The 113588-nt window shown below is 63.8% G+C and carries 105 protein-coding genes and 3 pseudogenes (1 of these 108 running past the window's edge); 67 read left to right on the top strand and 41 right to left on the bottom strand.

Going from position 1 to position 113588, the window contains the following annotated elements; all coding sequences use genetic code 11:
- Together AC0L2F_RS10855 and AC0L2F_RS10850 are read left to right on the top strand one after the other, a co-directional pair.
- Window positions 1–809: the 3' portion of an alpha/beta hydrolase family protein gene (locus AC0L2F_RS10855; RefSeq protein WP_473248363.1), read on the top strand. The gene continues 88 nt to the left of window position 1, outside the view; 809 of the gene's 897 nt are visible here — the last part of the coding sequence; its start codon lies off the left edge, out of view; the stop codon is at window positions 807–809.
- 104 nt (window positions 810–913) lie between these two features.
- The gene (locus AC0L2F_RS10850) at window positions 914–2671 is read left to right on the top strand and encodes an adenylate/guanylate cyclase domain-containing protein (RefSeq protein WP_473248362.1); all 1758 of its coding nucleotides are present in this window, start codon (window positions 914–916) and stop codon (window positions 2669–2671) included.
- A 126-nt stretch (window positions 2672–2797) separates the two neighbouring features.
- Here AC0L2F_RS10850 and AC0L2F_RS10845 read toward each other — a convergent pair whose 3' ends face one another.
- Window positions 2798–3061 (bottom strand): hypothetical protein, encoded by a 264-nt coding sequence (locus AC0L2F_RS10845; RefSeq protein ID WP_007608805.1) that lies wholly within the window; start codon window positions 3059–3061, stop codon window positions 2798–2800.
- 187 nt (window positions 3062–3248) lie between these two features.
- The gene (locus tag AC0L2F_RS10840; protein WP_473248521.1) at window positions 3249–4733 is read right to left on the bottom strand and encodes an aldehyde dehydrogenase family protein; all 1485 of its coding nucleotides are present in this window, start codon (window positions 4731–4733) and stop codon (window positions 3249–3251) included.
- A 113-nt stretch (window positions 4734–4846) separates the two neighbouring features.
- On the opposite strand from AC0L2F_RS10840, the gene AC0L2F_RS10835 reads away from it, so the two are divergent.
- On the top strand, window positions 4847–5929 hold the full coding sequence (locus AC0L2F_RS10835) for a substrate-binding domain-containing protein (protein WP_473248361.1): 1083 nt from the start codon (window positions 4847–4849) through the stop codon (window positions 5927–5929).
- A 33-nt stretch (window positions 5930–5962) separates the two neighbouring features.
- On the opposite strand, the gene AC0L2F_RS10830 is transcribed toward AC0L2F_RS10835, so the two are convergent.
- Window positions 5963–6538, bottom strand: coding sequence for a hypothetical protein (locus tag AC0L2F_RS10830; protein WP_473248360.1), 576 nt, complete (start codon window positions 6536–6538; stop codon window positions 5963–5965).
- Between the two features lie 158 nt (window positions 6539–6696).
- On the opposite strand from AC0L2F_RS10830, the gene AC0L2F_RS10825 reads away from it, so the two are divergent.
- The gene (locus AC0L2F_RS10825) at window positions 6697–7635 is read left to right on the top strand and encodes a LysR family transcriptional regulator (RefSeq protein ID WP_473248359.1); all 939 of its coding nucleotides are present in this window, start codon (window positions 6697–6699) and stop codon (window positions 7633–7635) included.
- A gap of 22 nt (window positions 7636–7657) precedes the next feature.
- Here the strand turns inward: AC0L2F_RS10825 and AC0L2F_RS10820 are convergent, their stop codons facing one another.
- The 4 genes from AC0L2F_RS10820 to AC0L2F_RS10805 are packed head-to-tail and all read right to left on the bottom strand — an operon-like array spanning window position 7658 to window position 9746.
- The gene (locus AC0L2F_RS10820; protein ID WP_007608795.1) at window positions 7658–8242 is read right to left on the bottom strand and encodes a TIGR00645 family protein; all 585 of its coding nucleotides are present in this window, start codon (window positions 8240–8242) and stop codon (window positions 7658–7660) included.
- Between the two features lie 33 nt (window positions 8243–8275).
- On the bottom strand, window positions 8276–8911 hold the full coding sequence (locus tag AC0L2F_RS10815) for a TerC family protein (protein ID WP_007608793.1): 636 nt from the start codon (window positions 8909–8911) through the stop codon (window positions 8276–8278).
- Window positions 8908–9270 carry a hypothetical protein gene (locus AC0L2F_RS10810; RefSeq protein WP_473248358.1) on the bottom strand — a complete coding sequence of 121 codons (363 nt, stop codon included), beginning with the start codon at window positions 9268–9270 and terminating at the stop codon, window positions 8908–8910. Before AC0L2F_RS10810 ends, AC0L2F_RS10815 begins: the two co-directional genes overlap by 4 nt.
- A 2-nt stretch (window positions 9271–9272) precedes the next feature.
- Window positions 9273–9746, bottom strand: coding sequence for a TerB family tellurite resistance protein (locus AC0L2F_RS10805; RefSeq protein ID WP_063992878.1), 474 nt, complete (start codon window positions 9744–9746; stop codon window positions 9273–9275).
- Window positions 9747–10220: 474 nt separating this feature from the next.
- Here AC0L2F_RS10805 and AC0L2F_RS10800 point away from each other — a divergent pair, with 474 nt between their 5' ends.
- The 7 genes from AC0L2F_RS10800 (at window position 10221) to AC0L2F_RS10770 (ending at window position 18207) form a co-directional block, all read left to right on the top strand.
- Window positions 10221–11978, top strand: a complete 1758-nt coding sequence (locus AC0L2F_RS10800; protein ID WP_473248357.1) for an MOSC domain-containing protein — start codon at window positions 10221–10223, stop codon at window positions 11976–11978.
- 171 nt (window positions 11979–12149) lie between these two features.
- Window positions 12150–13616 carry a MocR-like pyridoxine biosynthesis transcription factor PdxR gene (gene pdxR / locus AC0L2F_RS10795; protein ID WP_084777577.1) on the top strand — a complete coding sequence of 489 codons (1467 nt, stop codon included), beginning with the start codon at window positions 12150–12152 and terminating at the stop codon, window positions 13614–13616.
- Window positions 13617–13690: 74 nt separating this feature from the next.
- Window positions 13691–14317, top strand: coding sequence for an FMN-binding negative transcriptional regulator (locus AC0L2F_RS10790; RefSeq protein WP_007608783.1), 627 nt, complete (start codon window positions 13691–13693; stop codon window positions 14315–14317).
- Window positions 14318–14409: 92 nt separating this feature from the next.
- Complete coding sequence (locus AC0L2F_RS10785; protein WP_063992880.1) at window positions 14410–15237, top strand: class II glutamine amidotransferase; 828 nt, start codon at window positions 14410–14412, stop codon at window positions 15235–15237.
- A gap of 19 nt (window positions 15238–15256) precedes the next feature.
- On the top strand, window positions 15257–16483 hold the full coding sequence (locus AC0L2F_RS10780; protein WP_473248356.1) for a carboxylate-amine ligase: 1227 nt from the start codon (window positions 15257–15259) through the stop codon (window positions 16481–16483).
- Between the two features lie 63 nt (window positions 16484–16546).
- Entirely contained in the window at window positions 16547–16732 is a 186-nt protein-coding gene (locus tag AC0L2F_RS10775; protein WP_473248355.1) for a hypothetical protein, read from the top strand.
- A gap of 335 nt (window positions 16733–17067) precedes the next feature.
- On the top strand, window positions 17068–18207 hold the full coding sequence (locus AC0L2F_RS10770) for a hypothetical protein (RefSeq protein WP_473248354.1): 1140 nt from the start codon (window positions 17068–17070) through the stop codon (window positions 18205–18207).
- Window positions 18208–18213: 6 nt separating this feature from the next.
- On the opposite strand, the gene gor is transcribed toward AC0L2F_RS10770, so the two are convergent.
- From gor to rpiA, 3 genes are read right to left on the bottom strand one after another with little or no spacing between them, the layout of a single operon-like run.
- Window positions 18214–19602: a glutathione-disulfide reductase gene (gene gor / locus AC0L2F_RS10765; protein ID WP_007608775.1), complete on the bottom strand. Its 1389-nt coding sequence runs from the start codon at window positions 19600–19602 to the stop codon at window positions 18214–18216.
- Window positions 19603–19656: 54 nt separating this feature from the next.
- A complete protein-coding gene (locus AC0L2F_RS10760; RefSeq protein WP_007608774.1) occupies window positions 19657–20175 on the bottom strand; it encodes a DUF2059 domain-containing protein in 519 nt (172 codons plus the stop codon).
- A gap of 2 nt (window positions 20176–20177) precedes the next feature.
- The gene (gene rpiA, locus AC0L2F_RS10755; RefSeq protein ID WP_035973990.1) at window positions 20178–20891 is read right to left on the bottom strand and encodes a ribose-5-phosphate isomerase RpiA; all 714 of its coding nucleotides are present in this window, start codon (window positions 20889–20891) and stop codon (window positions 20178–20180) included.
- Window positions 20892–21058: 167 nt separating this feature from the next.
- On the opposite strand from rpiA, the gene AC0L2F_RS10750 reads away from it, so the two are divergent.
- The 5 genes from AC0L2F_RS10750 to AC0L2F_RS10730 all read left to right on the top strand — a co-directional run bounded on the left by AC0L2F_RS10750 (window position 21059) and on the right by AC0L2F_RS10730 (window position 25963).
- Window positions 21059–21748, top strand: coding sequence for an HAD-IA family hydrolase (locus AC0L2F_RS10750; protein WP_473248353.1), 690 nt, complete (start codon window positions 21059–21061; stop codon window positions 21746–21748).
- Window positions 21749–21884: 136 nt separating this feature from the next.
- Window positions 21885–22385: a hypothetical protein gene (locus tag AC0L2F_RS10745; RefSeq protein WP_473248352.1), complete on the top strand. Its 501-nt coding sequence runs from the start codon at window positions 21885–21887 to the stop codon at window positions 22383–22385.
- A 108-nt stretch (window positions 22386–22493) separates the two neighbouring features.
- Window positions 22494–23528, top strand: coding sequence for a GTP 3',8-cyclase MoaA (moaA, locus tag AC0L2F_RS10740; protein ID WP_473248351.1), 1035 nt, complete (start codon window positions 22494–22496; stop codon window positions 23526–23528).
- 169 nt (window positions 23529–23697) lie between these two features.
- Window positions 23698–24279 carry a TRAP transporter small permease subunit gene (locus tag AC0L2F_RS10735; RefSeq protein ID WP_473248350.1) on the top strand — a complete coding sequence of 194 codons (582 nt, stop codon included), beginning with the start codon at window positions 23698–23700 and terminating at the stop codon, window positions 24277–24279.
- A 28-nt stretch (window positions 24280–24307) separates the two neighbouring features.
- Complete coding sequence (locus AC0L2F_RS10730; RefSeq protein ID WP_007608768.1) at window positions 24308–25963, top strand: TRAP transporter large permease; 1656 nt, start codon at window positions 24308–24310, stop codon at window positions 25961–25963.
- 76 nt (window positions 25964–26039) lie between these two features.
- On the opposite strand, the gene AC0L2F_RS10725 is transcribed toward AC0L2F_RS10730, so the two are convergent.
- Complete coding sequence (locus tag AC0L2F_RS10725) at window positions 26040–27128, bottom strand: TRAP transporter substrate-binding protein (RefSeq protein WP_007608767.1); 1089 nt, start codon at window positions 27126–27128, stop codon at window positions 26040–26042.
- 278 nt (window positions 27129–27406) lie between these two features.
- On the opposite strand from AC0L2F_RS10725, the gene AC0L2F_RS10720 reads away from it, so the two are divergent.
- Entirely contained in the window at window positions 27407–28708 is a 1302-nt protein-coding gene (locus AC0L2F_RS10720) for a M20/M25/M40 family metallo-hydrolase (RefSeq protein WP_473248349.1), read from the top strand.
- Between the two features lie 70 nt (window positions 28709–28778).
- On the opposite strand, the gene AC0L2F_RS10715 is transcribed toward AC0L2F_RS10720, so the two are convergent.
- Both AC0L2F_RS10715 and AC0L2F_RS10710 read right to left on the bottom strand, forming a co-directional pair.
- Window positions 28779–30188: an ATP-binding protein gene (locus AC0L2F_RS10715; protein ID WP_473248348.1), complete on the bottom strand. Its 1410-nt coding sequence runs from the start codon at window positions 30186–30188 to the stop codon at window positions 28779–28781.
- Between the two features lies 1 nt (window position 30189).
- Window positions 30190–30864, bottom strand: coding sequence for a response regulator transcription factor (locus AC0L2F_RS10710; protein WP_473248347.1), 675 nt, complete (start codon window positions 30862–30864; stop codon window positions 30190–30192).
- Window positions 30865–31174: 310 nt separating this feature from the next.
- On the opposite strand from AC0L2F_RS10710, the gene AC0L2F_RS10705 reads away from it, so the two are divergent.
- Window positions 31175–32233, top strand: a complete 1059-nt coding sequence (locus AC0L2F_RS10705) for an alpha/beta fold hydrolase (RefSeq protein ID WP_473248346.1) — start codon at window positions 31175–31177, stop codon at window positions 32231–32233.
- Window positions 32234–32638: 405 nt separating this feature from the next.
- Here the strand turns inward: AC0L2F_RS10705 and AC0L2F_RS10700 are convergent, their stop codons facing one another.
- The 3 genes from AC0L2F_RS10700 to AC0L2F_RS10690 all read right to left on the bottom strand — a co-directional run bounded on the left by AC0L2F_RS10700 (window position 32639) and on the right by AC0L2F_RS10690 (window position 35581).
- Entirely contained in the window at window positions 32639–33730 is a 1092-nt protein-coding gene (locus AC0L2F_RS10700; RefSeq protein ID WP_007608753.1) for a TRAP transporter substrate-binding protein, read from the bottom strand.
- Window positions 33731–33947: 217 nt separating this feature from the next.
- Window positions 33948–35090, bottom strand: coding sequence for an Mrp/NBP35 family ATP-binding protein (locus tag AC0L2F_RS10695; protein ID WP_007608752.1), 1143 nt, complete (start codon window positions 35088–35090; stop codon window positions 33948–33950).
- A gap of 53 nt (window positions 35091–35143) precedes the next feature.
- The gene (locus AC0L2F_RS10690; RefSeq protein ID WP_473248345.1) at window positions 35144–35581 is read right to left on the bottom strand and encodes a VOC family protein; all 438 of its coding nucleotides are present in this window, start codon (window positions 35579–35581) and stop codon (window positions 35144–35146) included.
- Window positions 35582–35763: 182 nt separating this feature from the next.
- Here AC0L2F_RS10690 and AC0L2F_RS10685 point away from each other — a divergent pair, with 182 nt between their 5' ends.
- The 5 genes from AC0L2F_RS10685 to AC0L2F_RS10665 all read left to right on the top strand — a co-directional run bounded on the left by AC0L2F_RS10685 (window position 35764) and on the right by AC0L2F_RS10665 (window position 40500).
- Complete coding sequence (locus AC0L2F_RS10685; RefSeq protein ID WP_473248344.1) at window positions 35764–36636, top strand: NAD(P)-dependent oxidoreductase; 873 nt, start codon at window positions 35764–35766, stop codon at window positions 36634–36636.
- 22 nt (window positions 36637–36658) lie between these two features.
- Window positions 36659–37936 (top strand): sodium:proton antiporter NhaD, encoded by a 1278-nt coding sequence (nhaD, locus tag AC0L2F_RS10680; RefSeq protein ID WP_473248343.1) that lies wholly within the window; start codon window positions 36659–36661, stop codon window positions 37934–37936.
- A 137-nt stretch (window positions 37937–38073) separates the two neighbouring features.
- Window positions 38074–39669, top strand: coding sequence for a sensor histidine kinase (locus AC0L2F_RS10675; RefSeq protein ID WP_063992890.1), 1596 nt, complete (start codon window positions 38074–38076; stop codon window positions 39667–39669).
- A gap of 44 nt (window positions 39670–39713) precedes the next feature.
- Complete coding sequence (locus AC0L2F_RS10670; RefSeq protein WP_473248342.1) at window positions 39714–39917, top strand: DUF1289 domain-containing protein; 204 nt, start codon at window positions 39714–39716, stop codon at window positions 39915–39917.
- Between the two features lie 28 nt (window positions 39918–39945).
- Window positions 39946–40500, top strand: coding sequence for a TIGR02281 family clan AA aspartic protease (locus tag AC0L2F_RS10665; RefSeq protein WP_007608744.1), 555 nt, complete (start codon window positions 39946–39948; stop codon window positions 40498–40500).
- A gap of 32 nt (window positions 40501–40532) precedes the next feature.
- Here the strand turns inward: AC0L2F_RS10665 and dusA are convergent, their stop codons facing one another.
- Window positions 40533–41528 (bottom strand): tRNA dihydrouridine(20/20a) synthase DusA, encoded by a 996-nt coding sequence (dusA, locus tag AC0L2F_RS10660; protein WP_473248341.1) that lies wholly within the window; start codon window positions 41526–41528, stop codon window positions 40533–40535.
- Window positions 41529–41728: 200 nt separating this feature from the next.
- On the opposite strand from dusA, the gene AC0L2F_RS10655 reads away from it, so the two are divergent.
- A complete protein-coding gene (locus tag AC0L2F_RS10655; protein WP_473248340.1) occupies window positions 41729–42337 on the top strand; it encodes a hypothetical protein in 609 nt (202 codons plus the stop codon).
- A 217-nt stretch (window positions 42338–42554) separates the two neighbouring features.
- Here AC0L2F_RS10655 and AC0L2F_RS10650 read toward each other — a convergent pair whose 3' ends face one another.
- Window positions 42555–43580, bottom strand: coding sequence for an aldo/keto reductase (locus AC0L2F_RS10650; RefSeq protein WP_007608741.1), 1026 nt, complete (start codon window positions 43578–43580; stop codon window positions 42555–42557).
- A gap of 200 nt (window positions 43581–43780) precedes the next feature.
- Between AC0L2F_RS10650 and AC0L2F_RS10645 the strand changes: the two genes are divergently transcribed.
- On the top strand, window positions 43781–44680 hold the full coding sequence (locus AC0L2F_RS10645; protein ID WP_473248339.1) for an SMP-30/gluconolactonase/LRE family protein: 900 nt from the start codon (window positions 43781–43783) through the stop codon (window positions 44678–44680).
- Window positions 44681–44717: 37 nt separating this feature from the next.
- Here AC0L2F_RS10645 and AC0L2F_RS10640 read toward each other — a convergent pair whose 3' ends face one another.
- The 5 genes from AC0L2F_RS10640 to AC0L2F_RS10620 all read right to left on the bottom strand — a co-directional run bounded on the left by AC0L2F_RS10640 (window position 44718) and on the right by AC0L2F_RS10620 (window position 49813).
- Window positions 44718–44897 carry a hypothetical protein gene (locus tag AC0L2F_RS10640; RefSeq protein ID WP_473248338.1) on the bottom strand — a complete coding sequence of 60 codons (180 nt, stop codon included), beginning with the start codon at window positions 44895–44897 and terminating at the stop codon, window positions 44718–44720.
- Between the two features lie 116 nt (window positions 44898–45013).
- Window positions 45014–45973, bottom strand: coding sequence for an ABC transporter permease (locus tag AC0L2F_RS10635; protein ID WP_007608738.1), 960 nt, complete (start codon window positions 45971–45973; stop codon window positions 45014–45016).
- Window positions 45970–47082 (bottom strand): ABC transporter permease, encoded by a 1113-nt coding sequence (locus AC0L2F_RS10630; RefSeq protein WP_473248337.1) that lies wholly within the window; start codon window positions 47080–47082, stop codon window positions 45970–45972. Before AC0L2F_RS10630 ends, AC0L2F_RS10635 begins: the two co-directional genes overlap by 4 nt.
- Window positions 47075–48616, bottom strand: coding sequence for a sugar ABC transporter ATP-binding protein (locus tag AC0L2F_RS10625; RefSeq protein WP_473248336.1), 1542 nt, complete (start codon window positions 48614–48616; stop codon window positions 47075–47077). Before AC0L2F_RS10625 ends, AC0L2F_RS10630 begins: the two co-directional genes overlap by 8 nt.
- 66 nt (window positions 48617–48682) lie before the next feature.
- Window positions 48683–49813: a sugar ABC transporter substrate-binding protein gene (locus AC0L2F_RS10620; RefSeq protein ID WP_007608731.1), complete on the bottom strand. Its 1131-nt coding sequence runs from the start codon at window positions 49811–49813 to the stop codon at window positions 48683–48685.
- A gap of 687 nt (window positions 49814–50500) precedes the next feature.
- On the opposite strand from AC0L2F_RS10620, the gene AC0L2F_RS10615 reads away from it, so the two are divergent.
- The 6 genes from AC0L2F_RS10615 (at window position 50501) to AC0L2F_RS10590 (ending at window position 57233) form a co-directional block, all read left to right on the top strand.
- Window positions 50501–51502, top strand: a complete 1002-nt coding sequence (locus tag AC0L2F_RS10615) for an autoinducer 2 ABC transporter substrate-binding protein (RefSeq protein ID WP_063992897.1) — start codon at window positions 50501–50503, stop codon at window positions 51500–51502.
- A gap of 110 nt (window positions 51503–51612) precedes the next feature.
- Window positions 51613–53097 carry a sugar ABC transporter ATP-binding protein gene (locus tag AC0L2F_RS10610; RefSeq protein ID WP_473248335.1) on the top strand — a complete coding sequence of 495 codons (1485 nt, stop codon included), beginning with the start codon at window positions 51613–51615 and terminating at the stop codon, window positions 53095–53097.
- On the top strand, window positions 53090–54094 hold the full coding sequence (locus tag AC0L2F_RS10605) for an ABC transporter permease (protein WP_473248334.1): 1005 nt from the start codon (window positions 53090–53092) through the stop codon (window positions 54092–54094). The genes AC0L2F_RS10610 and AC0L2F_RS10605 overlap by 8 nt, the downstream gene beginning before the upstream one ends.
- The gene (locus tag AC0L2F_RS10600; protein ID WP_473248333.1) at window positions 54091–55098 is read left to right on the top strand and encodes an ABC transporter permease; all 1008 of its coding nucleotides are present in this window, start codon (window positions 54091–54093) and stop codon (window positions 55096–55098) included. Before AC0L2F_RS10605 ends, AC0L2F_RS10600 begins: the two co-directional genes overlap by 4 nt.
- 6 nt (window positions 55099–55104) lie before the next feature.
- Window positions 55105–56523, top strand: a complete 1419-nt coding sequence (locus AC0L2F_RS10595) for an FGGY-family carbohydrate kinase (RefSeq protein WP_473248332.1) — start codon at window positions 55105–55107, stop codon at window positions 56521–56523.
- Window positions 56520–57233: a class II aldolase/adducin family protein gene (locus AC0L2F_RS10590; RefSeq protein WP_473248331.1), complete on the top strand. Its 714-nt coding sequence runs from the start codon at window positions 56520–56522 to the stop codon at window positions 57231–57233. The genes AC0L2F_RS10595 and AC0L2F_RS10590 overlap by 4 nt, the downstream gene beginning before the upstream one ends.
- A gap of 9 nt (window positions 57234–57242) precedes the next feature.
- Here AC0L2F_RS10590 and AC0L2F_RS10585 read toward each other — a convergent pair.
- The 3 genes and pseudogenes from AC0L2F_RS10585 to AC0L2F_RS10575 form a co-directional block, all read right to left on the bottom strand.
- Window positions 57243–58134: pseudogene (locus AC0L2F_RS10585) on the bottom strand (ribokinase).
- A 5-nt stretch (window positions 58135–58139) separates the two neighbouring features.
- Window positions 58140–58595 (bottom strand): RbsD/FucU family protein, encoded by a 456-nt coding sequence (locus AC0L2F_RS10580; protein WP_473248330.1) that lies wholly within the window; start codon window positions 58593–58595, stop codon window positions 58140–58142.
- Between the two features lie 143 nt (window positions 58596–58738).
- Window positions 58739–58879, bottom strand: a pseudogene (locus tag AC0L2F_RS10575) (ABC transporter substrate-binding protein); the annotation flags it as partial.
- Window positions 58880–59156: 277 nt separating this feature from the next.
- On the opposite strand from AC0L2F_RS10575, the gene AC0L2F_RS10570 reads away from it, so the two are divergent.
- Window positions 59157–59525 carry an ABC transporter ATP-binding protein gene (locus tag AC0L2F_RS10570; protein WP_283848253.1) on the top strand — a complete coding sequence of 123 codons (369 nt, stop codon included), beginning with the start codon at window positions 59157–59159 and terminating at the stop codon, window positions 59523–59525.
- 158 nt (window positions 59526–59683) lie between these two features.
- Here the strand turns inward: AC0L2F_RS10570 and iolE are convergent, their stop codons facing one another.
- Both iolE and iolD read right to left on the bottom strand, forming a co-directional pair.
- On the bottom strand, window positions 59684–60583 hold the full coding sequence (iolE, locus tag AC0L2F_RS10565) for a myo-inosose-2 dehydratase (protein ID WP_473248329.1): 900 nt from the start codon (window positions 60581–60583) through the stop codon (window positions 59684–59686).
- A gap of 15 nt (window positions 60584–60598) precedes the next feature.
- The gene (gene iolD / locus AC0L2F_RS10560) at window positions 60599–62440 is read right to left on the bottom strand and encodes a 3D-(3,5/4)-trihydroxycyclohexane-1,2-dione acylhydrolase (decyclizing) (RefSeq protein WP_473248328.1); all 1842 of its coding nucleotides are present in this window, start codon (window positions 62438–62440) and stop codon (window positions 60599–60601) included.
- A gap of 207 nt (window positions 62441–62647) precedes the next feature.
- On the opposite strand from iolD, the gene iolG reads away from it, so the two are divergent.
- Window positions 62648–63640 carry an inositol 2-dehydrogenase gene (iolG, locus tag AC0L2F_RS10555; protein ID WP_473248327.1) on the top strand — a complete coding sequence of 331 codons (993 nt, stop codon included), beginning with the start codon at window positions 62648–62650 and terminating at the stop codon, window positions 63638–63640.
- On the opposite strand, the pseudogene AC0L2F_RS10550 reads toward iolG, so the two are convergent.
- From AC0L2F_RS10550 to AC0L2F_RS10540, 3 genes and pseudogenes are all read right to left on the bottom strand, one after another.
- Window positions 63601–64136 (bottom strand): annotated as a pseudogene (locus tag AC0L2F_RS10550) (cupin domain-containing protein); the annotation flags it as partial. The gene iolG and the pseudogene AC0L2F_RS10550 sit on opposite strands and share 40 nt — an antisense overlap.
- Before the next feature lie 5 nt (window positions 64137–64141).
- On the bottom strand, window positions 64142–65551 hold the full coding sequence (hydA, locus tag AC0L2F_RS10545) for a dihydropyrimidinase (protein ID WP_473248326.1): 1410 nt from the start codon (window positions 65549–65551) through the stop codon (window positions 64142–64144).
- A gap of 11 nt (window positions 65552–65562) precedes the next feature.
- On the bottom strand, window positions 65563–66303 hold the full coding sequence (locus AC0L2F_RS10540; protein ID WP_473248325.1) for a maleate cis-trans isomerase family protein: 741 nt from the start codon (window positions 66301–66303) through the stop codon (window positions 65563–65565).
- 205 nt (window positions 66304–66508) lie between these two features.
- Here AC0L2F_RS10540 and AC0L2F_RS10535 point away from each other — a divergent pair, with 205 nt between their 5' ends.
- Both AC0L2F_RS10535 and AC0L2F_RS10530 read left to right on the top strand, forming a co-directional pair.
- A complete protein-coding gene (locus AC0L2F_RS10535) occupies window positions 66509–67219 on the top strand; it encodes a GntR family transcriptional regulator (protein ID WP_473248324.1) in 711 nt (236 codons plus the stop codon).
- 2 nt (window positions 67220–67221) lie between these two features.
- Window positions 67222–67971: an aspartate/glutamate racemase family protein gene (locus AC0L2F_RS10530; protein ID WP_007608713.1), complete on the top strand. Its 750-nt coding sequence runs from the start codon at window positions 67222–67224 to the stop codon at window positions 67969–67971.
- On the opposite strand, the gene AC0L2F_RS10525 is transcribed toward AC0L2F_RS10530, so the two are convergent.
- The gene (locus AC0L2F_RS10525; RefSeq protein WP_473248323.1) at window positions 67968–69350 is read right to left on the bottom strand and encodes an amidase; all 1383 of its coding nucleotides are present in this window, start codon (window positions 69348–69350) and stop codon (window positions 67968–67970) included. The two genes, AC0L2F_RS10530 and AC0L2F_RS10525, sit on opposite strands and share 4 nt — an antisense overlap.
- Before the next feature lie 88 nt (window positions 69351–69438).
- On the opposite strand from AC0L2F_RS10525, the gene AC0L2F_RS10520 reads away from it, so the two are divergent.
- The 4 genes from AC0L2F_RS10520 to AC0L2F_RS10505 are packed head-to-tail and all read left to right on the top strand — an operon-like array spanning window position 69439 to window position 73293.
- A complete protein-coding gene (locus AC0L2F_RS10520; RefSeq protein ID WP_007608711.1) occupies window positions 69439–70533 on the top strand; it encodes an ABC transporter ATP-binding protein in 1095 nt (364 codons plus the stop codon).
- A 30-nt stretch (window positions 70534–70563) separates the two neighbouring features.
- Window positions 70564–71610, top strand: a complete 1047-nt coding sequence (locus AC0L2F_RS10515; RefSeq protein WP_007608710.1) for an ABC transporter substrate-binding protein — start codon at window positions 70564–70566, stop codon at window positions 71608–71610.
- Window positions 71611–71614: 4 nt separating this feature from the next.
- Window positions 71615–72478, top strand: coding sequence for an ABC transporter permease (locus AC0L2F_RS10510; RefSeq protein WP_473248322.1), 864 nt, complete (start codon window positions 71615–71617; stop codon window positions 72476–72478).
- Complete coding sequence (locus tag AC0L2F_RS10505; RefSeq protein WP_007608706.1) at window positions 72478–73293, top strand: ABC transporter permease; 816 nt, start codon at window positions 72478–72480, stop codon at window positions 73291–73293. The genes AC0L2F_RS10510 and AC0L2F_RS10505 overlap by 1 nt, the downstream gene beginning before the upstream one ends.
- On the opposite strand, the gene AC0L2F_RS10500 is transcribed toward AC0L2F_RS10505, so the two are convergent.
- A complete protein-coding gene (locus AC0L2F_RS10500; RefSeq protein WP_473248321.1) occupies window positions 73294–73629 on the bottom strand; it encodes a hydroxyisourate hydrolase in 336 nt (111 codons plus the stop codon).
- Window positions 73630–73655: 26 nt separating this feature from the next.
- On the opposite strand from AC0L2F_RS10500, the gene AC0L2F_RS10495 reads away from it, so the two are divergent.
- Together AC0L2F_RS10495 and AC0L2F_RS10490 are read left to right on the top strand one after the other, a co-directional pair.
- Entirely contained in the window at window positions 73656–74852 is a 1197-nt protein-coding gene (locus AC0L2F_RS10495; protein WP_473248320.1) for an MFS transporter, read from the top strand.
- A complete protein-coding gene (locus tag AC0L2F_RS10490; protein ID WP_473248319.1) occupies window positions 74833–76200 on the top strand; it encodes an amidase in 1368 nt (455 codons plus the stop codon). Before AC0L2F_RS10495 ends, AC0L2F_RS10490 begins: the two co-directional genes overlap by 20 nt.
- 33 nt (window positions 76201–76233) lie before the next feature.
- On the opposite strand, the gene AC0L2F_RS10485 is transcribed toward AC0L2F_RS10490, so the two are convergent.
- Window positions 76234–77190, bottom strand: a complete 957-nt coding sequence (locus tag AC0L2F_RS10485) for a MurR/RpiR family transcriptional regulator (protein WP_063992913.1) — start codon at window positions 77188–77190, stop codon at window positions 76234–76236.
- A 240-nt stretch (window positions 77191–77430) separates the two neighbouring features.
- Here AC0L2F_RS10485 and AC0L2F_RS10480 point away from each other — a divergent pair, with 240 nt between their 5' ends.
- The 25 genes from AC0L2F_RS10480 (at window position 77431) to AC0L2F_RS10360 (ending at window position 105247) form a co-directional block, all read left to right on the top strand.
- Window positions 77431–78972 (top strand): ABC transporter substrate-binding protein, encoded by a 1542-nt coding sequence (locus tag AC0L2F_RS10480; protein ID WP_473248318.1) that lies wholly within the window; start codon window positions 77431–77433, stop codon window positions 78970–78972.
- A gap of 79 nt (window positions 78973–79051) precedes the next feature.
- Window positions 79052–79996, top strand: coding sequence for an ABC transporter permease (locus AC0L2F_RS10475; protein ID WP_473248317.1), 945 nt, complete (start codon window positions 79052–79054; stop codon window positions 79994–79996).
- A complete protein-coding gene (locus tag AC0L2F_RS10470; protein WP_473248316.1) occupies window positions 79993–80853 on the top strand; it encodes an ABC transporter permease in 861 nt (286 codons plus the stop codon). The genes AC0L2F_RS10475 and AC0L2F_RS10470 overlap by 4 nt, the downstream gene beginning before the upstream one ends.
- Window positions 80854–80856: 3 nt before the next feature.
- A complete protein-coding gene (locus AC0L2F_RS10465) occupies window positions 80857–81831 on the top strand; it encodes an ABC transporter ATP-binding protein (protein WP_473248315.1) in 975 nt (324 codons plus the stop codon).
- Window positions 81828–82793, top strand: a complete 966-nt coding sequence (locus AC0L2F_RS10460) for an ABC transporter ATP-binding protein (RefSeq protein WP_473248314.1) — start codon at window positions 81828–81830, stop codon at window positions 82791–82793. Before AC0L2F_RS10465 ends, AC0L2F_RS10460 begins: the two co-directional genes overlap by 4 nt.
- A gap of 345 nt (window positions 82794–83138) precedes the next feature.
- Window positions 83139–84389 carry an ABC transporter substrate-binding protein gene (locus AC0L2F_RS10455; RefSeq protein ID WP_063992919.1) on the top strand — a complete coding sequence of 417 codons (1251 nt, stop codon included), beginning with the start codon at window positions 83139–83141 and terminating at the stop codon, window positions 84387–84389.
- A gap of 131 nt (window positions 84390–84520) precedes the next feature.
- Window positions 84521–85348, top strand: a complete 828-nt coding sequence (locus tag AC0L2F_RS10450; RefSeq protein ID WP_007608678.1) for an AraC family transcriptional regulator — start codon at window positions 84521–84523, stop codon at window positions 85346–85348.
- Window positions 85349–85548: 200 nt separating this feature from the next.
- Entirely contained in the window at window positions 85549–86559 is a 1011-nt protein-coding gene (locus tag AC0L2F_RS10445; protein ID WP_063992920.1) for a branched-chain amino acid ABC transporter permease, read from the top strand.
- Between the two features lies 1 nt (window position 86560).
- Entirely contained in the window at window positions 86561–87670 is a 1110-nt protein-coding gene (locus tag AC0L2F_RS10440) for a branched-chain amino acid ABC transporter permease (protein WP_473248313.1), read from the top strand.
- Window positions 87663–88445: an ABC transporter ATP-binding protein gene (locus AC0L2F_RS10435; protein ID WP_473248519.1), complete on the top strand. Its 783-nt coding sequence runs from the start codon at window positions 87663–87665 to the stop codon at window positions 88443–88445. The genes AC0L2F_RS10440 and AC0L2F_RS10435 overlap by 8 nt, the downstream gene beginning before the upstream one ends.
- A complete protein-coding gene (locus tag AC0L2F_RS10430; protein ID WP_473248312.1) occupies window positions 88438–90651 on the top strand; it encodes a Tm-1-like ATP-binding domain-containing protein in 2214 nt (737 codons plus the stop codon). The genes AC0L2F_RS10435 and AC0L2F_RS10430 overlap by 8 nt, the downstream gene beginning before the upstream one ends.
- A gap of 3 nt (window positions 90652–90654) precedes the next feature.
- Window positions 90655–91488: a phosphoenolpyruvate hydrolase family protein gene (locus tag AC0L2F_RS10425; protein WP_473248311.1), complete on the top strand. Its 834-nt coding sequence runs from the start codon at window positions 90655–90657 to the stop codon at window positions 91486–91488.
- A 25-nt stretch (window positions 91489–91513) separates the two neighbouring features.
- Window positions 91514–94417, top strand: a complete 2904-nt coding sequence (locus AC0L2F_RS10420; protein ID WP_007608669.1) for a flotillin family protein — start codon at window positions 91514–91516, stop codon at window positions 94415–94417.
- 9 nt (window positions 94418–94426) lie between these two features.
- Window positions 94427–94864: an SRPBCC family protein gene (locus tag AC0L2F_RS10415; protein ID WP_007608666.1), complete on the top strand. Its 438-nt coding sequence runs from the start codon at window positions 94427–94429 to the stop codon at window positions 94862–94864.
- 5 nt (window positions 94865–94869) lie between these two features.
- Window positions 94870–95319: an SRPBCC family protein gene (locus tag AC0L2F_RS10410; RefSeq protein ID WP_473248310.1), complete on the top strand. Its 450-nt coding sequence runs from the start codon at window positions 94870–94872 to the stop codon at window positions 95317–95319.
- Window positions 95316–96134, top strand: a complete 819-nt coding sequence (locus AC0L2F_RS10405; protein WP_473248309.1) for an FAD binding domain-containing protein — start codon at window positions 95316–95318, stop codon at window positions 96132–96134. Before AC0L2F_RS10410 ends, AC0L2F_RS10405 begins: the two co-directional genes overlap by 4 nt.
- A 5-nt stretch (window positions 96135–96139) precedes the next feature.
- Window positions 96140–96616, top strand: a complete 477-nt coding sequence (locus AC0L2F_RS10400) for a (2Fe-2S)-binding protein (RefSeq protein ID WP_473248308.1) — start codon at window positions 96140–96142, stop codon at window positions 96614–96616.
- Between the two features lie 11 nt (window positions 96617–96627).
- Complete coding sequence (locus AC0L2F_RS10395) at window positions 96628–98223, top strand: xanthine dehydrogenase family protein molybdopterin-binding subunit (RefSeq protein WP_473248307.1); 1596 nt, start codon at window positions 96628–96630, stop codon at window positions 98221–98223.
- A 1-nt stretch (window position 98224) separates the two neighbouring features.
- Complete coding sequence (locus AC0L2F_RS10390; protein WP_063992928.1) at window positions 98225–99247, top strand: xanthine dehydrogenase family protein molybdopterin-binding subunit; 1023 nt, start codon at window positions 98225–98227, stop codon at window positions 99245–99247.
- A gap of 7 nt (window positions 99248–99254) precedes the next feature.
- Window positions 99255–100136, top strand: a complete 882-nt coding sequence (locus tag AC0L2F_RS10385; RefSeq protein WP_473248306.1) for an AAA family ATPase — start codon at window positions 99255–99257, stop codon at window positions 100134–100136.
- Window positions 100133–101254 carry a vWA domain-containing protein gene (locus tag AC0L2F_RS10380; RefSeq protein WP_473248305.1) on the top strand — a complete coding sequence of 374 codons (1122 nt, stop codon included), beginning with the start codon at window positions 100133–100135 and terminating at the stop codon, window positions 101252–101254. Before AC0L2F_RS10385 ends, AC0L2F_RS10380 begins: the two co-directional genes overlap by 4 nt.
- A complete protein-coding gene (locus AC0L2F_RS10375) occupies window positions 101251–102135 on the top strand; it encodes an amidohydrolase family protein (RefSeq protein ID WP_473248304.1) in 885 nt (294 codons plus the stop codon). The genes AC0L2F_RS10380 and AC0L2F_RS10375 overlap by 4 nt, the downstream gene beginning before the upstream one ends.
- A 41-nt stretch (window positions 102136–102176) precedes the next feature.
- Window positions 102177–103025: an MBL fold metallo-hydrolase gene (locus AC0L2F_RS10370; protein WP_007608636.1), complete on the top strand. Its 849-nt coding sequence runs from the start codon at window positions 102177–102179 to the stop codon at window positions 103023–103025.
- A 17-nt stretch (window positions 103026–103042) separates the two neighbouring features.
- A complete protein-coding gene (locus AC0L2F_RS10365) occupies window positions 103043–104617 on the top strand; it encodes an isochorismatase family protein (protein WP_473248303.1) in 1575 nt (524 codons plus the stop codon).
- A gap of 3 nt (window positions 104618–104620) precedes the next feature.
- Window positions 104621–105247 (top strand): FMN-dependent NADH-azoreductase, encoded by a 627-nt coding sequence (locus AC0L2F_RS10360; RefSeq protein WP_473248301.1) that lies wholly within the window; start codon window positions 104621–104623, stop codon window positions 105245–105247.
- 23 nt (window positions 105248–105270) lie between these two features.
- Here the strand turns inward: AC0L2F_RS10360 and AC0L2F_RS10355 are convergent, their stop codons facing one another.
- From AC0L2F_RS10355 to AC0L2F_RS10330, 6 genes are read right to left on the bottom strand one after another with little or no spacing between them, the layout of a single operon-like run.
- Window positions 105271–106320 (bottom strand): LacI family DNA-binding transcriptional regulator, encoded by a 1050-nt coding sequence (locus tag AC0L2F_RS10355; RefSeq protein ID WP_007608629.1) that lies wholly within the window; start codon window positions 106318–106320, stop codon window positions 105271–105273.
- On the bottom strand, window positions 106317–106961 hold the full coding sequence (locus AC0L2F_RS10350) for a ThuA domain-containing protein (protein WP_473248300.1): 645 nt from the start codon (window positions 106959–106961) through the stop codon (window positions 106317–106319). Before AC0L2F_RS10350 ends, AC0L2F_RS10355 begins: the two co-directional genes overlap by 4 nt.
- A gap of 10 nt (window positions 106962–106971) precedes the next feature.
- A complete protein-coding gene (locus AC0L2F_RS10345; RefSeq protein WP_473248299.1) occupies window positions 106972–108069 on the bottom strand; it encodes a Gfo/Idh/MocA family protein in 1098 nt (365 codons plus the stop codon).
- A gap of 22 nt (window positions 108070–108091) precedes the next feature.
- The gene (locus AC0L2F_RS10340) at window positions 108092–108940 is read right to left on the bottom strand and encodes a carbohydrate ABC transporter permease (protein ID WP_027517157.1); all 849 of its coding nucleotides are present in this window, start codon (window positions 108938–108940) and stop codon (window positions 108092–108094) included.
- On the bottom strand, window positions 108933–109874 hold the full coding sequence (locus tag AC0L2F_RS10335) for a carbohydrate ABC transporter permease (RefSeq protein ID WP_473248518.1): 942 nt from the start codon (window positions 109872–109874) through the stop codon (window positions 108933–108935). Before AC0L2F_RS10335 ends, AC0L2F_RS10340 begins: the two co-directional genes overlap by 8 nt.
- Before the next feature lie 2 nt (window positions 109875–109876).
- Window positions 109877–111136, bottom strand: a complete 1260-nt coding sequence (locus tag AC0L2F_RS10330) for an extracellular solute-binding protein (protein WP_473248298.1) — start codon at window positions 111134–111136, stop codon at window positions 109877–109879.
- Between the two features lie 164 nt (window positions 111137–111300).
- Between AC0L2F_RS10330 and AC0L2F_RS10325 the strand changes: the two genes are divergently transcribed.
- Window positions 111301–112059: an SDR family NAD(P)-dependent oxidoreductase gene (locus AC0L2F_RS10325; protein WP_473248297.1), complete on the top strand. Its 759-nt coding sequence runs from the start codon at window positions 111301–111303 to the stop codon at window positions 112057–112059.
- A gap of 34 nt (window positions 112060–112093) precedes the next feature.
- On the opposite strand, the gene AC0L2F_RS10320 is transcribed toward AC0L2F_RS10325, so the two are convergent.
- Window positions 112094–113242, bottom strand: a complete 1149-nt coding sequence (locus tag AC0L2F_RS10320) for an ABC transporter substrate-binding protein (protein ID WP_473248296.1) — start codon at window positions 113240–113242, stop codon at window positions 112094–112096.
- Window positions 113243–113588: the final 346 nt, after the last annotated feature.

Raw genomic sequence — 113588 nt, 5'->3', positions numbered from 1 at the left:
CGCGCGGCACCAAACGTCATGCCGTGTTGGTCAATTCGGCGACTGCCGTCCCGCGAAAAATCTATCGCGGATTTGCCTCATATCTCGCCCATCGCGGCTGCGCGGTCCTGACCTACGACTACCGCGGCATCGGCGACTCCCGGCTGCCGGCGATGGTCGGCTACAACCGGCCGAAATCGCTGGTCGGCTTCAAGGCCTCGATGTCGGACTGGGCCGCGCTCGACGTCACAGCCGCAGTGCACTGGATGCGCGAGCGCTACAACACCCTGCCCCTGGCCTATGTCGGGCACTCCTTTGGCGGCCAGGCCCTCGGGCTGATCGCCAACAACACGGACATTTCCCGCGCCGCGTTCGTGGCCTCGCAGGCGGCGACCTGGCGGCTGATGACATCGCCGGAAAAATACCGTGTCTTCGCCTTCATGAATTTTGTGGGCGTGCCGCTCGTCCACGCGCTCGGTTACGCGCCGGGCTGGGCCGGCATCGGTGAGGATTTGCCCAAGGGCGTCTTCCTGCAATGGGCCGAGTGGGTCTCGAGCCCCCGTTATCTCTTCGATTCAAAGCTGGCGGCCCTGGAGAACTTCGCGAAGTTCAAGGGCGAGTTGCGCACACTCTGCTTCTCCGACGATCCCTGGGCGACGCGGCCCGCGGTCGAGCTGCTTGCGAGCGGATTTACCGCGATCAAGCCGGAGGTGCTCAACGTGAAGCCGTCCGACGTCGGCGCCAAGGCGATCGGCCATTTCGGCTTCTTCCGCCCCGAGCACCGCGACACATTGTGGCGCGGCCTCGCGGAATGGATCCAGGGAGAGTGAGAATAGAGCCCGGACCAATGTCGGTGCTGGCCGGAAGCAGCTCTGCGTGCTTTGATGCGCTGGTCCAAAAATCATATTTTTGAGGCCATTTTGTTGAGGCCAATTTGACCGGCGAGCGCGTGGAACGACGACTTGTAGCGGTATTGGCTGCCGATGTCGCCGGCTACAGCCGTCTGATGGGTGCTGACGAGGAAGGCACGCTGGCGCGCCTGAAGGCAGCTCGAAAGATCGTTGTCGATCCCACTATCGCTGCGCATCGCGGGCGCATCGTCAAGACCACCGGCGACGGCATGCTGGTCGAGTTTGCGAGTGCGGTGGACGCGGCGCGCAGTGCGGTCGAAGTCCAGCGCGGAATGGCGGCGCAGAACGCCGACGTCTCCCCGGCAATCAGGATCGAATTCCGGATCGGCATCCACATCGGCGACATAATCCTTGATGACAACGACATCTTCGGCGATGGCGTCAACATCGCCGCGCGCCTTGAAAGCATAGCCGACCCCGGCGGCATCTGTATCTCCGACGATGCTCGTCGGCAGATTCGCGGCAAGATAGACGTCGCCTACGACGATATGGGTCTGCAAGCGCTCAAGAATATCGCCGAGCCGATGCATACATGGCGCCTCCTTGTCGATGGGAATTCATCTGCAGCATCAAAGCCACGACAAGCGCCTGAACTTGCGCGACCGCTGGCGCTTCCGGACAAGCCATCCATCGCGGTGCTGCCGTTCCAGAACATGAGTTCCGATCCGGACCAAGAGTTCTTCGCCGACGGAATAGCGGAGGACGTCATCACGGCGTTGTCGCGATATTCCTCGCTGTTCGTCATCGCTCGCAATTCGTCGTTTTCCTTCAAGGGACGCGCGGTAGACGTGAAACAGGTCGGGCGCGAACTGGGCGTTCGCTATGTGCTTGAGGGCGGCCTGCGAAAATCCGGCAACCGCGTCCGTGTCACCGCACAGCTTGTCGAAGCAGAGACAGGCAACCATGTCTGGGCAGAACGCTACGACCGCGACATAGCCGACATCTTCTCCGTACAGGATGACATCGCGCAGTCCACGACCATCGCCATCGCTCCGGTCATTGCCGGCGCCGAGCAACAGCGGGCCATGCGCAAGCCGCCCGCAAGTCTTGATGCCTGGGGTGCCTACCAGCGTGGAATGTGGCATCTGGGCAAGGCGAGCACCGAGGATGATTCAGTTGCCGAAGAATTCTTTCAGCGGGCCATTGATCTCGATCCCATGTTCGCGCCCGGATATATCGGGCTCTCCACCGTGCTCAGTCGGTCGAAAGGAACGCAACTCGAAGAAGAAGAATTGGCGCGACGCGCGGTCGCTCTCGATCGTGGCAACGCGGACGCCCATTCACGCCTGGCGCTGGCGCTCAACGCTCGGGGCGATCACGGCGGAGCACGTGCGCAGGCCGAGCGTGCGCTGGCACTCTGCCCGAATCTGGCACCGGCTCACGGAGCGCTGGGCGTCATTCTCGCGTATTCCGGCTGTCCGAAAGAGGGGCTCGCCGCGCTCGAGACGTGCATTCGGCTGGACCCTCGTGACCCATCGCTGGTCAATCGCTTGAACCAGGTCGCATTGGCTCACTATTTTTGCCGAGACTACACGGCCACGGTCGAGGCGGCGGAGCGCGCGATCCGAACATTTCCCGACTTCCCCTCCCCCTACCGCTGGCTTGCCGCAGCTCTCGGCCAACTCGGTCGAACTGCTGAAGCCGAGGATGCGCTGCAGAAAGCAATCGCAATTTCATCGGCATCGTTCGAGTTTCAGGTCCGTCAGCGGCCACCGTGGTTTCGGCCGGAAGATCACGCCCTGATGCTGGACGGCCTTCGGAAAGCGGGTTGGGAAGATTGAGGAAGCAGTTGACCGATTGCTATTCACGGCCCCTCGCGTCGGTGATGTGCCGCGGAGTCCGGCGCACGCGGGCCATCGCGGCCTGGGCGCGAACCGCGATTGCAGTCGGAACGATGAGTGTGCGCCCTAGCGGAGGATCGTCGTCAGCGACGAGTAACGCTTGTTCGGCTTGGCTTCGCCCGGCGCGAATTGCGCAAACGCCTCGCTGACGCGGACGGCCGGCGGCGTATCGCCGGCGAAACGAAACTCCTTCGGCCTCGGCGCGTAGAAGCTGGCGCTGTAATAGGCATCGTCGAAGCGTGCCTCGCCGATCCCGAACATTGTGTCGCACGCGAACAGAAGTGCGCAGACTCCCGCGACCGCGACGACGACCTCCCTGAGAACTGACATGCTGATGCCCCACCCTGTTGCAGGCAGGATGCACGCCGGTTCCAAAGCCGGGGTTTAAGGCCGCATGGTTCTTGTCCGCAGGGTTTGCCGCCGCTGAGCGGAATGCAGACAATTTTATCAATCTCGAAAAAAGAGCCCGCCTGCACGGGTGGTCAGGCGGGCTCCAGGCTTGGCCGCTCGGGAGGTATCAAACGGCCAGATTCATCCAGACAGCCTTGGGCTCGGTGAAATTGTCGAGCGCGGCGGTGCCGTGCTCGCGGCCGAGCCCGGAGTCGCGCTCGCCGCCCCAAGGCAGCCGCACGTCGGTATAGCCATAGGTGTTCATCCAGACCGTGCCCGCGCGCGCCCGCTTGGCGAAGCGCTGCAGCTTGCCGATGTCGCGGCTCCAGACGCCGGCGGCGAGGCTGTAAGCCGTGCTGTTGGCAATCCGCAAAGCATCGGCTTCATCCTTGAACTTGATGACGCTGACGACGGGGCCAAAGATCTCCTCCTGCGAGATCCGCATCTCGTGCGCGACATTCGCGAACACCGCGGGGCTGATGAAGTAGCCGCGATCGCCCACCTTCTCGCCACCGGTGACGAGGGTCGCGCCCTCCTTCCGGCCAATGTCGACATAATCGAGGACCGACTTCATCTGCTTCTCGGATATGACGGGGCCGAGCGTCGTCTTACGGTCGAGCGGGTCGCCGATCCTGAGCGACTTTGCGCGTGCCGCCAGTCGTTCGACGACCTCGTCATAGGCCTTCTCCTGCACCAGCACGCGAGAACCGGCCGAGCAGACCTGGCCGGCATTGAAGAAGATGCCGGAAGCCGCAGCTTTCGATGCGGCTTCGAGATCGGCATCGTCGAAAATGACGTTGGCAGATTTGCCGCCCAGCTCGAGCGAGACGCGCTTGAAGTTGCTTGCGGCGCCCTTCATGATTCCCCGCCCGACACCCGGAGAGCCGGTGAAGGTGACCTTGTCGACGTCAGGGTGATTGACCAGCGCGTCGCCGACGACGCGGCCCGGGCCCGTGACGACGTTGAAGACGCCCGCCGGCAGGCCAGCTTCGAGCGCGAGCTCGGCGATGCGCAGCGCCGACAACGAGGTCAGCTCGGCCGGCTTCATCACGATGGTGCAGCCGCAGGCCAGCGCCGGCGCGAGCTTCCACATCCCGATCATCAGCGGGAAATTCCAAGGCACGATCGCGGCGACCACGCCGACCGGCTCCCGGACGGTGTAGGTCAGGGCATCATCGCGCACGGGCACGACGTCGCCACTGATCTTGTCGGCCCAACCGGCGTAGTAGATCAACGTGTCGACGGCCGCCGGAAAATCCTGCCGCGATGTCGCCGCGATCGGCTTGCCCGCATCGATCGACTCGAGTTCGATGATCTCCTCGGCGTGAGCCTTGAGCAGATCTGCCCAGCGCAGCAGGATCTGGCCGCGCTCGGACGCCCGCATCGTGCGCCAGGGGCCTTCGAAAGCACGGCGCGCGGCGGCCACCGCATGCTCGACATCGGCCTCGTTGCCTTCGGCGACGACGGCGATGACCTGCCCGGTGGCAGGATTGAGCGACTTGAAGGTGCGCCCGGAGCTCGCGGGGACGCGGCGGCCGTCAATCAGCAGATGCTGTGGCCGGGACATGAACTCGGTGGCCGGCGAGTGTGCAAAGTCATATGCAACAGACATCATATTTCCTCCAGTTCTGGTATACCAGACTAGGCACCCCTACCTCGGAGTAAATATGATATGAATTGCCAATGGACGGGCAGCATATGAAGTACAGTTCATAAGGCAGACGAATGCTTCAGATCGAGATCGAGGCCGTATGGCGGTTTCGCCGCGAGGGCAATCCGCGGACCGCCATCATCATGCTCGGCGTCCTCAACGAGATCAGGAGAACCGGGAAGATCACCAGCGCGGCCAAGGACGCGCACCTCTCCTATCGCCATGTCTGGAATCTTATCGAGCAATGGTCGGAGTTCTTCGGCACGCCGCTGGTGGAAACCCAGCGCGGCAAGGGCTCGAAACTCACGCCGTTCGGCGAGCGGCTGGTGTGGGCGGGCGAGCGCATGCAGGCTCGGCTCGGACCTCAGCTCGAGAATCTGGCGCAAGAGCTGGCGAGCGAGATCAAGCCGTTCCTCGAGCAGCGCCCTTCGGTGATCCGCGTTCATGCCAGCCACGGTTTTGCGGTCGCAAAACTGCGCGAATTCCTCGACCGCGAGCCCGGCATCGGCGTCGATCTGCGCTATGTCAGCAACCAGCACTCGCTGGTCTCGCTGGCGCAAGGCGCCTGCGATCTCTCCGGCCTGCATCTGCCGCACGGCGCCCTGCGCGCCCAGGGCATCAAGGCTGCGCGCGAATGGCTCGATCCGCGCGAGGATCGCATCATCAGCTTCGTCACACGCGAAATGGGATTGATGGTCGCGCGCGGCAATCCGCTGCGCATCGCTTCGCTTGATGATCTCACCGGACCAAAAGTCCGTTTCGTCAACCGCGACCACGATTCCGGCACGCGGCTTCTGTTCGACCAACTGCTCGCGGCAAGCGGAATTGACGAGAGCCGCATCAACGGCGCGCAGCAGATCGAATTCACCCACGCCGCGGTCGCAGCCTATGTCGCGAGCGGCATGGCCGATGCGAGTTTCGGCGTCGAGGCCGCCGCCCGGCATTTCGGCCTCGATTTCATCCGGCTGCTGACCGAGGATTATTTCTTCGTCTGCAAGCGCGCGTTCCTGGACACCGGGCCGATGCAGCGCATCCTTGAGATCATCCGCAGCGCCGATTTTCGCGCGGCCGTCGCCACACTGCCCGGTTATGTGCCGTCGGACACCGGCACCGTCACCGGCGTGAAGGCGTTTCTGGAGATGCACGCCGTGCGATGATGCCGAAGGATGCCGTCGCCTTGTCCGCGCCGGTCAGTTCGCCGGCTCGTCCTTCAGCGCAGAGATGACCTGCTCGCCCTGCGCGGTCAGCCGGTACGTCACCAGCGGACGGCTCGAAGGCGGCTTTCGCGCGAGCTCGACGATGTAGCCGCGCACCATCAGGGCTTCGAAGCTGCCGTAATAGCCGAACATGCTGATCTGGTTCTGCCTGAGCAGCTTGAACTCGCGCAAGAGACGGATCTCGTTACCCGACAGCAGCGACCGGCGCACGCGCTGAACGAACCGCGCCCGCTGCTCGAACCAGGCCTGGTCCGGCAGTTCGGGCAAGGCCGGTGCCGGGGCCGGTTCGCAGGGACGCGCGTCCTGCAGAATCTCGACCGTCACCTGCGGCAGGCACGGCATGCTGCTGCTGACAACCGCGCCCTTCGCCACGTCGAGCAACGCGAGCGGCCAGCGCCGCTTGTTGTCCACCATGACCGGCGGTGGCACGACGTTATCGCGCACCAGCTGCTCGAAGCGTCCGGCGGTCACGCCGACATAGGCCGCCGCGCGACGGCGATCGACCAGGCGCGTATCCGGCGCGACCTCGCAAACCATGCTCTCGTCCACCCCGGATCCCCTGGCGCCTCGTTGCGCATGGCATGACGGTCCGACGGGACCGGCAAGCCGGCGGCGAACCTAGGTGGGAGGAGCGCGCTCGAAAAGCACCGAATTTCGTACATGTTGATGCCGTTTCAGCAACAGCTATAGTCCAGCCCGGGGGTCCCATGCGATTTCACTCACCGGCGATCCAGTACTTCCACGCCGTCCGCCGCACCGGTTCGATCCGGGCCGCGGCGCGCCTGCTGAACGTTGCCTCGTCGGCCGTAAGCCGCCAAATTCTCAAGCTCGAACAGGAGGTTGGGTCACCATTGTTCGAGCGCAATGCGCGCGGCCTGACGCTGACGACGGTCGGCGAGATGTTGGCCCGGCACGTTATGAACGTGCTCCAGGACCTCGACCGCTTCCGCTCGGACGTCGCGTCCCTGTCGGGGACCTGGCACGGCACTATCAGCATTGCCTGCATCGAATCGCTGACGGAGTCGGTGCTGCCGGACCTGATCGCCTCACATCGCGGCCGGGCCCGGCGCGTCAGCTTCACCACCGAGGTGAAGGGATCTTCGGATGTGCTGGAGGCCCTGAGCCGCGGCGAGGCCGACATCGGCATCGCCATGGCGCTTCGCCATCCGCCGGATCTGCGCCAGGTCGCCTTGAAACGGTTTCGCCTCGGCGCGGTCGTGGCGGGCGATCATCCACTGGCGCGCGGCAAGACGGTCACGCTGACCCAATGTCTCGCCTTTCCCGTCATCCACGCGCTGCCAGAGCTGTCGATCTACCATCTGCTCCAGCCGCTGATCGCGCAGCTCTCCGAAACGCCGGAGCCGGCGATCCAGGCCAACTCGATCGACCTGATGCGCGAGCTCGCCGCGCGCGGCGTCGGCGTCGCCTTCCAGACCCAGCTCGGCATCGGCAGGCTGTCACGCGACAGCCGGCTCGTCTTCCTGCCGCTCGACAATGCCGGCAGTCCGGTGTGGTCAGATCTCGGCATCTACGTTCGGGCCGAGCGTACCCTGCCCGCCTACACGGAATCCTTCCTTCAGGAGCTGGTGCGCGAACTGGGCGAGCGCGAGCGGCGGGAAAGCGCGGCCTATCTGCAGATCGCCTGATCAAGCGCCGCCGGTCGAGCGCTCAGCCATGGCCGGCTCCCTTGCGCTGGCCGCTCTCGCTGAGGCGGTCGACCCAGGCGATGCCGATCGCGGAGATGATGAAGGTCAGGTGGATCAGCACCTGCCACATCACGCCGCTCTCGGTGAAATTACTGCGCGTCGTGCCGAGATTGCCCGCCTCGATGAAGGTCCTGAGCAGCGAGATCGAGGAGATGCCGATGATCGCCATCGCAAGCTTGATCTTGAGCACGCTCGCATTGACGTGGCTGAGCCATTCCGGCTCGTCCGGATGACCGCTGAGGTTCAGGCGCGAGACGAAGGTCTCGTAACCGCCGACGATCACCATCACCAGCAGGTTCGAGATCATCACGACGTCGATCAGCCCGAGCACGACCAGCATGATCTGCTGCTCGCTGGCGTCGAAGGAGTGCACGACCAGGTGCCAGAGCTCCTTCAGGAACAAGAGCACATAGACGGCCTGCGCAACGATCAGGCCGACATAAAGCGGAACCTGCAGCCAGCGCGAGCCAAAGATGAGTTGGGCGAACGCGCCGATTTGCGGCGCCGGCACGGAAACCGCCGAAGGTGCTTTGGGTTCGGACGTCATGGATCACTCCGGATGATAGACAGGCGCGCTGCCTCAGAGACTCGCGATCACAGGCGCAAGCTCGAGCGACCCGCGATAGATCATCTCGAAGGCGACGTAAACGATGATGGCGAGGCCGACATAACCGATCCAGCGCTGCTTCTGGAGCACGCGGCCGAGCAAATCGGCGGCGACGCCCATCAGCGCGACCGACAACAGCAGGCCGAAGGCGAGGATGTAGGGATGCTCGCGCGCAGCGCCCGCGACCGCGAGCACGTTGTCGAGCGACATCGAGACGTCGGCGGCGACGATCTGAACGGCCGCCTGTCTGAAGGTCTTTCGGGAGGCAGGAGCAGCGCTGCTGCCGCCATGGCTGAACGCGAACTCGTTCGCATGCGCGGACTGCTCGCGCAGCTCCCGCCACATCTTCCAGCACACCCAGAGCAGCAGCACGCCACCGGCGAGCAATAGCCCGATCACTTGCAGAAGCTGGGTCGCGACGCCGGCAAAGACGATGCGCAGGGCGGTGGCGGCGATGATGCCGACGACGATCGCGCGCCGCCGCTGCTCGGCCGGCAGGCCGGCTGCGGCAAGGCCGATGACGACGGCATTGTCGCCTGCGAGCACGAGGTCGATCAGGACGACCTGAAGCAGCGCGGTCAGCGCTTCGGTGGTGATGAATTCAGTCATGATTGGTCATTTTTCGGTGCGGACGGATCGAGCCATTGCGGCTTCTTCCGCTCGACCCAATCCAGAACCTTGCCGCGCGAGGAGCGCAACGCGCGCACGTCTTCCGCGAGCAAAGCGAGGCCGAGCGGGAGCATCCAGACGCCGAGCACCGGCAGAAAGGAGAGCACGCCGCCGACAATGAGCAGCGCGCCCGAAGGGATCCTCACCCAGCGGCTGGACGGCTTGAGCAGATAGGTGACGGTGTCACCCATGCGCGGCGGCAGGCGACGGACAAGCTTGTCGAGGCGCGGGTCGCCGCCGGCCATCTGGCCGGCAGCGCCCGCAGTCCCTGTCTTATCCTCGTCCGAAACTACGCTCATGCTTACTCCTCGGCGGCGATGCGCTGTTCGGCCCGCACGGCACCGATCGTCACCTGCTTTGCGCGCGGCAGCACCAGCGTCAGCAGGCGCAACAGCTTGATCGCCTGCACTTCGTGGGGATGCACGTCCTCGTCCGCGGCCGCGACGCGCTCCGACAATTCCATGAGGTGAGACGACAGCGGCAGGTCCGAAACCGGGCGCAAATGGTCGATCACCACATTGGCGAAATCCGGCTCCTCAAGTCGTTCGGCAAGCTCGTCGAACATCGCGTAGAGCCGGTCGTCCGATATGTGCGGCGCCAGCTTGCGATCCTTGATGAAACGGACGACCTCGTCGCGTTCGACCGGCGAAACTTGCCGGTCGGCGACGGCAACCAGCGCGCCGACGATCACAAGCGCCACCGCAGCCTGCTCGTTCAGGCTGGACGGCTCGGTGATCTCGATTGCGATCGGATTTGAATGCTTGGCGTCGGACATCGTTGCTCCCGTATCTTGCGAAATGACCGCACGGGGCTGCGATGGGGACGATTGGGTCGGAGAGACTCTCAAGAAGGCCCGACGATCGGCCGATCCATCGCATTCGCGCGGGACAGGTCATCCGACATCGCGAGGTTTTGCCGACAACGTCGACTTCCTCGCCAGAGGGGCCCGGATTCTTGTTCCTTTCACACATAAAGGTGGGGCCGTCGGAATCAAGACGACGCGACTGCGACCAGCGGCCGCATCGGGTTCCGTGTTGCAAGATTGGCTCACGCAGCTGTCCACGTGTCCCGGACGCGCTGCAGCGTGCAACGCTGCTGCGCTGCGTCCGGGGCACGAAAGCGTCGCTGGCGCCAAGGCCTCTCGCAACGTCTAACAACGGCTAACGAGCCAGCAGTCCGATTTGGGCGCAGATTAGTCTGGAGGCGCCCCGTTGCATTCTGAGGTGCGCTCATGGTCAGGAAAACTGTGATGGCACGTCTGCTTTCGGTCAATGTCGGCCTGCCGCGCGACGTCGCCTGGCAGGGTCGGACCGTCCACACCGGCATCTGGAAGGCGCAGGTCAAAGGCCCGCGCAGGGTGCGCCGGCTCAACATCGATGGCGACGGCCAGGGCGATACGGCCGGTCATGGCGGCGAGCATCGTGCCGTATTCGTCTATCAGGACGAATCCTATCGGTACTGGCAGGAGCATCTGGGTCGATCGAACCTCGTTCATGGCCAGTTCGGCGAGAACTTTACGGTCGAGGGCCTCGCCGACACCAACGTGTGCATCGGAGACCGCTACAGGATTGGCTCCGCGCTGTTGGAAGTGACGCAGCCGCGCGTCACCTGCTACCGGGTCGGCATTCGCATGGACGAGCCGGACATGGCCGCGCTGCTCGTCAGGCACGGCCGGCCCGGGTTCTATTTTCGTGTGATCGAGGAAGGCGACGTCGAAACCGGTGACGAGATCACACAGATCGCTGTGGGACCCGAGCGCATGAGCGTGTTCGAGATCAATGCGCTGCTCTACATGCCGCCGCATCCGCGCGAACGCCTGGAGCGCGCGCTGCGGATTCCCGCGCTGAGCCGCGGCTGGCACCGTTCCTTCGAGGCGCTGCTCGAGCAACAGAAGGACAACAAGACCGCGGGAAACGCCGGGCTTGGACCGGTGGCGAGCCCAGCTCCCGCCTGGCGCGGATTCCGCTCCTTTCGCGTGGCGCGCAAGATCGCGGAGAGCGGCAACGTGACGTCGCTGATCCTCGAACCTGCCGACGGACATCCCGTGGCGACCGCCCTGCCCGGTCAATTCGTCGTCATCAGGCTCGAGCCTTCCGCTGCGCAGGCGATGACGCGCAGCTATTCACTGTCGAGCGGCGCCGATGCCGCGTCCTATCGCATCAGCATCAAGCGCGAACCGCACGGCGCCGCCAGCCTCTATGTCGCCGACGAGCTCAAGACCGGCGACGTCATCGAGCTCGGCGCGCCACGCGGCAGTTTCACGCTCCGGCCGGATGCGCGGCCCGTCGTCCTGCTGAGTGCCGGCATCGGCGTGACGCCGGTGCTCGCCATGCTCCACGCGCTCGCTGCGCAAGGCGCAATGCAGGACGTCTGGTGGCTGCACGGCACCCGCAACGGCCGCGAGCATTCGTTCGCCGCCGAGGCACGCGGGCTGTTGGCCCGGCTCGCTCACCATCACAGCCATGTCTGCTACAGCGTGCCTGATCCGGCCGATCGTCCTGGCCTCGATTTCGACACCGCCGGACATCTGGACCGGCGCCTGCTCGAACAGCTCGAGGTACCACGTGACGGTGATTTCTATCTCTGCGGCCCCGCCGCTTTCATGAGCGATCTCACCGCCGGCCTCGCTGCATTGGGCGTCCCGCCCGATCGCATCCACACCGAGCTGTTCGGCAGCAAGCCATCGCTGACACCGGGCATCGCGGCAGCACCGAAGCCGAGAGCACACATGCCGGCCGGAGCGACCGGCCCCGGTCCGATGGTGTCATTCGCCCGCAGTGGCCTCAATGTCCGCTGGGGAGCATCCTATGCCAGCCTGCTGGAGCTGGCCGAAGCCTGCGATGTCCCCGTGCGATGGTCGTGCCGGACCGGCGTCTGCCATAATTGCGAGAGCGGATTGATCGCGGGGACGGTCGACTATGCGCCGGATCCGCTCGATCCGCCGGCGGACGGCAATGTCCTGATCTGCTGCGCGCGGCCCCGCAACGACGTCGTGATTGATCTATAGAGTGGAGACCCGTTATGCGAGGTGGCGCCCCGGCCTCCTTGCGTTGTGGGACCAAGGCCGCAAGGAGCATTTTCATCCCAACGGCAAGGCTTACGTCGAAACTCTCGGCGAACGGGATTAGAACCACATTCCGACATCGTCCGCTCGGGCGAATGCCGGCTTGGAATGTGGATGATCCAGATGAAGACCAAACCCGCTCCCCGTGCCGACCGCATGGGCGCGCGCCAGATCTACGAAGCGCTGCGGGATCAGATCATGGCGCGGGTGTACGGGATCGATGGGTTGCTGCCGTCCTCTCGCGCGTTGGCCGGCGATATGGGCGTGGCACGCTCGACCGTCACAGTTGCCTACGAGCAGCTCGCCGCCGAAGGTTTCATCGAAACGCGCCATGGCGCGCGGCCGCGGGTGGCTCGCGCCGTCGTCGAACGGGGACACACGCGCGTAGCGTCGCGGCCATCGGCGCGGAAGGTGCGGCTGTCTGCGTTCGGTGAGCGATTGCTTCAGGACCCGCCGCGCTGGACCGAGCCGCCGCGCGGGCTGGTCGCGAACTTCCGCTACGGCGAGCTCGCGCCGTCGGATTTCCCGGTATTGGCATGGAAGAAGGCCGTGACTGCCGCGATGGCGCGCAAGCCCGAGCGGCTGACCTATGACGATCCCTGCGGCGCGCTGCGGCTTCGGACCGCGCTTCAAGGCTATCTGTGGCGGTCGCGTAGCGTCCGCTGCGAGGTCGATCAGATCGTCGTCGTGAACGGCTCGCAGCAAGGCCTCGACATCTGCGCGCGCCTGCTGCTCGATGCCGGCGACCGCTTCGTGATGGAGGATCCCGGCTACCAGATGGCGCGGCACACTTTTGCGGCGACGGGCGCCGAGACGATCCCGATGCCGGTCGATGCGGATGGATTGGAGACAGCGCGGCTCGATGGCGTCGAAGCCCGCCTCGCCTATGTCACGCCGTCGCACCAATATCCGCTCGGCGGCGTCATGCCGATCGGACGCCGACACCAATTGCTCGCCTGGGCCAGGACAAACGACGCCTACGTGATCGAGGACGATTACGACAGCGAGTATCGCTACGATACCAAGCCGATCCCGCCGCTGCACGCGCTGCAAGGCGGCGGCAACGTGATCTATCTCGGCACCGTCTCCAAGACGCTCTCGCCGACCTTGCGGATCGGCTATCTGGTGGTGCCCGCCGCCCTGCGATCCCTGTTCGCCGCCGCCAAGCAGATGATGGACCGGCACACGCCGCTGATCGAACAGGACGCTCTCGCTTCGATGCTCGAAAGCGGCGCCTATGACGGCCACATCAGGCGTGTGCGCCGGCGCAACGCCGAACGCCAGCGGGCACTGCTCGACGCGCTTCGCCGCCGGTTCGGGGATCGCGTCCGGATCGAGGGCACGGCCGCCGGCCTGCACGTCGTGGCATGGTTCGATGATCTGCCGCAAAAGCGTGAGGACGCGTTGATCAAGGCGGCCCATGCCAAGGGCGTCGGCATCTATCCCGTCTCGGCACTGTTCGTCGGACCTCGCCGATCGCGGAAGACAGTCGGCCTCGTCATGGGCTATTCGGCACTGGAGGTGCCACAGATCGAGCGCGGCTGCAGGCTTCTCGCCCAGGCCGTCGCCGAACTGGACTGATCAAATAGACGATAACTGGCAGTTTCTTACAGGCCAGATTCGGGCTATCTCCAGACCAACACCGGAGATAGACCATGTACATCCCTCCCGCCTTCAAGGACGACATCGAGAGCATTCGGGCGACCATTCGCGGCGCCCGGCTCGCCAGTCTGGTCACGGCCACCAGCGAAGGCCCGGTCGCCACGCCGCTGCCGCTTCTTCTCGACGAGGGCGAAGGCGAGCATGGCGTGCTGTACGGACATGTTGCGAAGGCCAACCCGCAATGGAAACTGCCGCCGGTCGGAGACGCGCTGGCGATCTTCAGCGGTCCCGACGCCTATGTGAGGCCGTCCTGGTACGCGACCAAGCAGGAGACCGAAAAGGTCGTGCCGACCTGGAATTACGTCGCGGTGCATGCCTACGGCCCGGTCGAATTCTTCCAGGACCCTGAGCGCCTGCTCGAGGCCGTGACGCGGCTCACGAACAGGCACGAGGGATCGCGCGCCAAGCCCTGGGCCGTTACCGATGCCCCTGCGGATTTCATCGCTGCGCAGCTGCGTGGAATCGTCGGCGTACGCATTCCCGTCGTGCGGTTCGAAGGCAAGCGCAAGATGAGCCAGAACCGTCCCGAGGCCGACCGTGTCGGCGTCGCGCAAGGTCTCGCGGCGAGCGAGAACGCGCTGGATCGCGAGGTTGCGCCATTGATTCCGGTGCCGGTGTAGTGACCACTTGGTTCCCGACACTCGCTGTCGGGAACCATCGTCCTGTCAGGTTCGTTGATACATTTCAGCAAGCATCTCCTGACAGGATACCCATGTGCCGCTGGATCGCATACCGTGGCGAGACCACGTCTTTCGAGCCCTACGTCACCGAGCCCGAGCATTCGCTGATCGCGCAAAGCATCCGCTCGCTCCAGTCGACCGCTGGCTCGAATGGCGACGGGTTTGGTCTCGGCTGGTACGGCGAGCATCCGGAGCCTGGTCTTTATCGTGAAACACGCCCGGCCTGGTCGGACGAGAATCTCCGCTACCTCTGCCGCCATCTGCGCTCGCATCTGTTCTTCGCCCATGTGCGCGCCGCCACCGGCACGGCGGTGACACGGCAGAACTGTCATCCCTTTGCATGCGGTCAGTGGATGTTCATGCACAACGGCTTCGTCGGCAGCTGGAATCGTCTGCGCCGCAAGGTCGAGGCGCTGATCCCCGATGCCTACTATCCTTCGCGGACAGGCACGACCGATTCGGAAGCCGTGTTTCTCGCCATGATGGGCGCGGGACTCGATGCCGATCCCCTGGGCGCGACACATCGCGTGCTGCGAGCCCTCGTCGGCCTCGTCAACGAAGGCGAGCTTCGTGAGCGGCTACGCTTCACGAGCGCCCTCGCCAACGGCCGGGATCTCTATGCCTTCCGGGTTGCGATCAACGATGCCGCCAACACGCTGTATTTCCGCGAGGCTGGCGGCCAGGTCATCGTCGTGTCCGAGCCGTTCGATAAGGAAAAGGACTGGACCGAAGTGCCAGCGAATCACGCGCTGGTCGCACGCGCGTCCGAAAGCGCGAAGATTGTTCCGTTCGACCTTGCAATTTCCAGTATGGCCGGCGCGGAACCGGCCCCTGCCAGAAGGATTATCGCCCGCAGATAATACTTGGCCGGGTGGCACGATGACATTTACTTCAGAAGTTTTAAAACTGCTGCGGCTCGATTCCTCGGAAGACAAGCAGCACCTCGTCATTCGCTCGGCCGGCGGACGCGGCAAGGCCGCGGAATATTCGTTCGGTATCGAGGAGGAATACTTCCTCGCCGATCGCCGCAGCCTGGAGGTCGCGATCCAGACCCCCAATGAGCTTTTCGAATCTGCGAACTGGTCGACAGGCGGCCAGGCGATGCGGGAGATGTTGCAATCGCAGCTCGAGGTCGCCACCAACGTTCATGTCGACGTCGCCGACGCACGCGAAGAGCTTCGCTTCCTGCGTCGCGAAGTCGCAAACGTCGCGGCACAATACGGCTTCGTGATCATGGCCTGCGGCACGCATCCGACGGCGGTCTGGCGCATGTCGCAGCCGAGCCCGAAGCCGCGCTACGAAGAGATGATCGAGGATCTGCGCAGCATCGGCCACCGCAACCTGATGTGCGGTATGCATGTGCACGTCCAATTGCCCGATCCCGAGAAGCGCATGGCGGTCATGCGAGCGATGCTGCCGCATCTGCCGCTGTTTATCGCCCTGTCGGCCTCCTCCCCGTTCTGGAATTCACACAAGACCGGACTGAAGGGCTATCGGCTCGCCGCCTATTCCGAGCTGCCGCGCACGGGCCTGCCCGAATTGTTCGAGAGCCGGCAGGACTACGACGAATATGTCGGCGCGTTGCAGCGCTCGGGCGTGATCCCCGATGAAAGCCACATCTGGTGGGCCATGCGCCCATCCATGAAGCACCCGACCCTCGAGTTGCGTGCCCCCGATACCTGCACTTTGATCGACGACGCCGTTGCCATTGCCTCGCTCTATCGCTGCCTGACCCGCTATCTCTACCTGCGGCCTCATCTGTCGAAAGAGGTCACCGCGGTCGAACGCGCGATTGCGGTGGAGAATAAATGGCGCGCCCAGCGCTACGGCACCGATTGTATCTTTGCCTCCAAGGACGGGCCGGTCGAGATCTCCGAGCTGCTCTCCCGCGTGATCGAGGACATCGCCGGGGACGCGGCCGCGCTGAACTGCGCCGCCGAGGTCGAACACTGCCGCACCATCGTCGAGGGTGGCAGCTCGGCCGAATTCCAGCTTCGTGCCTTCCGCGACAATGCGGAGGACATCGCCGCGGTGTCGCGCTGGATCGCAGACGCGACGATCTCGGGGACGAGCGCCCCGGCCGCAGGCGTCGCTGCGCCCTCATAGCGCCCGCGCAAGCTTCGGAAGCGACAATGTCGCTCCTGAATTCTGAAGGTCGCGGAGAGAACCATGAATCGCATCAAATGTTGCCCTGGCTGCGGCCATGGCCTCATTCCGATGCTCTCGGCCAAAGGGCGCGCGGAGCTCAGCTGCCTGTGGTGCGAACTCATCGAGGCTCGTGCGGTGGACATGGCGAAGTGGGCCGACAGCCCGTACGGCAAGCCCGAGCGGACCGTCCGTCGATCTTTCGACTGAACGGCTTCAGGCATCCGGCCGCCGACTTCCCTGATCGGCGCGGCTGCACGTCCGCACCAGAATGCCGACAAATTAGACAAGACACCTCTCGTCGCCAGGTTTGCAGACTGGGCGAACCTGGCCAGGCAGGCTGGCGAAGCGTGTCATCTAACCTCAGGTGCAGCCTCGATTTTTCTTCGCGTGGCGGCGAGTCGCCAAGCCACCGTGCCGCACGGCGCCTCGACTGGCCCAGATTTCGCAAGGCAGCATCAGGCCTGATCCCCTGCTCTCCTGATTGCAGCAGCAAGATGCGTGCGCCGAGAGACCGGGTGAGCGGCCTAGAATCGGAGACTGCCATGAACGTGCATGCCGCCGGCGATCTCAAAATCACCGGCCTCACCCGCCCGGACGGCGCCCCCCTTCGCCTCAACGCCCAGGAGTTCGTGGCGATCGACCGCGACCGGAATGCGAAGTTCGAGGCGACGTACCGGCCGCAAGCGCTCTACAATCGCGCCAACGAGGGCTTTCACGCCAACAATGAAACTTTCCTGCTGCACGAGGTCGCGACCAATCTGCCGATCTATCTGCCCGACACCGGTCCGACAGATTTCCATCTTCATCTGCCACCGGGCGGCTTTCAGCTCGTGCTGGTCACCTCGGGGGCGTTCACCTTCGACTATGACGGGCGCTTCTATAATGTCGGTCCCGGCGCGGTGATGCTGCAAAGCGCGATCGTGCACCGACAGCTGTTCTACACCTGGTCGGGACTGTCGACCGAAGCGAATTTGAAGACGCCGCAAACGGTGGCGCCGGATCCAATTTCCATGGGTTACTCCGGCAAATTCCTCGAAGCCTTCATCACCGATCCGACGACCTTTCCAAACCCGACCATTGTCGGCCCGGATCAGATCAACGAAGACGAGACGCCACGGGTGGCATGGAGCCACTCTCTGCACGATCGCCCGGTCGATGCAGGCTTTTGGCTCCAGGACCCGCTGGCGCTGGATGCGCTGTTCAAGCCGCTCCCCGACAGCCCGGTCAAATCATCCATGCCGGTCTATGTGCGCGACATCGGCATCGAGGTGCCGAGCGGCCATCTCGTCGCCGGCCACATCATCGCAACCGACCCGCGCGGCCAATCGCTGTTGCCCAAGAGCACCTCGGCAGCAGCGGACACCACCTGTTTCGCCAAGGGCGAGGTCGTGATCTACCGCGTCATCCGCGGCACGGCCGAATTCAGGAACAAGACTGGCGAGACCTTTGAGCTCACGGCGGGTGATGTGGTGACGGCAGGCAAGAACGCCACGGCCCTCGTCGGTGTCGGTGAGAACACGCAGGTCCTTCGGCTCGGCCTTCTCAGGGGCATGAACGACCTCCGCAGCTGGACGCCGACGCAACGCGACGAGATCGATGGTCTCGCCGGTCAGATCATCACGCAGAAGGACATCCGTCCGCTGCGGACCGAGGGCAAGCCGGTCGGGTACCTCTACGGCTGAGCGGAGTTACTCCGCCGCCTGACGCACGTGGCGCGCGGTCGGGGTGCGCATGGTGACGAGCTCTTCGGCCGCGGTCGGATGCAGCGCGATCGTCGCATCGAAATCGGCTTTGGTTGCCTTCATCTTCACCGCAATCGCGACCGCCTGCGTGATCTCGGCCGCGGCATCGCCGACGATGTGACAGCCGAGCACGCGATCGGAGGCGCCGTCGACGACGAGCTTCATCAGCACGCGGGTATCGCGGCCCGACATCGTCGCCTTGATGGGCCGGAACGTGGTCTTGTAAATGTCGACATGGCTGAATTGCGCGCGCGCCTCCGTCTCGGTGAGGCCGACGGTGCCGACCTCCGGCTGCGAGAACACGGCGGTCGGGATGTTGGCGTGATCCACCTGCACCTCGCGCTTGCCGAACACGGTGTCGGCGAACGCATGGCCTTCGCGGATCGCAACCGGCGTCAGGTTGAAGCGATGGGTGACGTCGCCGATCGCATAGATGCTGTCGACCGAGCTCTTGGAGAAATGGTCGACGGCGATGCCGCCGTTCCGCGGGTTGATGGCGACGCCGGCCTTCTCCAGGCCGAGATTGGCCACCGCGGGATGGCGGCCGATCGCGAACATCACCTGGTCGGAGGCAAGGCTCGATCCGTTTGACAAATGTGTGGTGAATTCCTCGCCGTGCCGATCGACCTTCGCCACCGTGCAGCCGGTGAGGATGGTGATGCCCTGCTTCTCCATCTCGGCGCGGACGTGGGCGCGAACATCCTCGTCGAACCCTCGAAGAATGTTGTCGCCGCGATAGATCACTGTGACGTCGGAGCCGAAGCCGGCGAAGATGCCGGCGAACTCCAGCGCGATGTAGCCGCCGCCCTGGATCACGATCCGCTTCGGCAGCTTGGTCAGGTGAAACGCCTCGTTCGAGGAAATCACGTGCTCGATGCCGGGAATTGGAGCGCCGTGATTGGGCGCGCCGCCGGTGGCGATCAAAATGTATTTTGCGGTGATCTTCCTGTCGTTCTCGAGCAGGCGGACCGTGTGTTTGTCCTCGATCACCGCGCGGCTCTTGACGATCTGCGCGCCGGACTTCTCGACATTGGCGGTGTAAGCCGCCTCCAGACGCGCGATCTCCTTGTCCTTGTTGGCGATCAGCGTCGGCCAATCGAAGGTCGCAGGCGGAACGGTCCAGCCAAAGCCGGCGGCGTCCTCGATCTCATGGCGGAAATGCGAGCCGATGACGAACAGCTTCTTCGGCACACAGCCGCGGATCACGCAGGTCCCGCCCATGCGGTACTCTTCCGCGATCATGACGCGGGCGCCGTAGCCGGCCGCGATGCGGGCGGCACGCACGCCGCCCGAACCGCCACCAATGACAAAGAGGTCGACGTCGAATTCAGCCATTGTCCACTCCGACCTCTTCAGAACATGATCCGGATTCCGATCAGATAGGAACTGTCAGATCTCCTTGCCACGCTTGCGCATCTCGGCGCGGAAGTTGCCCATCACGGTCTCGGAGAAGCTCTGGGCCCAGGAGTTCATGAAGGCCATGCTCTGCCCGATGGCGCGCGGCTCGGCTTCGATCAGCTTCTTGCCCAGCGGCGACTTGTAGAAGGTGACGAGATCCTTCAGCTCCTGCTCGGTGAACTCGCTGGCATAGATCTGCGCCATGCCATCGCCTATTTCGCTCTCGCGGCCCTTGAGCTGCTGGGCGACGAGGTGGGCGACCTCGGTGAGGTCCTTCTGATAGTTGAGGTTCTGCTGGATCAGCGCGTTCTTGGTCTTGTCGACCAGGGCGGGCACGGCGGTGGCGTACATCGCACTGGCGTTCTTGATCGCCAGGATCTCCTTGGCCGCCGCGAGGGCCGCCGGCGACGATTTCGGCGCCGCTGCCTGCTGGGCCCCGGCCGGGACGACCGAAAGGGCCAATCCCACAGCGAGGGTCGCGGCCGGCAAGAATCTCAAAACGCTCTTCATTCTCAGTCTCCTTTCGGCTTTCGCCGTTCAATCACGCGGATTCCATCGCCACCCGCCAAAACAGCCGAGCTGGCCAAGCCGATGAACAAACCATGCTCGACGACGCCGGGGATCGCGCTCAACGCCGTGGCGAGGCGGGCGGGATCCTCAATCTTTTCGAGCTGGGCATCGACGATCCAGTGGCCGCCATCGGTGACGAAAACGTGGCCGTCCTTGCCGTTGCGGACCGCCATCTGCCCGGAAACGCCGCATTCCGCGAACGCCTTCTCGACAGCGCGACGCGTTGCGCCGAGCCCGAACGGGATGACTTCGACCGGCAGCGGAAAGCGGCCGAGTGTCGGCACCCATTTGGTGTCGTCGGCAATCACGATCATGCGATCCGAAGCGGCCGCCACGATTTTCTCGCGCAACAGCGCGCCGCCGCCCCCCTTGATCAGATTGAGTTCGGGGTCGATCTCGTCGGCGCCGTCGACGGTGATGTCGAGATGGTCGATCTCGTCCAGCGTGGTCAGCGGCACGCCGCAGCGGATTGCATCGAGGCGCGTCGCCTCGGAGGTCGGCACGCCGATCACGTTCAGTCCGGCGCGGACCCGCTCGCCGAGCAGCTCGACGAAATGTTTTGCGGTCGAGCCGGTGCCGAGCCCGAGCTGCATGCCGTCGCGGACCTCCTCGAGGGCGCGCGCCGCAGCCTGCCGCTTCAACTGGTCCATGTTCACGTTTGCGCCGTCCCTGAATTACGAGTGTTAGGCTTGCGGCGGCCTGTGTAGCCTCGTTTTCCCTCGGAGAACAGGGTCTGGGGGAACAGGCTTCCGGGCCCAGCTTATAAGGTGATCTTATGGCTTCGGCCCTTGCGCGGGCGGGGCCGGGCCGGTAGCGCTGGGCCATGACCCCCTCCCACACCATCGTCTTCGATCTCGACGGCACGCTTGTGGATACGGCGCCCGACCTGATCACCGCGCTCAATTACGTGCTCGACCGCGAAGGGCTGCCGCCGGTGCCGATGGCCTCGGCCCGCAACATGATCGGCGCCGGCGCCCGCAAGCTGATCGAACGGGGGCTGGAGGCCGAGGGCCGCAGCGTCACGGTTGCCGACATGGACCGGATGACGGCCGATTTCATCGCCTATTACGCCGACAATATCGCCGTCGAATCCCGGCCCTTCGAGGGGCTGGAGGCCGCGCTCGACCAGTTTGCGGCTCAGGGCCATCGCCTCGCGGTCTGCACCAACAAGCTGGAATGGCTGTCGAAGCGCCTGCTGGACCAGCTCGACCTGAGCCGGCGCTTCGCCGCGATCTGCGGCGCCGACACTTTTGGCGTCCAGAAGCCCGATCCGACCATTTTCCGCGAAACGGTGGCGCGGGCCGGCGGCGAGGTCAAAGCCAGCATCATGGTCGGCGACGCCGGACCCGATGTCGGCGTGGCCCGGCGCGCCGGAGTTCCCGTGATCGGGGTGAGCTTCGGCTATACTGACGTGCCGATCGCCGAGCTGAAGCCGGACCGGCTGATCCATCATATGCGCGACCTGCCGGCCGCCGCCAGCAGCCTGATGACTGCGCAGGCAACCCTCAAGTAGCTGAGATAGCTTGGTTATTCCACGGAATCCCGCGTTAACCATCTATTAACTATGCGCGGCCGGCCGGTTGCTTGCTTGGAACGACGCTCCTAAGTTCACTTGGGATGTGGCGGTTCGCCGCACTAGGTTGATGGTCATGCGTCGTGTCATCGCGATTGCGTTAGCTGGGGCAAGCCTCCTTGGGGCAACGAGCCTTGCCGGCTGCTCCTCGATGTCTTCGGTTTCCTGGGACATGTTCAAATCGGCCCCGCCGACCGTCCAGGTCCGGCTCGAATCCAATCCCCCGGGTGCTGACGCCACGACCTCATTGGGTGCAGGCTGCAAGACCCCCTGCTCCGTGTCGGTTCCCGCCCCCGACGCCCCCTTCACGGTGGCTTTCGCGCTGCCAAAACACCAGCCGGTGAGCGTGCCGGTGAACGTCGTCAGGAATCCCGGCGACTTCACGACGCCCGCCTCGGTCACCACCGACCCCAACCCGGTCTTCGCGGAGCTCCAGCCGGCCATTCCACCGAAACCGGTCCGCAAGCCGCACCGGCCGAAGAAGCCGAAGCCGGCGGCGCCCGCCGCTGCCCCGGCGGCTGCTGCCGCACCGGCCGCGGGCTCGCCGTTCCCCGATCCGAACACGGGCAAGCGCTGACCTCCGCTAAAGCCCCAATTGTCTCTGACGCGTCCGATGCTTAGATTGCTTCTGAAGCACAGCTGAAGCAAAGCTGCTCCCGTCGCCGCAAGTGACAAGGCATTTGGTATGAACGCACTTTCCGCGAGCCCCCGCGCCGCGCTGTCGAGCGCGATGACCGATCCGTTCGGACGGACCATCTCGTATTTGCGCGTGTCCGTCACCGACCGCTGCGACCTGCGCTGCTTCTACTGCATGTCGGAAGACATGACGTTCCTGCCCAAGGCGGACCTGCTGACGCTGGAGGAACTCGATCGGCTCTGCTCGGCCTTCATTGCCAAGGGCGTGAAGAAGCTGCGGCTCACTGGCGGCGAGCCGCTGGTCCGCCGCAACGTGATGACGCTGGTGCGCTCGCTGTCGCGGCATCTCAAGAGCGGCGCGCTGAGCGAGCTGACGCTGACCACCAACGGCACCCAGCTTGCGAAACACGCAACCGAGCTCGCCGATTGCGGCGTCCGCCGCATCAACGTCTCCCTCGACACGCTCGACCCGCAGAAGTTTCGCGAGATCACCCGGTGGGGCGAGATCGACAAGGTGCTGGAGGGCATCGAGGCGGCACGCGCTGCAGGCCTCGCGGTCAAGATCAACGCCGTGGCGCTGAAGAACCTCAACGAGGACGAACTTCCCGACCTGATGCGCTGGGCCCACGGCAAGAGCATGGGGCTGACGCTGATCGAGGTCATGCCGATGGGCGAGATCGGATCGGGACGAATCGATCAATACCTGCCGCTGTCGCTGGTGCGCGCGCGTCTCACCCAGCAATTCACGCTGACGGATCTGGCCGAGAGCACCGGCGGGCCGGCGCGCTATGTCAGCGTCGCCGAGACCGGCGGCAAGCTCGGCTTCATCACCCCGATGACTCATAATTTCTGCGAATCCTGCAACCGCGTGCGCGTCACCTGCACGGGAACGCTGCACACCTGCCTCGGCCACGAGGATGCCTCCGATTTGCGCAAACCTCTGCGTGCATCGGACGACGATTCGCTGCTTGCGGATGCGATCGACCGCGCCATTGGGCTGAAGCCCAAGGGCCACGATTTCATCATCGACCGCCGCCACGACCGCCCCAGCGTCAGCAGGCACATGAGTGTCACCGGCGGCTAGCATCGGCTGCCCGGCCGCGGCTTATTCCCCTTAACTATCAACAAACTTCCGATTGACTGGCGGCAAACTCGCTGGTTTGGTGCGGCTGCCTCATGCCTGCGCGGCGAGACAAGCCAACGCGCCACTCGGCGCAGTCAAGACGGCCGGGGCAAATCGGGGAGGACCAATCTTGCAAGCGCTCCTGAAGCTGAGCAATGGAATTGACGCGTTCACACGTTGGACGGGCAAGCGTCTGGCTTGGCTGATCCTGGTCGCCGTCGTCATCTCGGCGCTGAATGCGATCATTCGGAAGACGTTGGACACGTCGTCCAACTCGTGGCTCGAGCTGCAATGGGTGCTTTTCAGCATCGTGTTCCTGCTGTGCTCGTCCTGGACGCTGCTCGACAACGAGCACATCCGGATCGACATCTTCAACAGCATGATGCCGAAGCGGGCTCGCAACATCATCGACATCATCGGGCACATCTTCTTCCTGATCCCGCTGACCGTTGTCATGATCGTGACCGGGGTACCGTTCTTCCTGCGCTCGCTTCAGATCAACGAGCAATCCGGTAATGCGGGCGGCCTGCCGCAATGGCCGGCCAAGTCGCTCATCATGATCGGCTTCGCGTTCCTGCTTGTTCAAGGCGTCTCCGAACTGATCAAACGGATCGCCGTCATGCGTGGCATGATTCCGGATCCCCACGAGTCGCAGATTTCGGCGCTGGAGGCCGAAGTCGAGCATCTCGTTGAAGCGATCGAACAGAAGTGATCGCCAAGCGGCATCGTAGGGGGATTCAATGACCGCGTTTATCGTCGCCAATATGGCGCCAATCATGTTCGCGACGCTGGTGATCGTGCTGCTGCTCGGCTACCCGGCTGCATTTTCGCTCGGCGCCGTCGGCCTGTTCTTCGCGATCATCGGCGTCGAGCTCGGGCAATTCCATCCGGACTTTCTGCAGGCCCTGCCCGAGCGCGTCTACGGCGTGATGAACAACGACACGCTGCTCGCCATTCCCTTCTTCACCTTCATGGGACTGGTGCTCGAACGCTCCGGCATGGCCGAGGATCTGCTCGACACCATCGGCCAGTTGTTCGGCACCATTCGCGGCGGTCTCGCCTACGCGGTGGTGTTCGTCGGCGCCCTGCTTGCGGCGACGACTGGCGTCGTGGCGGCGTCGGTGATCTCGATGGGCCTGATCTCGCTGCCGATCATGCTGCGCTACGGCTACGACCGCCGCGTGGCGACCGGCATCATCGCGGCCTCCGGCACGCTGGCGCAGATCATTCCGCCGTCGCTCGTCCTGATCGTGATGGCCGACCAGCTCGGCAAGTCGGTCGGCGACATGTACGAGGGCGCGTTCATTCCAGGCCTGGTGCTCGCCGGCCTCTATGCAAGTTACGCGTTCCTCGTGACCATGATTTTCCCGAAGGCCGCCCCGGGCCTGCCGAAGGAAGCCATCGGTTTCCGCGAGGAGAGCGGCGACCGCGGCCTCAGATCGCTCGGCGTGCTGTTCCTGGCGAGCTGCGTGTTCGGCTGGTTCATGATGCGGAATTCGGAGACACACGGCGCCGACTTCGTCGTGCTCAGCATGTTCTTCGGCATCCTCTTCGCGTTCTTCGTCGCCATCGCGAACTGGGTCCTCGACAAGCTGACGGGCTTCCGTTTCCTCTCGAAGATGGCGCAACAGACCACCTTTGTCATGGTGCCGCCGCTGTTCCTGATCTTCCTGGTGCTGGGCACGATCTTCATCGGTGTCGCGACGCCAACCGAAGGCGGTGCCATGGGTGCAGCCGGCGCCCTCATTCTCGGAGCCGCGAAGCGGCGCCTGACCTGGGACCTCGTTCGTCAGGCCACCGAATCGACGGCGAAGCTGTCCGCGTTCGTCGTCTTCATCCTGGTCGGCGCGCGCGTGTTCTCGCTCACCTTCTACGGCGTCAGCGGCCACGTCTGGGTCGAGCACCTGCTGACCTCCCTGCCCGGCGGCCAGGTCGGCTTCCTGATCTTCGTCAACGCCTTCGTGTTCGTGCTGGCGTTCTTCCTCGACTTCTTCGAACTCGCTTTCATCGTGATCCCATTGCTCGGGCCCGCGGCGGAGCATCTCGGCATCGACCTGATCTGGTTCGGCGTCATCCTCGGCGTCAACATGCAGACGTCGTTCATGCACCCACCATTCGGATTTGCGCTGTTCTATTTGCGCTCGGTCGCGCCGAAGGAGCGCTATACCGATCGTGTCACCGGCAAGCGGATGGAGCCGGTCACGACGGGACAGATCTATTGGGGCGCGGTGCCGTTCGTCGTGATCCAGATGATCATGGTGCTGCTCGTGATCATGTTCCCGTCGATGGTGATGCACTACAAGGGCGTGCAGTCCACCGTCGATCCCAACAGCATCAAGATCGAGATTCCCCAGATCGATCTGCCGCCGCTCGACTTCGGCCAGCCGAAGCAATAGCCCGGCCCGCCTGAAAAAAAGAACCCGGAGCTTTCGCTCCGGGTTTTTTCGTTTGGGCGGATCGTGCGTTCTGCGATCAGCTTTGCGAGTTGCGCGCCATGAAGTTGTCATAGCCGACTTCGGCGACCTGGAACCACTGATATCCGTTGTTCGAGAACGCGGTCAGCGATTCGTAGACCTTCTTGAAGTCCGCGTTGCTGGCCGAGACTTCGGTGTGCAGCTCCTTTGCCGCCTTGAAGCAGGCTTGCATGACCTCTGGCGAGAACGGATGCAGCTTGGCTCCGGCCGCGAGCAGACGCCGCAACGCTGGCGGATTAGACTGGTCATACTTCGCCATCATCCAGTTGTTGGCGTAGTGCCCCGCTTGCTCGAGGATGCTCTGATAGTGCTTCGGCAGCGCATTCCACTTGTCCTGGTTGACGAAGGCGAGAAGCATGGGCCCGCCTTCCCACCAGCCCGGGAAGTAATAATGCGGCGCGACCTTGACGAAGCCGAGCTTCTCGTCGTCATACGGTCCGACCCATTCGGCGGCGTCGATGGTGCCCTTCTCCAGCGCCGGATAAATGTCGCCACCCGCGATCTGCTGCGGCACCGCGCCGAGCTTGGCCATCACCTTTCCGGCGAAGCCGCCGATGCGGAACTTCAACCCGTTGAAGTCCTGGGGCGTCTTGACCTCCTTGCGGAACCAGCCACCCATCTGACAGCCGGTGTTGCCGGCAAGCAGCGAGACGACGTTGTACTTCTTGTAGAACTCGTTGAGGATGTCCCTGCCACCGCCGAGCGTGTACCAGGCCTGGTTGATGCGCATGTTCGGTCCGAACGGCACGGCCGAGCCGAAGGTGAAGGTCGGGTCCTTGCCGAAATAATAGTAGGACGCAGTGTGGCCGATTTCGCAGGTGCCGTTCTGCACGGCATCGAGCACCTGAAGCCCCGGCACGATCTCGCCGCCGGCAAATGTCTGAATCTGGAATTTGTTGTCGGTCGCTTCCGCGACCATCTTGGCCATCATCTCGGCGCCGCCATAGAGCGTATCGAGTGATTTCGGCCAGCTCGTCGGCATGCGCCATTTGATCTCGGGCGTCGTCTGCGCGATCGCTGGAGCGGCGAGCGTGGCGACACCCGCCGCACCAAGCCCGGTGACCTTGATAAAATCTCTTCTTTTCATGATTTCCTACCCTGATGGATTGTGACGGTGAGCCTTCTTGCCGAGGCTTGGACGCCAGCATGGAACATGTGTCGTCCGATTTCCATCCCTCACGATGTGAAGGACGAAAATGCTCAGCTCCCGCGCCCTCCGGTTCTACGACTTTAGGCTTAGAGGGCCAGCCGCCCTGGCGCTCCATATGATCTCCGTCTGGGCGGACCTGACCAGTGCGCCGGGCGCGTGACAAGCGCCGGAAACACGGGCATACCGCGCCATTCCCCCAACCTAGGCCGCCACGCATGTCTCGATCGCGCCCTGCTCCATCGCTCGTTGGTCCGTTGATCGCATCGCTCTGGCTGGCGTGTGCGGCAATGCCGGCGCATGCGGATTCCCGTGCGAATGTCGTGGCCGACGTCCATGCGCTGGCGCAAAAGGAGCAGCAGCCGCTGCTCGATACGCTGCGCGATCTCGTCAGCATCGAATCCGGCAGCAAGGATGTCGAAGGCCTGAACCAGATCGCCGAGCGCGTTGCCGGCCAGCTCAAGCAGCTCGGCGGCACGGTGGAGATCCTGCAACCCACCGACGTCTATCGCCTCGACGACACACCCGAGAAGATCGGTCCCGCCGTACACGCCGTATTCAAGGGCACAGGCAGCAAGAAGATCATGCTGATCGCCCACATGGACACGGTGTACCTGAAGGGCATGCTGAAGGATCAACCGTTCCGCATCGACGGCGACAAGGCCTACGGCCTCGGCATTGCCGACGACAAGCAGGGCGTCGCGCTCATTCTCCATACCGTGGCGCTGTTGCAGAAGCTGAGCTTCCGGGATTACGGCACGCTCACGGTGCTCACCAATGGCGACGAGGAGATCTCCTCACCGGGCTGGCGCAGCACCATCACCAGGTTCGCCGCGGATCAGGACGTGGTGTTCTCGTTTGAAGGCGGCGGCACCGACGGCACGCTGCGGCTGGCCACCAGCGGCATCGGCTCGGCCTATCTCACGGTGCAGGGCAAGTCGTCGCATGCAGGCTCGCGGCCCGAGGGCGGCGTCAATGCCCTGTACGAACTCTCCCATCAGCTGCTGCAAATGAAGGACCTGTCCAAACCAGAGCAGGGGCTGAAACTGAACTGGACGGTCTCCAAGGCCGGCACCAACCGCAACGTCATCCCCGCGGAGGCCACGGCCCAGGCCGACGCCCGTGCGCTCAAGGTCGCCGATTTCGACGAGCTGGAGAAGGCGCTGCAGGAGAAGATCAAGAATCACCTGCTGCCCGACTCCAAGGTCGCGCTCAAATTCGAGGTGCGTCGTCCGCCGCTGGAGGCCAACGACGCCTCACGCCGCGTGGCGGCCTACGGCAAGACCATCTATCAGGAGCTCGGATTACCCCTGAAGGTCGACGAGAAGGCGACCGGCGGCGGCACCGACGCCGCGTTTGCCGCGCTGAAGACCAGCGGAGCCGTGGTGGAAGGCATGGGCCTGTCGGGCTTCGGCGCGCATTCCAACGACGCCGAATATGTGCAGCTCAACAGCATCGTGCCGCGTCTCTATTTGACCACGCGCATGATCATGGATCTGTCCACCGGCAAGCTGAAATAAGCGCTCTCTTCCTTCTTCCCTCATGTCCGCCGGAGCCTTGGCGAAGGCGGATGTGGGAGACGGTGGCGCGTCAGTGCCGCACCACGTTCAATTCAACGTCGCCCGACTTCTCCGCCAGCCTGAACCGCAGCGTGAACTGCGCGCCGCCGCCCGGAAGATTCTCCACCGCAACCGTCGCCGCGTGATCATCTGCGACGGCGCGCACGATCGAGAGCCCGAGGCCGGCGCCGTCGCTGCGCTGGCGGTCGGCCCGCCAGAAGCGGTGGAAGATCAATTCGCGCTCGGCTTCCTCAATTCCCGGCCCGCAATCGCGCACGCGCACCGCACCGTCCTCGCTCACATCGACATCGACCGACGTGTCCTTTGCCGTGAACTTGATGGCGTTTTCGGCGAGATTGAAGATCGCACGCTGGAGCATCACGGAATTGCCGTGAATCAGCACCGGCGCCTCGCTGCCCCTCAGCGCGATATCCTTGTACTGCGCGATCGCGAGCGGCGCGATCGAACCGACCACCTCGGCGCAGACCGCGCGCAAATCCGCGGTCTCGCCGGGATCGAGCACCAGCGTGTCGAGTTCGGCGATCTCCAGCAGCTGCGCGACGATGCGGCTCATGCCCTCGATGTCGGCATGCAGCGCCTGCCTTGCAGCGCCGTCGCCGAGCGTCTCGATCCGCGTGCGCAGGATCGCGAGCGGCGTGCGCAATTGGTGCGCGGCGTCGGCGGTGAACTGCCGCTGCACCCGAAAGCCGTCCTCGAGGCGGTCGAGCGCCTGGTTGACGGCGGTGACGAGCGGCATGATCTCGCGCGGGATCTGCTCCGTCGGCAGGCGGATGTCGGTGCGCGCCGGACCGATATTGCTCGCCTCCTCGGAGGCCTTCCACAGCGGCGCAACAGCGCGGCGAAAGATGATGATGTCGATGCCGAGCAGGACCAGCAGGATCGGAATGGTGATCCACCCGACCCGCCGGAAGAAGTTCGACACGATGTCGTCGATGATGACGTCGCGGTGCGCCAGGTCCTCCGCGACGCGAATGCGCATCACCTTGCCGTCGATGGTGCGGGTGACGCCGGCACCTGAAATCGTCTCGGAGAGCGGCGGCGGCGCGGCCGGGGCAGTACCGGTCTTTCGACGCGACGAGAACAGCAGATGTCCTTCGGCATCGCGAATGTCGTACTGGTAGCGGCCATAGGCTTCCGAATAGAGACCCTTGAGACTGTCCGGCAGGTTGAACGTCAGCAGCCCGTCGGGCTGGGCGACGATGCGCTCGGCCAACACCTCGGCCTGGGCGCGCATGGCATCGCGATGCAGCTGGTCGATCTCGGAATTGAGCAGCCAGAACAGCACCAGCGGCAGGAAGATCGCGACCACCGCGACCGCCACGATGTGCAGGAATACGATGCGCCAGATCAGCGATTTGAACGTCGGCGACCTCGCACGGATCCCGGCGCGGAATCCGGCGTGAGGTCCGATCCGGGCCACGCTATTTCTCCTCGGCCATGAGATAGCCGACGCCGCGGATGGTGTGGATCACGACGTTGGCGCCATGCTCCGCGAGCTGCTTGCGCAGCCGCGAGACGTAGACCTCGACCGCGTTGGAGGCGACCTCGCCGTCGAGCCCGAAGATGTGGTCCTCGACGTTCTTCTTCGGCACCACCCTGCCCTGCCGGCGCAGCAGGATCTCGAGCACCGAGGTCTCGCGCGCGGAGATGATGCGCGGCTGATCGTCGACGAAGATCTGGCGGCTTTCGGTGTCATAGACGAGGTTGGCAAGGCGCAGCGAGCGGCCGAGCAACTGGCCAGGACGGCGCAGGATCGCTTCCAGCCGCGCCACCAGCTCCTCCATCGCGAACGGTTTTGCGAGATAGTCGTCGGCGCCGCTGCGCAGGCCGCTGACGCGATCCTGCAAGCCGCCGCGCGCGGTCAGCACCAGAACCGGCAAGGGCTCCATCTGCCGGCGCAGCTCGCGCAGCACCGACAGGCCATCGCCGTCGGGCAGTCCGAGGTCCAGGATCATCGCGGCATAGCTGACGCTGCTCACGGCTTCGCGCGCTTCGGCGGCACTGCCGACGATGTCGCTCTCATAGCCGGCCGCCGATAGCCCGCCGGCAACGAGCCGCGACAGCTCGGCATTGTCCTCGACGATCAAAAGGCGCATCGCATTGTCCCGCGGGATGGTCCGGTGTCACCGCACGGCTTCCGCCGCATCTTCGCTGTCTTCCATCATCCGGGGCATCTCGGCCAGCGGAAAAAGCACCGGCGGGCCGTCCGCCCCCTTCCGTCAGGTTCCTGTAAGCCAGTCAGGGCACGTGCGGATAAGGTCGCGGGTGGCGGACGTTTGCCTCTTGGGCCCGCCGCCGGCGTCGCATCGACCCTTCCAAGGAACGAACACCCCTGCGAACCGTTGAACTCAGCTGCAACATTTCTCATTTGATGGGGCGTCGTGCAGACCACCTAAGGTAATGCACATGCGGCTTGCACGACGAACACGTTCCAGCTCCCTTCTATCCGATTGCTTGACCGCCATCACGCGACATCCGGGTGCCGCCGCGTTTGCTGCCGCAGGGACCCTCGTTGCGGCTACCGCAATCATAAATCGGCGGCTCGCGAACAAAGCGCAACGCGATAATCCTCCGCAGGGTCGGTTCATCGACGTCGAGGGGGTTCGCCTGCACTATTTGGAACGCGGCAGGGGCAAGCCGCTGGTTTTGTTTCACGGCAATGGCAGCATGATCCAGGATTTCGACTCGAGTGGATTGATCGATCTCGCAGCCGAGAACTACAGGGTCATGGTGTTCGATCGTCCCGGTTTTGGGCATAGCTCGCGGCCGAGGCACGTCGTCTGGACCCCGGAGGCCCAAGCGGACCTGTTCAAGAAGGCGCTCGACCGGTTGGGCGTCTCTCAAGCGATTGTCTTTGGCCATTCGTGGGGAGCGTCGGTTGCGGTTGCGCTGGCGACAAGACATCCTCCGCTCGTGCAGGCTCTCGTGCTGGCCTCGGGTTATTATTTCCCGACGCCCCGCTCGGACAGCGCTACGTCCGTGCTATCCGCCCTACCGGTGGTCGGCGACGTCATCAGCTCCACGATTTCGCCGTTGGCCGGTCGGATGATGTGGCCCGCGATGTTGCGCAAGCTGTTTGGCCCGCGGCCGGTCCCGAACAAGTTCGCCGGCTTTCCGAAAGAAATGGCGCTCCGCCCATCACAGATGCGGGCCGCAGCGGCCGAAGCGACGATGTTGGTCCCCGCCGCATTCTCAGGTTCGAAGACCTATGCAGAACTCAAGATGCCGACGATCATTATCGCGGGTCAGAACGATCGTCTGATCGATATCAAGCAGTCGGTCAGGCTGCATGGCGAGATCAAGCAGAGCAAATTACGTCGCATCAACGGAGCGGGACACATGATTCATCAAACCGCAACCGCTGACGTGATGGCGGCTATCGACGAAGCTGCTGCCGAGGCCGTGTTGACTCATGGAAGGGAAGGCCCGGGCGTGCAGCAGCCCCGAGAGATTTCCGGCGCCTGACGAGCGCGAGGAGCCGCCCAAGCCAACAATTTCGGATTTTGCGATAATGCCTTTATGCCACTGTTTTGCCCGACGAGTCAAACGATCTCGCTGAAGCACGCGCGCCTGCCCGCTTTGACGCCCAAAAATACGAAGTTGCCCCCGACCGCGCGATGCTCGGGCGTGCCTGCCAATTAGCTCCATCGCATCAAGCTGTTGGCTGCACTCGCGGCGCCTTGTCCGCTCACCCCTCATCTACTGTGCATGGGGTTGTTTTTCAGATTTTTTGTTGGGCGCCCCACCCGTACCCCGGCGACGACGCCGCTCGGCGACTTCCGCCTCGCCTATTCCGATCGCGTCGTCCCATAGAAAAAGCCCGGCCTCGCGAACGAGACCGGGCGTGTCGTCTTGCTACTGCTTCGAAGATCAGCCGCGGGTGCGCGAGCGGATCATGAAGCTGTCGTAGGTGTACTCGGCAACCTGCCACCACAGATATTCGTCGGAGCGGTAGGCCTGCATGGCGTCGATCGACTTCTTGAAGTCGGGATTCTTGGCTGAGATCTCGCCCCACAATTCGTTGGTCGCCTTGAGACAGGCTTCCAGAACCTCATTGGTGAACGGGCGAAGCTGCGTTCCGCCGGCGACCAGACGCTTCAGGGCGCCGGGGTTCACCATGTCGTAGCGCGCGGCCATCCAAGTGTTGGTGTTGACGGTCGCGTTGGTGAGGATCGCCTGGTAGTTCTTCGGCAGCTCGTTCCACTTGTCGATGTTGGCGAAGGCGTGAACGGTCGGACCGCCTTCCCAGAAACCGGGGTAGTAGTAGTACTTCGCGACCTTGGCGAAGCCGAGCTTCTCGTCGTCGTAGGGACCGACCCATTCGGCCGCGTCGATGGTGCCCTTCTCGAGCGACGGATAGATGTCGCCGCCGGCGAGCTGCTGCGGCACCACGCCGACCTTCTGGAGCACCTGGCCGGCAATGCCGCCGATGCGCATCTTGAGGCCCGAGAGGTCGGCAACGGTCTTGATCTCCTTGCGGAACCAGCCGCCCATCTGGGTGCCGGTGTTGCCGCAGGGGAAGCCCACCACGCTCGACTTCTTGAAGAACTCGTTGGCGAGCTCGTTGCCGCCGCCCTGGTACAGCCAGGAATTCTGCTGGCGTGCGTTCAGGCCGAAAGGCACCGACGCGAAGATCGCGAAGGTCGGGTCCTTGCCGACGTAGTAATACGACACCGTGTGGCACATCTCGACGGTGCCCTTCTGCGTCGCATCCAGCGCCTGCAGGCCCGGGACGATTTCACCCGCCTGGAAGACCTGGATCTGAAACTTGTTGTCGGTCATCTCGGCGACGTACTTCGCCATCTGCTCGGCACCGCCATAGATGGTGTCAAGCGACTTCGGGAAGCTCGACGTCAGGCGCCACTTGATCTCGGGCGAGGACTGCGCGATCGCCGGCGAGGCCACCGCGGCGGTCGCCGCCGCGCCTGCTGCCGACACTTTCAGAAAATCACGACGCTTCATCTTCAGTCTCTCCTTGTTGGGGCGTTTCCCCTAACTTCCTCTTTGCTGCCGCTCATTCCGGCGACGCGTTCTTGGGCCGCGTCGAACCGAAGGGGCTTGACTGCCGTGGGCCTTTAACACGGAAGCCCCGCTTTCGAAACGCGACATTGGCATGACAGGGCTCTACGAAAGTCGCATGTCCCCAGCCTATTGGTTTGAAGGGATTGCTTAGATCCACTCAGGCCGCGGCGATGACGCCCTTGAGCTGGTCTCGCACCTGTCCCGCAATGGCGCGGTAGATCGCCGCATGGGGGCCGTCCGGCTCGCTGTCCACCACGGGCGTGCCGGCGTCCGAGGTGGCGCGAATCGCCATGTGCAGGGGGATCTCGCCGAGGAACGGTACACCAAGCTTCTCGGCCTCGTGGCGCGCGCCCCCATGGCCGAAAATGTCGGATTTCGTGCCGCATTGCGGACATTGGAAATAGCTCATGTTCTCGACGATGCCGAGCACGGGCACGTTGACCTTCTTGAACATCGCGAGCCCCCGCCTTGCGTCGATCAGGGAGAGGTCCTGCGGGGTCGAGACGATCACGGCCCCCTTCAAAGGGACGTTCTGGGCCAGCGTGAGCTGGGCATCGCCGGTGCCTGGCGGCATGTCGACGACGAGAACGTCGAGCTGGCCCCATGCGACGTCGCGCAGCATCTGCGTCACCGCCGACATCACCATCGGCCCGCGCCAGATCATCGCGGTCTCTTCCTCCACCAGGAAGCCGATCGACATGATGGCCAGGCCAAAGCGCCTGAGCGGAATCATCTTGCGCTCGCCATCCAGCTCCGGCTTCTCGTGAAGGCCCGTCAGCCGCGGCACCGAGGGACCGTAGATGTCGGCATCGAGCAGCCCGACCTTGAGGCCGAGGTCGCGCAGGCCCAGCGCAAGATTGAGCGCGGTGGTGGACTTGCCGACGCCGCCCTTGCCCGAGGCGACCGCGATCACGGCCGCGACGCCCGGAATCTCGGACTGCCGCGCCATCGGCGATTGGGCGCCGCCCTGCGGCGGCGGCTTGTGGGCGTGGACCGGCTGCACGCCCGGCGTACCGCGGCTGGGAGTTGGCGGCGGTGGTGGTGCCGCGCCGGCCTTGCGCTCGGCCGTGAGCGCCACCATGACCGTGGTGACGCCGGGAATGGCACGGACCGCGGCCTCGGCCTCGGCCCGGACGGATTCCCAGGCGCGCGCCTCGGCGGCATCGACATTGATCGAGAAGAACACCTTGCCATCGGCCGCGCTGATCGCGCTCAGCACATTGGCATTGGTGAGCGCGACCCCGCGGGGCGACTTGATCCTGGCGAGGCTGTCGAGAACCTGTTGCTGCGTCACGCTCAAAGCGCATCTCCTAGAATTCAAGATGCCCCATTAGAGCGGAAACGCCCAAAAGGCTACTGCCTGCCGATATCGTCAGCCAACTCGGCGGGCGCCGCGCCCTGCTCCAGGGCCGCCTCGTAGTTGAGCTCGATCATGACCCCGTTGGGGTCGTGGACGAAGATCTGCCAGAGCTCGCCGCCGGGCACCTGGCGGGAGTCGAACTTCATCCCCTTCGAGGCCAGCCGTTGTTTCATGCCGTCAAACCCGCGGCTGGCGAAGGCGACATGGTGGACAACGCCGGAATCCGGCTTTTGTGGCTCGGCAGTCGGAGAAATATCGACGAGGTGCACCACCGGCTTACCCTCGCTGTACATCCAGGCGCCGGGGAAGGCGAAATTCGGCCGGGGGCCTTTTTCCAGGCCCAGCACGTCCTCGTAGAAGCGGACGGTCTCAGCCAGATTCCGGGTCCGGATGTTGAAATGATCGAGCACGCCCACGCTTACGCCGCCCATGCCTTCGCTCCCTTTTTTTGAAGTCCTTAGGTCCGCCATCCTAGCACAGGCGGGGGCCAAACGAAGCCGTTGCCCTCCGGCCTCAAGGGTTTATGGTGCGGCCGATCTGCCGCAATGGCGGAACCGGGCGCCCCTCGCCCGGCAAGAACCGTAAAACCCAAACTACGGACAAGGTACCACAGATGGCTAAAGTCGCTTTCCTCGGTCTCGGCGTGATGGGCTTCCCCATGGCCGGACACCTCGTGAAAAAAGGGGGCCATGAGGTCACCGTCTATAACCGCACCGCGGCCAAGGCGAAGGAGTGGGCGGACAAGTTCGGCGGCAAGACCGCGGCGACCCCGAAGGTCGCGGCCGAGGGCCAGGACTTCGTGATGTGCTGCGTCGGCAACGACAACGATCTGCGCGCGGTCACGATCGGTGCCGACGGCGCGTTTGCCGGCATGAAGAAGGGGGCGACCTTCGTCGACCACACCACTGCTTCCGCCGAGGTCGCGCGTGAGCTCGATGCGGCCGCCACCAAGGCTGGCTTCAAATTTATCGACGCCCCGGTCTCCGGCGGCCAGGCCGGCGCAGAGAACGGCGTGCTGACGGTGATGTGCGGCGGCGCGCAGGACGCCTATGCCGGCGCCGAGCCGATCATCACAAGCGCCTATGCGCGGATGTGCAAATTGCTGGGGCCCGCCGGCTCCGGCCAGCTGACCAAAATGGTCAACCAGATCTGCATCGCCGGCCTCGTCCAGGGCCTCTCCGAGGGCATTCACTTCGCCAAGAAGAGTGGCCTCGACGTCGCCGCCGTGATCGAAACCATCTCCAAGGGGGCCGCGCAGTCCTGGCAGATGGAGAACCGCTACAAGACCATGAACGACGACAAGTATGATTTCGGCTTCGCGGTCGAATGGATGCGCAAGGATCTCTCGATCTCGCTGGCCGAAGCCCGCCGCAATGGCGCCAATTTGCCGGTGACCGCGCTGGTCGACCAGTTCTACTCCGAGGTCGAGAAGATGGGCGGCAAGCGCTGGGATACGTCGAGCCTGCTCGCGCGCCTTAATCGCTGACGCCTGACGAAGTGATCCTGCCTTGCTGATCGCACTCGCCGCAATCTTCGTCCTCGCCTATGCGGCGATCGCGCTCGAGCATCCGATCGGGGTGAACAAGAGCGCGTCTGCGCTACTCGGCGCAGGCGTGCTCTGGACAATCTATGCGCTCGCGACCGGCGACCACACGCTGGTCGGCCGACAGCTCGATGAGTCCGTCGCCGCCACCGCGCAGATCGTCTTCTTTCTGGTTGGCGCGATGACCATCGTCGAAGTGATCGACGCCCATGACGGTTTCGAGGTCATCACCTCCCGCATCAGCACGACCAGCCAGGTCCGTCTGATATGGCTGATTGGCTTCGTGACCTTCTTCCTCAGTGCCATTCTCGACAATCTGACCACCACCATCGTCATGGTCTCGCTGATCCAGCGGTTGATCGCCAAGCGCGACGACCGGCTGCTGTTCGCCTCCCTCATCGTCATCGCCGCAAATGCCGGTGGTGCATGGACCGTGATCGGCGACGTCACCACGACGATGCTGTGGATCGGCGGACAGATTTCGCCCCTGAAAATCATGGGCGCGGTGTTCCTGCCCTCCCTGCTCAACCTTCTGGTGCCGCTCGCATTCATCAGCTTTTCACTCAAGGGCAAGACCATCGCACCGCCGCCGAAAGAGGACGGATTGCAAAGCGTCGATCCGTTTGAGAGGAACGTGATGTTCTATCTCGGACTCGGCGTCCTGATCGCGGTGCCCGCCTTCAAGACGGTCACGCACCTGCCGCCCTTCATGGGCGTCCTGCTTGGGCTTGGCATCGTGTGGTTGGTCGGCGAGATCGTTCATCGCGACAAGGATGAGCATGTCCGCGGTCCGCTCACGCTTGCGAATGCCCTGACGCGGATCGACATGGGCTCGATCGTGTTCTTCCTCGGCATCTTGCTCGCGGTCGCCTGCCTCGAACATGCCAGCCTGCTCTCTATGGTGGCCAAATGGCTGGGCACCGCGATCGGCCGACAGGACATCATCGTGATCGTGCTCGGGCTGCTCAGCGCCGTCATCGACAACGTGCCGCTGGTCGCCGCGACGATGGGTATGTACGACCTGGCGCATTATCCACCCGACAGCTTCCTCTGGGAGTTCATCGCCTATTGCGCCGGAACCGGCGGCTCGATCTTGATCATCGGCTCGGCCGCAGGCGTCGCCGCCATGGGGCTCGAGCGCATCGAGTTCCTCTGGTACGCCCGCCGCATCGCCGTCCCGGCGCTCGCCGGCTATCTTGCCGGAGCAGTGGTGTACATCGCGCAGCACGCGGCGCTGCATTGAGCGGCTCACGCCGGATCCAAAATTAACGCCGGGTTAACGTAATTCTTTAGCTCCTTAAGTCACCTCTTAAGGATTTCTTGCCAGAGATAGACAATGCAGAAGGCCCGCCCCGCGCGGGCAGGAATTGTTGTTGTGCGATGAGTAAACCCGCTGAAAAGCCCGAGGTTGTGCAGCTTCCGGCCGAGCCGGTGAGCGTGCCGTCGGCGAGCCATCGCCGGGCTGCGGCACAGCGGGTGCGCGAGGCGCGCGACAAGTTAACGTCGACCAGTGGAACCCGGCCGGCTTTCGACGCCGAAATGCTGCGCCATTACGCCCAGACCCGGCTGTCGGCCTCCTACGTCGTGATGCTGCTTGTGGTCGCGACAGGCGTGCTGTTTGGGCTGTGGATGCAGCCGATCCCGGCCGCGGCCTGGACCGCCGGCATGCTGTGCATCCATGCCGCGATGATCCGCAGCTGCCACCGCTTCCTGGCCGAGCCCGCCTCGCCCGCGGCAACGCGCGCATGGCAGACGCGCTTCGTCGTGCTCGACCTGCTCTATGGCCTTTGCTGGATGGCGATCCTGATCCATCCCGTGCTCGACACGATCACGGAATCGCTGATGATGTTCCTGATGCTGCTCGTGATCGCAGTATCGAGCATGCTGGCCGCCAATCTGCCGATCGCCGCCCTCGCCGCCACTGCACCGGTCGCGGTCGCGATGGCGCTGAGCTTCGTGATGACCGGCTCGCTGGATAATTACATCCTGGCCGCGCTCGCCCTCGCCGCCGAAGGCTATTTCGTGCTGCTGGCTCACCGCCTGCACTCTTCGACCTTCGCCACGCTCGAGGCGCGCGCCGAGAAGGACGCGCTGATCGGCGAGCTCGAACAAGCCAAGGCGATCTCGGACGAAGCGCGCCACCGCGCCGAATCCGCCAATGTCGCCAAGTCGCGCTTTCTGGCGCAGATGAGCCATGAACTGCGAACGCCGCTCAACGCGATACTCGGCTTCTCCGAGGTGATGAAGAGCGAGATTTTCGGCGCGCATGCCGTGCCGGTCTACAAGGAGTACTCGGCCGACATCCACAATTCCGGCGTCCACCTGCTCAATCTCATCAACGAGATCCTCGATCTGTCGCGGATCGAGGCCGGCCGTTACGAGCTCAACGAGGAAGCGGTCTCGCTGGTCGGCATCGTCGCCGATTGCCATCATCTGATGAAGCTGCGCGCCTCGAGCCGTGGCATCACCATCCACGAAGTGTTCGAGCAGGCAATGCCGCGGCTCTGGGCCGACGAGCGCGCGATCCGCCAGGTCGTGCTCAATCTGCTCTCCAACTCGATCAAGTTCACTCCGCAGGGCGGCGAGATCTGGCTCAAGGCCGGCTGGACGGCCTCAGGCGGACAATATCTCTCGGTGAAGGATACCGGCTCCGGAATCCCCGAGGACGAGATCCCGGTCGTGCTGGCCTCGTTCGGCCAAGGCTCCAATTCGATCAAGTCGGCCGAACAGGGCGCCGGTCTCGGCCTGCCGATCGCCAAGAATCTGGTTGACCTGCATGGCGGTACGTTCACGCTGAAATCGAAGCTGCGCATCGGCACCGAAGTGATCGTCACCTTCCCGCCCGAGCGCGTGATGAGCGCGCTGGCGCCGATGTCGGATGATTCTCCGCCGCTCCAACCCGAGAGTTCCGCGGTAGCGGACGAGAAGCGCCGGCCCCGTCGCAAGCCGATCATGAGCGCAGGTACGGGCTCGTAACGAGATGCTTGCAGACATGCCCGACCATCCGCCACTATGTCCGAATGAGCAAAGAAACGCCGTGCGTCGCCGTCTGCATGATCGATCCCAAGACCAGGCTGTGCTTCGGCTGCGGACGCACATTGCCGGAGATCGCGCGCTGGCACGCCATGGAGAGCGCGGAACGGCTCGCGCTCATGGCGCTGTTGCCGGCGCGCATGAATCAGGCTGGACTTGCGCCCATCGCGGAATCGCTGAAACGAACCTGACCGGTCGGCGCGCATCTGGAGATGCGCAATGATCCGGTTCCTGCTCGTTCTCATTATGCTCGCCTGCACGGCAGGTGCCGTCGTCGCCTATGGCGATTCCGACCAGATCGCGCGCGCGAGCAGCAAGGTCTCGCATATCTTTCGCACGCAGACCGCAGCGCCCGCCCCCGCCGTGCAGATTCAGCGCGGCCAGGGCGGCGAATTCGCGCTGCGCGCGAAGATCAATGGCGTGGCCGCACCGATGGTCATCGACACCGGCGCGACCTCGGTGGTGCTGACCTGGGAAACCGCAAAAGCGATCGGGCTGCCACTCGAGATGCTCGAGTACGACGTCGATCTCGAAACCGCGGGCGGTCACACCAAGGCGGCCCGCCTCACGATCGACCGCCTCTCCGTCGGCCACCTCGTCGAAAAATCAGTGCCGGCCCTCGTCGTGCAGCGCGGGCAGATGAAGACCAACCTGCTCGGCATGAGCTTCCTCGATCGCCTGGAGAGCTGGGGCGTGCGCGCCGACAGGCTGATGCTCACCGGTTATCCGGAGCTCCAGACCAGTCGCCGCCGCTCGCGCCTGGCAGTCGACTAGACTTTTGCAATCCGGCTCGCCATGTGCCTCGGCTAGGCCGCCGCCTCCGCCGGCGCGCGCGCACCGACACGCGCAATCGCATCGCGTAGCACCTCGAGGCCGGCGCCCGGCTTTACCCCCTGCTCGGCAAGATGCCGGCGGAAGGCGCGCGCGCCGGGTACGGCGTGGAATGCGCCGACGAAATGCCTCGTCATGGAGTGCAGCCGCGTGCCGCGCGCGAGCTGCTGCTCGATGTAGGGCATCATTGCTTCGAGCGCATCCGGCATCGAGGCATGCGGCGCCGCCTCGCCGAAAATGTCGATATCGACCGAGAGCAGCCGCCACGGCTCCTGATAGGCGGCTCGTCCAAGCATCGCGCCGTCAACGTGATCGAGATGTGCCCTTGCCTCCTCGATGCCGGGGATGCCGCCGTTGATGATGACAGGCACATCCGGCATCGCGCGCTTGAGGCGATAGACGCGATCATAGTCGAGCGGCGGGATGTCGCGATTCTCCTTCGGTGACAAACCGCTGAGCCATGCTTTCCGGGCATGCACGATCAACGCATCGCAGCCGGAGTCAACGACCGCGTGCGCAAGGTTGTCGAGCGCGACTTCCGGATCCTGGTCGTCGATACCGATGCGGCACTTCACCGTGACGGGCACGGCAACCGCACCCTTCATCGCCTCGACGCACCTCGCCACGAGATCAGGCTCTGCCATGAGGCAAGCGCCGAAACGGCCGTCCTTCACGCGGTCGGAGGGGCAGCCGACGTTGAGGTTGATCTCGTCATAACCGAACTCCTCGCCGATCCGTGCCGCCAGCGCCAGCTCGCGCGGATCCGACCCGCCGAGCTGAAGCGCGACCGGGTGCTCGACCAGGTCGAAGCCAAGCAGCCGCTCCCGGTCACCATGAATGATGGCACCAGTGGTCAGCATCTCCGTATACAGCAGCGCCCGCCGCGTCAGGTGACGATGGAACACCCGGCAATGCCGGTCGGTCCAATCCATCATCGGAGCGACAGAAAAGATATAGTTGTTATATTTCAACGACTTAACCTATATGCTCAATTGCATGAAGCATGAGCGTGTGCACTCCAAACTAGCCGAAATTGCACACGTTTGTACCCTGTTTTGACCTTTCGGTGCACACGTAGCGCACACGACTGGGGAGTGCACACGGCCCTGGCCAGCTTCACTCAGTTGCCCTCCGGGAACTGGCGCGTCCAGGTCCGCGCAAGAACCGCTATGTGTCAGAGACCTTTCGCCGTCGCAAGGACGGTGAAGATTGGGCGCTCGACATGGAGCGCAACATCGATCGCAAGGGATCACCAGAACCGAGGCTGCTGTGCAGGCTCGAACGTTCGGTGACACTGTCCCAACTCAACCGTGAGCGACTGATTGAGTTTGGTCGGAAGCGAGCGAAGCAAGGTGCCGGGCCGGCAACATTGGCGATCGACTTCTCCTTCATTCGAACCGTCGCTACGCATGCTGCAGCGGTGCACGGCATTGAAGTCTCGGCCGAAGAAGTTCGCTGGGCGCGCTTTGCAATGAAGCACTTGGGTCTAGTAGGCAACTCTGAAGAGCGAGATCGACGCCCAACAAGCCCACTTCGGATCTGCGCTGCGGGCAGAACTGGCGTGCCGACGAGCACCGGGCATCGCACGACAGGACTGGGTGGCGGCGAGCCGCCCGACGTCAACGGCGTCGCCCTGCGACGTGTGAGTGCACAGCAGCGCCGGCTCCTTGTACGTGGCATCGAATCGCAAGGTCGTCTCGTTGGCAAGCCGAACCGTGTCGATGTTGCGCCGTTGATTTTGCAGTACGAAATCAGGATTGGCCGCCCGTGGGTTGGTTAGCGCCGCCGTCTTGGTGACTTCTCCCGGTATCTCGGCGCGCCATCGCCCTGCATTCACGTAGAAGCGAGTCTCTGCGTGCGTCGAAAACACCGATAGGCCGTGATGAAATAGTCAGGGGTCCGTCAGCTCCGCCGGAGCCGTTGCGGTGCACCTCTCCCGCGCGGAGAGAGGTGATCCGAGTCCTCGGCTTGTACCGATTCAAGCGTGTTCATCCGGTCTACCTCGGAACGGGCGCTTCCGATTCCAGCAGGGACGCGGCCTTGAGATCGCTCCAGAGCGCGGCTGGCACTGAGGCGGTCAGCGCTGCCACGTTGCGCTCGACCTCCTGCGCATTATGCGCCCCAAGGACCACGCTCGCGACCGCGGGATGGCCGAGCGCGAAATGTAGAGCTGCCGTCGGCAGTGCTACGTCATGAGCTGCGCAGATGCGCTGGATTTCGGCAACCTTCGAAAGGATCTGCGGCGGCGCATCCTGATAATTGTACTTGGCGCCCTTAATGGCGCCCGTCGCCAGAATCCCCGAATTGAACACGCCGCCGAGCAGCACCGCGATGCCCTGCTTCAGGGCCAGCGGCATGAACTCCTCGAGTGCTGGCTGCTCAAGCAGCGAATAGCGCCCGGCGAGCAGCATTACCTCGAAGGATCCGGCCTGCGCAAAGCGCACGCACATCTCGGCCTCGTTGACGCCGATTCCGATGCCCGCGACCACACCTTCAGAACGAAGTTTGTCCAGCGCTACATAGGCCCCGGACATCGCTTCGCGAAACCGATCCTCGATCGCGTCCTTGCCGTGGGTCCACACATCGACATCATGGATCAGCAGCAGATCGATACGGTCGGCGCCAAGCCGCAACAGCGACTGCTCGACCGAACGCATGGTGCCGTCATAGGAATAGTCGACTACGGCCCGGTGCGGCTGTCCGCCAACAAATCCGGACCGAGTTTCCGGCTGGTGAAACGGATCCATCCAGCGGCCGGTCTTGGTGCAAAGCACCACGTCCTTGCGCGGCACGCGCCGAAGCGCCGTTCCGCAGCGATGCTCCGACAGGCCATTGCCATAGTGCGGCGATGTATCGAGCAAATTGATGCCGAGTTCGAAGGCGCGGCTCGCAGCGGCAATCGCAGTCTGGTCGTCGAGCTCGAGAAAAAGATCGCCAAGCGGTGCGGTTCCGAACCCGAGGATAGAGACTTCGAGACCGGTCCGGCCAAGTGTGCGGCGCGGCAAAGCTGATTGCGAAACCATGGTGAATTGCTCTTCCTTCTCCGCGCCTCGATCGCGCGCTGGTCTCATTGCAGCGACGCGCAGCGTATGTATTTGCCGTCAGGTGTCAACGCGGAGATTACGGATCTCGTACAAGACTATTCCACTCATACAGTCGGGTTGCTAAGAAAAGCGGAACCGGCACGCGGGCACTTCACGACCTGCGGCAACGAGGAGGAACAATGCTCCCCTATGTCACGCACGACGCACGCTTTGCCCGCCTGGTCTTCGGTCACGCCAATCTCGAAAAACTCACCAGCGGCTGCCGCTGGGCCGAAGGACCCGCTTACTTTCCGGCCGGCCGCTATTTGATCTGGTCCGACATTCCGAACAACCGGATGATGCGCTTCGACGAGACCGATTCATCGGTGTCGGTGTTCCGCTCGCCGAGCTTCAACTCGAACGGCAACACGACCGATCGCGAGGGGCGGCTGGTCACTTGCGAGCACTTCATGCGCCGCGTCACCCGAACCGAGCATAACGGCTCCATCACGGTGCTTGCCGAGCAGTTCGAAGGGCGTCGGCTGAACTCGCCCAACGATGTCGTGGTGAAATCGGACGGCTCGATCTGGTTTTCGGATCCGACATACGGCATCGACAGCGATTACGAGGGCCAGCAGACCAAATCCGAGATTGGCGCCTCCAACGTATACCGGATCGATCCAGCGGGCGGCGAGATCAGCCTCGTCGTCTCTGACCGCGTGCAACCGAACGGGCTGGCGTTCTCACCAGACGAGAAGCTGCTTTATCTCGCCGATACCGGCGCGACCCACGTCGACGGGCTGCCCGCGACGATCTGGTCCTACAAGGTCCAGGGAAACAAGGTCGCTGAGCCCTCGCTGTTTTCCACCTGCCCCGACGGACTCTATGACGGGTTTCGCTGCGACATCCACGGCAACATCTGGACGTCAGCGGGACAGAGCGTGTTCTGCTATGCAGCCGACGGGACACATATCGGGACGATTCCGATCGGCGAGATCGTGGCGAATGTCTGTTTCGGCGGTCCGCAGCGCAACCGCCTCTACATTTGCGGACAGACATCGCTGTATTCGATCTTCCTCAATACGCGCGCGGCCGCGTAAGGGAAAACGCGTTGCGGGGTGGCGTGCAGCGCCATCCTCAGCTGTTCTGCCGGTGCTTTGGCGGACCATCAGGTCCCCCGCCGCCATGCAGATCAGATTCGAGCTCCTCGATGATGGTGTGAAGCTGGCGTATGGCTAGAGGATCGGCTACGTCGCGCTCCACAGAGCGATAGCGCGCGATCCAGACTTGCTGGTCTCTGACCTCGATGTCGCTCATGATGCGTGATCTCTGCCGATACGACACCGAGCAAGGCAGTTCGATTCGCTAAGCTTTTCGGATCATTTGCGAGGGTTTCCAATTCGCAAAGACGACGGGCTACTTGGGCCGGCCATCTAGCTCATGACGCGTTCGCCCCGCCCGTAGACGAGCAGCATGAAGATGATAACGAGACCATAGATCACCTGCCGGCCCGCCTCCGGCATCTCCATGATCGACAATACGCTGTTCAGGAGCACGATCAGGACGACGCCGATCAGCGTGCCGAGATAGCGGCCGCGGCCGCCGAGGATGTTGGTGCCTCCAATCACGACGGCGGCGATCGAGGGCAGCAGATAGGCGTCTCCCATGCCTTGGTAGGCCTTGGTGGAATAGCCGGCGAGCAGCACGCCCGCGAGCGCGGCAGCAAGGCCGCAGAGGACGAAGCAGACCACCGTGACGCGGCGCGTGTTGACGCCGGCGAGATAGGCCGCCGCCTCCTTGTTGCCGATGGCGTAGATGTAGCGGCCGAGCGACATGCGCTGCAGGATGACGACCACCAGCACGGACACCGCGGCCCAGACGAACAGCGCGTTGGGGATGCCGAGCGTGCGATCGCCCGCCAGCATACGCATCAGGTCGGTCGCCCCGGTCTGCGGTGCGTAGCCGCCAGTATGCGCGACCATCAAGCCGCGCATCACGGCATTCACGCCCAGCGTAAAGATCATCGAGGGGACCCGCAGATACGCGACCCCGACGCCGTTGACGAGCCCGACCAGAACGCCGACCCCGAGCCCGACCGGAATTGCGAGAGGACCGCCGACCGAGGTCGCCATCATGGCCGCGGCGGCGAGCGTCCAGGGCACCGACAGATCGATCTGCGCGATCAGGATCACGATCATCATGCCGGCCGAGACGATCCCGAGGAACGCACCGATCTGCAATTGCTGCAGAAGATAGGCCGGAGACAACAGGGGAGCGCTGCCGAAACGGGCGAACGTGTAAACCGTACCCGCGACGAGAATGACGACGATGAACAGCGCCGCAATCAGGATCGGGCGATCGTCGCGCGAGAGGCTGAATGAGGCCGCCGTCATCGAAACAGCTCCAAAGTGTTCTTGACGCGCAGCATACCCAAGGCGCCGATGCTGACGGCAGCGAGCAGGATCACGCCCTCGAACAGCGGCTGCAGAAGAGGGGCAATGTCGAAGATGCGGAAGAAGAAGGAAATCACGCGCAAGACCATGGCGCCGAAGATCGACCCGATCGCACTGCCGGTTCCGCCCAGCAGCGAAGTGCCGCCGATCACCACGGAGGCGATCGAGTTGAGCGTATAGGCGCCGGCCTGCGGAATGTCCGCATTCCCAGACGAAGTCTGGATAGCAAGGAAGAGACCGCCGCAGCCGGCGAAGAAGCCCGCGAGCGTGAAGGCGGCGATCTTGGCGCGCTCGATCGGAAGGCCGGACATATAAGCCGCGCCCTCGGCCGAGCCGATCGCATAGACGGCGCGGCCGAGAACGGAGCGGCGGAACGGCACCCATACCAGCAGCGGAACGAGAACGAGAAGCACAAAGGGCACCGGGATCCAGGCGAACGGCGCAAACCAGGCAGCCGCGCCATCGTCGAAGATGTGCACGGTCGAGGCGAAATCGCCGAGCGAGTTAGTCAGCGCCCAGTTCAGATCAACATCGATCTTGCCGCCCGGGGTCGGACGCAGGAAAAGCGCGATGCCGATGTAGACCGCGCCGGTCGCAAGCGTCGCGATGATCGGCTGGATGCGCCCATAGACGACGACGCAACCATTGATAAAGCCGGCAGCCGCGCCGATCGCAAGGCACACGGCGATCCCGAGCAGAATGCCGCTCACGCCGCCCGGAAAGGTGCCGAGGCCGAGATGCACGCCGAACATGTCGAGATGCAGCGGCGCACCACCTGCCGCGCCGGTCAGGAGGTAACTCGCAAAGCAGCCGACCATGGTCATGACCGCTCCGACGGAGAGATCAAGGCCCGACATCAAGACCGGCACGGTCTGCGCCATCGCCAGCATGGCGAGCGCAAAGATTTCGTCGCCATTCTGCACCAGCACGGCGGAGGAGAAGCCGCGGGGATGCGCGGCGTTGTAGAAAATGTAGAGGGCGCAGAACAACAGGATGGCGGTGACCAGACCGATGTTCTGGCGGATCCTGATCGCGAGATCGTCAAGCATGCGCCGCCCCCGCCGCGGTATCGGTGTCGACATTCAAGGAGCTTGCGACAATGTTGGTCTCGGTGAGGTCGTCGCCCTCGAGCTCGCGCACGATGCGGCCGTCATACATGATGACGACGCGGTCGCAGCAGCCGATCAGCTCGTCATAGTCGGTCGAGTAGAACAGGATTGCGGCGCCCTGGTCGGCGAGTTCGCGCATCAGCCGGTAGAGCTCCTGCTTGGTGCCTACGTCGATTCCGCGCGTGGGATCGTTGAGCAGGATGATGCGCGGATCGGTCATCAGCCATTTGGCGAGCACGACCTTCTGCTGGTTTCCACCCGACAGCGTCGAGACCGCGTCACTCGCTGCGCCCAACTTGATCTGCAGCCGTGCGATGGCCCGCTTGATCGCGGTGCGTTCCTTGCCGGCATCGATGAATGGGCCAGTGGAAAGGGCGTCGAGCGATGCGATCGCAAGATTGTCCGCGATCGACATCGGCAGCATCAGTCCTTCGGTCTTGCGGTCCTCAGGCACGAGCGCGATGCCGACCGATTTTGCCGCCGCCGGGGAGCCGGGACGCACCTCGCGGTTTGCCACCATGATGCGACCGGTGACGCCGCGCAAAACGCCGAACAGAGCAAGCAACAGGGATTTCTGACCCTGACCGTCGAGGCCACCGAGCCCGACGATTTCGCCGGCGCCGACGCTCAGTGAGATGCGATCGAGCTGCCTCTCCCACGACAGGTTCTCGAGCGCCAGCACCGGCCTCGCAGCATTGCGCGCCGGCTTGGGCGGGTACTGGGCCGCGATGTCACGCCCGATCATGAGCTGGACGATATCGGCGGTCGAACGCACGCCCTTGTCGAAGGTCTCGATATGGCGGCCGTTGCGAAATACCGAGGCGCGGTCGGCGAGCGCCTCGACCTCGTGCATGCGGTGCGAGATGTACAGGATTGCAACACCTTCGGCCTTGAGCCGTGCCAGCATCGCGTAGACCTTCTCCACATCGGCGCTCGTCAGTGCCGATGTCGCCTCATCGAGGATCAGCAACTGCGGCCGCTTGCCGAGCGCCTTCGCGATCTCGACCACCTGGCGCCGCGATAGGGGCAGATCGCGCACGTGCCTCAGGGGATTGACGTCCTCACAGCCGATCTCGGCCAGAAGCTCCTCGGCGCGGCGGCGCTGGGCCTTCGCATCGATCAAGCCGAACCGCCGCGGCGGGGACGCAATGGAGATGTTGTCCGCGACCGAGAGGTCGGGCATCAGCGATAGCTCCTGGAAGATGCAGACGACACCGGCCGCATTCGCCGCCGACGGCGTAGCAAAGCTGACGGCGCTCCCTGCGAGGCGCATGCGGCCGCTGTCGGGCTGCACCACCCCGGCGATGATCTTGATCAAGGTCGACTTGCCGGCACCGTTCTCGCCCAGCACGGCGTGGATCTTGCCGCGCTCGCAGGCGAAATCGACCCCCTCCAGAGCACGAACGCCGGCATAGCGCTTGGAGATGCCGGCGAGCTCCAGGAAGGCGGATGGCGTCGGGTCGGCAGCCGGCATCACCCGGCCTTCACGCAACGACGGCCCGGCGGATGCCGGGCCGTGACAGAGATATCACTCGAGACGTCACTGGGTGTTCTTCTCGCTCTGCGACATGATTTCCGGCGCAGTGAAGTTCACGCCACACGGTGTGAACTGGTTCGGTGCAAAGAAGTTGGCCTTGAGCTCAGGCCAGTAGTTCGTGCCCGGCTTGAGATCCTTGTAGGTCGCCACCGGAATCGGGATCGAGATCAACTGCGGCATGACGTTGCCCTGCAGCGCCGAGATCGCCGCCTTGGTCGCGATCGCCACCAGCGCCGGCGACTGGCCGTAGGACATGCCCTTCAGTCCGTCCTTGGCGTGATCGGCGATCTGCTTGCGGTACTCATTTTCGCCCTCGCCCGACATCGGCACAAAGGGATGCTTGGCGGCCATCAGCGCCTGCACGGTGCCGTCGGATCCGCCTTGGGTGAATACTCCGTCGAAATGGCCGTGCACAGCCAGCGCATCCGCAGTCACCTTCTGCGAGGTGCCGGTGTCCCAATTGCCAACCACCTCGGTGATTTTGAAGCTGTTGCCGGGCGCTTCCATGACCTCGCGGAAACCGAGATGACGGTCGCGGTCGACCGAGTTTCCGGGCAGGCCCCGGACTTCGAGGATGTCACCGGATTTCTTGCCGCTCTCGTCGATCAGCCATTTGGCCGACATGCGGCCCATTTCCTTCTGGTCCTCGTTGACCATCATCACCTTGTCGGTGTCGAGGACGTTGTCGAACGGCACCACCACGACGTTGTTCTTGTCGGCAAGACGGATGATGCGATCAAAACCGTCGGGCGCGACCGCAATGGTGACGATTGCGTCGAAGCCTTGGTTGATGAAGTCCTCCATCGCGCCAAGTTGCGCCGCCACATCGGTCCCGGTGGAAACGACCTTGAACTCCTTGATGTTCTCCTTGATACCCGGCTGATCGGCGAAAGCCTTGGCAGTCTTCACCATCTGGATGCGCCAGGTGTTGCCGACAAAACCGTTGACCAGCGCGATCCTGTAGGGGCCCGCCTTCTTGGGCCACTGGAAGAATTTGGTCTCGGACGACCATGGCTTGAAGCAGGCGGGGTCGGCGCCGGGGCCGGAGACGACCTTCGGACCAGCCAGAGCACTCACCGATGACAGCAGCAAGCCGGCGCAAGCCAGCCCCGCCAGACGAAGCGTCCACACCATGTCGTGTCTCCCTGAGCGTTTGTGTTCCACCCTAACGCGGCGCGTAGCCATGCCGGGAATTGACCTTCCCGTGCGTGTATCGCGCTAGGATGGACGCAACTTGCGATGCTGACAAGCCAAGGGCGGACGCTCCGGCGCGAGGCGCGATCTGAACGCACGGCCAACCGACGACAATTTTGGAAGCAGAAAACGTAACAATGACAGTCGGATGTTCGTGGGCGGCAAGGGATTGTGCAACGGCGAAGCTGGCCATGGCCGGCCTTTCATCGTGGCATCCACGCGCGTGACGAAAAAAATGACACTCAGGGGAAAGTGTGAATCGCTACGGAGCCGAACGAAGCCCGCTTGCTGAAGCTGGGTTGAAGCCGGAAGCTGGGACTACTTGCTTCCGTCCGGCGGGGTGGCGTGGCGCTCCTTCGCTGAGATGATGGCTGTAGGAGCGCTGATCGCTCGCAGCTCCTCACTCAGCAGCTCGAAGAGAAGATCAGGTGTCGCACTGCGACGGTGGCTGGCGAACATGTCACTTGCTTGACACGTTCTGAAGCGCCGGTCTCTAATGTCCTTCAAGGCCCTGCGGTTGGACAGGCAACACTTTCTGTCCCCAAGCAAGAACAGGCTCGACTGCCCCACCCCAGCGACTGTCAGGTCAAGGGTGCGGACTCCAAGATCGTTTCCTGGGAGGGAACAATGGACAGACGCCAGACGCTCAAGCTGATCGGTGGCACGGCCGCGTTGGCCGGTGCCGGTTTTCCGGGCTTTGCCTTTGCGCAAGCCCAAAAGGAAATGGTCACGGTCGTGAAGATCGCGGGAATTCCGTGGTTCAACGCACTTGAAAAGGGAATCCAGAAGGGTGCGAAGGATTTCAGCATCAATGCCACTATGGTTGGCCCGGCGAACGTCGATCCGGCACAGCAAGTAAAGCTCCTTGAGGATCTGATTGCCAAGAAGGTCAACGTGATCGGCCTGGTGCCGCTTGATGTAAAAGTCTGCGAACCCGTGCTGAAGCGCGCACAGGCCGCGGGAATCAAGGTCATCACGCATGAGGGTCCGGAACAGGAAGGCCGTGACTGGAATGTGGAATTGATCGACTCCGTTCGCTTCGGCGAGGTGCAGATGGAACGTCTCGCCAAGGACATGGGCGGCGAAGGTGATTATGTGGTCTACGTCGGAACTCTTACGACGCCACTTCACAACAAATGGGCCGATGCCGCGATTGCCTACCAGCAGAAGAATTTTCCAAAAATGAAGCTCGTCGCCGACCGCTTCCCTGGCGCCGACGAGATCGACACCAGCCAGCGCACGACGCTTGACGTGATCAAGGCCTATCCTAACCTGCATGGTATTCTCGGCTTCGGTTCGAACGGACCAATCGGGGCAGGAAATGCCGTGCGTCAACAACGCCTTGGAAAGAAGATCGCAATTGTCGGCACCGTGCTGCCAAGCCAGGCGAAGTCGCTTATCGCGGATGATACGATCCGCGAAGGTTTTCTGTGGAATCCCACCGATGCGGGTTACGCGATGGTCGCGGTGGCCAAACTCGTGCTCGATGGCAAGCCGATCACGGATGGCGTCGATGTACCCGGCCTCGGCAAAGCAGCCGTCGACGTTGCAGGAAAGCAGATCAAGGTGGACAAGATCATGCGCATCAACAAGGAAACCATCGACGGTCTGATCGCCGGAGGGCTCTAGGCCGGCATCGGTTTAGTCGCCTCATCGCGCTGCATTCCCGGCCCTTCCGGTCGGGAATGCGGTACCTCTCGGGTGATCGCACGATCGAACGGTCCATTGCAGGCGAACCTTTGGCGACTTTCCTGGAGATGTCCGGCATATCGAAGAGTTTCGGCGGCGTGCACGCGCTCCGCGACGTCGATCTCACTCTGGAAGTCGGCGAGGTGCATTGCCTGGTTGGTGAAAACGGCTCCGGCAAGTCCACCCTGATCAAGATCATTTCGGGCGTCGAGGCAGCGGAGCCTGGCGGCCGTATCGCAATTTCCGGCAAGGAATATCCTAAACTAACCCCGGTCTACTCCACGCATTGCGGCATTCAGGTCATCTACCAGGATCTTTCGCTATTCCCCAACCTCACCGTCGCCGAGAATATCGCGATGGCGCACCATCTTGGCGGCCTCCATTCGGTGAACTGGGCCTCAATGCGCGCCACCGCGAAGGCCATAATGGCAAAGATCGGCGTCGAGTTTGACCCGGACGCGAAAGTGTCAGAGCTCAGCATTGCCGGACGCCAGCTGGTCGCGATCTGCCGCGCCTTGGCTGCGGATGCCAAACTCCTGATTATGGATGAGCCGACGGCATCGTTGACCCGCCACGAGGTGAACGCCCTGATCGGGCTCGTAAGCGAGCTGAAGCGTGCTGGCATCTGCGTCGTTTTCGTCAGCCACCGTCTCGATGAGGTGCTTGAAATCGCCCAACGCGTGACGGTGCTGCGCGACGGCGCCAAAGTCGGTACTTTTGCTGCAGACACAATCGATGGGCGGAAACTCAGCCAGCTGATGACCGGCAAGTCCTTCGAGTATCAAATACAGGCGCCTGAGCATGCCGCTGGCCCGGTTGTGCTGGAAGTTGAGGGCCTGGGCCGCGAGGGCGAGTATGAGGATGTAAGCTTGCAGTTGCGCGCGGGCGAAGTAGTGGGTCTCACCGGTCTGCTCGGCTCAGGGCGAACCGAATTGGCGCTATCCCTGTTCGGCATGAAGCCGCCCGATCGCGGCACCATCGCACTTGACGGGCGGCCCATCGCCCTCCGTACAAATGCAGAGGCGATCGATCGAGGGATCGCCTACGTATCCGAGGATAGGCTTACGCTTGGTCTCATCCTGAATCAGTCCGTCACGGCGAACGTCACGCTTACGGTGCTGGATCGTCTGGCTGGCGCGTTCGGCTTGATTACCGCACGCGCGCGACAGACCCATGTCGCTCGGTGGGTTGCTGAACTCGGGATCAAGGTCGCCAATCCGGCCAACCCGGTGAAGACGCTCTCCGGAGGCAATCAGCAGCGGGTCGTGCTCGCCAAATGGATGGCGACGAATCCGCGGGTGCTTATCCTCGATAGCCCCACGGTGGGCGTCGACATCAGCGCCAAGGACGGCATTTATGAAATCATCCGGCGGCTGGCCCGCGACGGCGTTGCGGTGCTGATGATATCAGACGAAATACCCGAGGTCCTTTATCATAGTCATCGCGTGCTGGTGATGCGGGAAGGCCGCTTGACAACCGACGTGCCTGCCGCAGGCACTTCCGAAGATGCGCTTCGGCAGGCCGTCAATGCCTGAATCGCACATCGCATCATTCAGCAGGTTTCGTCGCAGCCATGAGTTCTGGCTGCTGATAGTCATCCTCGGGCTCTGCGCCAGCTTGGGCTTCGCGAACGCCCAATTCCTGACTATGCAGAATCTGTTTGATCTGCTGACCTCTTATGCATTTGTCGGCATCCTGGCGCTCGGGCTGCTGGTCGTGCTGATCGCCGGCGGAATCGACATCTCATTCACCGCGACCGCATCGGTAGCGCAGTATGTCACACTTTCGCTTGCCAATTCTTACGGGGCGAACTGGGTCGGCGTCTTCGCCATCGCGATTGGAATTGGCGGTGCGCTCGGTGCCCTCAACGCGTTCTTCATCCAGAAACTTCGAATACCATCGATCATCGTTTCGGTCGCGACGCTGAACATCTTCTATGGGCTTCTGATCTTCTTCACCGGCGGCAAATACATCTATTCGTTGCCTGACTGGTTTGCGACCGGAATATTCTGGTTCGAGTTCGAATGGGGCAAGGATAGCTCGTACGGTATCAACCTGCAAATCCTCGCGCTCGCGCTGGCATTTCTCGTCACCTGGCTTCTGCTTAATCGAACTAATATTGGCCGGCAGATCTATGCCATGGGAGGCAATGCCGATGCTGCACAGCGGCTCGGCTTCCACATTTTCGGCCTCAACATGCTGGTCTATTGCTACATGGGTGTCATGGCCGGAATCGCCTCCCTGATTCAGGCACAACTCGCGCAGTCCGTCGCCCCGACGGTGCTGGTGGGCAAGGAACTCGATGTGGTCGCTGCCGTCGTGCTTGGCGGCGCTAGCCTGATGGGCGGCGTCGGCACGGTCTTCGGCACGTTTCTGGGCTTGACGCTGCTCGCGGTACTCCAAAATGGAATCATTTTGCTGGGCGTTTCGTCTTACTGGTCGCCCTTCTTCGTCGGCTTGGTTATTCTCATTTCGGTCTCTGCGACCGCCTGGTCGCAGCGCGAGCGGCGAAGCCAGAGCGCATCCCGATGAGCAATGTACCCGCCCTCTCACTTCGCCGGCGCATGGTCGGCCTCGCCGGCAGCGGCACGGTCGCCACCCTCGTCCTGCTGTTGTTCGCGCTCTGGGTCGTGTTCGCGATCACGATCGGCGACCGGTTCTTCTCGGTCAACACGCTGCAATCCATGGCTTTCCAGATGCCCGAACTTGGCATCCTCTCGCTCGCGATGATGCTGGCGTTGCTATCTGGTGGACTCAACCTTTCCATCATCGCGACCGCCAATCTGTCCGGACTGACCATCGCGTTCCTGCTGACGCGCTACATCCCGGGGAGTCAGGGCCTCGCCTGGGTCGGCATTCAGGTGTTTGCGATCGCTGCAGGATTTGCAGTGGCCGCATTGGTCGGCCTCCTCAATGGTTTTGTCATCGCCTATCTCGGCGTTTCGCCGATCCTAGCCACGCTCGGCACGATGACGCTCTGCAAGGGTCTCGCGATCGGCTTGTCGCGCGGTAACGTCATCTCCGGATTCCCGGAGTCGATTGTGTTTATCGGCAACGGAACGGTTTTCGGGGTACCCTTTGCTCTGATCGTACTCGCGTTCTGCGCCTTGCCCGTCGCGCTCATGCTGAACGCGACGCCGTTCGGTGCGAAGGTCTACATGATCGGCTCGAACGAGAAGGCGACCCGCTACTCCGGCGTCAATACCCGCGCCGTCCTTCTCAAACTCTATGTATTTTCCAGCTTGCTCGCGGGCGTGGCAGCGGTGGTCATGTTGGCACGTTTCAATTCGGCCAACGCGGCATACGGCGAGAGCTACCTGCTCGTCACCATTCTTGCGGCCGTCCTCGGCGGCATCGATCCGTTTGGTGGCTTCGGCAAGGTTGGCGGGCTATTGCTTGCACTGATCATCCTTCAGGTTATCTCCTCGGCATTCAACCTTCTGAACCTTAGCCAATTCCTCACGTTGGCGATCTGGGGTGGAATCTTGATTGCCGTTGCGGCGGTTCCTCATTTCGCCGGCAAAGCGCCGCGGTAGCCAGCGATGATGAGTTCGATCGTCTCGACCACTATCGCGGTTCTCGACATTGGCAAGACCAGTCTCAAGCTGTTGGTGGCGAGTGACGACGGGTGGCCCCTCGAAACACATGCGATTCCGAACGTGCCGATGACTCAGGGCCTATACCTCGCCTATGATCTTGCCGGGCTGGAGGAATGGTTTCTCGATACCCTTGCCAACGTGTCTCAACGCCATGCCATCGGCGCCGTGATAGTGGCTGCGCATGGATGCGGCGCGGTTCTCGTCAATGGCGATGCGCCAGTGCTGCCGATGATGGACTATGATGCCGTCTGTCCGCCCGAAATCGATGAAGCCTATGCCCGGATCGCGCCGGGTTACGATGAGGTGTTTTGCGGAATTGGAGGCGCGATGCGGCTCGGAAAGCAGCTGCTGTGGCAGGAAAGCGCATATCCCGTCGAATTCGCCCGCGCAAAAACCTATCTGACCACTGCGCAGTTTCTCGCCTTGTGGCTTGGCGGACGTGCGGCCAGTGAAATCTCGCAGCTCGCGGCTCAGAGCCATATCTGGGACCTCGTCCACCATCAGCCTTCCTCTCTTATGCGCAAGCGCGGTTGGAGCCATCTGCTGCCCGAACGCGTCGCAGCCGGCGCGGTGCTAGGGACGGTTTCGGAATCCATAGCGAGGCGCACTGGCCTGGCGCAATCGACCGAGATCCTCTGTGGCGTGCATGATTCCAACGCCAACCTGTTTCGCTACAAGGCTGCCGGCATGGCCGATGCCTCGATCCTATCGACCGGCACCTGGATGATTGCATTTCAGCGCGACCTCTCCCTGGGCAAACTCGATCGCACGCGCGCGATGGTGCTCAATATCGATGTTGATGGCGAGAATGCACCTTCGACATTGATCGCGACCGGCCGCGAATACGACCTGATCCGCGGGGAACATCGTGCTTCTGATGCAGCTGTCCTCGCCGCATTGTCGGCCCTGCTGTCGAAGGGGACCCTGGCGCTCCCCTCTTTCATTGGCGACGACGGATTATTTCCGGGCGCTGCTCGCCGCGGACGGGTCATCGGACCGTCTCCCGAGACGCCTGCCGAATGGCAGGCATTGGCACTTCTCTACGCAGCGTTCAGCGCAAACCGCTGCCTTGATGCACTTGAGAGCTCAAAATGCGTAGTCATCGATGGTGGCTTTGCGGCGAATTTGCCCTTCGCCCGCTGCATTGCGACCTTGCGACCTTCGCAGAGCGTCAGGGTGAGTCAATCACCGCACGGAACGGCGCTTGGCGCTGCGCTGCTGTGGCGGCGATTCTCGCGTACGCAGCCGGTTTCGAGCGTAGTACTTGAAGCTGTCACATCGCTTAGCAATGATGGGTTCGAGCCGCGCGGCCTTTCCACCGCCTACCAGTCCTGGATCGCTTTCTCGGAGCCCGCCTCATGACAGACCACAATCATGCCGATCTCCGCCAAGGTATTGTCGATACCTGCCGGCAGATGAATCGAAACGGTCTCAATCAGGGCACATCTGGCAATCTTTCGCACCGAATTCCAGGTGGCATGCTGATCACGCCTACCAGTATGCCCTATGATCGGATGCAGCCAGAGGACGTTGTCGCGATGGATTTTGCCGCGAACTACCAAGGCAACCATCGTCCTTCATCCGAATGGCGGTTTCACCGCGATATTCTACGAGCACGCGAAGACGTTAGGGTCGTGCTCCATACGCATTCCACCTTCAGCACGATTCTCGCCGTGCACGAGCGTGGCATTCCCTGCTTCCACTACATGGTCGCAGTTGCGGGTGGCAACGATGTTCGCTGTGCGCCTTATGCTTGTTTCGGCACGCAGGCACTATCGGACTACGCCCTCAAAGCCCTCGAAGATCGCAACGCTTGCCTCCTTGGCCATCATGGCTTGATCGTGACGGCCCAGACCTTTGAAAAGGCGCTTTGGCTCGCCGTGGAAGTAGAGACGCTGGCGAAGATGTATGTCCACGCCTTGGCTATCGGCGAGCCGCCGCGCCTCAGCGACGCTGAAATGGCGCAGGTACATGAGCAGATGAAACGCATGGGATACGGCCAGGCGCCTGACCTTGACGATGTCGGCGATGCTCCGCGCGCCCTACCGGACTCGAAACGGACAGCACATTGATGGTGGATTTCACGGCATGGCAGGCGCAGCGCCCGCGCGCGTCACGGAAATCTCCGCTGTCGCCGAACCGAAGTGCGCCGCTTCCAGTGGACCGGCGCCACCCGCAAGCGCGCTTGCGAAGCCGCCGACGAATGCATCGCCCGCGCCCGCGGTTTCGACCACCTTGCCTGCGGCGAACGGCGGCACGTGCAGCGAGCGGTCTCGCCCGTGAAACAGCGCTCCGCGCTCGCCGAGCGTGATCAGCACGGTACCCGCTCCTTTGGCCAGCAGCGCGTCTCCGGCGCGGCGGGCGCCGGCAAGATCGCTCACTGTGATCCCGGTCAGCGCCTCAGCCTCGGTCTCGTTGGGAACGACGTAGTCGCACAAGGCAAACAGGCGATCGTCGAGCTTGACCGCAGGAGCCGGGTTGAACACGGTGATGCTGCCGGCAGCGCGCCCGATCTCAAGCCCGCGCTGCGCGGCCGCGACCGGCTGCTCGAGCTGGGTCACGACGACGCGGCTCTCGCGGATCGCCTCCGCCGCCACATCGACATCAGCCGGGCTGAGACCACCAGCCGCTCCACTCACCACGATGATGGCGTTGTCGCCACGCGTCTCGTGGACATAGATGAAGGCAGCACCCGTCGGCGCCTTCCTTGGTCCTAGCCACGCGCGGCCTGATGCCCTCGGCTTCCCAGGTCTTGATGGCAAGGTTACCGAAGGCGTCGCTGCCGATCCGGGAGATGAAGGTCACGTCCGCACCCGCGCGCGCTGCGGCCACAGCCTGGTTCGATCCCTTGCCGCCCGGTCCCATGGCAAATCCCGAGCCCGCGATCGTTTCGCCGATCGCAGGCATGTTGCCGGCCCGGAAGGCCAGATCGACGACGAAGATGTCGAGCACAGCGACGCCCGTCTTGCTCATGGTCGTCACTCTCCGTCCGGCGCGATGACGCCTTTGGAGAACAGGAAGCAGCCGTAGAAGCGCCGCTCACCAGTGGCAATTACGCAGTAGGCCGTCTTGGCCTTTTCATAGAAGGCATGGCGCTCGACCCCGACCAGCGGCCAGGAGCGCCCCTCGGCGCGATCGATCGCGGCCTGCACCTCGCGCTGCACCGGTGGCACCTCCTGGGGCTGGCCAACAATCTCCATGCGGATCGCGGCATCGTCGACAAACGTATCGAGCGGCAGCACCGAGAGGATGGCTTCGATCGCCTTTGCCGTACTGACGTTGTCGATACGAAGCAACTCGCCCAACACGGTCTGACGCGCGATGGAGTCGGCAGGGAAATTAGTATCGCACACCACGATGCGGTCTCCGTGCCCCATTGCGCGCAAGGCATGGAGCACGTCGGCATTGAGCAGTGGATTGATGCCCTTGAGCATGTTGCGTCACTCCCTTATCTTCAAAATCGCCCAAACTCTGATGGTTCGGATGCCAACCAGTATCACCGTAAGGCGACGTCTTTAGTAGTGACAGCCGTGAACCAGCCGGAGCGCCGCTCCGGCTGGTCTGCAACTTGGCTCGTTCAGAACGGCGAATCCGCGAAGTAGAAATCCTTCGCGGCAGTCTTGGTCACCAGTGTTGCGTCTAGGATATGGCTGCCGCGAACCGCGACATGATTGTAAAAGTTGCCGACGGTCAATTCCATGGCGGTTGCAACCATTGCCGCAGCGCCAGTGAGAAACTATGTTTGTGGACTTGAATGGCGGCTAGGGAGCGTCCTGTAAACCCGGCATCCCGAAGGCAGGGAGCATCTTCTAAGTTATTGATCCTTCTCGGTGTGGCGGCCTTCTCCATCCCCTTTTGTTCCACGCTCGTTTCACCCAAATCGTTGCGATTTGCGTTTGCGCACGAGAACGGCACCCTTCTCTCGGCCCGCCTGTGCGATGCAATGCGCGCCATCCTCATGCGTGGGTGCTGCTTGCGGCGGCCGCGCCACCGCAGTGGCCGCAATCATCATCGCCGACGAGCCGGTCTCGGCCCTCGACGTTTCGGTGCAGGCCCATGTGCTCAATCTGATGATGGACCTGCGTGACCGGCTCAGACTGTCGATGCTCTTCATCTCGCACGACCTTGGTGTGATCGGGCAGATCAGCTGCCGTGTTGCCGTCATGTATATGGGCCGGGTCGTGGAGCAGTCCGGGACGCGGACGGTCCTGGATCACCCGCTTCATCCCTATACGCGCGCTGGTGGCAGCAATTCCGAAGCCGGATCCGTCGAAGCGGATCCTGGGGCGCAATCGAAACGGGTGAACCGCCAAGCCTGTTCACGCGGCCGCACCGCTGCACTTACGCGCCTCGTTGTCCATTAGCCAGCGATCGCTGCCTCGTCGATGTTCCAGAACTTCGGTCTTCCGGCACGGCAGTCGCCTGCCACAACGTATAGCCAGCAAGTGCCAACCGCAGCGAAACGACGCCGCGCATTTCGCGCAAGCCAAGCAGGTAACCCGGCGTGGGAGAGAGCCTCCGGCTAGGCAAGCCTGGCCTCGTGCAGGCTCTGCTTCAGATGGGCAATACCCTTCCTGGCGTAGGTCAGCGGGTGTGCCTTCCCGGGGTCCTGTTCCGCCTCAACCACGATCCAGCCGGAATAGCCCGGAAGCTCGCGAAAGACGTCCGGATAATCGACCATGCCGTCGCCGGGCACGGTGTAGACACCGAGTTCGCTGCCCTGCCCCAACACCGCATCGAGGAAGCTCCAATCCTCGCGGCGCGCCTGCTCCATCACCGCCCGGCGTACGTCCTTGGCGTGGAAATGGCTGATGCGGGAACGATAACGTCGAGCCAGTGCAGCGGGATCGGCGCCGCCCCAAGTCGCATGGCCGGTGTCGAGCAGGAGATGAGCCGCCTCGCCGGTCGCTGCCATGAAGGCGTCGATATCCGCCGCACTTTCCACGATGGTGCCGATGTGATGATGGTAGACCAGCCTGACGCCCTCGGCGAGCGTACGCTCCGCGACCTCCGTGATACGGCGGCCGAACTCCGCCCAGTCGCCCGCCTTCATGACCGGTCGGCGCGATAACGGCTTGCTGCGATCGCCGTGGATCGCATTCGAGGTCTCGGCGAAGACCAGCACGGACGATCCCATCGCCTTCAGCAGATCCAAATGCGGGCGCAGATGCCGCATCTCCTCGTCGGCATTGCGCTTCAGAAGCTCCGCCGAATACCAGCCGGAGATGCAGGCCATACCGAAGGGCGCGAGCGCAGCCTTCAGGGTCTGCGGCTCGCGCGGAAACTTGTGGCCGAGCTCCATGCCCTCGAAGCCCGCCTCGCGCGCCTCGGACAGGCACGTCTCGAGCGGTGTCTCGCCGCCAACCTCTTGCAGATCGTCGTTCGACCAGCCGATGGGGTTCGCTCCGATACGGATAGGCATGTCGTCCTCGCTCGATCAGTAATTGCGGCGCACGAGCGCCTCGACATAACTGCGCCTTGCGGCTACGATCTCAGCGCGCTCCGAGACCTCCGGTACCGCCACATCCCACCAGTGGCCGCCGGCATCGGTCGAACGCAGCGGGTCGGTGTCGATCACGATGACGCTCGTCCGATCGTGCCCTCGCGCATCGTCGAGCGCCGCTTCCAGGTCAGTGATGCCCGCGGCCTTGCGCGCGATCGCCCCCATCGCGGCAGCGTGCGCCACGAAGTCGATCTCGGGCAGCACCTCGTGACGGGCGTCGCGCAGGAGATTGTTGAAGGGGGCGCCGCCGGTCGCGTTCTGGAGTCGGTTGATGCAGCCGAAGCCGCGATTGTCGAGCACGACGATGATGAGCTTGGCACCAAGCATCACCGACGTTGCAATCTCCGAATTCATCATCAGATAGGAACCGTCGCCGACCATCACGACGACTTCGCGCTCCGCATCGGCGAGCTTGACGCCCAGCCCGCCGGCGATCTCGTAGCCCATGCACGAATAGCCGTATTCTATGTGGTAGCCGCCGGGTGCGCCCGGCTGCCAGAGCTTGTGCAGCTCGCCCGGCAAGCCGCCGGCCGCGCAAAGCACGACATCGCTCGGCAGGCTGCGGCGTTGAACGGCGCCGATGACCTCCGCATCGCTCGGCAAGATTTCGTTGTCAGCCGCGGTGTAGTGCGCGGCCGTTTCCAGCCAGGCCGTGCGGCCGGTCCTTGCCCGCTCGATCCAGACGGCAGGTGCCGCCCAGCCCTGAAGGGAGGCGCCGAGTTCCGCCAGAACGACCTTGGCATCGCCCACGAGCGGCTGCGCACGATGCTTGCCGGCATCAAAGGTCTGCGTATTCAGGCCGACGATCCGGCAGGCGGCATCGGCAAAAAGCGAGCGTGAGCCTGTGGTGAAATCTTGCAGCCGGGTGCCTATCGCGAGCAGCAGATCGGCCTGCCGCGCTGCGTCGTTGGCGGCGCGAGTTCCGGTAACGCCGATCGCGCCGAGATTCAGCGGATGGTCGTGGGGCAGCGCGCTCTTGCCGGCTTGCGTTTCTGCCACCGGTACGCCGTGCGCTGTGCAAAAGACTGCGAGATCGCCTTCCGCCTCGCTATAGAGGACGCCGCCGCCGGCGACGACGAGCGGGCGCTTGGCCGCCTTGAGCAGGGCTGCGGCCTGAGCCAACTGCGTCTCGTCAGCCCGTGCCCGGCGCGGCTGCCAGGCGCGCTCGGCGAAGAACCAGTCGGGATATTCGAATGCTTCGGTCTGCACATCCTGGCAGAGCGCGAGCGTCACGGGTCCGCATTCGGCCGCATCCGTCAGAACCTGCATCGCGCGCTCAAAGGCCTGCATGATCTGCTCGGGCCGGGTGATGCGGTCGAAATAGCGCGAGACAGGCCGGAAGCAATCGTTGGCGGAAACAGTACCGTCCCCGAAATCCTCGATCTGTTGCAGCACCGGATCCGGGCGGCGCCCGGCGAAGACATCGCCCGGCAACAGCAGCACCGGCAGCCGATTGACGTGAGCGACTGCAGCGGCCGTCACCATATTGGTCGCGCCGGGGCCGATCGAGCTCGTCACCGCCATCATGCGCCGGCGGCGCGAGGCTTTGGCGAAGGCGATCGCGGCATGTGCCATCGCCTGCTCGTTATGCGCGCGCAAGGTTGGCAGACGATCGCGCACGGCATACAGCGCCTCGCCGAGGCCCGCGACATTGCCATGCCCGAAGATCGCCCAGACACCGGCGAAGAGCGGCTGCTCCTCGCCATCGATCACCGTCCTCTGCGCGGCCATCGCGGCGACGAGCGCCTGCGCCATGGTGAGCCTGATCGTCGCCATCACTCTCTCCTCAACAGCGCCGCCCGGCCTGGACGAAATGCTCGATCATCGCGCTCACCGCGCGTGCTGGCGCAACCGCGTCGCGAATGCGCCGTGATCCGATCTGACACGACTCAGTGACGCGAATGAGAAGAACGCAGTCCGACCTTGACTAGGCGGCGCAGAGAATGGAATGCTTATTCAAATAGTCAAGCAATGATGATGACAATGCGGTTTGGAATTCTGGGCGCGGGCAGGATCGGGCGCATTCACGGCCTCAATGTCGCGGCGCGCGGCGATGCACGGCTCGTCGCGGTGGCCGACGCCTCTAGCGAGGCCGCGTCCTCGCTGGCGCAGGCTGCAGGCGCGAAAGTGGCCGATGCGGATGCGATCATGAGTGATTCCGGCATCGACGCCATCCTGATCTGCACACCGACCGACACGCATGCCGACCTGATCGAAGCCGCCGTCTCGGCCGGCAAGGCAGTGTTCTGCGAGAAGCCAGTCGATCTTGATTCGGGCCGCATTCGCCGCTGCCTGGCCACGGTCGAGAAAACAGGCAAGCCTCTGATGATCGGCTTCAACCGCCGCTTCGACCCGAACTTCGCGGCGCTGGAGAAGCGGCTGCGCAGCGGCCAGGCCGGCGAGATCGAGATCGTCAGCGTCATCTCGCGCGATCCCGGACCACCGCCGGTCGACTATGTGAAACGCTCGGGCGGTCTCTTCCGCGACATGATGATCCATGATTTCGACATGGCGCGCTTTCTGCTGGCGGAGGAGCCGGTCGAGGTCTTTGCGCTTGGCTCGGCGCTGGTGGACAAGGCCATCGGCGAAGCCGGCGATGTCGATACCGCCGCCGTGCTGATGAAGACGGCGAGCGGGCGCATCGCGCAGATCTCGAATTCGCGCCGTGCCACTTACGGCTACGACCAGCGCATCGAGGTGCATGGCTCGAAGGGAATGCTGAGGGCCGGCAACATCCACGAGACGACCGTCGAGATCGCTACCAACGAGGGCTTCCGTGCCGATCCGGTGCAGAACTTCTTCCTCGAACGCTATGCCGCCGCTTATCGCGCCGAACTCGCTGCCTTCATCGATGCGTGTGCTGGCAAGGCTGCGCCCTCTCCGACCGGTCTCGACGGGCTGCGCGCCCAGATGCTCGCCGACGCAGCCACCGAATCCGCCCGCACTGGCCGCCCCGTCGCCATCATGGCCGCCTGACGATGACTCCGACCGAACTCTTGCTGCGCCGCTCCGCGGCCCAGGGCGAGCGCCTTGTTCATCCCCGCGGACATGTATCCCGAGGGGTCGGGCAATAGTTCGGGCTCGAGAGCGGACGCGCGCTTCGGGCGCGGGAGAGCGTTCCCAGGATCATCAGGAACAGCTCGATCCGGCGCACACCGTTCGCCGTCGCGATCTCCTCCATCAGCGGAGCGATCTTGTCGCTGCTGCTGCGGGTGAAGAGCGCGCCGCGCCGCGAGAATTCCAGCATAGCAGCAAGGCCCGAGAGCTCGGGCATGACCTTCATCAGGTCGCCGATGAATTCTTCGCTGAACTGCAGAATACGTCCGCGCAGCGGGATGGTGCTCCCCGGCGGCAGATCGCTCACCCAATTGTGCTGCAGGTTGGGGCCGGTCAGCACGAGATTGCCCGGCTCGAACTCGCCGATGAAGTCGCCGACGAAATAACGACCACTGGTCGCCACAACGCGGTTGAGCCCGATCAGATCAGGCTCGACCTGCCGCGGCTGAGAATGTCGCCTCCGCCTTTGGCGCCGACGATCCTGCCGTGTTCGTACACCACCCGGCCACGGGCGATCGTGGTTACCGGCCATCCCGTGACGTCGAACCCTTCCCATGGCGTGTAGTCCGAGCCGTGATGCAGATCGGCCTGCCGAATAGGTTTCTTCAATTTGGGGTCCCACAGCACGATATCCGCATCGAAGCCGACGCCGATCGAGCCCTTGCGCGGATAGAGGCCGTAGATGCGTGCATGGTTAGTTGCGGTCAGCTCGACGAATTTTTGCAGGCTGATTCGTCCCTTCGACACGCCTTCGGAGAACAGGATCGGCAGCCGGGTCTCGACACCCGGAATGCCGTTCGGCACCCAGCGGAACGAGGTGCGGCCGTTCGGCGTCAGCTTGCCCTTGGGATCGTCGTAGCGGAACGGGCAATGATCGGACGAGAAGGTCTGGAACACTCCCGTGGTGATGCCTTCCCAGATCGCCTGCTGGCTTTCCACGTCACGCGGCGGCGGCGAGCAAACATATTTCGCGCCTGACATGTCCATGTTCAGGCCCTTCATGTCGTCGGCCGTCAGCGTGATGTATTGCGGGCAGGTCTCGGCATGGACAGGCAATCCGCGCTGCTGGGCCCAGCGCACCTGCTCCATCGCCTCGCGCCCGGAGACATGCACGATCATGATGGGAACGCCGATCACCTCGGCATGACTGATGGCGCGATGCGTGGCCTCGCGTTCGACCGCCTGTGGCCGCGAGACGCCGTGATAATAGGGCGCGATATGGCCCTCGCGTTCCAGCTTGGAGGTCAGGAAACGGATGGCGTCGTAACCCTCGCAATGGACCATCACCAGCGCTTCCTCGCGGCGCGCGACCTCGAACACCTCGAGCAGCTGCTGGTCGCTGAGCACGAGGTCGTCATAGGTCATGAACACCTTGAATGAGGTGTAGCCGTCCTTGACCAGCGCCGGCAGCTCCTGCCCGAGCACGACCGCGGTCGGATCGGAGATGATGAGATGGAACGCCGTGTCGATATAGCACTCGCCTTCGGCGAGCTTGCGGTAGTTCTCGACGCAGGCCCGCAGCGACGTGCCTTTCTCCTGAAGCGCAAACGGGAGGACCATGGTGTTGCCGCCGGCGGCTGCCGAACGGGTCGCCGAGGCGAAGTCGTCGGCCATCACCACGTCGGGGCCGGAGGCCTGCGAGATGTGGACATGGCTGTCGATCCCGCCCGGCAGCGCCAGCAGCCCGGTCGCGTCGATCTCGCGGGCAGCACTCTCGATATGATCGGCAATGCTGACGATGCGGCCGTCGCGAATGCCGATATCGGCGCGAAACTCGTCGCTAGCCGTCACGATGGTGCCGCCGCGAATGGCGAGGTCGAGCTGCGTCACAGGAGTCTCCGTCACTTGATGACCGCCGATGTCTGGAAGATCCGTCCCCAATCGGCAAGAGCCCCGGCGTCGCCGCCGGCGAGCTTCAGAATTCGCCACAGCGTGACCGCTACCGAATCGAGCACCGCGACATTCAATTCTCGTTCGAGCGAGGCCGCCAGGGCGGCGCCGTCGAGGTTGGTGCAGAGGATGACGACAGCATCGGCGCCGTCAGCCGCCACAGCGCGGATCATGCCAGCAATCGTCGCAGGCGCGACCTCGCCGAATGAGAAATTGTCACGCAGTCCGAGGTGCCGCTCCGCGTGCGGGGCGACCCCCTCCTCGGCCCAGACGTCACCGATCCGCCGCTGCACGTCGTCGGTATAGGGCGAGACCAGGCCGACACGTTTGGCGCCGAGCGCACGGGCGGCATCGATGCAAGCAAGCGTCGACGTTGTCGCAGGCACGCCTGTGCGCGCCGTGATCGCCTCGCAAAGGCTCCGGTCGCGGCTGATGCCGAGCCAGCTTGCGGAGGTACCGTTCCAGGCGATGGCATCGACCTTCGCATCAGCCAGCAGGTCCGCCGCCGGCAGCATCACCGAGGCGTCGAACTGGTTCAGCGCGGCGACGTCGAGTGCAATCTCGGTGACGCGAAAGCGTGAGAAATGCGCGCTGACGCCATCGACGCCGGCGAGCATCGCACTGGTGACGGGCTCCAGGACCGAATTGGAAGACGGCGTGATCATGCCGAGGCGTTTGCGCAAAATTGACATCGATCGCAGTCGCTCCGTTGCGGCGAAAGCGCTCCTCCGCTTCCTCAAAAGATCATCCGCGTCCGCATCCGTCCACGCAACCCGCAATCTGCATGCTGCATACAATTTATTCGATATGCACGTGTTTTGAGCCACATACGTCTTCTATTTGGGCACCTCACATGATGGAAATTGGCTACGATCGCACGTCAGCAGGAAGGTCGGCGTGCAGCAGAAATCCGAACCGATTCCGGGCCGAAAGTCGCCCAAGCTCAAGCGGATGGGCCTGCATGAGCGCGCGGCCGCGCGGATGCGGACGATGATCATTCGTGGCGAGCTGCCGCCGGGATCGCAGACCCAGGAAACAAAACTGTCGAAGGAGCTCGGGGTGTCGCGCACGCCGCTGCGCGAGGCGATCAAGGTGCTGGCCGCGGAGGGATTGATCGAGCTGCGCCCCAACCGCAGCCCGCGCATCGCCGATATCGCGGTCGACGGCATCTCCGAATTGTTCGAGGCGCTGGCCGGGATCGAGCGGCTGGCCGCCGAGCTTGCCGCGGAGCGCGCCACCGAGCGTGATCTCGCCCGGCTTCGCACGCTTCAGACCCGCATGGAAGGCCATCATCGCAACGGCAAGCTCGACGAGTACTTCGCCATCAACGGCGAGATTCACAACACCATCGTCCGCATGGCGCGCAACACGCCGTTGCGGGAAGCGCACGAGACGCTGATCTCCCGCGCCGAGCGCGCGCGTTACCTCGCGCTCGGCGCCGACCGGCGCTGGAGCAATTCGGTCGACGAGCACGCCGGCATCCTTGCCGCGCTCGAGGCGCGCGACAGCCAAACCGCAGGACGCCTGCTCGGCGCCCATGTCCGCCGCACCGGCACGGCGCTGCTCGAAGTCATCGCGGCCTCTCAAGCCAAGCAGACGGCGGCGTAATCATGAAGCTGCTGCTGCTCAACCCGAACACCAGCACCGCAGTCACCCAGTTGATGACGGATGTCGGGCAGCGCGCGGCAGGGCCCGGGACCGAGCTGATCCCCTGCACCGCCACCCGCGGCGTGCCCTATATCTCGACACGCACCGAGGCACAGATCGGCGGTGCCATTGCGCTGGAGATGCTGGCCGGGCAGCATCGCAAGGTCGACGCAGCGATCATCGCCGCCTTCGGCGACCCCGGCCTGTTCGCCGCGCGCGAGACCTTCGACATTCCCGTGGTCGGCATGGCGGAAGCGGCAATGCTGACCGCCTGCATGGCCGGAAGGCGTTTCGCCATCGTCACCTTCGCCCAGGCGCTTGGCCCCTGGTACGAGGAATGCGTTCGCGCCCACGGGCTGTGGGAGCGCTGCGCCGGTATCCGCATGCTCGATACGCCGTTCCAGGCGATCTCGGAGGTCGGCACCGAGAAGGAAGATGTGCTGGTCGATCTCGCCCGGCGCGCGATCGTGGAAGACGATGCGGACGTGTTGATTTTTGCAGGTGCGCCGCTCTCGGGCCTCGCTGAGCGAGTCGCCGACCGGATCCCCGTCCCCGTGGTCGATCAAGTCATAGCCTCGGTGAAGCAGGCCGAGGCGCTGGTGGCGCTGCGCCTGCGCAAGGCAACCGAAGGCACGTACCGCCGCCCCGCCGCCAAACCCACCATTGGCCTTGCCGATGCGCTCGCCGCCCGGCTCGAGCATCGCGACAGCTAGGGGAGCTTCGGCCAGCTATGGGAAAAACTGAGTTCGTTCTCGATGACACGGCCGAAGGCGAACAGGCGGGATTCGCATCCCGGTGGTGCGATGATCTGGATGCCGAACGGCAGCTCGTTCTCCGCTCGCGGCGCCGGCAGGGTCAGGACCGGGAAACCGACCAGCGACACGATGAAGGTGACGGCGAGATAATCGATCGGCGTCTCCAGCGCAGCGCCATCGATCGCGGTGACGTCGCTGATTTCATTGGGCCAGGGCAAGACGGACGCCGCCGGCGCCACCAGGAAATCGGTGTGGCTGAACAGCTCGCGAAAGCTGCGGTAGATGCCGGTGCGGCGCCGCTCGGCGTTGAGATAGTCCTCCGCGGAGAGCTTTGCGCCCGCCTCGATATTCCAGATCACGGTGGGCGTGAGCTCGGCGCGGCGCGCCTTCAGCAGCTCGCCATAGCTGTTGGCGATGTGCGCGGCGCGCAGCGTCCGAAATGTCTCGATCGCACCGCCGCAATGGGGCGCGGACGGTACCACATCGGCAACGACCGCGAGTGCCTCGCAGGCCGCGGCGAACCGCGCACGGACATCGCGCGCCACAGGCGCGACACCGAAATCGGGCGTCACTGCGATCCGGGGACGGATTGCAACCGGCCGCTCGTCATTGACGACGCCCATCGAGAGCGGGTCGTGCACATCGCCTCCCGCAAAGACCGACAGCGCCAGTTCGAGATCGTCGACACCGCGGGCCAGAAAACCGTGGGTGGCGAGCATGTCCCAGCCGAGCGGGCGGCGATGCGACGGAATCCGGCCGGGCGTTGGCCTGATCGAGGCGACATCGCAAAAGCTTGCGGGCGTGCGCACGGAGCCGCCGAAATCGGTGCCATGGGCCAGCGGCACCATGCCGGTCGCGACCGCAACCGCGGAGCCGCCGGAGGATCCACCCGAGGTCAGCGCGGGATTGAAGGGATTGCGGGTCGGGCCGCACAATTTGTTGGTGCAGACCGCACCGAAGCCGAATTCCGGCGTGTTGGTCTTCCCCAAGATGATCGCGCCGGCACGCCGCAGCCGCGCGACCACGAGATCGTCCTCGGCCGGAACGTGATCACGAAACAGAACCGACCCACAGGTGGTCGCGAGCCCCGCCGTGTCCGTGAGGTCCTTGATCCCTACCGGCACACCGTGCAGCGGGCCGATCGGCGCGGGCGCGGCATCGCAGATTTGCGCACCACGGCGGGCGCCGTCGGCATCGACAGTCACGAATGCCGCCAATTGCACGTCTTGGTGCGCAATCCGTTCGAGATGCGCCTCGACAACCTCGCGCGAGGACAGTTCGTCCTTGGCGATGGCGCGCGAAAGAGCCGTGGCGGTGAGATCGCAAATCGACGTCATCGGCCCACCATGCCAAATCTCGCAGCGAAAAGCGACCAGCCCGGGCACGAGACTTGCTTTCTTCCTCGGGAGAATGGGAGGCAACATCATGGCTGAAGCGCAAGGCGGCCGATCGCTCGTCGTCGACGCCGTCACCCACCGCTATCCGAGCGGCGCCCTCGCGGTCGAGAACATCAATCTCGACATCAAGGGTGGCGAGATCATCGCCCTGCTCGGCCCCTCCGGCTGCGGCAAGACTACCCTGCTGCGCATCATCGCCGGCTTCATCGCACAGACGCAGGGGCGGATCATCGTCGGCGACGACATCGTCGATGCGCTGCCGCCGAACCGCCGCGCGGTCGGCATCGTGTTTCAGAACTACGCGCTGTTTCCCCATCTCAGCATCAGCGAGAACGTCGCTTACGGGCTTGCCGCGCGCGGCATCGACAAGGCGACCCGCCAGCGCGAAGCGCAACGCCTGCTGGATCTGGTGCAGCTGCCGACCATGTCGGAACGGTTGCCACGGCAGCTCTCCGGCGGCCAGCAGCAGCGCGTGGCGCTCGCTCGCGCGCTGGCGATCAAGCCGTCGATCCTGCTGCTCGACGAGCCCTTTGCCGCGCTCGACAAGAATTTGCGGCTGGACATGCAGATCGAGGTCAAGCGGCTGCAACGCGTCTCCGGCATCACCACGGTGATCGTGACCCATGACCAGGAAGAAGCACTGTCGATGGCCGACCGCGTCGCGGTGCTCAGCCACGGCAAGCTCGAGCAGTTCGGATCGCCGTCCGACGTCTATGACCGACCGCAGACCCTGTTCGTGAACACTTTTGTCGGCGCCAGTAATCGCATGCCCGGCGTGGTCCTCTCGGCGGATCGGACGGCAGCAAAAGTCCGCCTCGATGCCGGCGCGGAAATCATCGCGCGTCCCGCCGGCGGCGCCCTCACCGAAGGTGGCCGCGTCACCGTGTGCATCCGCCCCGAGCATCTGCAATTCGTCGGTGACGAGACCGGCTTTGCCGGCGTGGTCGGCATGTCGCTGCCGCTTGGAGCCACGGTCGTGCACGAGGTCACCACCGCGGACGGCTCCGGCGTCAAGATCTCCCAGGCGCGCATCGGCGAGACGCGCACCCTGGAGAGCGGCGCCGCGGTGCGCCTCGCGCCGCTCGCCCCGTCGCTCGCCAACGCTTTTCCTGCAACGCTTTAAATCCAGTTTTTGTCCAGAGGGAGTTTGACCATGATCATGAACCGCCGAAGCCTGATGACGACCGCACTCACACTCGGCGCCATGAAGGCGTTTCCCGGATTGAGCTACGCCCAGGCCCGACCGCTGGTGTTTGCGACCTTCACCGGAAGCTGGGAGGAGGCGCACAAGGCCGTGCTGGTGCCGGCCTTCCGCAAGGCCAACGCGGACGCCGCGATGGTGCTCGACCCGATGCTCTCGGTCGACCAGATCGCCAAGGTCAACGCCGCCAAGGCCAATCCGCCGATCGACGTCATGCTGCACGATCCCGGCCCGGCCCTGGTCGCGATCGGCCAGGACCTTGTCGAGCCGTACCCCGTCGAGAAGAGCGCCTACTACAAGGACCTGATCGCCGAGGCCCAGGAGCCGATGGGCCCTGCCCCGTTCTTTCAGGTCGTCGGCCTCACCTACAATCCGGAAGCCGTCAAGACGCCGCCGACCTCCTGGGCCGATCTGTGGAAGCCCGAGTTCAAGGGCCGCGTCGGCATCACCAATCTCAACTCGACGCTCGGCACCGGATGGCTGGTCGAGATCGCAAAGATGCGCGGCGGCTCTGAAGCCAATGTCGATCCTGGTTTCAAGGCGATCGAGGAGCTGAAGCCCAACCTCGCCGCGGTCGCCGCCAATCCCGGCGCGCTCGCCACCCTGTTCCAGCAGGGCCAGATCGATATCTCGCCCGGCAATTTCAACGCCATCCAGATCCTGAAAGCGCGCGGCGTGCCGGTCGAGTTCGTGGCTCCGAAGGAAGGCGCCATCGCCTTCAAGACCACGATCCACATCGTCAAGAACTCGCCCAACCGCGAGCTTGCCTTCAAGCTGATCGAGGCGTCGTTGACGCCCGAGGTGCAGACCACGCTGATGAACCCGCCCTATTTGATCGTGCCGACCAATTCCAAGGTGGCGATGGGCGGCGAGATCGCGCGCGTGCTCGCCAAGGACACCGCCGAGCTGAAGCAGAAATTCGTGTTCCAGGACTGGAAGAAGATCAACGAGCAGCGCTCGGCCTGGATCGAGCGCTTCAACCGCGAGATCAAGATCTAACGCCATGGGCGCAGCACCGGCATCACGGGACGTCACCTCCTACGGGATGGGATTGGCAGCGCCGCTGGCGCTGTTCTTCCTGGTGTTCTTCGTGGCGCCGCTGCTGCAATTGCTCTGGCTCTCGCTGCACAACGACACGGCCGCGCTCCAGTGGGGGTTCGGCCAGTACCTGCAGTTTCTCACCGACCCCTTCAGCCTCAGCGTGCTCGGCTCGACGCTGCTGCTGGGCGCCGAGGTGACGGCCGTCTGCCTCGTGCTCGGCTTTCCCATTGCCTGGCTCTATCAGCGGGTCGGGCCGCGGCTTCAGACCATCATCATCCTGATCGTGCTGCTGCCGCTGCTGACGAGCGTCGTAGTACGCACCTTCGCCTGGATCGTTATCCTGGGCCGCCAAGGCATCATCAATGCGACCCTGCAATCCCTCGGGATCATCGATACGCCCTTGAAGTTGCTCTACACCCAGTTCGGCGTGGTGATCGCACTGGCGCAAGTGCAGATGCCGCTGATGACCTTGCCGCTGATCACCGCGCTCGGCCGGATCGATTCCAATCTCGACGATGCCTCCTGCTCGCTCGGCGCCGGAAGCTGGCGCACCTTCTTCAAGATCGTGCTGCCGCTGTCGCTGCCCGGCGTGATCGCCGGTTGCACACTGACCTACGCCGCGGCAATCACGGCCTTTATAACCCAGTCGCTGATCGGCGGCGGCCAGATGCTGTTCATGCCGATGTATCTCTACCAGCAGGCTTCGACGCTGCAAAACTGGCCGTTCGCGTCGGCGATCTCGATCATCTTCCTGCTGGCCGTGCTCGCGGTCGTCTCCGTCTTCACCACGCTCGGCCGCCTGTCGCGCGGCTATGGAGGTGCGTGATGAGCGGGCGCAAGCGTACTCTGGAGGCGTTCAGTTTCGAGCTGGTCATGAGTCTGATCGCCGTGATCGCGCTGATCATCATCATCGCGCCGTCGCTGGTGGTGTTGATCGTCTCCTTCACCAGCGGCTTCTCGCTACGGTTCCCGCCGCCGGGCTATTCACTGCGCTGGTACGCCGAATTGTGGAATGCCTGGCAGCTGCACTTCGCAGCCAAGAACAGCCTCATCGTGGCGCTGTGGGCAACCGGCCTGTCCGTCGTGCTCGGCGTCGCGGCTTCGCTGGCGATCTCGCGCTCGCCGACGCTGTCCGCGCGGTTGCTCGATTCCCTGTTCATGTCGCCGCTGGTGCTGCCGGCGCTGGCCTTCGGCCTTGCGGCGTTGATGCTGTTCTCGCTGGTCGGCCTGCCGGTGTCGCCGCTGACGCTGGTGATCGGCCATACCGTGGTCTGCGTGCCCTATGTCGTTCGCAACACGATCGCGGCGCTCGCCCAGCTGGAGCCGACCCTGCTGGAGAGCTCGGCCGTGCTGGGCGCCAGCCGCATCTACACGTTCCGGCGCATCGTGCTGCCGCTGATCCGGCCGGGCATCATCGCGGGCGCCTTCATCGCCTTCATGTCGTCCTTCGACAACGTGCCGGTGTCGCTGTTCCTGCGCGACGCCGCCACCGACATGCTGCCGATCCGGATGTGGCAGGATCTCGAGGGCAAGCTCGACGTCACCATCGCCGCGCTGTCGGGCGTGCTGATCATTGCGACCGTCGCGCTGGTCGCGATCATGGAGCGCGTCACGGGGTTGTCGCGGCGGCTGACCAACTGATCAGGCGCCGCGGAACAGCGAATAGCCCCAGCGCGTGAATTTCAGCGGCAGGTGATAATGCTCGTCAACGTTCTTGATGCGAAAGCGGAACGGCGTCACCGTGAGAAAGCCGTCCTCGTCCGCAAAGAAGTCGCCGAGATGAAACAGGACCTCGTACTCGCCTGCCGTCACGCCCGCGCCTTGCGCAACGGGATGATCGAGCACGCCGTTGGCACCAAGCCGTCCGTCGGCGATACGGAGCGAGTCCGGATCGATCCGCCAGATCTCGACCCGCAGGCCCTGCGCCGGGCGTCCGCTCGCCACATCGACCGCGTGAATGGAAATGCCGCCTGCCACAATGTTCCTCCCGTGAGCGCAGCGCCATGGTAGACGCAAACACGGCCGTTCGGCCAGCGCCCGCATTGCTGCCGGCGCTTGGCGCTATGACCACGCTTCAGGCGCTGGTGGCGCTGGCTCTGTTCGCGCCGGGCGTGGTGGCACCGCGCGCCGATATCGAGGTCTGGCAGCTCTCGATGTTCTCCTGCGCCGTGTTCGCGGTCGGCATTCCCGCCTCGTTCTGGGGCGGCGGCTTCATCGCCCGCCTGGGCTCGCTGCGGATCGCGAGCCTCTGCGCGGCGGCGATCATCGCCAGCATGGCGCTGGCTTCGCTCGGCTCGACGGCGGCCCTGCTCGCAGCCGGCCTCTGTCTTGGCCTCGCCTTCGGACCGGAGACGCCCGCAAGCGCGGCGCTGCTGGCGCGGCTCGTGACGGCCGAGCGGCGCGCGTTCGTGTTCTCGCTTCGCCAGACCGGAAACCAGATCGGCGCCGTCTGCGGCTCGCTGGTTCTGCCCGCGATCGCAATCTCGCTCGGGCCAGCCTGGTGCTATGCCACCGTGGGCGCCAGTGCGCTGCTGGCGATAGCGTGGTTCGAGCGCCTCCGGCCGGCCTACGCCGTCAAGGTCGTGCCACTGCCGGAGCTTGGCCTCCGCACGCGGCTGGCACTGGTGACCGCGGATCGACGCATCGGAATGCTGGCGCTGGCCTCGATGCCCTTCAGCGCGATGCAGGTGTCGCTCAACACGCTCTTCGTCACGCTCGGCACCCGCGAGCTCGGCCTCAGCCATGTCGAGGCCGGCATGGCGCTTGCTTGCGCCCAGGCCGGCGGCCTGATTGGCCGGCTCGGCTGGGGCTTCGTCGCAATGCGCCTCAATGCCTCGCGCGGAGTTCTCGTCGTCATCGGCCTCGGTATGAGTTTCTGCGCCGCGCTGCTGGGCCTTGATGGCGCCTCACTCGGTCGCACCGGCCAGTTCGCGATTGCAGCTCTGTTCGGCCTGACGGCCTCGGGATGGAACGGTGTCTTCGTCGCCGAGATCGCACGCCTCGCCCCGCAGGACAGGATTGGCGAAACCACCGGCGCGGTGCTGACCGCATCGTACGCCGGTCTCTTGGCAGCACCAGCGCTGGTGTCGCTCCTGGACAGCGCAGCCAGTCTCGGTGCCGCCTTCTTCGCCTTGGCGTGCCTCGCCCTCTGCGGCACATTGGCACTGATCTGGGGAGGCCATGACAAAGGGAAGAAGTAGCGCGTGCGAGATTGCGGCCGACGTCTCCGCCGGACGAACGAGTGCGGTCGAGACCGCCAAGGCTGCGCTTGCGCGCATCGAGGCCGCCAAGGGGCTGAACGCGGTGGTGACGACCGCTCCCGCGCGTACGCTTGCCGACGCCGCAGCGGTCGATGATCGCCTGCGTGCCGGCGAGACGATGCCGCTCGCCGGTGTCCCCGTCATCGTCAAAGACAACATCTGGGTCCGTGACTGGCGTGTGACACAGGGCTCGCGCCTGTTCGCCGAATTCGTCGCGCCGCAGGATGCGATTGCGATCGAGCGGCTGCGCAAGGCCGGCGCCGTCGTGGTCGGCATCGGCGCAACGTCGGAATTCGCCTGCAAGGGCGTGACCACCTCGCCGCTGTATGGGCCAACGCGGCATCCGCTCGATCCAAAGTTGACGCCCGGCGGCTCGTCGGGCGGCCCTGCCGCCGCGGTTGCGGCCGGCCTCGTGCCGCTAGCGATCGGCACCGATGCGGGCGGCTCGAGCCGCAGGCCGCCGGCCCATGTCGGCGTCGCCGGGTTCAAGCCGTCCTATGGCGCGATTCCCTATGGGCCCGGCTTCGCCGAACCGTTCTTCGGCCTCTCCGTTATCGCGCCGATCGCCACTGACATTGCCGATATCGCGCTGGCGTTCGAGGCCATGGCCGGCGTCGATCCGCGCGACCCGGATTCAGCCGGCATCGCTCAAGAGGCCAAAAACATCGCCGGTCTGCGCATCGCGTTCTCGCCGCGCCTTGGGCTCGACGTCGCCATCGATGATGCTGTCGCTGATGGGCTCGTTTTCGCCATCGCGCGCCTCTCCGCCGCAGGCCTCGGCATCGCGCCGCGCGATCCCGTCTGGCCGGCGGGCGCGACGGAAGAGGCCATCATGCCGCTTCAGCACGCCGGCCTCGCCGCACTCTATCGAGACGCCTTCCGCGAGGATCCGACAGTGTTCGATCCTGACATCGCCAGACAGATCGAGCGAGGGCTGTCGTGGTCGGGCGCCGACGTTGCCGGTGCGCTGCTGGCAAGCGCCGCAATCGCCAATGCTTTCGCGGCATTCTTCACCGAGGTCGATCTGCTGCTGGCGCCAACTGTCCCCTGTGTCTCCTGGCCATTCACGCAGCTCGGACCCGACATGATTGGTGGCCGTGCGGCGAGCCCGCGCGCGCACGCGGTGTTAACGCCCTTTGTCAATCATGCCCGGCTACCGGCGATCTCGATACCTTGCGGAACTGATCGGTGCGGACTTCCATTTGGTCTTCAGATCATCGCCGCACGCGGACAGGACCGCACGCTGCTCGAAGCAGCGCTAGAGATCGAGGCCATGTTGCGAACATAATCCCGAGGGGCGGGCGGTGCGCTAATTGCCCGCTCAGTCTCCCAGCGGCCCTTTGGCGTCCCCGTCGCTCCCCTTCAGCAACTCGTATTTGATCCGCCGCATGCGTGCCTGGGCTTCGAGCGGTTTGCAATAGGCAGTCGACGCCGCGAGCAGGTCGATGGTGGCGAGAATTGCATAACGCGACGCCGTCGGCTTGAGCGCGTCGGGCGCTTCCGGCACGTGCACGCCAAGCGCAATATCGGCAATTGAAGCCAGCCTGCTTTGCGGCCTGGTAATTGCGACGACCAAGGCGCCGTATTGCTTGGCGATACTGGCTGCCTCGATGACCTCGTTCGCTGCACCGGTGGTCGAGATGGCAACGACGACGTCATCCCGCCCGAAGGTCGCGGCGACCATGCGCATCAAGCTCGGATCGGAGGCATGCGAGACGGCAATCCCAAGACGAAAGAACCGGTTCTGAACTTCCGCCGCCGCAAGAGTGGAACCGCCCCCCACCCCGAACGCTGCAAGCTTCGAACAGCGGGAGATCGCTTCGGCAGCCCTCTCGATGTCTTCCTTGCGAAGTCCCTCCTCGGCAGCGGCGATTGCACGACGAATTTCCTGAAACACCGACCGCCAGAGCGCGGGGCGCGCCAGATCGGTCCCGACATGCGGGGGAAGCTCAACGTAAATCCGCCCGACCGCCATTGCTTGAGCCAGCCTCACCTTGAGGTCGCGGACGCCCCGGCAACCGACGGAGCGGCTGAACCGGGTTACTGTCGGCTCGCTGACGCGCGCCCGACGGGCCAACTCGGAATTGCTGGCGTGAACGGCATACTCCATATCGGCCAGCAGCACGGTGGCAACGCGTTGCTCGGACGGGCTGAGGCTTGGAGCGCTCTGCCTGATGAGGGAGATGATGTCGCCGGCCACGACATTGTCGTCGTCCGGCGGCTTCGAGATTCCTGCACGAACGGCTCTCGCCGGGTGATTTCGCTTTGCACGCGCCATTGCCCGCCCTTCCCCAGGTCAGATCAACCTGCGCCCTTGGCAAGAAGCTGCCGTAAGAAACCTTCAGCATCGACCAAACGTATATCGGCATGCCTCATCAAGAACAGCATTTTCCACTTGATAATTGCCAAATTGTGTATGTAACTTTCAAACAAGCAATAGCGTGCCATCAGCCAAACAGCTGAAAGGCACATCCCCTGCACCTGGAAGCAGGCGGTTCAACAAGGCGGGAGGGCGATCATGAGATACGGTCCAAGTGTCTTGATGCGTGGCGTCGTGGGGCTGGCCACCGCATCGTTCTTGATTGCGCAAGCGAATGCCGCCACCCTGCTGCGCGAAGCCACCATCGGAGAACCGCCGCCGCTCGATGTCATGCTGACGACAGCCGACGTCGCATCGGTCATCGGCCGCCATATCTTCGAGACCCTATATGCGCTGGACTCGACCTATACGCCGCGTCCGATGCTGGCCGAGAGCGATCGCGCGGAAGACGGCGGTCGGACCATCGTCATCAAGCTCCGCGAAGGTGTCCTCTTCCACAACGGCAAGGAGATGACCGCCAAGGACGTGGTCGCCTCGATGACGCGATGGGGCAGTTTCGGTGCGCGCGGCAAGCTCCTGATGGCGGCGGCTACGTCGGTCGAGGCGACCGGAAAGTATGAAGTCACGCTGAAATTGTCCGCGCCGAACGGCGCCTGGAAGGCTCTCATTGCGGACGTCAATGGCGGTCTTGCGATCTATCCGGAAGACATTGCCGCCAAAGCGGGAAACCGGCCGATCGAGCAAAAGGACTATATCGGCACCGGACCTTACAAGTTCGTGGAGTGGCGGCCGAACCGCTATGTCGAGGTGGAGAGGTTCGAGGGCTACAAGCCGGTGAAGGAAAAGGGCGATGGCTTCGCCGGCGCCCGAGTTGCGAGCTTCGACAAGATCCGTTTCATTCCGGTGCCGGACGTCGGCACGCGCGTGAGCGGCGTGCAGGCGGGCGACTACGACTATGCGGAAATGATCTCCGGCGATCTGTACGACTCCCTGAGCAAAGATCCATCGGTTCAGGTGCAGCGTACCAACGCGCCGATCTTCGGCCTTTTCTTCATGAACACGAAGCAGGGAATCCTGAAGGATAATTACAAGCTCCGCCGCGCCATCCAGACCGCGCTGGACAAGTCGCAGGCGCTGCGCGTCGCCTTCGGTCCCAAGGACCTGTGGAATGCCGAAGGATCGATCTTTCCCAACGGCACACCCTGGTACTCGACCGAAGGCGCCTCCAATTACAGTGCGCACGATCCGAAGAAGGCCAAGGAGCTCGCAAAGGAGGCGGACTACACGGGGACGCCGATCCGCCTGCTGGTCTCGACGAACTATCAGGCACACTATGACGAAGCTTCCGTCTTCACCCGCCAGCTGGCCGACGCCGGGATCAATGTTCAGATGATGGTCGTCGATTGGGCGACCCTTCTGAAGATGCGCGGCCAGCCGGAACAGTGGGACATCTTCGTCACCCACCATTCCTTCGCGCCCGACCCGCTGCTGCTGACGTTCCTGAATGCGAGCTATCCCGGCTGGTGGGACAGCCCCGAGATCGGCTCGCTTCGGGCTGAGTTGATCAACACCACCGATCCAGCCGCGCGCAAGTCGACATGGGACAAGATCCAGTCGCTGATCTATGAGCAGGTCCCGGTGATGAAAGTAGGTGATGCCTACACCTATGACATTGCTTCTCCCAAGCTCAAAGGGCTCAACCCAAACGGTCCCGTGTTCTGGAATGTGTCCACGAAATAAGGACGGGCAATGAGGCCGCGAGGACTGTCGAGCGCCGGCGCCGGCGCGCATCGTTGCCGCTGACCAGGCGCACAAGCACATGTGGTCTTACGCATTCAAGCGCGCAGGAACGACGGCGGTGACGCTGCTGGCAGCGTCCATCATCATCTTCGCGTTCATCCATATCGTGCCGGGTGACCCGATCTATGTTCTGCTCGGTGACACCGCGACTCCCGACCAGATCGACGCCTTGCGACACCAACTCGGTCTCGACCAACCGATTATCCTGCAATATCTCACTTGGGCCGGCCATGTGATCGAGGGCGACCTCGGGCGGTCGATCTTCTTCCAGGCGCCCGTGCTGTCGGTGATTGCCGATGGCGCCGAGACCAGCACCTTGCTCGCCACCATGACGATGATCTGGGTTGCGGTCATCGGGGTGCCGATCGGCATGATTGCGGCGGTCCGGCACGGCACGTGGCTCGATCAGGGATTGTCCGGTGGGGCGATGCTGATGGCCTCGATACCCACGTTCTGGGTCGGGCTCTATCTGATCCTGATCTTTGCCGCCTGGCTCGGTTGGTTTCCGAGCTCCGGTTATCCGTCGATCTTCGAAGGTGGTGTCGTCAATCTCCGATATCTCGTCCTCCCCAGCCTGGCGCTTGCGGCTCCGAATGCCGCTTTGATCCTGCGGCTGACGCGCGCCAGCATGCTCGACGTCTCCCGGGAGGACTACGTGCGCACGGCGCGTGCAAAGGGAATTAGGCCGTGGCAGGTCGTGCGTCGCCACATCTGGCGTAATGCACTCCTGGCGGTCGTCTCGGCCTTCGGCTTCACCTTCGCCGCACTGTTGTCCGAAGCGGTGGTGACCGAAACCGTGTTTGCCCTGCCCGGCATCGGCCGCCTCGTCGTTCAGTCGATCCTTCGTCGAGACTACCCTGTGATCCAGGGCGTTATCCTGGTCATCGTGGTGGTTTATCTCCTGATCAATCTGATCGTCGATCTGAGCTATCGTCTGCTCGATCCGCGGGTTGAACTCCAATGAGCAGCAACAGCGTGACCTTGTGGCTCAAGCCGTTTGTCGCCCGCCCGATCGCGCTGGCCGGGCTCGGGGTTCTTCTGGCGACTGTACTCGCCGCGGTCTTCGCACCGTGGCTGTCGCCTTACGATCCGTATGCCATCGATCCGCTGATCCGCCTGACGCCCCCGAACGTGACGCACTGGTTCGGCACCGACCAATTCGGCCGGGACACCCTCTCGCGCACCATTCATTCAGCACGCATGGCACTTCTGATCGGCTCGGGCGTGGTCGTCTTCGCTCTCGCGACAGGCGTTCCGGCCGGCGTACTTTCCGCTCTGTTCCCGCGGCTGGGTCACCTGCTGATGCGCATGGTCGACGTGCTGATGGCCTTCCCGACCCTGCTTCTCGCACTTGGCCTGATTGTCATCTTGAGCCCGAGTGTGGCCACCGTCATTCTGGCCATCGGGATCGGCTACATGACGACGACGACCCGCATTGTCTACGGACTGACACTGCGCTTGCGCGCGGAAACCTATGTCGAGGCGTCCCGCAGCATGGGCGCCGGAGCGGCATGGCTCATCAGTCGGCACATCTTGCCGAACCTGGTCTCACCACTTCTCGTGCAGGCCAGCTTCGTCTTCGCGTTCGCGCAGCTCGGCGCGGCTTCACTCGATTTCCTGGGCCTTGGCGCCCCGCCGGACATTCCGAGCTGGGGCAACATGCTGGCGGAATCACGGACCTTCATCACCCGCGCCCCGTGGCTGCTCTTCTTCCCAGGCATGATGATCGTGGTGACGGCCTTTTCTCTGAACCTGGTTGGCGATGCATTGCGCGATCGACTCGATCCGAGGTTCCGTCAAGTCTTCGGTGAGAAGGGTTAGGCTGTGCTGACAGTTTGCGACCTTACGGTGTCAGTGGGGCCGGAATCCGCGCCGGTCGACATCGTCGCCGGCGTGTCCTTCGGCTTGGCCAAGGGTGAGATTCTCGGTCTCGTCGGCGAGTCCGGTTGCGGAAAGAGCATGACCTCGCTTGCGGTCATGGGATTGCTGCCGCAGCCGGGTCCCCGGGTCCGGGCCGGGCGGGTCCTGTTGGAGGGCTGCGACGTAACGCGGTTGCAGCCCTGGCAACGTGTCGAAGCGGACCACGGCCGCATGGCAATGATCTTTCAGGAGCCGATGACCTCACTCAACCCGGTTCGTCGGATTGGCGATCAGATCGCCGAAGCCGTACGCGTGCATGAGGGGATTTCGGGTGCAGCTGCGCTGGTCCGTGCGCGCGAACTGCTCGAACTGGTCCGTATGCCCGACCCCAAAATGCAGCTGTCCGCGTATCCGCATCAGTTGTCCGGAGGCCAACGCCAGCGGGTCATGATCGCGATTGCGCTGGCCTGCAGGCCACAGGTGCTGGTCGCCGATGAGCCGACCACCGCTCTGGATGTCACCATACAGGTTCAGATTCTCGGGCTCTTGCGCGAGCTCTGCAATCGGCTCGATATGGCGATATTGTTCATCACCCACGACATGGGAGTCATTGCGCAGCTCGCCGATCGTGTCGCTGTCATGTACGCCGGCCGGATCGTGGAAACCGCGGCAGTCGATGCGCTGTTCGGCGCACCCCGTCATCATTACACCCGCGGACTGATGGATTGCATGCCGTCGCGAAATTCCGGCGCGCGCCGGCTGCCGACCATTTCTGGTCAGCCACCGCTGCCAGGTACGGTCGCTGCTGGCTGCGTGTTTGCCTTACGTTGCGCAGCGGTGCGCGATCAGTGCCGCGTGGCGACCCCGCCCCGCCTGGAAGCCTCCCAAGGGCACGAGGTGCTCTGCGCATTTCCACTGGCCGGCGGGGAGCTGCCATGAGCGGCAATGCCATCCTCGACGTCCGGGACATGATGGTCTCGTTCAGTGCCTGGCGAGCCGGTCGGAAATACCGGGTGCAGGCAGTCGATGGTGTATCGCTGTCGCTGGCGGAAGGCGAGGTCCTCGGGATCGTGGGCGAGTCCGGCTGCGGCAAGACCACGCTGGGCCGAACCCTCGTCGGGCTGGTCCGGCCCGACAGCGGCAACATCAATTTGAAGGGAACCGAATTGATCGGAGCCGGCGGCTCCGGCCTCCGCGAGATGCGTCTGAGCGTCCGAATGGTTTTCCAGGATCCCAATGCATCGCTCAACCCGCGGCGCACAATTGGAGATTCGGTCGCGGAGGCGGCCGACATCAGTGGCTTCTTCAAGAGCCGCGCCGAGCGCAGCGCGGCCATAGCTGCCACCTTGACGGCCGTCGGATTGAACCCGTCTTTCGCCGCTCGCTATCCCTACGAGCTGAGTGGCGGGCAGCGGCAGCGGGTCGGAATCGCACGCGCCATTCTTCCCACCCCGTCCATCATCGTCGCCGACGAGCCGGTCTCGGCCCTCGACGTTTCCGTGCAGGCGCAGGTGCTCAATCTGATGATGGATCTGCGTGACCAATTGAGACTGTCGATGCTCTTCATCTCGCACGACCTTGGCGTGATCGGGCAGATCAGCAGCCGCGTTGCTGTCATGTATATGGGCCGGATCGTGGAGCAGGCCGGGACGCGGACGGTCCTGGATCATCCGCTCCATCCCTATACGCGCGCATTGGTGGCGGCAATTCCGAAGCCGGATCCATCGAAGCGGATCCTGGGCGCGATCGAAATGGGTGAACCGCCAAGTCTCTTCACGCCAACGCGCGGCTGTGCATATGCGCCCCGCTGTCCAATGGCCAGCGATCGCTGTCTCGTCGATGTGCCACAACTTCTATCTGCAGGCGCGGACGGTCGGACGATCGCCTGCCACAACGTATAACCAGCGAGTGCCGCGCGCGGCAAAATCACGCAACGCCAACGCCTACGATTGATTTCTCCTCTATTCGAGCGATCCCATTCACCGGCGGCACTCCGCGACCGCCATGCGTCAGGCAGGTGAAAAACCGGCAAGCCTGACGCCTGTTGCACTGCGATGTTAATCGCGACGCAACATTCAAAATGAGACTGCCCGTTAAGCCGCACACGGCTCCGGCACGTGCGCTGCATCGGAGTTCGGTTAGCCTTCATTTCAAGAACCGTTGGTCTTGCTCGAACGCCGCACCGCGCGGCGGACGCGTCGGGGCGCGGTGAAAAACAGCGACAAGATCGTCCAGGGAGGAGAGCAATGTTGAAAGGCAGTCTAGGACTGATCGCGTTGGGCAGCCTGTTACTTTCGGGCACCGCCTTCGCACAGGAGAAGATCAAGGTCGGCGTCACCGCGACGCTCGAAGGCACCTACACCGTACTCGGCGAGGACGGCATCCGCGGATTCCAGACGGCCCTCAACGTCCTCGGCAAGAAGGTCGGCGACAAGGAACTTGAATTTGTCATCGCCTCGACCGATGCGACGCCGGACTCCGCCGTGCGGGCCGTGCGCAAGCTGATCGAGCAGGACAAGGTACAGATCCTGCTGTCGCCGCTCTCTGGTGACGAAGGCATCGCGGTCAAAAATTTTGCAAAGACCCATCCCGAACTGACGTTCATCAATGCCGCCTCCGGTGCCCAGGAAACGACCTATGTCGATCCCGCTCCGAACTTTTTCCGCTACAATATGGATGGCGCGCAGTGGCAGGTGGGCCTCGGCAAGTACGCTTTTGACCAAAAGAAGTATCGCAAGATCGCGACCGTCGGCGAAGACTACTCATTCATCTATACGCAGGTGTTCGGCCTCGTGCTCGAGTTCTGCGGTGCTGGCGGACAGGTCACCAACCGGCAATGGGTGCCGCTCGGCACCAAGGACTTTGCCTCGGTTATCGCCGCACTGCCCGACGACGTCGACGCAATCTATCTCGGCCTCGGCGGCGCCGACGCCGTCAACTTCCTGAACCAATATCAGCAGGCCGGCGGCAAGGCGCATCTCATGGGCGGCTCGATCATGATCGACCAGACCATCCTGTCGTCCAAAGGAAACGCCAAGAATGCCCTGATCGGCACGCTGGCCGCGAGCGGCCAGGCCGACACCTGGGAGAACCCGAGCTGGCAGAAGTTCGTAAAGGACTATCAGGACGCCTTCCCGCCCAACAAGCGCTTCCCGAGCCCATCGCTGCTCGCCACCAACTATTACGGCTCGACCATGGCGCTGATCCTGGCGCTACGTCAGGTCAACGGAGATCTCTCCAACAATCAGGCCAAGTACAAGGAGGCCCTCGCCAAGATCGAGATCGACGCACCCAACGGCAAGATCAAGCTGGACTCCAACCGCCAGGCGATCGGCACCAACTTCGTCACCGAGGTTGTCGACGACGGCAAGGGCGCGCTGTTCTCAAAGGTCGTGAACGTGATCCCGAATGTCAACCAAACGCTGGGTTACGATCCCGCGGTGTTCGCCAAAATCGGTTTGCCGAGCCGCACAGTACCTGAATGTAAGAAGTACTGACCTAGTCTCATTCGCGAACGATGACTGGCCGGGGAGAGATTTGCCAGAAGCGCGACACGTGCGCCCTTGCATTCTCTCCCCGGTTGTTGAACGCTACCAAAAAAATACCAAGAGCTTTTGGGAGGAGAGGCATGAGCCGGGCGCTCGCCGTCTTCCACGGCCGCTTTGGTCGGGCGACGGTCTATCAGTTGAACCGCCCTTTCAACATCCACGCACATCGCGAAGGTCATTTGATCTTCCATGTCGGCGGGCGTTCCGCATGCATCGATGTCAGCGACGGACGTTACGAGCTCACCGAAGGTTCCGTCGTCGCGGTCAATCCGTGGGAGCCGCATAATTTCCTGCCGTCCGATCTCGACGGCGGAGCCGTTTTCTTCGTGCTCTACGTCAATGCGGAGTGGTTCGCGCCCGATGCGCCCGGCGCCGATCGCCTGCGCTTCGGCCGTACCCAGTTCACGCGGTCGGTTGCGCTGGACAAGCACATCAGGCACGCAGCCGCCCTCGTGTGCGGCGCTCCCTCGCTCAACAGCCTCGATGGCGAGCTGAGAAGCCTGATCGACATCTGTTATGACGAAAGCTGGCAACAGGCCGCGACCGCGCGCGATCCGCGTGCAAACGGTTCCGTCACGGATTTTCGCGTGCGCAAGTGCATCAAGATGATGTCGGAGAGTCCCGGCGCCGAGATCGAGCTCGATACCATTGCGCGCGAATCCGGCCTGTCGCGGCCGCATTTCTACCGGCTGTTCCGCACCCAGACCGGCGTTACGCCACATCTCTATCTCAACACGCTGATGATGGAGCAAGCGCTGGAGGCGCTGGTGGCGAGCGAAGCGCCGATCGCCGATATCGGCTTCGATCTCGGCTTCTCGTCGCAGAGCGGATTCACCCGCTTCTTCGCCGCCAATGTCGGCATGGCGCCGACCGATTATCGCCGCGCGGCCAAGGTTTTGCGCGCCTGAGGCCACGCGAAAAGATACTCACGATCAAGCGCCTCCCTTACAGCCGCATTAGGATGCGACAAACGCGGTCCCGAAACGAGGATCGCGCGCGATAGGGAGCGCACGTTCATGGCAGGGCTTGCGGCCGGCAACGGTCTGCGTGCCCCTCCGCCCCGCTTGCTGGGTGAGAGATGGGGTGACGTGAAGACGGAGCGGCGATCATGACCCGCTTTGTCGAACGCCATCCCGCCTGGGCACTGATCGTCATCATCGTGATTGCGGTGGCGCTTTGGCTGATTTTCGCAGTCTGGCCGCAGAGCGTCGAAGATGCGTTCGGCCGCAAGCGGGTCTTCCTCAACGCGCTCTTCAACGGCATCACGCTCGGCGGTCTCTATTTCCTCGTCGCCAGCGGTTTTACGCTGATCTTCGGCCTGATGCGTAACGTCAACCTCGCGCACGGCTCGCTCTATTTGTTCGGCGGCTATGTCGGCTACGCCATCAGCGCCGCGACCGGCTCATGGGTCCTCAGCTTCATCGTCGCTTTCATCCTGACGGCACTGGTCGGCGTCCTGCTCCAGGTCCTCGTCTTCCGCCGCATGGAGGGCCAGGACCTGCGCCAGACCATGGTGACGATCGGTCTCTCGATCGTGTTCGCCGATTTGATGCTCTGGGCCTGCGGCGGCGATTTCTATCAGATCCAGACTCCGAGCTGGCTGATCGGACCTGTAGAGCTGCCGCTGGTCACGGCGGTCAAATCCTCAGGCGAGCCGGTCTATCTCCGCTATCCCATGGTCCGGCTCGTGATCTTCGCCGCCTCCGTCGTGATCGGCGTGGCGATGTGGCTGGCGCTCAACCGCACGCGGATCGGCATGATCATCCGCGCCGGCGTCGACGATCGCGACATCCTGGCTGCGACCGGGGTACGGATCCAACTCGTTTTCGTGGTGGTGTTTGCGCTCGGCGCCGGCCTCGCCGGAATCGCCGGCGTCGTTGGCGGAACGTTCCAGTCGCTCTCGCCCGGCGAGGATATCCGCTTCCTGCTCGCTTCCCTCGTCGTGGTGATCGTCGGTGGCATGGGCTCGATCCCGGGAGCTGCGCTGGGCGCGCTCATCATCGGCCTCGCCGAGCAGCTCGGCTCGGTCTACATCCCGACCTACGCCATCGTCGTGACCTTCCTGATCATGGTGCTGGTGCTGGCAATTCGGCCGCAGGGCCTGTTGGCGAGGCGCTGACATGTCCCTCGCTCACGACGCCCGCGTCCCGGTTCGTCCCACCGCTGCGGTGCAGCGCTCGAAATTGCGCGGATGGCCGGAGATCGACAATCCGGCGGCCTGGGCCGTCGCGGCCATTCTTCTGATCATGCCGCTGATCGCCAACGGCTTCTTCCTGATCGAAATCTTTGCGACCACGCTGATTCTCGGACTCATGGCGCTGAGTCTGATGTTTCTTGCCGGCTATGGCGGCATGGTCAGCCTGATGCAGCTCACCATCGCGGGTTTCTCCGCCTACATGGTCGCGGTGTTTGGCGTCAGCGGCAACGCCAATATCAGCCTGAGCTGGCCGTGGTGGCTTGCGGTCCCGATGGCGCTTGCGCTCGCGACCATCTTCGGCACCCTCGGCGGCGCGCTGGCGGTGCGCACCGAGGGCATCTACACCATCATGATCACGCTCGCGATCGGCGCGGCGTTCTATTATTTCACCAACCAGAACTGGGCGATTTTCAACGGCCATACCGGCATCAATACCGTTGCCACGCCGCACTTCTGGGGCGTCAACTGGCGCGCCGACATTCCCTTCTATTATATCGTCCTCGCGGTAGCCGCGCTGTGCTACTTCGCCGTCGACTACATCTCCCGCGCGCCGTTCGGCCTCGCGTTGCAAGGTGTCCGCGACAATCCCCGCCGCATGGCGGCACTCGGCTTTAACGTCAATGCGCATCGCGTCGCGGCCTACGTCTTCGCGTCCTTTGTCGCGGCGCTGGCAGGGGTACTCCAGGTCTGGAATTACCGGCAGATTTCGCCGGGATCCGTGAGCGTTGGGGCCTGCATCGATATCCTCATCATCGCAGTCGTCGGCGGCATCACGCGCCCCATAGGACCCTTTATCGGCGCGCTGATCTTCGTACTGCTGCGCACCTTCGCACTCGACTTCCTGGTCAAGCTGGGGCTTGACGGCAACCGCTTTCGGCTCCTGATCGGCCTCGGCTTCCTCGCCATCGTATTCTGGTCCTCGGACGGCGTCATCGGGCTCTGGCAGAGCTGGCGGCGCCGCCAACGCTCCGGCGCGGCAAGTTCAAGCGGACGACATGGCCAAGAATCTGGCCGAGGATCCCGCCATGGATAGCGTCGCGCAACGCCTCTCTGTCGTGGGCGCCGGCGCGGCGCTGGAGCTGCGCGGCGTGACACGTCTGTTCGGCGCGCTCGCGGCACTCACCGACATCACCATTACCGTCCGCCCCGGCGAACGGCGCGCCGTGCTTGGCTCCAATGGCGCCGGCAAGACCACGCTGTTCAACTGCATCACGGGCGACTTCCCACTTTCTTCCGGCACCATCCGCTTCTTCGGCGAGGACGTCACGCACTTCCCGCCCTATGAGCGCATCCGCCGTGGCCTGCGCCGGACTTACCAGATCTCCGCGCTGTTTCCCGGCCTTACCGTCCAGGACAACGTCTACCTCGCCTGCCGTGGCGTCTCACGTGGGCGCTTCTCGTTTCTCCGCCCCGGTCAGAACGATGCGTTGATGCACGCTGCTGAAAATCTCGTGCAGGCCGTCCATCTCTCGGGCGTGAAGGATCAGCGCGTTGCCGAGCTCGCTCATGGCCAGCAGCGCCAGCTCGAAATCGCACTTGCGCTTGCCGGCGCGCCGCGATTCGTCCTGTTCGATGAACCGGCCGCGGGACTGTCGCCGACCGAGCGTGCCGAGCTGATCGAAATATTGACCTCCCTGCCCGCGCATATCGGCTACATCATCATCGAGCACGACATGGACGTCGCCCTGCGCGTCGTCGAGAGCGTCACGATGATGCACAACGGGCGGATCTTCAAGGAAGGTCGTCCGCAGGAGATCGAGTCCGATCCCGAAGTGCAGCAGCTTTACCTCGGAGGCGGCCATGAATGAGGTCCGCCGTACCGCCGCCGCCCTCGAAGTGCGCGGCCTGGACGTCTATTATGGCCATTCGCATGCGCTGCAGGGCGTGGATCTGACGCTCGAAGCCGGCGTGTTCTCGGTCGTCGGCCGCAACGGCATGGGCAAGACCACGCTATGCAAGGCCATCATGGGGCTGGTGCCGGTCAGCGGCGGCTCGATCCGCATCCGCGGGGATGAGATCACCCGACAGCCGCCTGCCCACATAGCGCGACTTGGCGTCGGCTATGTTCCGCAGGGACGCCGGCTGTGGCGTTCGCTCAGCGTCGACGAGCATCTGCAGCTTGCAGCCGGCTTGCGCCGCGGCCCTTGGACGGTGGAGCGCATCTACAAGACGTTTCCGCGGCTGGCCGAACGCAAGGATCACGGCGGCGGCCAGCTCTCCGGCGGCGAGCAACAGATGCTTGCGATCTCCCGCGCGTTGCTCACCAACCCGCGGCTCCTGATCATGGACGAGCCCACCGAGGGGCTCGCGCCCGTCATCGTGGCCCAGGTCGAGGAGATGCTGCTACGGCTTGGCGAGGACGGCGACATGTCCGTGCTCGTGATCGAGCAGAATATCGGCGTGGCGACCGCCGTGTCGCGCAACGTCGCGATCATGGTCAACGGTCGCGTCAACCGCATCATCGATTCGGTGCGGCTTGCCGCCGATCGCGAACTGCAGCAGCGCCTGCTCGGTGTCGGAATGCACGCCGGACTCGAGCTCGACCTCGACGTGCCACCGGCGGATACGGAAGCGAAGCCTCCTCCGCAGCAGACGCGTCCAGGCGGCGCGATCCGCATCTACATGTCAAACCCGACGCCGCCGACACGGTGGTCGCAACCTGTGCCGATCGCCCGCATCGAGGCTGCGGCCCGCACGTTCTCGACACAAGTGATGCGTCTCGACGAGACGACACGGCGACGGCACGAACCCGTTGCCACGCAAACGCAGGGCCCCCCGGTCGTGCTCGTCGTCGGTACGCTCGACACCAAGGGCACGGAGCTCCGCTTCATCCGCGACATCATCGCCGGGACCGGCCTGCGAACCCGATTGGTCGATGTCTCCACCAGCGGCAGGCACGCGGCCAGCGACGTCTCCGCCCAGGAGATCGCCTTGAACCATGGTCGCGGCGGATCGGCGGTGTTCGGACCGGACCGCGGCGCCGCCGTCACCGCGATGGCCGAGGCCTTCGCCAGCTGGTTGCGGCGCCAGAACAATGTTGCCGGCGTGATTTCGGCGGGCGGCTCGGGCGCAGCGTCGCTGGTCGCGCCCGGTATGCGGATGCTTCCTGTCGGGGTGCCGAAGCTCATCGTCTCGTCCGTCGCCTCCGGCGACGTCGGGCCCTATGTCGGCCCCGCGGACATCACCATGATGCATTCCGTCGCCGACGTACAGGGCCTCAATTCGATCTCGCGCGCCGTGCTGGCCAACGGTGCCAACGCACTGGCCGGCATGGTCAAGGCGCGCCTTGATCAGCATGCACGGAAGGATCGCGACGACAGCGGATTGCCGTCGGTCGGCATCACCATGTTCGGTGTCACCACGCCGGCGGTGCAGAAGATCGCGGCCGACTTGCGCGAGGATTTCGAGTGTCTCATTTTCCACGCCACCGGCGTCGGCGGACGCTCAATGGAGAAGCTCGTCGATTCCGGGCAGCTCGCAGGCGTCATCGACCTCACGACCACGGAGGTCGGCGATCTTCTGATGGGCGGCGTGTTCCCTGCCACCGACGACCGCTTTGGCGCCATCGTCCGCAGCCGGGTGCCTTATGTCGGCTCGGCGGGCGCGCTCGACATGGTGAATTTCGGCGCTCCTGAGACGATCCCGGAGCGCTACCGCGGCAGGAAATTCCACGTCCACAACCCGCAGGTCACACTGATGCGCACCACCGCGGAGGAGAACGAGCGCATGGGGCACTGGATCGCCGATCGGCTTAATCGGATGGACGGTCCGGTGCGCTTCTTCCTGCCCGAGGGCGGCGTCTCCGCGCTCGACGCGCGCGGACAGCCGTTCTGGGATCCAGAGGCCGATGCGGCGCTGTTCCGCACGCTGGAGCGTAACGTGCGGCAGACCGCCAACCGTCAGCTCATTCGCGTTCCCAAGAACATCAATGACCCCGAGTTCGCCTCCACCCTTGTCAGCGCGTTCCGAACATTGTTCGGCCGCACCGGGGCGCGCCGGAGATTAGCGAGGTGACCGATGGCCCGGTTTGAACGCGCTGCACTGTTGAAGCGCTTCCGCGACATGGCAAGGCGCGGCGAGCCCATCGTCGGCGGCGGCGCCGGCACCGGCCTTTCGGCAAAATGCGAGGAGGCCGGCGGTGTCGACCTCATCGTCATCTACAATTCCGGCCGCTACCGCATGGCCGGCCGGGGTTCGCTCGCGGGATTGATGGCTTACGGCGACGCCAACGCCATCGTGCTGGAGATGGCCGGCGAAGTGCTGCCCGTCGTGACCAGGACGCCAGTGCTCGCAGGCGTCAACGGCACGGATCCGTTCCGCGACATGGATCTTTTCCTGGACCAGTTGAAAGCGCTCGGCTTCGCCGGCGTACAGAATTTTCCGACCGTCGGCCTTATCGACGGCGTGTTCCGCGCCAATCTCGAAGAGACCGGCATGTCCTACGCGCTAGAGATCGACATGATCGCAAAGGCGCGCGAGAAGGACCTGCTGACGACGCCCTACGTCTTTAGCGAGAAGGAAGCTGCCGCGATGGCGATCGCGGGCGCGGATATCATCGTGTGTCATCTGGGCCTGACGACCGGGGGCAGCATCGGCGCGCAGACGGCACTCAAGCTGGCGGATTGCCCAGCGCACATCGACACCTGGGCCTCCGCTGCGCTCGGCGTCAATCCGGACATTCTGGTGCTCGCGCACGGCGGACCGATCTCCGATCCGGACGATGCCGATTTCATCATGAGGAACACACGCAATTGCCACGGCTTCTACGGCGCCTCCTCGATGGAACGGCTGCCGGTCGAGCGGGCGATGACGGATCAGGTTCGCAAATTCAAGGCGATCGGCGCGCGATAACGCCGAAAGGTCGAGGGAGAGAAACATGTCAGGGACTCTGGTCGGTGAATTGATCCTCTGGCTGATCGTCGCCGTCGTGGTGATCGTGGTCGGCGTCTACATCGTGAACTGGCTCTATCACCGCTCGTCCAAAGAGACCTCATTCGTTCGGACCGGCCTGCTCGGCGAGCGCGTTGTGATCAATGGCGGCGCCTTCGTGCTGCCGTTCATCCACGACTACACGCCAGTCAACATGAACGTGCAGCCGATGGGCATCGTGCGTTCCCGGCAGGACGCCGTGATCACCCGTGACCGCATGCGCGTCGACATCGAGGCCGATTTCTATGTCAGGGTGCAGGCGACCCGCGAAGCCGTGTCTATCGCGGCCGCCACGCTCGGCCGCCGTACCATGGAGCCCGAACAGCTCCACGCCCTCCTCGCCGGAAAATTCATCTCCGCCATTCGTTCCGTTGCCTCGGAGATGACCCTCGAGCAGATGCACGAGCAGCGCGGTGAGTACGTCGCCCGCCTCAAGGCGAACGCGGCAGAGGCCCTCGCCCAGAACGGACTCGAGCTGGAGTCAGTGGCGATCACCGATCTCGACCAGACCGATCTCGAATTCTTCAACCCCTCGAACCGCTTCGACGCCGAAGGTCTGACCCGCCTGATGGAGGACATCGAGGCCAAGCGCAAACTGCGCAACGACATCGAGCAGGATTCGATGATCAAGATCCGCTCTCGCAACCTGGAAGCCGAGCGGCAGGCTCTCGAGATCGAACGCGAAAGCGAGACGGCGCGCCTCGAACAGGAGCGTGACATCGAGATGCGCCGGGCCCTGCAACGCACCGAGGTCGCACGCGAGCGGGCCCTGCGCGAGACCGAAGCCGAGCAGGCGCAGATTTCCGCCCGTGAAACCATCGAGAAGGCGCGAATCGCCAACGACCAAGCGATCGCCGAAGCTCGCATCGCCTCGGAGCGTGAGACCCGTCAACGGGAGATCGAGCGCACCCGCACTATCGAGGAGAAGGAGCTGCTCGCACGAGAGGAGATCGAGAAGACCCGGATCGCCAACCAGCGCTCGATTGATACCAACCGCATCGCCTCCGAGCGGGAGGTGCGCCAGCGCGAAATCGAGCGGATGCAGACCATCGAGGAAGCCGAAATCGCAGCCCGCGAGGCGATCGAGAAAGCGCGTATCCAGCAAGACCGCGTCGTGACCGACGCCCGCATCGCCAACGAAGAGGAGACCCGGCGCCGCGAGATTGATCGGACCCGCGCTGTGGACGAAGCCGAGATCGCTGCCCGCGAGACGACAGAAAAGGCCCGCATCGCCCAGACCATGATCGTCAATGTCGAGCGCATCGCGTCCGATGAGCGCACCCGCGCGCTGGAGATCCAGCAGGTGCGTAACATCCAGGAAGCCGAGATTGAGGCGCAGCGCGCAGTCGAGGCTGCGCGCATCGACCGGGAGCACAGGCTCGCCGTCGAGCGCATCGCAGTCGAGCAGAATACCCGGCAGCTGGAGATCGAACGCAACCAGACGCTGGAAGTCGCAGAGGTCACGGCGCGCGAAGCCACGGAAGCTGCCCGCATCACCCAGCAGGAACGCGTGCGGTCCCTGGAAATCGCCCGCAACCGCGCCGTCGAGGAAGCCGACATTGCCTCACGCGAAGCCATCGAGGCCGCCCGGATCGCCCAGGAGAAGTCCGTTGCAGCCGAGCGTATCCAGGCCGAGCGTGACACACGCGCGCTCGAGATCGAACGCACAGCCGTACTCGAGGCGGCCGAGTTGAAGCGGCGCGACGCCATTGAGCGCCAGCGCATCGGCGTCGATCTCGCGCTCGAAGCCGAGCGGATCACGTCCTCCAAGAAGCGCGAAGTCCTCAACATTGAGCACAAGAAGGCGATCGAGATTGCGGATGAGGACCGCGTCATTGCGCTCTCGACCAAGAAGTCCGAGCGCATCGACGCCGACCGCCAGGTCAGGCAGGCCGAGATTGTCGCGCGCAAGGAGGTCGAGACCACCGACGTCTCGCGCGAGCATGCGCTGGAGGCGGCGCGGATCGAACGTCGCCGTTCGATCGAACAGCTCGAAGTCGCTCGCGTCCAGTCGCTCCAGGAAGCCGAGATTGCCGCGCGGGAAGAGGTCGAGCGCTCCCGCATTGCCTCCGATCGCGGCCTCGACGAGGCCCGCATAGGCCGCGAGCGCGAGCTGCGCAAGCTTGAAATCAATCGGGAGAAGGAGGTCGAGACCGTTCTGATGGAGAAGGCGATTGCCATCCACCTGAAGTCGCTTGAGGAATCTGCGGCCAAGACCTCGGCCGAGGAAGCGCGGGTGCATGCCACCGAAGCCACCGAGCGCGTCATCACCGCGCGCGAGAGCGAGATCGCGAAGCGCCGGAAGACCGTGGAGATCCTGATCGCCGAGAAGCAGGCCGAGGAGACGCGAATTGCCGCGGAAGCCGAACGGATCCGCGCTGCAGTCGAGGCCGAGGCCCAGCGTATGCTCAACGAGGCCGAGAACGTGCTGACCGACCAGGCGCGGTACTCGCTTTTCCGTAGAAAGCTGCTCGACCGCATCGAAGGCATCGTCCGCGAGAGCGTCAAGCCGATGGAGAAGATCGAGGGCATCCGCATCCTCCAGGTCGATGGCCTCAACGGCAACGGCCATGGCGGCAATGGCGGCCGTAGCGCGACCGACGAGGTGATCGACTCGGCGCTGCGCTACCGCGTCCAGGCGCCGCTGATCGACTCGCTTCTGGCGGACATCGGCGTCGAAGGCGGCAGCCTCGCCAAGATGCCAGGCTTGATCCGGGAGGCTCGCGACATGCAGGGCATCAAGGACTCCGCACGCAAGGGCGGCGGCGGCGGCGAGAAGCCAGCCGCTGCACCCTCGCCGTCGGCCGACGGCGAGCCGCCCGCCGAGCGCAGCCCTCGGAAGAAGAGCTGAGGTCGCACCATGGCCCGCGTCTACGTCTCAACCGTCGTCAACGCACGCAACGATCGCGTCTGGGCGCGGGTACGCGACTTCAACGGTCTGCCGAACTGGCATCCGGCGATCGCGGAAAGCCGTATCGAGGGCGGCGAGCCCTCTGACAAGATCGGCTGCGTCAGGGACTTTCGCCTGCGCAACGGAGATCGCATCCGGGAGAAGCTGCTCGGCCTGTCCGATTACGACATGTTTTGCACCTATTCGATCCTCGAATCCCCGATGGGGGTCGAGGACTACGTCGCGACGCTTCGGCTGACGCCCGTCACGGATGGCGACCAGACCTTCATGGAATGGACCGCCGAGTTCGACTGCGCACCCGAGCGGGAGCCGGAGCTCGTCGCGAGTATCGGCGGCGGCGTGTTCCAGGGCGGCTTCGACGCCCTCAAGCGCCAGTTCGGAGGCTGAGCGCCGTGCCGCATATCGTCAAGAGCACGATCCTGGATGCGCCGACCGGCTCCGTGTGGGCGGTGCTGCGCGACTTCAACGGGCACGATCGTTGGCATCCGGCGGTCGCGACCTCCACGATCGAGCGTGCGCAGGCCTCAGACAAGATCGGCTGTGTCAGGCGGTTCAAGCTCCAGGACGGCTCCGAGCTGCGCGAGCAATTGCTGACGCTGTCGGATCTGGAGCAGACCTTCAGCTATTGCCTGCTCGATACGCCGGTCCCGATGTTCAACTACGTGGCCCACGTCCGCCTGCTGCCCGTGACGGACGGCGACCGCACCTTCTGGCACTGGGAATCCCGCTTCTCGACGCGGCCGGAGGACAAGGACCGGATCACCCACATGGTCGCAGAAGATATCTACCAAGCAGGGTTCGACGCGATCCGCCGGCACCTCAAGGAGGCTGTGTCAACATGACTGTGACGGTGAAGACCTTCACGAGCTCGAGCGAGGCCGCCGCGGCGCTGTCGTCCGATCGCAACGCGCGCTATCTCGGCGGCGGCACGCTGGTGATGCGCGCGCTGAACGAAGGCGACATCTCGCTCACGACCGTCGTGCGCGCCAATGACCAAGCCTTGACGCGGATCGACCCGGCCGGTCCGCGGATCACCCTGGGTGCTGGCGTCACTTTCGCCCGGATTCTGGCCGAGCGCGACCTCGCTTTCCTGCACGCCCCGGCCCGCTCGATCGGCGGCCCGGCGGTGCGCAACATGGGTACGGTGGGCGGCAATCTGTTCGCGCCAAATCCCTATGGCGATTTCACCGTCGCCCTGCTTGCGCTCGATGCCACGGTGGCGCTGCAAGGCGGCTTTGGATCGCGCGACATTCCAATTGAGGAGTTCTTGCAGTCGCGCGAAAGGCAGGCGGGCACGCTCGTGCTGTCGGTGTCGTGCACGCGACCCACCAGCGCGGAGGCTTTTCGCTACCGCAAGATCGCACGGATCAAGCCCAAGGGCGGCTCGGTCATCACGCTCGCCGCACATCTGCCAATCAGTGGCGGACGGATCGCTGCGGCACGAATTGCATTGGGATCGATGGCGCCGACGCAAATACGCGCGCGGGCGGCCGAACGCGCTCTGGAAGGCCGCGCGCTCGATGCAGCAACCGTTGCGGCCGCAGCCTCTGCAGCCGTGGAAGGAACATCGCCGTCCGACAACGCGCTCGGCAGCGCCTGGTACCGCCGCGAGATCGTCGGCGTCCATCTGCGTCGTCTTCTTTTGGGTCAGGAATAGATCGTATGGCCAAGACTGCCCTGCAATTTCGTCACAACGGCAGCGATGTCGCCATTTTCGTTGATGGCGGCACCAACCTGCTCGTCGCGCTTCGCGAATTGATCGGCGACATGACTCCGAAATTCGGTTGCGGCCAGGGGGGCTGCGGCACGTGCAGCGTCCTGATCGACGGCGAGCTTCATCTCTCCTGTCTGACGCTGGCCGAGTCCGTCGCCGGCCGCTCCGTCGAGACGCTGGATAGCCTGAAGCAGGGACCAAACCTGCATCCGCTGCAGCGCGCTTTCGCCGAGAATTTCGCTGCGCAGTGCGGCTATTGCACGCCGGGCATGCTGATGGCGGCCAAGGCGCTGCTCGACCGCAATCCCTCCCCGAGCCGCGCCGAGATCGTCGAGGCGATCTCCGGCAACATCTGCCGCTGCACCGGCTACGAGCCGATCATCAACGCCATCCTCGCCGCCTCCGGCGGCCGGGTGAGCGCCTGAAGGACCAGACCATGCTGGAACTGCGCAAAGACATTTTCGCCGACGAGCGCGACGATAATCTCAACGAGATCGGCAAGGGCACACAGCGCCAGGACATGCTCGGCCACGTCACGGGCACATCGAGCTATTTCAACGACCACAAGCTCCAGGGCATGCTGCACCTGAAAGTCGTCCGCTCGACCCATTCGCATGCAAGGATCCGACGGATCGACACCGCAGACGCCGAGCGCTCAGCCGGCGTGCGCCGGATCGTCCGCGGCTCCGACGTGCCCCGTAACCTCAACACGCTCTTGAGCCTGATCAATTTCGGCAAGGACGACGAACCGTCGCTGGCCGTCGACAAGGTCCGCTACAAGGGCGAGCCGATCCTGGCTGTCGTCGCCGACAGCGAGCGCGAGGCGTTTGAGGCGATTGCAAAGGTGCGGATCGACTATGAGCCGTTGCCTGCCGTGTTCGACGTGGAAGATGCGTTGAAGGCCGGCGCACCGGTCGTCAACGATACTTATCCGAAGAATGCCTTCATTTATCACAACGTATATGACCACCAAAAACTCCGCTTCGGCGATGCCGATGCCGCGCTCGCGACCGCCGATCACGTGCTCGAGCAGCGCTACCAGATGTCGCCTATCGAGCACGCGCCGACCGAAACCAACGGCTCGATCGCGGCGCCAGACACCAACGGGCGCTATGTCGTCTATACTTCGACGCAGGCACTGTTCTTCTCAGTCGACACCTGCGCCAAGATTCTCGATGTCCCCTCGAACACCTTCCATTTCATTGGCGGCACCGTCGGCGGCGGCTTTGGCGGCAAGGTGGACACGCTGACCGAACCTTTATGCATCCTGGGTGCGATGCTGACGGGACGTCCCGTGCGCTACGTGTTCGGACGCGAAGAAGAGATGCAATACGGCCCGCCGCGCGGCGCCGAGCGCATCTACATCAAGGACGGCGTGATGCGCGACGGCCGTGTCGTCGCGCGAAAGATCCGCGCATATTTCGACAGCGGCGCATATACGCGGCTCTCGAGCTATGCAGCGGTCAAATGCGCAGCCCACCTGCCAGGGCCCTACACCATTCCGAACGTCTACGGCGATGTCTACTGCGTCTTCACCAACCGTACGCCGGCAACCGCGATGCGCGGCTTCGGCGTCACGGCAATGGATTTTGCGATCGAGTGCCAGATGGACAAGCTCGCGAACCTCGTCGGCATGGATCCGATGGAGTTCCGTATCCTCAATGCCTATCGCGACGGCGACATGAAGGCGCATCGGCGCGAGGCCAAGAACACGGCACTGATCGAGTGCGTCCAGGTCGCTGCCGAGAAAGCCAAATGGCCGATCCGCGACGAGTTCAAGCGCGCCTCTTCCCGCAAGGACGGAGGCGGCAGCCGCGCCGCCATCCCACGGACGCCTGCCGACACCCACGCACGGACAACCGCGCCGGCGCAGCAGCGCACGAGCTATGATCGCCTGCCGACGGCCGCGTTGCACGAACCACCGCGCGAGCCCTCACCACCAGCGCCGGCCCCGCCGCAGCCACCACGACCAACATCGCCCTCGCATGGGGCGGGCCGATTCTCATCCGTGTTCGGCACCAGGAGGCGTTGAGATGACCCGACATCGCGGACGCGGCATCGCGTCGGTCAATTATCCCATCGGCATGAACCTCGGCGGCGATCCCAGCCAAGCCCTGGTTCATTCCAATCCAAGCGGCAAGTTCACCGTGGCGCTATCCTCGATCGACCTCGGTCAGGGCATGAAGTCGGTAACGCGACAGATTTGCGCAGAGACGCTCGGCGTACCCGTCGAGGACGTCTATGTCGACACCGCCGATTCCGACACCGGCCCGCATTGCATGGGCTCGTTCGCCTCGCGCGGCACCCATCGCGTCGGCAATGCCGTGATGGCGGCGGCGCGCGAGGCGCGCGGCGTGATGATGGAGGCCGCCGCAGAGGAACTCGAGGTCAACGCCGCCGATCTCGAAACCGACGGACGTGGCAACATCCACGTCAAGGGCGCGCCGCACCGCTCGATCTCCACCAAGGACGTCGCCATCGCGGCGCAGTTCAAGCAGGGCAAGACCATCGCGGGTCGTGGCATCTTCCTGGTTCCCCTATCCAATGTCGATCCGGAAACCGGCGAGATGTCGCCGGCGACCTGCTACGCCCACGCCTGTCTCGTCGCCGAGGTCGAGGTCGACGACGAGACCGGCGAGGTCACGATGATCCGCATGGACTCCGCCTATGAGCTCGGCCGCGCGCTCAACCCGCGGCTGGTCGAGCAACAGCTCGTCGGCGGCGCGTGGATGGGTGTCAGTCACGCGCTCTACGAGACGCCTGAACCCTATTATCCCGACCCTATCCACGGCCCTCGCGACTTCGTCGAATATGTCATGCCCGGTCCTGGCGACATCTGCCCGCACGACATCGCCGTGTTGGAACGTCCCGCTCCCGATGGCCCCTTCGGCGCCAAGGGTCCCGGCGAAATGTGCGCGAATCCCGTATTGCCGGCGGTTGCGAATGCCATTTTCAACGCCGTCGGCGTCCGCATCGACGATCTCCCGATTACGCCGGAGAAGGTGCTGCGCGCGATCAAGGCCGAGGGCGGCGCGCGCCCTCAGGCGCGGCGCTGAGGTCTCGATGGCCGTCCGCAGCAACATCGTCGGCATCGACAGCCCCGAGGCACTGGAGAAGGCATTACGGGCGGCCTATTACCTCGCCGACGAGGGACTGGCGACCGCAGCCTATCTCGGGCTGGCACTCGGCAAGCCATTGCTGCTCGAGGGGGCGCCGGGCGTCGGCAAAACCGAGGCCGCCAAAGCTATTGCCGCCGTCCTCGGCCGCCGCCTGATCCGCCTGCAATGCTACGAAGGCATCGATGCGTCCGCCGCACTCTATGAATGGAACTATCCGCGCCAGATGCTCGCCATCCGTCAGGCTGGCGATGAGAGCATCGACATCTATGGCGAAACGTTTCTGATCGAGCGACCCATGCTGGCGACGTTGCGCGCGCCTGACTCGACTGTGCTGTTGATCGACGAAATCGATCGCGCCGACCAGGAATTCGAAGCCTTCCTGCTCGAGTTTCTATCCGACTTCCAGATCTCGATCCCGGAGCGCGGCACGGTGCGCGCCTCCGAGCGCCCGGTCGTCGTCCTGACCTCAAACCGCACGCGGGATCTTCATGAAGCGTTGCGGAGGCGGTGCGTCTATCACTGGATCGGTTATCCTTCCGCCGAGCGCGAAGCGCGCATCGTGATGATGCGGGCCTCCAGCGTCGCCGAGGGGACCGCGCGGGCCGTCGTCGCGGCCGTCGAGAAGCTGCGGCGCGAGCCGCTCAGCAAGGCGCCCGGGATTGCCGAGGCGGTCGACTGGGCTGAAGCCGCCACGCTGCTGCACAAGGGCGGCGCGCGGTGGCCCGATGCCTTCAGGCGCTCGATCGGCGTTGCCCTGAAAGAAGAGGAGGATCTGCACTTCATTTCGCCGCGGCTGGACGCCCTGCTGGCGGAGGCCTCTGCATGAGCGCCGAACCCGAACTGCCGCGCGCTGCGCGTGTTTTCATCTCGTTCGTGGGGCTGCTGCGAACGAACGGGTTTGCCGTCGCACCGGAACAGACGACCTCGTTCCTGGCCGCGATCCAGTTGCTCGGTCCCCGCAGCTTGGAAGACATTCGGCAGGCAGCCCTCGCAACATTGGCCCCTCCACCGGAGCGCCGCGCAACGTTCGACCGGCTGTTCGATCTGCACTTTCGCGGAAACGAGGCCATCGAGCGCGTCGATGACGGTGAGGACGACGAGACTGTTCGGCTGCAAGAGCAGGCCCGCGGAAACGATGAGCCGCTGTTGTCGGACGAAGCCAATGAATCCGGTCTCGCAGCTGCGCGCGCCGAAGCCCTGGTCGAGCGCCGCTTTGCGCAGCTCTCGACGACCGATGCGCTGCGCCGGCTGTCCCGCGAGGCGCCCAGGCGCCTGCCGAAGCGGCGCGGCCATCGCCGCATGCGGGCTCGCAGCGGGCCCTACGCGGATTTGCGCCGGACCCTGCGCGAGTCCGTTCGCAGCGACGGCGAAATCCTCCGGCTGGGACGTTTGAAGCGGCGACAACGCCCACGCAAGCTGTTGCTTCTGATTGACGTCTCCGGCTCGATGAAGACCCGCACCGAAGAGAATATGAAGTTCGCGCACACGCTGGTGCAGGCGGCGCCCAACGTCGAGGTCTTCACCTTCGGCACGCGGCTGACCCGCATCACCCGTCCGTTGCGTCTCAAGAGTCGAGAGCAGGCGCTCAGGGCCGCGGCCCATGCGGTCAGCGACTGGGACGGCGGCACCCGAATCGGAGACGCGCTTCAGGCCTTTCTCGCCGTGCCCCGCTTCGGCGGATACGCGCGGGGGGCGGCCGTGATCATCGTTTCCGACGGCCTGGAGCGGGGCGAACCCGATGCGTTGCGCGATGCGGTCGCGAAACTATCGCGTCGTGCGTGGCGCGTGAGCTGGCTCACGCCGCTCGCGGCTGGTCCCGGCTTTCGCCCGCAGACCGAAGCGCTGGTCGCGATCGAACGCTTCGTCGATGACCTCGTCGATGGTGGATCGAGCGCGTCGATCGTCGCGCATGTGCTGGCGCTGGGACAAAGGAGAGTTGCGTGACGGACATCGTCGATGGGCACCATCATATCTGGCGCCAGGCCGACCTGCCCTGGCTGGTCGGTCCGATGCAACCGCGCATCTTCGGTCCGTACGAGCCGATCCGGCGCGATTACCCTATAGAGGAATATCTCCGCGACCTCGAAAGCAGCGGCGTTACCCGGTCGGTCTATGTCCAGACCAACTGGGCCAATGACCGCTTCGAGGACGAGGCCGCCTGGGTGCAGCAGACCGCCGAGGAGCACGGCTGGCCGCATGCCATCGTAGCTTACGCCGACTTTTCAGTGGATGACGTGCGTCCACAGCTCGACCGCCTGAAGCGCTATGCCCTCGTACGCGGCGTTCGCATGCAACTGCATTGGCACGAGAACCCTCTTTATCGCTTTGCCGCGCGGCCGGATCTCTGCACCGATCCCGTGATCCAGCGCAATATCGCCCGCCTTGCAGAGTATGGCTGGAGCTTTGACCTTCAGGTGTTCACGCCGCAGATGTCGGACGCCGCACGCCTTGTGGAATCCTGTTCCCAGGTGACCTTCATCCTCCAGCACGCCGGCATGCTGGAGGATCTTTCACCTGCAGGTCGCGCTGGCTGGCGCGCCGGGATGGCCCGCCTCGCCGCATGCCCGAACGTCGTGTCGAAACTGTCAGGGCTCGGAACCTTCATCCACCGCAACGACCCAGCGCATATCGCGTCCGTCCTGACCGATACGATTGCGATCTTCGGTGCCGAACGCTGCCTGTTCGGCTCGAATTTTCCGATCGAGAAGTTATGGACCAGCTACCGCGAGTTGACCGATGCATTCCGTGCCGCCGCGGCGCCGCTACGCGACGATCAGCGCGAAGCCGTTTTCAGGACCACTGCCATGCGCGTCTATCGGCTCTGAGCGCCGAGGAAACAACGAGAACGGACACAGGGAGGGACGGAATGCCGCTGGAGATCAAGATTCTGGACTATGGCGATATTGAGCTGGAATCGAGCTTTTTGGTTCTCGGCCGCGATTGCGGCCGCACCCGCCGCGTCCTCACCCTCGGTTTCCTGATCCTCGGCGGCAAGTATCCGGTCGTGGTAGACACGGGTTACCGCTCCAACCAGATTATGGAAACGCTGGGCATGCGCGGCCTGCAGTATCACGAGCACATGATCGAGAACCAGCTTGCGCGGCACGGCGTGCGGATGGGTGATGTGCGCTTCGTTTGCCACACCCATCTGCACATCGACCACGCCGGCAAGGACGATCTGTTTCCGATGAACACGACCGTCGTCCTCAACCGTCGGGAGCTTGAATATTCCGTGTCCGGCCTGATGCATCCGCAATATCCGGCGCCGGATATCAAGCATCTGATCGACCGTCTGCACACCAAGAGTGCGCTGCGCTTTCTCGACCTCGAGATCACAGGTCCTATCGAGCTGATGCCGGGCGTCTACTGCGACGCTGCGAATGCGCATACCGAGGGCTCGATGAACATCATCGTCGAAACCGCCGACGGCATCGCCACCATCTGCGGCGACGTGATCTACGATTTCAACGACCAGATCGTGACGCCCTTCAACGAGATCCATGACTGGGAGCCGCGCACCACGGGGAACCACGGCACCACCAAGCGCGCCGAGAAGGCCGCCATCAAGAAGCTGCTCAGCAATTCGCGCTATCTGCTGCCGGTCCACGACCGTCCCGCCAAGATCGAAGGCGGCACCGTCGTCGGCCGGCTGCACGACCAGGTGCCTGGACCGGTCGTGCAGTCCCTGCCCCAGCGCAGCTGGTTTCCGGCCTAGACGCCAGAGGATGGACGATGACGCACGTCACCTTGCGCTCCGAATTCGAGACCCTGATCGATCCTTACGCACCGGCCGCGCAGATCGGCACCGGTTTTGACTTCACGGAGGGACCGATCTGGCATCCGGTCGATCATTATCTGCTGTTCTCGGACATGCCGGGCGACGTGCGCCGGCGCTGGGATGCGCGGCGCGGCATCGCCGAGGCCAAACGTCCGTCGAACAAATGCAACGGCATGACCTATGACGCTGAGCTCAATTTGATCGTTTGCGAGCACGCGACATCGTCGTTGATCCGCGAGCGGCCGGACGGGCGGCGCGAGGTGCTAGCGTCGCACTTTGGGGGGCAGGAGCTTAACAGCCCCAACGACGTCTGCGTGCACTCCTCCGGCGCAATCTATTTCTCGGATCCCTGGTACGGCCGCATGCCAGTCTATGGCGTCGAGCGGCCAAGGCAGCTCGGTTTCCAGGGCGTCTATCGCGTCGTGCCCGGCGCCGAGCCGAAGCTGGTCGTTGACCGCAATCTGTTCGACCAGCCGAACGGGCTGTGCTTCTCGCCCGACGAGAAACTGCTCTATGTCAACGACACCGTGCAGTCACTGATCCGCGTATTCGACGTCAACGGCGACGGCTCGCTGTCGAGTGCGCGTGTATTCGCGAGCGGCATCCGCTCCGAGCTCGAGCCCGGCTTGCCCGACGGCATGAAGTGCGACCAGCACGGCAACGTCTGGGTTACCGCACCCGGCGGGGTCTGGGTCTATTCGCCGCGGAGCGAGCTGCTCGGCAAGCTCCGCCTGCCCGAGCTCGTCGCCAACCTTACCTGGGGCGGGCCGGATTTTCGCACGCTGTACCTGACTTCGACGCACTCGGTCTATGCCATTCCCACCAAGGTCGGACCGCGCCACGAACCCTATATGAGCGGCAAGCGAGGCGGCGGCACAGCGGCCGCCGGCTCTGCTTCCGCTGCACCCATCCTCGCCGATGGTGAGATGCAGCTCGACCCGCGACGCTGCGCCATGATCATCCAGGATCTCCAGAACGACGTCATCATGGACGGTGGTGCCTTTGCCGATTCCGGTGCGCCCGGGCATGCTCGCCAGCAGCATGTCGTCGAGAATGTTCGTCGCCTGGCGGAAACCGCGCGGGCGCGCGGCGTCGCCGTCATTCATGTCTGGTTCGTCGTCGAGCCCGGCGCGCCCGGCGTGACGCTGAATGCGCCGCTGTTCGAGGGGCTCGTCGACAGCAGGGCGATGGTGCGCGGAAGCTGGGGCGCGGCACCGGTCTCAGGTCTCGAACCACGGCCCGGCGATTTCGTGGTCGAGAAGGTTCGAATGAGTGCTTGGGAAGGCACGCGGCTCGAAACGATTCTGAAAGCCACCGGCCGCGACATGATCATCAACACCGGCGCCTGGACCAACATGTCGGTCGAGCACACGGCGCGGACCGGTGCCGACAAGGGCTACTTCATGATCGTTCCCGAGGATTGCTGCTCGACCATGAATGCCGATTGGCACGCCGCGTCGATCAACTTCGCCATGCAGAACGTCGCCGTCGTAACCAAGGCCGATGCGGTCATCAAAGCGCTGGGATGAGCGGTGGCGAAGCTCCTGCACCTGTCCTGCTCGCCCCGCGACGACTCCTGGTCAAGCGCCGGCGCACGCGTTTTCCTCGACGGCTTTCGCCGAGCTCGGCCCGACTGGGACGTGGACGTCATGGATATCTGGCGCGAGCGCCTGCCGGAGTTTTCAGGCCCGATTGTCGAAGCCAAATATGCACGGATGAAGGCGCAAGCCTTCAACGACGCGCAGCGGGACAGCTTCGCGGAAGCCGAGCGGATGGCGGTGCGCTTAGCGCTCGCCGAGCGGGTGCTGATTTCGACGCCGATGTGGAACTTCAGCATTCCCTATAAGCTCAAGCAATGGTTCGACGTCATCGTCCAGCCCGGCCTCACCTTTCGGTTCGACCCTTCGCTAGGGTATGTCCCGCTGCTGAAGGACCGGCCGACCATCGTCATCATTGCCAGTGGCAGCGATTTCGCCACCGGAATGAACCGCGGGCGCATCGACATGGCAACGCCTTACCTGCGCGAAATTTTGCGTTTTGTCGGTATCAACAATGTCCGTTTCATTCCAATCGGACCAACCACCGGACCGCCAGAGCTCATTGAGGCGGCCCGCGAACGAGCCCATCAACGCCTGGCAGCAATGGCCGCGAGCTTCTGATGCACTCCGCAAGCGACTCGAAGTTACGGCAGATTGTCCCGCAAAAAAATATCGATACGAATGCGCTCCTGGTCGGGGCTGATGGGCTCACCCGAACAATGCGCGAGCAGGACTCGCGCCGCAGACCGTGCCTCGTGGCCGGGATCCTGGTTGATGATGGCATCGAGCGCGCCGCGGACCAGGAAACGCCGTGTGTACTCAGTCAGCTCATGCGCAATCCAGACCACCTCGCGCACGCGTCCGGAGGCCTCGAGCGCATCGGCGATGCCACGGTTCCCGGCGCCGCAGCAGTAGATGCCGCGCAGGTCGGGCTGTCTCGCGAGCAGTGCTGCAGTGAGCTCCCGCGTCCGCTCGCTGTCGTCGCGGCCCTCGATCACCGGCAGCGCGAGCAGGTTCGGATACTCGCTGGACAGGATCTGGTGGAAGCCGAATTGCCGTTCGGTGTGATCGCGCAGCGACAACGATCCCGCGATCACGGCCACCGTCCCCTCGCGACCAGTGAGGAACCGTCCCATCAGCGTTGCAGCGGTGCGGCCTGCCGCCGGGTTGTCGATGCCGACATAGTGCATCCGGCGCGAGGTCGGCGCGTCCGACACGAGGGTCACCACAGCGACCCCGCGCGCGGCGAGTTCGTCGATCGCGGCGCGCACCCTGGGATGATCGAGCGCGATGACGGCGACGCCCTGATACGCCGGCGAGAGATTTTCCAGCGCGGCGGCGAGTACATCCGGATCGAACACGTCGACATGGAGGATATCAATGAAACCGCGCTGGCCGGCGAGCCAGTCCGCGGTGCGCTGGACCTGCTCGGTCAAGTTGGTCATGAAGCTGTTGCTACCGGTCGGCAGCACGAAGGCAAACCGGAACGTCTGCCCCCGGGCAAGCCGAGCGGCCGCGACGTCGGCTCGATAGCCGAGTTTTGCCACGGCGGCCTCGACCCGCGCCACGGTCTTGGCGCGCACGCCCTCGCGCCGGTTGACGACGCGGTCGACAGTGGCGAGCGAAACACCCGCCGTGCGCGCAACGTCCTCAAGCGTGGCGCGAATCACCGGCTGGGTCGCGCCAGCATTCATTCGCGCGCCGCCCACAACATGCCACGGGTCATCAACGTCCGGATCTCCGGTACGTCGAGCTCGTAAGCGCGGTGGCCGAGCGAGGAGTAGAACACCCTGCCCGCGCCGTATCGCTTCTTCCAGACTACGGGCATCACCACGCCCTCGATCCAGGGCGCGTGCTCGCCGGTGAAGGTCGTCGTCGCCAACACCTCGTTGGCGGGATCGATATGCATGTAGTACTGCTCGGAACGATGCTCGAAGCTCTTCAGGCCCCTCATGATGGGATCATCCGGCTTCGTCAAGTCGACCTTGTAGTCGATGATGTTGCCGGGATGCGCAACCCACTGCCCGCCGCACAGAAACTGGTAGTCGACGGAATCGCGGAACGCGTCGCCCATGCCGCCATGATGGCCGGCGAGCCCGACGCCGCTCCGGACCGCAGCGCAGAGATTGAGCGCTTCCGCCTTCTCGATCTTCGACATGGTATAGATCGGGATGATCAGCGACAGGTCGTGAATCGCGGGATCGGCGAACGCGGCGGTGGTGGTTTCGGTCCGCACCTCGAAGCCTTCCGCCTTCAGCCAGCCGCGGATCATCGAAGCACAGAGATCGGGATCGTGTCCCGGCCAACCGCCCCATACAATCATTGCCTTGCGCATGTTTCTGTCCTTAGTCGATCTGTCCGGTTTCACGCCCGGCCGGGAGCATCTCCGGCCGCTCGACGCAACTCTCGATCTTGACGCGTCGCCCTTCGTCGGCAGAGATCTGGAACGCTTCCATCACCTCCAGCACGTGGAAAGCGAGCGCGCCGCTCGCACGATGCGGCCGGTTGTTCAGTATCGCGGAGGCCATATCGGCCGCGCCAATGGAACGGAACTCGCCATCGACATGACCGTGGGTCAGCGGCACCGGCTCCCAGTCGCCGCCGGTCTTGGCGACCTGCACCTCGCCGCCGAAGCGGTTCGGATCGGGCACGAGCATGCTGCCCTTGTCGCCATAGATCTCAATCGGCGCGTGCCGGTGCTTCGGCACATCAAAGCTCATCGCGATCGAGACGACCGCCCCGCTCTCGAATTCGAGCGTGCCGGCGACATGGGTCGAGACTTCGACCGGGATCAGCGTTCCGTTCATCGGCTGGCTCGTGACCAGCCGCTCGGATTTCGGACGCGCGGTCGAGCCCATCACGCTCGCCACGGGGCCGAGCAGCTGCACGAGGTCGGTGATGTAGTACGGGCCCATGTCAAGCATAGGCCCGCCGCCGCGCAAATAGTAGAAACCCGGCGCCGGATGCCAGCGCTCGTGGCCGGGGCAGCCGAAGAACGCGCTGCCGGCCACGGGCGTGCCTATCGCGCCATCGTCGATCAGCTTGCGCGCGGTCTGGTGCCCACCGCCAAGGAACGTATCGGGCGCGCAGCCGACGCGAAGACCCTTTTGCGCGGCGAGATCCATCACCTTGCGGGCTTCCGTGACGTTGATGCCGAGCGGCTTCTCGGAATGAACGTGCTTGCCGGCGGTCAACACCGCCAGGCTGACGTCGGTGTGGGCGAGTGGCACGGTGAGATTGATGACGATCTCGACGTCGTCCCGCTTGAGCAGCTGATCAACCCGCATTGCCGGCAGCCCGAAGGCGGCGCCCTGCCGCTCTGCCGCATCGCTGCGCATATCGGCGAGCGCCCTGATTTCCATGACCGGGAAGCGCTGGGCCGCCTTCAGATAAGCGGTGCTGATATTGCCGCAGCCGATGATGCCGATGCCGACTTTTCTCATTGTGATCTCCGTGAGGTACCGTTCATCCCTTGACCGCGCCGGCGGTGAGGCCTGCAACGATGTGTTTCTGCGCCAGGAGGAAGAGAATGATCGTCGGCAGGATGGTCAACGTGATGAAGGCCAGGATCAGATGCCACTCGGACGAATACTCGCCCTGATAAACCATGATACCGAGCGGCCAGGGGTAGAGCGCGTCGGTGTTGAGCATCACCAGTGGCAGCAGATAGGCGTTCCAGCTGTTGACGAAGGTGATGGTACCGACGGTCGCCAGGATCGGCCGGGATAAAGGCAACGTCACATAGCGGAAGAATTTGATATAGCTGCAGCCGTCGACCAGCGCGGCCTCTAGCAGTTCGTACGGGATGTCCTTGAAGAAACGCCGCAGCAGCAGCACGCTCATCGCCAGACCGAAGGCCGCCTGCGGCAGGGCAACGCCAAAATATGTATCGAGCAATCCGAGATCGCGCACCTTGATGAAGAGCGGCAGCACCGCCGTCGCGGCCGGAAACAGCAGGCCCAGCGTCAGGTAGCTCAGCAGCATCGAGCTGCCGTAGAACCGGATATGGGCGAAGGTGAACGCCGCCATCGAGGCGACGATCAGGGTCAGTGCCACCGTGAGGGTCGAGATGATCAGCGAATTGCGCAAGAGCTGCCAGTAACGTGCCGAGAACAGGATATCAGCATAGTTCTGCCACTCCCAGTGACGTGGCAAGCCGAACGGATTGACGCGCAATTCGCCGAGCGATTTGAAGCCACCGAACAAGGTCGCGAGCAGCGGTACCACTACGATGATGGCAACGACGGCGAGGAACACCATCTTGAACAGCATTGAGGGATCGAACGGCGCACGGATCGCCTTGGCGTTACTCATCGCGCATGAACCATCGCTTGTACGTGAAGGCAAAGGTCACGCAGATCGCAAACAAAATGACGCCGATGGCGCTGCCGTAGCCGACCCGCATCCGCGAGATGCCGTTGTTGTAGAGGAAGCTCACCATCGTGTTCGAGGAGTCCGCTGGTCCGCCGCGCGTCAGGGGCATGACGAGGTCGAACAGCTGCAGCGAGCCGACGATGGCGAAGAACACGGAGAGCCTTATCGTCGGATAGAGCAACGGGATGACCACATGCCGCAAGGCTTGCGATCGGGTCGCGCCGTCGATGCGCGCCGCCTCGACCAGGCTCTTGTCGAGGCCCTGGAGCGCCGCGATGAACAGCATCATGTGGAAGCCAAAGTACTTCCAGACGACCACGATCAGCACCGCCAGCATGGCCGTATCCGTCGAGGCAAGCAGATGCGGGGGCTCGGCGCCGAAGCTGCGCCAGATCGAAGCCACAAGGCCGTAGTCGCCATCATAGACGAAGCTGAAGATCAGCCCGGTTGCGATCTCCGCCAGGATATAAGGCATGAAGAACAACATGCGCAGCGCCACCGCCCCCCGAAAGCGTTCGGCCAGCATCAAGGCCAGGGTGAGCGCAAGCGGTAGCTGGATGGCGAGCGAAACAGCGATGATCAGGCCGTTGTTACGCAGCGCGAGCCAGAAGGCGCGGGTCTCCAGCACGAAGCGGTAATTGTCCAAGCCAATCCAGCTGGTCGGCCTGCCGAACCCGTTCCAATTGAAGCCCGAATACCAGGCTGCTTCGCCGATCGGCAGCACAACGAACAACGTGAACAATAGCAGCGCCGGCGGCAGGAACAGGATGAGCACCGTCAGCCTGCCGTCCCAACTCGGGCCACGGACCGTGACCTGGGGCACCATCTCGCCAGCAGCGCCGATCGCCGACACGCTCGCGGTCCGCCGCGCCACCGTCAGTTGCCCTGCTTCCACGCCGCCTCGATCGCCTTGGCAGCCTCTCGCGGGCTCATGCTGCCGCCGGCGATCTCGGCCGTGACGTCGTTGACGACGCGGCCGACCGACGGACCCAGGCTCTGGTCATAGAAGTTCTGGTGATAGTTCGACTTTGCCAGATTGGCGGCGATCAGCTTCATGAAGGCGTTGTTGAGGCCGACATCCGCGCCCTGCACCACCGGGATAATGAAGTTGCCGGCGGCAAGCCGCGTCTGCACCTCTTTGGAGACGAAGTATTTCAGGAAATCGACGGCTTCCTTCGGCGAGCCTTTCGTAACCAGCCAACCGGTGATGCCCCCGAGCGTATCGGTCGGCGCGCCCTTGCCGCCGGTCACGACCGGGAAGTCGAACCAGCAGATCTTGTCTTCGGTCAATCCGACCTTGTCAGCGGCGAGAGCGCGCTGCAGATGATAGACCGTGCTGATCGCGAGCGTCATCGCCGCCTTGCCGTCCCCGAAATAGCCGACCGCCTGCGGGTTCTTGAAACCAAGGAAGCCATTCTGGAAAGGTTGGAGATCCACGAGTTGCTTGAACAGCTCGCCGGATTTCTGGAAGGTTTCCCCGGCAAAGCCCCCGTTCTCGCCGCGCAGCGCCGCATCGAACGCCGCCTTGCCGCCGATGCGCACAGCAAGATGCGTCCAGTAGAAGTGCAGTGGCCATTTGTCGGCGCCGCCGACCACGATCGGGGTCACGCCGGCGGATTTCAACGCCTTCACGGCAGCAAGCAGATCGTCCCAGCTCTTGATCCCGGCAGGATCGACCTTCGCCTTGGCCATCAGCTCCTTGTTGCAGAGGAAGCCGACCTGCGAGAGCGCCGTGGGCAGACCATAAACGCGGCCGTTGCTGGTGAAGGCGGCGAGCGCCGCGGGTGTGAGACTGTCGCTGTAGCCTTTCACAGAATCGGTGATGTCGTCGAGCACGCCGGCCTCGATCTGCGTCTTCAGCACACCGCCGGCCCAGCTGTAGATGATGTTGGGCCGGTCTTTGGATTGCAGGATGGTCGGCAGCTTGGCCTTGTAGGCCTCGTTCTCGAGGAACTGCATCTCGACCTTGACGCCCGGATGCGCCCCCTCATAGGCGCGCGCAACCTCCTCCCAGATTTTGACCTGGGCCGGGTTGGCCTCGATGTGCAGCCACTTGACCGTCGTTTCGGCCGCAGCGAGGTTCGCCCCCAACAGGCAGGCGAGAACGGCCAGTCCCAGTTTCCCGAGCAGTCTCATCACATTCCTCCCGACGGCTTTCATTCTTTGGTGCAATCCTGCCTTCGATTTTTGAGGTACGCAACTAAAATTCTGATCTATGCACCTCACGAAGGAGGTCGCTAAGGTGAGCGGGAGAGTCGGGCTGCGCATCGCGCTGCCCCAACGCAAATCGAGGGATATCCATGGCTGCCGTTTATTCCGACCTCGCCGGCAAGGTCGTTCTCGTCACCGGAGGTGCATCCGGAATTGGCGCTGCGATCGTGCGGCGCTTCGCCCAGCAGAAATCCAATGTCGTGTTCTTCGACATCAAGGTTGGCGAGGGACAAACCCTGGCACGCGAGCTGTCGGATCAAGGTCTTAGCGCGCGTTTCATGCGTGTCGACTTGACCGATATCGCCGCGTTGCGGGCCGCTGTCGCGGAGGCGCGCAACGCGCACGGCGCGATCAACATCCTCGTCAACAATGCCGCACATGACGAGCGGCACAGCACCGAGGAAATGACACCGGAATATTGGGACAACCGTATCGCGGTCAACTTGAAGCACCAGTTCTTTGCTGCGCAGGCCGTGTTGCCCGACATGAAGGCGGCGAACGCCGGCGCCATCATCAATTTCGGCTCGGTGTCGTGGATCGCCGGACAAGGCGGCATGGCCGCCTACACCGCCAGCAAATCAGGCGTGATCGGTCTCACACGCTCTCTGGCGCGCGATTACGGCCCCTACAATATCCGCGTGAACGCGATAGCGCCGGGATGGATCATGACTGAGCGCCAGCTCGATAAATGGATGACGCCAGAGGGCGAGGTCGAGCTGATGCAACGACAATGCCTGAAGCGCAAGCTCATGCCGGACGAGGTCGCGAAGTTCGCCATCTTCCTCGCTTCAGACGAAGCCTCCGCTTGCACAGCCCAGCACTACATCGTCGATGGCGGCTGGGTCTGAGGCGGACCAAACCAGATCGTGCAATAGCGCGCCGCTACTTTGCCAGGCGAAACTTTCCGCCTTCGACCTTGATCAGAAAGGCCGAGCGCTCATCATAGCCATTGTGATCGGCCTTGCTCATGTTCGACAGCCCGTTGTTGAGATAGATGTTCTGGCCACGTTCGAGTGTGTCTCGCAGAGCCGCGCGAAATTCGGCTGTGCCAGGCTTTGCCATCTTCAGCGCATCCGGCGCAGCTTTTCCGATCAGCGCCACGAGATCCCAGAGGTGAGCAGCGAACATGTTGGGCTTTTGCCCGTTCGCCGCTTCATACGCGGTCAAGAACTCCTCCGTCGAGCGACGGAATGGATCTCCCGCGGGAAGATCGGCGGCAATGGTAAATGCCTCGCCTGCGAATACCGCACCTTCGACGTTCGCGCCACCGAGCTTGATGAACTCCTCACTGGCTACGCCGTGTGTTTGAAATATCTTCCCGGCGTATCCGCGCTCGCGGAGCGCCTGCTGCGGCAAGACCGCCGGAGTTCCTGCGGACGCGATGAAGATGGCATCGGGATTGGTCGACATCACCTTCAGCGCCTGACCGGTGACGCTGGTGTCGGCGCGCGCGTAGACCTCATGTGTGGTCACGGTCAGCCCCAACGCAGGCGCGAGGCGGCTCACCTCCTTGTAGTAGCCCTCGCCATACCCATCCGAAACGCCGATATAGCCGAGCGTCTTCACGCCTGATGTCGCGATATGCTTGAGGATGGCAGCCGCCATGAGGTCGTCATTGGGAACGACCTTGAAAGCCCAGGCGCGCTTCTCATCCATTGGTTGAACGATGGCGGTAGCGGCAGCGAGCGACAGCAGCGGCGTCTGCGATTCAAGCGCGACATCCAGCATCGGCATGGTCACCGGGGTCAGAGAGGAGCCGACCAGCACGTCGACCTTGTCCTGGATCACCAGCCGGCGTGCGTTCTGGATGCCTTTGGTCGAATCCGACTCGTCGTCCAGGACGATATAGGTCACCTTCTCTCCACCGATCTCTTTCGGAAGAGCTTCAACCGTCTTTAGCTGCGGCTGTCCCAGTGCGGATCCGGGGCCGCTTGCCGAAATCACGATTCCAATTTTGATGTCCGCGTGAGCAGCATTTCCATAGAGGACGCATGCCACAAAAAGCGAGGCTCGCGCGAAACTGATCTTCATGTCCGGTTCCTCCCTGTCCGCTTTGATGCCTCCGCCGGCTGCATCGGGCGCCCCGGCTCGAGCTTGCAGGTGCTGCACCCGAGGTACCGTCGCCACTCAGAAGGCATGTCGTCCGACATACGCGTTTCCTCCTGCGGTCCCGAGCAACCGGGCGAACCATGCTAAGCGGATCGCGGCAACGTGTCTGTCCCTAGCGGTAGGGACAAGACATAGATCGCCGAACCGGAATTCCGAGGTAGGCGGACGCACCGCCGCGTTCTCGCGGCGCATTTCGCCCGAGCTTTGCTTGGTCATTCCACCCTCTTGTCCAAGAGGGCGCAGGGAAGGCCGGGTGCTGACCTCGCAC

The sequence above is a fragment of the Bradyrhizobium sp. Ken64 genome (assembly GCF_055807555.1).
This window is presented reverse-complemented; position numbering and strand designations above follow the sequence as displayed.

Bases quoted from the DNA above. Each gene is read 5' to 3' on its own strand.
- AC0L2F_RS10845 (WP_007608805.1), bottom strand. From the start codon at position 3,061: ATGTCAGTTCTCAGGGAGGTCGTCGTCGCGGTCGCGGGAGTCTGCGCA.
- AC0L2F_RS10840 (WP_473248521.1), bottom strand. From the start codon at position 4,733: ATGTCTGTTGCATATGACTTTGCACACTCGCCGGCCACCGAGTTCATG.
- AC0L2F_RS10835 (WP_473248361.1), top strand. From the start codon at position 4,847: ATGCTTCAGATCGAGATCGAGGCCGTATGGCGGTTTCGCCGCGAGGGC.
- AC0L2F_RS10825 (WP_473248359.1), top strand. From the start codon at position 6,697: ATGCGATTTCACTCACCGGCGATCCAGTACTTCCACGCCGTCCGCCGC.
- AC0L2F_RS10820 (WP_007608795.1), bottom strand. From the start codon at position 8,242: ATGACGTCCGAACCCAAAGCACCTTCGGCGGTTTCCGTGCCGGCGCCG.
- AC0L2F_RS10815 (WP_007608793.1), bottom strand. From the start codon at position 8,911: ATGACTGAATTCATCACCACCGAAGCGCTGACCGCGCTGCTTCAGGTC.
- AC0L2F_RS10810 (WP_473248358.1), bottom strand. From the start codon at position 9,270: ATGAGCGTAGTTTCGGACGAGGATAAGACAGGGACTGCGGGCGCTGCC.
- AC0L2F_RS10805 (WP_063992878.1), bottom strand. From the start codon at position 9,746: ATGTCCGACGCCAAGCATTCAAATCCGATCGCAATCGAGATCACCGAG.
- AC0L2F_RS10800 (WP_473248357.1), top strand. From the start codon at position 10,221: ATGGCACGTCTGCTTTCGGTCAATGTCGGCCTGCCGCGCGACGTCGCC.
- pdxR (WP_084777577.1), top strand. From the start codon at position 12,150: ATGATCCAGATGAAGACCAAACCCGCTCCCCGTGCCGACCGCATGGGC.
- AC0L2F_RS10790 (WP_007608783.1), top strand. From the start codon at position 13,691: ATGTACATCCCTCCCGCCTTCAAGGACGACATCGAGAGCATTCGGGCG.
- AC0L2F_RS10785 (WP_063992880.1), top strand. From the start codon at position 14,410: ATGTGCCGCTGGATCGCATACCGTGGCGAGACCACGTCTTTCGAGCCC.
- AC0L2F_RS10780 (WP_473248356.1), top strand. From the start codon at position 15,257: ATGACATTTACTTCAGAAGTTTTAAAACTGCTGCGGCTCGATTCCTCG.
- AC0L2F_RS10775 (WP_473248355.1), top strand. From the start codon at position 16,547: ATGAATCGCATCAAATGTTGCCCTGGCTGCGGCCATGGCCTCATTCCG.
- AC0L2F_RS10770 (WP_473248354.1), top strand. From the start codon at position 17,068: ATGAACGTGCATGCCGCCGGCGATCTCAAAATCACCGGCCTCACCCGC.
- gor (WP_007608775.1), bottom strand. From the start codon at position 19,602: ATGGCTGAATTCGACGTCGACCTCTTTGTCATTGGTGGCGGTTCGGGC.
- AC0L2F_RS10760 (WP_007608774.1), bottom strand. From the start codon at position 20,175: ATGAAGAGCGTTTTGAGATTCTTGCCGGCCGCGACCCTCGCTGTGGGA.
- AC0L2F_RS10750 (WP_473248353.1), top strand. From the start codon at position 21,059: ATGACCCCCTCCCACACCATCGTCTTCGATCTCGACGGCACGCTTGTG.
- AC0L2F_RS10745 (WP_473248352.1), top strand. From the start codon at position 21,885: ATGCGTCGTGTCATCGCGATTGCGTTAGCTGGGGCAAGCCTCCTTGGG.
- moaA (WP_473248351.1), top strand. From the start codon at position 22,494: ATGAACGCACTTTCCGCGAGCCCCCGCGCCGCGCTGTCGAGCGCGATG.
- AC0L2F_RS10730 (WP_007608768.1), top strand. From the start codon at position 24,308: ATGACCGCGTTTATCGTCGCCAATATGGCGCCAATCATGTTCGCGACG.
- AC0L2F_RS10725 (WP_007608767.1), bottom strand. From the start codon at position 27,128: ATGAAAAGAAGAGATTTTATCAAGGTCACCGGGCTTGGTGCGGCGGGT.
- AC0L2F_RS10720 (WP_473248349.1), top strand. From the start codon at position 27,407: ATGTCTCGATCGCGCCCTGCTCCATCGCTCGTTGGTCCGTTGATCGCA.
- AC0L2F_RS10710 (WP_473248347.1), bottom strand. From the start codon at position 30,864: ATGCGCCTTTTGATCGTCGAGGACAATGCCGAGCTGTCGCGGCTCGTT.
- AC0L2F_RS10705 (WP_473248346.1), top strand. From the start codon at position 31,175: ATGCGGCTTGCACGACGAACACGTTCCAGCTCCCTTCTATCCGATTGC.
- AC0L2F_RS10700 (WP_007608753.1), bottom strand. From the start codon at position 33,730: ATGAAGCGTCGTGATTTTCTGAAAGTGTCGGCAGCAGGCGCGGCGGCG.
- AC0L2F_RS10690 (WP_473248345.1), bottom strand. From the start codon at position 35,581: ATGGGCGGCGTAAGCGTGGGCGTGCTCGATCATTTCAACATCCGGACC.
- AC0L2F_RS10685 (WP_473248344.1), top strand. From the start codon at position 35,764: ATGGCTAAAGTCGCTTTCCTCGGTCTCGGCGTGATGGGCTTCCCCATG.
- AC0L2F_RS10675 (WP_063992890.1), top strand. From the start codon at position 38,074: ATGAGTAAACCCGCTGAAAAGCCCGAGGTTGTGCAGCTTCCGGCCGAG.
- AC0L2F_RS10670 (WP_473248342.1), top strand. From the start codon at position 39,714: ATGAGCAAAGAAACGCCGTGCGTCGCCGTCTGCATGATCGATCCCAAG.
- AC0L2F_RS10665 (WP_007608744.1), top strand. From the start codon at position 39,946: ATGATCCGGTTCCTGCTCGTTCTCATTATGCTCGCCTGCACGGCAGGT.
- AC0L2F_RS10650 (WP_007608741.1), bottom strand. From the start codon at position 43,580: ATGGTTTCGCAATCAGCTTTGCCGCGCCGCACACTTGGCCGGACCGGT.
- AC0L2F_RS10645 (WP_473248339.1), top strand. From the start codon at position 43,781: ATGCTCCCCTATGTCACGCACGACGCACGCTTTGCCCGCCTGGTCTTC.
- AC0L2F_RS10640 (WP_473248338.1), bottom strand. From the start codon at position 44,897: ATGAGCGACATCGAGGTCAGAGACCAGCAAGTCTGGATCGCGCGCTAT.
- AC0L2F_RS10635 (WP_007608738.1), bottom strand. From the start codon at position 45,973: ATGACGGCGGCCTCATTCAGCCTCTCGCGCGACGATCGCCCGATCCTG.
- AC0L2F_RS10630 (WP_473248337.1), bottom strand. From the start codon at position 47,082: ATGCTTGACGATCTCGCGATCAGGATCCGCCAGAACATCGGTCTGGTC.
- AC0L2F_RS10625 (WP_473248336.1), bottom strand. From the start codon at position 48,616: ATGCCGGCTGCCGACCCGACGCCATCCGCCTTCCTGGAGCTCGCCGGC.
- AC0L2F_RS10620 (WP_007608731.1), bottom strand. From the start codon at position 49,813: ATGGTGTGGACGCTTCGTCTGGCGGGGCTGGCTTGCGCCGGCTTGCTG.
- AC0L2F_RS10615 (WP_063992897.1), top strand. From the start codon at position 50,501: ATGGACAGACGCCAGACGCTCAAGCTGATCGGTGGCACGGCCGCGTTG.
- AC0L2F_RS10605 (WP_473248334.1), top strand. From the start codon at position 53,090: ATGCCTGAATCGCACATCGCATCATTCAGCAGGTTTCGTCGCAGCCAT.
- AC0L2F_RS10600 (WP_473248333.1), top strand. From the start codon at position 54,091: ATGAGCAATGTACCCGCCCTCTCACTTCGCCGGCGCATGGTCGGCCTC.
- AC0L2F_RS10595 (WP_473248332.1), top strand. From the start codon at position 55,105: ATGATGAGTTCGATCGTCTCGACCACTATCGCGGTTCTCGACATTGGC.
- AC0L2F_RS10590 (WP_473248331.1), top strand. From the start codon at position 56,520: ATGACAGACCACAATCATGCCGATCTCCGCCAAGGTATTGTCGATACC.
- AC0L2F_RS10580 (WP_473248330.1), bottom strand. From the start codon at position 58,595: ATGCTCAAGGGCATCAATCCACTGCTCAATGCCGACGTGCTCCATGCC.
- iolE (WP_473248329.1), bottom strand. From the start codon at position 60,583: ATGCCTATCCGTATCGGAGCGAACCCCATCGGCTGGTCGAACGACGAT.
- iolD (WP_473248328.1), bottom strand. From the start codon at position 62,440: ATGGCGACGATCAGGCTCACCATGGCGCAGGCGCTCGTCGCCGCGATG.
- iolG (WP_473248327.1), top strand. From the start codon at position 62,648: ATGCGGTTTGGAATTCTGGGCGCGGGCAGGATCGGGCGCATTCACGGC.
- AC0L2F_RS10540 (WP_473248325.1), bottom strand. From the start codon at position 66,303: ATGTCAATTTTGCGCAAACGCCTCGGCATGATCACGCCGTCTTCCAAT.
- AC0L2F_RS10530 (WP_007608713.1), top strand. From the start codon at position 67,222: ATGAAGCTGCTGCTGCTCAACCCGAACACCAGCACCGCAGTCACCCAG.
- AC0L2F_RS10525 (WP_473248323.1), bottom strand. From the start codon at position 69,350: ATGACGTCGATTTGCGATCTCACCGCCACGGCTCTTTCGCGCGCCATC.
- AC0L2F_RS10520 (WP_007608711.1), top strand. From the start codon at position 69,439: ATGGCTGAAGCGCAAGGCGGCCGATCGCTCGTCGTCGACGCCGTCACC.
- AC0L2F_RS10515 (WP_007608710.1), top strand. From the start codon at position 70,564: ATGATCATGAACCGCCGAAGCCTGATGACGACCGCACTCACACTCGGC.
- AC0L2F_RS10510 (WP_473248322.1), top strand. From the start codon at position 71,615: ATGGGCGCAGCACCGGCATCACGGGACGTCACCTCCTACGGGATGGGA.
- AC0L2F_RS10505 (WP_007608706.1), top strand. From the start codon at position 72,478: ATGAGCGGGCGCAAGCGTACTCTGGAGGCGTTCAGTTTCGAGCTGGTC.
- AC0L2F_RS10495 (WP_473248320.1), top strand. From the start codon at position 73,656: ATGGTAGACGCAAACACGGCCGTTCGGCCAGCGCCCGCATTGCTGCCG.
- AC0L2F_RS10490 (WP_473248319.1), top strand. From the start codon at position 74,833: ATGACAAAGGGAAGAAGTAGCGCGTGCGAGATTGCGGCCGACGTCTCC.
- AC0L2F_RS10485 (WP_063992913.1), bottom strand. From the start codon at position 77,190: ATGGCGCGTGCAAAGCGAAATCACCCGGCGAGAGCCGTTCGTGCAGGA.
- AC0L2F_RS10480 (WP_473248318.1), top strand. From the start codon at position 77,431: ATGAGATACGGTCCAAGTGTCTTGATGCGTGGCGTCGTGGGGCTGGCC.
- AC0L2F_RS10475 (WP_473248317.1), top strand. From the start codon at position 79,052: ATGTGGTCTTACGCATTCAAGCGCGCAGGAACGACGGCGGTGACGCTG.
- AC0L2F_RS10470 (WP_473248316.1), top strand. From the start codon at position 79,993: ATGAGCAGCAACAGCGTGACCTTGTGGCTCAAGCCGTTTGTCGCCCGC.
- AC0L2F_RS10460 (WP_473248314.1), top strand. From the start codon at position 81,828: ATGAGCGGCAATGCCATCCTCGACGTCCGGGACATGATGGTCTCGTTC.
- AC0L2F_RS10455 (WP_063992919.1), top strand. From the start codon at position 83,139: ATGTTGAAAGGCAGTCTAGGACTGATCGCGTTGGGCAGCCTGTTACTT.
- AC0L2F_RS10450 (WP_007608678.1), top strand. From the start codon at position 84,521: ATGAGCCGGGCGCTCGCCGTCTTCCACGGCCGCTTTGGTCGGGCGACG.
- AC0L2F_RS10445 (WP_063992920.1), top strand. From the start codon at position 85,549: ATGACCCGCTTTGTCGAACGCCATCCCGCCTGGGCACTGATCGTCATC.
- AC0L2F_RS10440 (WP_473248313.1), top strand. From the start codon at position 86,561: ATGTCCCTCGCTCACGACGCCCGCGTCCCGGTTCGTCCCACCGCTGCG.
- AC0L2F_RS10435 (WP_473248519.1), top strand. From the start codon at position 87,663: ATGGATAGCGTCGCGCAACGCCTCTCTGTCGTGGGCGCCGGCGCGGCG.
- AC0L2F_RS10430 (WP_473248312.1), top strand. From the start codon at position 88,438: ATGAATGAGGTCCGCCGTACCGCCGCCGCCCTCGAAGTGCGCGGCCTG.
- AC0L2F_RS10425 (WP_473248311.1), top strand. From the start codon at position 90,655: ATGGCCCGGTTTGAACGCGCTGCACTGTTGAAGCGCTTCCGCGACATG.
- AC0L2F_RS10420 (WP_007608669.1), top strand. From the start codon at position 91,514: ATGTCAGGGACTCTGGTCGGTGAATTGATCCTCTGGCTGATCGTCGCC.
- AC0L2F_RS10415 (WP_007608666.1), top strand. From the start codon at position 94,427: ATGGCCCGCGTCTACGTCTCAACCGTCGTCAACGCACGCAACGATCGC.
- AC0L2F_RS10405 (WP_473248309.1), top strand. From the start codon at position 95,316: ATGACTGTGACGGTGAAGACCTTCACGAGCTCGAGCGAGGCCGCCGCG.
- AC0L2F_RS10400 (WP_473248308.1), top strand. From the start codon at position 96,140: ATGGCCAAGACTGCCCTGCAATTTCGTCACAACGGCAGCGATGTCGCC.
- AC0L2F_RS10395 (WP_473248307.1), top strand. From the start codon at position 96,628: ATGCTGGAACTGCGCAAAGACATTTTCGCCGACGAGCGCGACGATAAT.
- AC0L2F_RS10390 (WP_063992928.1), top strand. From the start codon at position 98,225: ATGACCCGACATCGCGGACGCGGCATCGCGTCGGTCAATTATCCCATC.
- AC0L2F_RS10385 (WP_473248306.1), top strand. From the start codon at position 99,255: ATGGCCGTCCGCAGCAACATCGTCGGCATCGACAGCCCCGAGGCACTG.
- AC0L2F_RS10380 (WP_473248305.1), top strand. From the start codon at position 100,133: ATGAGCGCCGAACCCGAACTGCCGCGCGCTGCGCGTGTTTTCATCTCG.
- AC0L2F_RS10370 (WP_007608636.1), top strand. From the start codon at position 102,177: ATGCCGCTGGAGATCAAGATTCTGGACTATGGCGATATTGAGCTGGAA.
- AC0L2F_RS10365 (WP_473248303.1), top strand. From the start codon at position 103,043: ATGACGCACGTCACCTTGCGCTCCGAATTCGAGACCCTGATCGATCCT.
- AC0L2F_RS10355 (WP_007608629.1), bottom strand. From the start codon at position 106,320: ATGAATGCTGGCGCGACCCAGCCGGTGATTCGCGCCACGCTTGAGGAC.
- AC0L2F_RS10350 (WP_473248300.1), bottom strand. From the start codon at position 106,961: ATGCGCAAGGCAATGATTGTATGGGGCGGTTGGCCGGGACACGATCCC.
- AC0L2F_RS10345 (WP_473248299.1), bottom strand. From the start codon at position 108,069: ATGAGAAAAGTCGGCATCGGCATCATCGGCTGCGGCAATATCAGCACC.
- AC0L2F_RS10340 (WP_027517157.1), bottom strand. From the start codon at position 108,940: ATGAGTAACGCCAAGGCGATCCGTGCGCCGTTCGATCCCTCAATGCTG.
- AC0L2F_RS10330 (WP_473248298.1), bottom strand. From the start codon at position 111,136: ATGAGACTGCTCGGGAAACTGGGACTGGCCGTTCTCGCCTGCCTGTTG.
- AC0L2F_RS10325 (WP_473248297.1), top strand. From the start codon at position 111,301: ATGGCTGCCGTTTATTCCGACCTCGCCGGCAAGGTCGTTCTCGTCACC.
- AC0L2F_RS10320 (WP_473248296.1), bottom strand. From the start codon at position 113,242: ATGAAGATCAGTTTCGCGCGAGCCTCGCTTTTTGTGGCATGCGTCCTC.